115 protein-coding genes, 2 tRNA genes and 1 pseudogene (2 of these 118 running past the window's edge) are annotated in these 110,622 nt (G+C 70.4%); 62 read left to right on the top strand and 56 right to left on the bottom strand.

Annotated elements, in window-relative coordinates; all coding sequences use genetic code 11:
• Window positions 1-384, top strand: the 3' end of a protein-coding gene (serA, locus tag Hbl1158_RS01635) for a phosphoglycerate dehydrogenase (RefSeq protein ID WP_234298344.1). It extends 1,215 nt beyond the left edge of the window; the window shows 384 of its 1,599 coding nt (coding positions 1,216-1,599); its start codon lies off the left edge, out of view; its stop codon occupies window positions 382-384.
• A 97-nt stretch (window positions 385-481) separates the two neighbouring features.
• Window positions 482-799, top strand: a complete 318-nt coding sequence (locus Hbl1158_RS01640; RefSeq protein ID WP_234298345.1) for a DNA-directed RNA polymerase subunit M — start codon at window positions 482-484, stop codon at window positions 797-799.
• A gap of 209 nt (window positions 800-1,008) precedes the next feature.
• Here Hbl1158_RS01640 and thrC read toward each other — a convergent pair whose 3' ends face one another.
• The 3 genes from thrC to Hbl1158_RS01655 all read right to left on the bottom strand — a co-directional run bounded on the left by thrC (window position 1,009) and on the right by Hbl1158_RS01655 (window position 3,104).
• The gene (gene thrC, locus Hbl1158_RS01645; protein ID WP_234298346.1) at window positions 1,009-2,271 is read right to left on the bottom strand and encodes a threonine synthase; all 1,263 of its coding nucleotides are present in this window, start codon (window positions 2,269-2,271) and stop codon (window positions 1,009-1,011) included.
• A 96-nt stretch (window positions 2,272-2,367) separates the two neighbouring features.
• Complete coding sequence (locus tag Hbl1158_RS01650; RefSeq protein ID WP_234298347.1) at window positions 2,368-2,739, bottom strand: helix-turn-helix domain-containing protein; 372 nt, start codon at window positions 2,737-2,739, stop codon at window positions 2,368-2,370.
• Between the two features lie 89 nt (window positions 2,740-2,828).
• Window positions 2,829-3,104 carry a hypothetical protein gene (locus Hbl1158_RS01655; RefSeq protein ID WP_234298348.1) on the bottom strand — a complete coding sequence of 92 codons (276 nt, stop codon included), beginning with the start codon at window positions 3,102-3,104 and terminating at the stop codon, window positions 2,829-2,831.
• 58 nt (window positions 3,105-3,162) lie between these two features.
• Here Hbl1158_RS01655 and Hbl1158_RS01660 point away from each other — a divergent pair, with 58 nt between their 5' ends.
• Window positions 3,163-3,567, top strand: a complete 405-nt coding sequence (locus Hbl1158_RS01660) for a VOC family protein (protein WP_234298349.1) — start codon at window positions 3,163-3,165, stop codon at window positions 3,565-3,567.
• Between the two features lie 161 nt (window positions 3,568-3,728).
• Here Hbl1158_RS01660 and Hbl1158_RS01665 read toward each other — a convergent pair whose 3' ends face one another.
• Together Hbl1158_RS01665 and Hbl1158_RS01670 are read right to left on the bottom strand one after the other, a co-directional pair.
• On the bottom strand, window positions 3,729-4,442 hold the full coding sequence (locus tag Hbl1158_RS01665) for a DUF5828 family protein (protein ID WP_234298350.1): 714 nt from the start codon (window positions 4,440-4,442) through the stop codon (window positions 3,729-3,731).
• A 166-nt stretch (window positions 4,443-4,608) separates the two neighbouring features.
• A complete protein-coding gene (locus tag Hbl1158_RS01670) occupies window positions 4,609-4,824 on the bottom strand; it encodes a hypothetical protein (RefSeq protein WP_234298351.1) in 216 nt (71 codons plus the stop codon).
• Window positions 4,825-4,945: 121 nt separating this feature from the next.
• On the opposite strand from Hbl1158_RS01670, the gene Hbl1158_RS01675 reads away from it, so the two are divergent.
• Entirely contained in the window at window positions 4,946-5,320 is a 375-nt protein-coding gene (locus tag Hbl1158_RS01675) for a cupin domain-containing protein (protein ID WP_234298352.1), read from the top strand.
• Between the two features lies 1 nt (window position 5,321).
• Window positions 5,322-6,041, top strand: coding sequence for a hypothetical protein (locus Hbl1158_RS01680; RefSeq protein ID WP_234298353.1), 720 nt, complete (start codon window positions 5,322-5,324; stop codon window positions 6,039-6,041).
• Between the two features lie 52 nt (window positions 6,042-6,093).
• Here the strand turns inward: Hbl1158_RS01680 and Hbl1158_RS01685 are convergent, their stop codons facing one another.
• The 5 genes from Hbl1158_RS01685 to hemC all read right to left on the bottom strand — a co-directional run bounded on the left by Hbl1158_RS01685 (window position 6,094) and on the right by hemC (window position 12,855).
• Window positions 6,094-7,437 carry a glutamate-1-semialdehyde 2,1-aminomutase gene (locus tag Hbl1158_RS01685; RefSeq protein ID WP_234298354.1) on the bottom strand — a complete coding sequence of 448 codons (1,344 nt, stop codon included), beginning with the start codon at window positions 7,435-7,437 and terminating at the stop codon, window positions 6,094-6,096.
• 457 nt (window positions 7,438-7,894) lie between these two features.
• A complete protein-coding gene (locus Hbl1158_RS01690; protein ID WP_234298355.1) occupies window positions 7,895-9,622 on the bottom strand; it encodes an ammonium transporter in 1,728 nt (575 codons plus the stop codon).
• A 411-nt stretch (window positions 9,623-10,033) separates the two neighbouring features.
• Complete coding sequence (locus Hbl1158_RS01695; RefSeq protein ID WP_303647430.1) at window positions 10,034-10,870, bottom strand: uroporphyrinogen-III synthase; 837 nt, start codon at window positions 10,868-10,870, stop codon at window positions 10,034-10,036.
• On the bottom strand, window positions 10,867-11,718 hold the full coding sequence (gene cobA / locus Hbl1158_RS01700; protein ID WP_234298356.1) for a uroporphyrinogen-III C-methyltransferase: 852 nt from the start codon (window positions 11,716-11,718) through the stop codon (window positions 10,867-10,869). The genes Hbl1158_RS01695 and cobA overlap by 4 nt, the downstream gene beginning before the upstream one ends.
• On the bottom strand, window positions 11,719-12,855 hold the full coding sequence (gene hemC, locus Hbl1158_RS01705) for a hydroxymethylbilane synthase (protein ID WP_234298357.1): 1,137 nt from the start codon (window positions 12,853-12,855) through the stop codon (window positions 11,719-11,721).
• A gap of 379 nt (window positions 12,856-13,234) precedes the next feature.
• Between hemC and Hbl1158_RS01710 the strand changes: the two genes are divergently transcribed.
• From Hbl1158_RS01710 to argF, 9 genes are all read left to right on the top strand, one after another.
• Window positions 13,235-14,497, top strand: a complete 1,263-nt coding sequence (locus tag Hbl1158_RS01710) for an argininosuccinate synthase (protein ID WP_234298358.1) — start codon at window positions 13,235-13,237, stop codon at window positions 14,495-14,497.
• Window positions 14,498-16,006, top strand: a complete 1,509-nt coding sequence (gene argH / locus Hbl1158_RS01715) for an argininosuccinate lyase (protein WP_234298359.1) — start codon at window positions 14,498-14,500, stop codon at window positions 16,004-16,006.
• A gap of 377 nt (window positions 16,007-16,383) precedes the next feature.
• Window positions 16,384-16,554 carry a lysine biosynthesis protein LysW gene (gene lysW / locus Hbl1158_RS01720; protein WP_159669827.1) on the top strand — a complete coding sequence of 57 codons (171 nt, stop codon included), beginning with the start codon at window positions 16,384-16,386 and terminating at the stop codon, window positions 16,552-16,554.
• Between the two features lies 1 nt (window position 16,555).
• Complete coding sequence (lysX, locus tag Hbl1158_RS01725; protein ID WP_234298360.1) at window positions 16,556-17,431, top strand: lysine biosynthesis protein LysX; 876 nt, start codon at window positions 16,556-16,558, stop codon at window positions 17,429-17,431.
• Entirely contained in the window at window positions 17,428-18,612 is a 1,185-nt protein-coding gene (argC, locus tag Hbl1158_RS01730) for an N-acetyl-gamma-glutamyl-phosphate reductase (RefSeq protein ID WP_234298361.1), read from the top strand. Before lysX ends, argC begins: the two co-directional genes overlap by 4 nt.
• A gap of 38 nt (window positions 18,613-18,650) precedes the next feature.
• The gene (locus tag Hbl1158_RS01735; protein WP_234299446.1) at window positions 18,651-19,559 is read left to right on the top strand and encodes an acetylglutamate/acetylaminoadipate kinase; all 909 of its coding nucleotides are present in this window, start codon (window positions 18,651-18,653) and stop codon (window positions 19,557-19,559) included.
• Window positions 19,556-20,719 (top strand): aspartate aminotransferase family protein, encoded by a 1,164-nt coding sequence (locus Hbl1158_RS01740; RefSeq protein WP_234298362.1) that lies wholly within the window; start codon window positions 19,556-19,558, stop codon window positions 20,717-20,719. The genes Hbl1158_RS01735 and Hbl1158_RS01740 overlap by 4 nt, the downstream gene beginning before the upstream one ends.
• 19 nt (window positions 20,720-20,738) lie before the next feature.
• The gene (locus Hbl1158_RS01745; RefSeq protein ID WP_234298363.1) at window positions 20,739-21,824 is read left to right on the top strand and encodes a [LysW]-lysine hydrolase; all 1,086 of its coding nucleotides are present in this window, start codon (window positions 20,739-20,741) and stop codon (window positions 21,822-21,824) included.
• A 114-nt stretch (window positions 21,825-21,938) separates the two neighbouring features.
• On the top strand, window positions 21,939-22,877 hold the full coding sequence (gene argF / locus Hbl1158_RS01750) for an ornithine carbamoyltransferase (RefSeq protein ID WP_234298364.1): 939 nt from the start codon (window positions 21,939-21,941) through the stop codon (window positions 22,875-22,877).
• 22 nt (window positions 22,878-22,899) lie between these two features.
• On the opposite strand, the gene Hbl1158_RS01755 is transcribed toward argF, so the two are convergent.
• Window positions 22,900-25,110, bottom strand: coding sequence for an ATP-dependent DNA helicase (locus Hbl1158_RS01755; protein WP_234298365.1), 2,211 nt, complete (start codon window positions 25,108-25,110; stop codon window positions 22,900-22,902).
• A gap of 173 nt (window positions 25,111-25,283) precedes the next feature.
• Between Hbl1158_RS01755 and Hbl1158_RS01760 the strand changes: the two genes are divergently transcribed.
• Together Hbl1158_RS01760 and Hbl1158_RS01765 are read left to right on the top strand one after the other, a co-directional pair.
• Window positions 25,284-25,757, top strand: coding sequence for a histidine kinase (locus Hbl1158_RS01760; protein ID WP_234298366.1), 474 nt, complete (start codon window positions 25,284-25,286; stop codon window positions 25,755-25,757).
• Window positions 25,758-25,811: 54 nt separating this feature from the next.
• Window positions 25,812-26,567, top strand: a complete 756-nt coding sequence (locus tag Hbl1158_RS01765; protein WP_234298367.1) for an Sjogren's syndrome/scleroderma autoantigen 1 family protein — start codon at window positions 25,812-25,814, stop codon at window positions 26,565-26,567.
• 150 nt (window positions 26,568-26,717) lie between these two features.
• Here Hbl1158_RS01765 and Hbl1158_RS01770 read toward each other — a convergent pair whose 3' ends face one another.
• From Hbl1158_RS01770 to Hbl1158_RS01785, 4 genes are all read right to left on the bottom strand, one after another.
• Window positions 26,718-29,234 carry a DEAD/DEAH box helicase gene (locus tag Hbl1158_RS01770; RefSeq protein ID WP_234298368.1) on the bottom strand — a complete coding sequence of 839 codons (2,517 nt, stop codon included), beginning with the start codon at window positions 29,232-29,234 and terminating at the stop codon, window positions 26,718-26,720.
• A gap of 330 nt (window positions 29,235-29,564) precedes the next feature.
• Window positions 29,565-30,383 (bottom strand): lycopene cyclase domain-containing protein, encoded by an 819-nt coding sequence (locus tag Hbl1158_RS01775; protein WP_234298369.1) that lies wholly within the window; start codon window positions 30,381-30,383, stop codon window positions 29,565-29,567.
• A 149-nt stretch (window positions 30,384-30,532) separates the two neighbouring features.
• Window positions 30,533-30,775 (bottom strand): ferredoxin, encoded by a 243-nt coding sequence (locus Hbl1158_RS01780; RefSeq protein WP_234298370.1) that lies wholly within the window; start codon window positions 30,773-30,775, stop codon window positions 30,533-30,535.
• Between the two features lie 115 nt (window positions 30,776-30,890).
• Entirely contained in the window at window positions 30,891-31,595 is a 705-nt protein-coding gene (locus Hbl1158_RS01785; protein ID WP_234298371.1) for a hypothetical protein, read from the bottom strand.
• Window positions 31,596-31,680: 85 nt separating this feature from the next.
• Between Hbl1158_RS01785 and rpiA the strand changes: the two genes are divergently transcribed.
• Window positions 31,681-32,379: a ribose-5-phosphate isomerase RpiA gene (rpiA, locus tag Hbl1158_RS01790; protein WP_234298372.1), complete on the top strand. Its 699-nt coding sequence runs from the start codon at window positions 31,681-31,683 to the stop codon at window positions 32,377-32,379.
• Between the two features lie 19 nt (window positions 32,380-32,398).
• On the opposite strand, the gene Hbl1158_RS01795 is transcribed toward rpiA, so the two are convergent.
• A complete protein-coding gene (locus Hbl1158_RS01795; RefSeq protein ID WP_073308856.1) occupies window positions 32,399-32,566 on the bottom strand; it encodes a DUF1931 domain-containing protein in 168 nt (55 codons plus the stop codon).
• 152 nt (window positions 32,567-32,718) lie between these two features.
• On the opposite strand from Hbl1158_RS01795, the gene larB reads away from it, so the two are divergent.
• A complete protein-coding gene (gene larB, locus Hbl1158_RS01800; protein ID WP_234298373.1) occupies window positions 32,719-33,516 on the top strand; it encodes a nickel pincer cofactor biosynthesis protein LarB in 798 nt (265 codons plus the stop codon).
• 507 nt (window positions 33,517-34,023) lie between these two features.
• A complete protein-coding gene (locus Hbl1158_RS01805; protein WP_234299447.1) occupies window positions 34,024-34,251 on the top strand; it encodes a GIY-YIG nuclease family protein in 228 nt (75 codons plus the stop codon).
• 29 nt (window positions 34,252-34,280) lie between these two features.
• Here Hbl1158_RS01805 and Hbl1158_RS01810 read toward each other — a convergent pair whose 3' ends face one another.
• Both Hbl1158_RS01810 and Hbl1158_RS01815 read right to left on the bottom strand, forming a co-directional pair.
• Complete coding sequence (locus Hbl1158_RS01810) at window positions 34,281-34,655, bottom strand: hypothetical protein (RefSeq protein WP_234298374.1); 375 nt, start codon at window positions 34,653-34,655, stop codon at window positions 34,281-34,283.
• 41 nt (window positions 34,656-34,696) lie between these two features.
• The gene (locus tag Hbl1158_RS01815; protein WP_234298375.1) at window positions 34,697-35,317 is read right to left on the bottom strand and encodes an NAD(P)H-dependent oxidoreductase; all 621 of its coding nucleotides are present in this window, start codon (window positions 35,315-35,317) and stop codon (window positions 34,697-34,699) included.
• 186 nt (window positions 35,318-35,503) lie between these two features.
• Here Hbl1158_RS01815 and Hbl1158_RS01820 point away from each other — a divergent pair, with 186 nt between their 5' ends.
• Complete coding sequence (locus Hbl1158_RS01820) at window positions 35,504-36,907, top strand: phosphoglucomutase/phosphomannomutase family protein (RefSeq protein ID WP_234298376.1); 1,404 nt, start codon at window positions 35,504-35,506, stop codon at window positions 36,905-36,907.
• Between the two features lie 126 nt (window positions 36,908-37,033).
• Window positions 37,034-38,455, top strand: a complete 1,422-nt coding sequence (locus tag Hbl1158_RS01825; RefSeq protein ID WP_234298377.1) for an alkaline phosphatase family protein — start codon at window positions 37,034-37,036, stop codon at window positions 38,453-38,455.
• A 10-nt stretch (window positions 38,456-38,465) separates the two neighbouring features.
• On the opposite strand, the gene Hbl1158_RS01830 is transcribed toward Hbl1158_RS01825, so the two are convergent.
• A complete protein-coding gene (locus Hbl1158_RS01830; protein WP_234298378.1) occupies window positions 38,466-38,924 on the bottom strand; it encodes a GNAT family N-acetyltransferase in 459 nt (152 codons plus the stop codon).
• Entirely contained in the window at window positions 38,921-39,121 is a 201-nt protein-coding gene (locus tag Hbl1158_RS01835; RefSeq protein ID WP_234298379.1) for a ubiquitin-like small modifier protein 2, read from the bottom strand. Before Hbl1158_RS01835 ends, Hbl1158_RS01830 begins: the two co-directional genes overlap by 4 nt.
• Window positions 39,122-39,213: 92 nt before the next feature.
• Here Hbl1158_RS01835 and rfc point away from each other — a divergent pair.
• Window positions 39,214-39,351, top strand: a pseudogene (gene rfc, locus Hbl1158_RS17125) (replication factor C small subunit); the annotation flags it as partial.
• Window positions 39,352-39,372: 21 nt separating this feature from the next.
• Complete coding sequence (locus Hbl1158_RS01840; RefSeq protein WP_255764204.1) at window positions 39,373-42,147, top strand: replication factor C small subunit; 2,775 nt, start codon at window positions 39,373-39,375, stop codon at window positions 42,145-42,147.
• A gap of 25 nt (window positions 42,148-42,172) precedes the next feature.
• Here Hbl1158_RS01840 and Hbl1158_RS01850 read toward each other — a convergent pair whose 3' ends face one another.
• The gene (locus tag Hbl1158_RS01850) at window positions 42,173-43,138 is read right to left on the bottom strand and encodes a cation diffusion facilitator family transporter (protein WP_234298380.1); all 966 of its coding nucleotides are present in this window, start codon (window positions 43,136-43,138) and stop codon (window positions 42,173-42,175) included.
• A 145-nt stretch (window positions 43,139-43,283) separates the two neighbouring features.
• On the opposite strand from Hbl1158_RS01850, the gene Hbl1158_RS01855 reads away from it, so the two are divergent.
• Window positions 43,284-43,802, top strand: coding sequence for a metallophosphoesterase (locus tag Hbl1158_RS01855; protein ID WP_234298381.1), 519 nt, complete (start codon window positions 43,284-43,286; stop codon window positions 43,800-43,802).
• A gap of 269 nt (window positions 43,803-44,071) precedes the next feature.
• Here the strand turns inward: Hbl1158_RS01855 and Hbl1158_RS01860 are convergent, their stop codons facing one another.
• A complete protein-coding gene (locus Hbl1158_RS01860) occupies window positions 44,072-44,935 on the bottom strand; it encodes a winged helix-turn-helix domain-containing protein (RefSeq protein ID WP_234298382.1) in 864 nt (287 codons plus the stop codon).
• Between the two features lie 269 nt (window positions 44,936-45,204).
• Between Hbl1158_RS01860 and Hbl1158_RS01865 the strand changes: the two genes are divergently transcribed.
• Window positions 45,205-46,419 carry an acyl-CoA dehydrogenase family protein gene (locus tag Hbl1158_RS01865; protein ID WP_234298383.1) on the top strand — a complete coding sequence of 405 codons (1,215 nt, stop codon included), beginning with the start codon at window positions 45,205-45,207 and terminating at the stop codon, window positions 46,417-46,419.
• A gap of 77 nt (window positions 46,420-46,496) precedes the next feature.
• The gene (locus Hbl1158_RS01870; protein WP_234298384.1) at window positions 46,497-46,799 is read left to right on the top strand and encodes a hypothetical protein; all 303 of its coding nucleotides are present in this window, start codon (window positions 46,497-46,499) and stop codon (window positions 46,797-46,799) included.
• 54 nt (window positions 46,800-46,853) lie between these two features.
• On the opposite strand, the gene Hbl1158_RS01875 is transcribed toward Hbl1158_RS01870, so the two are convergent.
• Both Hbl1158_RS01875 and Hbl1158_RS01880 read right to left on the bottom strand, forming a co-directional pair.
• Window positions 46,854-47,225, bottom strand: a complete 372-nt coding sequence (locus Hbl1158_RS01875) for a DCC1-like thiol-disulfide oxidoreductase family protein (protein WP_234298385.1) — start codon at window positions 47,223-47,225, stop codon at window positions 46,854-46,856.
• A gap of 79 nt (window positions 47,226-47,304) precedes the next feature.
• Window positions 47,305-47,793, bottom strand: coding sequence for a cupin domain-containing protein (locus tag Hbl1158_RS01880; RefSeq protein ID WP_234298386.1), 489 nt, complete (start codon window positions 47,791-47,793; stop codon window positions 47,305-47,307).
• A gap of 114 nt (window positions 47,794-47,907) precedes the next feature.
• Between Hbl1158_RS01880 and Hbl1158_RS01885 the strand changes: the two genes are divergently transcribed.
• On the top strand, window positions 47,908-48,228 hold the full coding sequence (locus tag Hbl1158_RS01885; RefSeq protein ID WP_234298387.1) for a ferredoxin family protein: 321 nt from the start codon (window positions 47,908-47,910) through the stop codon (window positions 48,226-48,228).
• 51 nt (window positions 48,229-48,279) lie between these two features.
• Here the strand turns inward: Hbl1158_RS01885 and Hbl1158_RS01890 are convergent, their stop codons facing one another.
• Complete coding sequence (locus Hbl1158_RS01890) at window positions 48,280-50,409, bottom strand: heterodisulfide reductase-related iron-sulfur binding cluster (RefSeq protein ID WP_234298388.1); 2,130 nt, start codon at window positions 50,407-50,409, stop codon at window positions 48,280-48,282.
• A 199-nt stretch (window positions 50,410-50,608) separates the two neighbouring features.
• Between Hbl1158_RS01890 and Hbl1158_RS01895 the strand changes: the two genes are divergently transcribed.
• Together Hbl1158_RS01895 and Hbl1158_RS01900 are read left to right on the top strand one after the other, a co-directional pair.
• Window positions 50,609-51,205: a conditioned medium-induced protein 4 gene (locus Hbl1158_RS01895; RefSeq protein ID WP_234298389.1), complete on the top strand. Its 597-nt coding sequence runs from the start codon at window positions 50,609-50,611 to the stop codon at window positions 51,203-51,205.
• A gap of 264 nt (window positions 51,206-51,469) precedes the next feature.
• The gene (locus Hbl1158_RS01900; protein ID WP_234298390.1) at window positions 51,470-52,159 is read left to right on the top strand and encodes a hypothetical protein; all 690 of its coding nucleotides are present in this window, start codon (window positions 51,470-51,472) and stop codon (window positions 52,157-52,159) included.
• An 18-nt stretch (window positions 52,160-52,177) separates the two neighbouring features.
• On the opposite strand, the gene Hbl1158_RS01905 is transcribed toward Hbl1158_RS01900, so the two are convergent.
• The 3 genes from Hbl1158_RS01905 to Hbl1158_RS01915 are packed head-to-tail and all read right to left on the bottom strand — an operon-like array spanning window position 52,178 to window position 53,605.
• Window positions 52,178-52,819 (bottom strand): L-threonylcarbamoyladenylate synthase, encoded by a 642-nt coding sequence (locus Hbl1158_RS01905; protein ID WP_234298391.1) that lies wholly within the window; start codon window positions 52,817-52,819, stop codon window positions 52,178-52,180.
• 3 nt (window positions 52,820-52,822) lie between these two features.
• Window positions 52,823-53,335 carry a redoxin domain-containing protein gene (locus Hbl1158_RS01910; RefSeq protein ID WP_234298392.1) on the bottom strand — a complete coding sequence of 171 codons (513 nt, stop codon included), beginning with the start codon at window positions 53,333-53,335 and terminating at the stop codon, window positions 52,823-52,825.
• The gene (locus Hbl1158_RS01915; RefSeq protein WP_234298393.1) at window positions 53,336-53,605 is read right to left on the bottom strand and encodes a glutathione S-transferase N-terminal domain-containing protein; all 270 of its coding nucleotides are present in this window, start codon (window positions 53,603-53,605) and stop codon (window positions 53,336-53,338) included.
• A 130-nt stretch (window positions 53,606-53,735) separates the two neighbouring features.
• Here Hbl1158_RS01915 and Hbl1158_RS01920 point away from each other — a divergent pair, with 130 nt between their 5' ends.
• Window positions 53,736-55,124 (top strand): hemolysin family protein, encoded by a 1,389-nt coding sequence (locus Hbl1158_RS01920; RefSeq protein WP_234298394.1) that lies wholly within the window; start codon window positions 53,736-53,738, stop codon window positions 55,122-55,124.
• A gap of 51 nt (window positions 55,125-55,175) precedes the next feature.
• On the opposite strand, the gene Hbl1158_RS01925 is transcribed toward Hbl1158_RS01920, so the two are convergent.
• The 4 genes from Hbl1158_RS01925 to Hbl1158_RS01940 form a co-directional block, all read right to left on the bottom strand.
• The gene (locus tag Hbl1158_RS01925; RefSeq protein WP_234298395.1) at window positions 55,176-55,805 is read right to left on the bottom strand and encodes a GNAT family protein; all 630 of its coding nucleotides are present in this window, start codon (window positions 55,803-55,805) and stop codon (window positions 55,176-55,178) included.
• Window positions 55,806-55,912: 107 nt separating this feature from the next.
• Entirely contained in the window at window positions 55,913-57,118 is a 1,206-nt protein-coding gene (locus tag Hbl1158_RS01930; protein WP_234298396.1) for an inorganic phosphate transporter, read from the bottom strand.
• 122 nt (window positions 57,119-57,240) lie between these two features.
• Window positions 57,241-57,396: a hypothetical protein gene (locus tag Hbl1158_RS01935; RefSeq protein WP_234298397.1), complete on the bottom strand. Its 156-nt coding sequence runs from the start codon at window positions 57,394-57,396 to the stop codon at window positions 57,241-57,243.
• A 141-nt stretch (window positions 57,397-57,537) separates the two neighbouring features.
• A complete protein-coding gene (locus Hbl1158_RS01940) occupies window positions 57,538-58,260 on the bottom strand; it encodes a type 1 glutamine amidotransferase (RefSeq protein ID WP_234298398.1) in 723 nt (240 codons plus the stop codon).
• Here Hbl1158_RS01940 and Hbl1158_RS17130 point away from each other — a divergent pair.
• Window positions 58,254-58,388 (top strand): hypothetical protein, encoded by a 135-nt coding sequence (locus Hbl1158_RS17130; RefSeq protein WP_255764123.1) that lies wholly within the window; start codon window positions 58,254-58,256, stop codon window positions 58,386-58,388. The two genes, Hbl1158_RS01940 and Hbl1158_RS17130, sit on opposite strands and share 7 nt — an antisense overlap.
• On the opposite strand, the gene Hbl1158_RS01945 is transcribed toward Hbl1158_RS17130, so the two are convergent.
• Complete coding sequence (locus Hbl1158_RS01945) at window positions 58,385-59,224, bottom strand: alpha/beta fold hydrolase (protein ID WP_234298399.1); 840 nt, start codon at window positions 59,222-59,224, stop codon at window positions 58,385-58,387. The genes Hbl1158_RS17130 and Hbl1158_RS01945 overlap by 4 nt on opposite strands.
• 107 nt (window positions 59,225-59,331) lie before the next feature.
• On the opposite strand from Hbl1158_RS01945, the gene Hbl1158_RS01950 reads away from it, so the two are divergent.
• Complete coding sequence (locus tag Hbl1158_RS01950) at window positions 59,332-60,357, top strand: low specificity L-threonine aldolase (RefSeq protein ID WP_234298400.1); 1,026 nt, start codon at window positions 59,332-59,334, stop codon at window positions 60,355-60,357.
• A 91-nt stretch (window positions 60,358-60,448) separates the two neighbouring features.
• A complete protein-coding gene (locus tag Hbl1158_RS01955) occupies window positions 60,449-61,015 on the top strand; it encodes a TspO/MBR family protein (protein WP_234298401.1) in 567 nt (188 codons plus the stop codon).
• 12 nt (window positions 61,016-61,027) lie between these two features.
• Here Hbl1158_RS01955 and Hbl1158_RS01960 read toward each other — a convergent pair whose 3' ends face one another.
• Entirely contained in the window at window positions 61,028-63,814 is a 2,787-nt protein-coding gene (locus tag Hbl1158_RS01960) for a GAF domain-containing protein (RefSeq protein ID WP_234298402.1), read from the bottom strand.
• Between the two features lie 106 nt (window positions 63,815-63,920).
• Between Hbl1158_RS01960 and alaS the strand changes: the two genes are divergently transcribed.
• Complete coding sequence (gene alaS / locus Hbl1158_RS01965) at window positions 63,921-66,689, top strand: alanine--tRNA ligase (protein WP_234298403.1); 2,769 nt, start codon at window positions 63,921-63,923, stop codon at window positions 66,687-66,689.
• A gap of 12 nt (window positions 66,690-66,701) precedes the next feature.
• Window positions 66,702-66,992 (top strand): hypothetical protein, encoded by a 291-nt coding sequence (locus Hbl1158_RS01970; RefSeq protein ID WP_234298404.1) that lies wholly within the window; start codon window positions 66,702-66,704, stop codon window positions 66,990-66,992.
• A gap of 131 nt (window positions 66,993-67,123) precedes the next feature.
• Here Hbl1158_RS01970 and Hbl1158_RS01975 read toward each other — a convergent pair whose 3' ends face one another.
• Complete coding sequence (locus tag Hbl1158_RS01975) at window positions 67,124-67,333, bottom strand: hypothetical protein (RefSeq protein ID WP_234298405.1); 210 nt, start codon at window positions 67,331-67,333, stop codon at window positions 67,124-67,126.
• Between the two features lie 120 nt (window positions 67,334-67,453).
• Here Hbl1158_RS01975 and Hbl1158_RS01980 point away from each other — a divergent pair, with 120 nt between their 5' ends.
• Together Hbl1158_RS01980 and Hbl1158_RS01985 are read left to right on the top strand one after the other, a co-directional pair.
• On the top strand, window positions 67,454-68,539 hold the full coding sequence (locus Hbl1158_RS01980) for an aminopeptidase (protein ID WP_234298406.1): 1,086 nt from the start codon (window positions 67,454-67,456) through the stop codon (window positions 68,537-68,539).
• A 518-nt stretch (window positions 68,540-69,057) separates the two neighbouring features.
• Window positions 69,058-69,210 carry a hypothetical protein gene (locus Hbl1158_RS01985; RefSeq protein ID WP_234298407.1) on the top strand — a complete coding sequence of 51 codons (153 nt, stop codon included), beginning with the start codon at window positions 69,058-69,060 and terminating at the stop codon, window positions 69,208-69,210.
• A 56-nt stretch (window positions 69,211-69,266) separates the two neighbouring features.
• Here Hbl1158_RS01985 and lrp read toward each other — a convergent pair whose 3' ends face one another.
• The gene (gene lrp, locus Hbl1158_RS01990) at window positions 69,267-69,725 is read right to left on the bottom strand and encodes an HTH-type transcriptional regulator Lrp (protein ID WP_234298408.1); all 459 of its coding nucleotides are present in this window, start codon (window positions 69,723-69,725) and stop codon (window positions 69,267-69,269) included.
• Window positions 69,726-69,851: 126 nt separating this feature from the next.
• Here lrp and glnA point away from each other — a divergent pair, with 126 nt between their 5' ends.
• Window positions 69,852-71,231 carry a type I glutamate--ammonia ligase gene (gene glnA / locus Hbl1158_RS01995; RefSeq protein WP_234298409.1) on the top strand — a complete coding sequence of 460 codons (1,380 nt, stop codon included), beginning with the start codon at window positions 69,852-69,854 and terminating at the stop codon, window positions 71,229-71,231.
• 119 nt (window positions 71,232-71,350) lie between these two features.
• Here the strand turns inward: glnA and Hbl1158_RS02000 are convergent, their stop codons facing one another.
• From Hbl1158_RS02000 to Hbl1158_RS02015, 5 genes are all read right to left on the bottom strand, one after another.
• Window positions 71,351-72,508 carry a phosphatase PAP2 family protein gene (locus Hbl1158_RS02000; protein ID WP_234298410.1) on the bottom strand — a complete coding sequence of 386 codons (1,158 nt, stop codon included), beginning with the start codon at window positions 72,506-72,508 and terminating at the stop codon, window positions 71,351-71,353.
• A 12-nt stretch (window positions 72,509-72,520) separates the two neighbouring features.
• Complete coding sequence (locus Hbl1158_RS17265) at window positions 72,521-72,949, bottom strand: hypothetical protein (RefSeq protein WP_321169943.1); 429 nt, start codon at window positions 72,947-72,949, stop codon at window positions 72,521-72,523.
• Window positions 72,946-73,932, bottom strand: a complete 987-nt coding sequence (locus Hbl1158_RS17270; protein WP_321169944.1) for a YihY/virulence factor BrkB family protein — start codon at window positions 73,930-73,932, stop codon at window positions 72,946-72,948. The genes Hbl1158_RS17265 and Hbl1158_RS17270 overlap by 4 nt, the downstream gene beginning before the upstream one ends.
• Window positions 73,933-74,045: 113 nt before the next feature.
• A complete protein-coding gene (locus tag Hbl1158_RS02010; protein ID WP_234298411.1) occupies window positions 74,046-74,861 on the bottom strand; it encodes a YihY/virulence factor BrkB family protein in 816 nt (271 codons plus the stop codon).
• A 111-nt stretch (window positions 74,862-74,972) separates the two neighbouring features.
• The gene (locus tag Hbl1158_RS02015) at window positions 74,973-76,088 is read right to left on the bottom strand and encodes a tRNA (guanine(26)-N(2))-dimethyltransferase (protein WP_234298412.1); all 1,116 of its coding nucleotides are present in this window, start codon (window positions 76,086-76,088) and stop codon (window positions 74,973-74,975) included.
• Between the two features lie 232 nt (window positions 76,089-76,320).
• On the opposite strand from Hbl1158_RS02015, the gene Hbl1158_RS02020 reads away from it, so the two are divergent.
• Window positions 76,321-76,674 carry a hypothetical protein gene (locus Hbl1158_RS02020; protein WP_234299448.1) on the top strand — a complete coding sequence of 118 codons (354 nt, stop codon included), beginning with the start codon at window positions 76,321-76,323 and terminating at the stop codon, window positions 76,672-76,674.
• A gap of 236 nt (window positions 76,675-76,910) precedes the next feature.
• Here the strand turns inward: Hbl1158_RS02020 and Hbl1158_RS02025 are convergent, their stop codons facing one another.
• The gene (locus tag Hbl1158_RS02025; RefSeq protein WP_234298413.1) at window positions 76,911-77,597 is read right to left on the bottom strand and encodes a hypothetical protein; all 687 of its coding nucleotides are present in this window, start codon (window positions 77,595-77,597) and stop codon (window positions 76,911-76,913) included.
• A 194-nt stretch (window positions 77,598-77,791) separates the two neighbouring features.
• Between Hbl1158_RS02025 and Hbl1158_RS02030 the strand changes: the two genes are divergently transcribed.
• The 3 genes from Hbl1158_RS02030 to Hbl1158_RS02040 all read left to right on the top strand — a co-directional run bounded on the left by Hbl1158_RS02030 (window position 77,792) and on the right by Hbl1158_RS02040 (window position 79,654).
• The gene (locus tag Hbl1158_RS02030; RefSeq protein ID WP_234298414.1) at window positions 77,792-78,253 is read left to right on the top strand and encodes a TRAM domain-containing protein; all 462 of its coding nucleotides are present in this window, start codon (window positions 77,792-77,794) and stop codon (window positions 78,251-78,253) included.
• Window positions 78,254-78,328: 75 nt separating this feature from the next.
• The gene (locus tag Hbl1158_RS02035) at window positions 78,329-78,805 is read left to right on the top strand and encodes a Tfx family DNA-binding protein (RefSeq protein ID WP_234298415.1); all 477 of its coding nucleotides are present in this window, start codon (window positions 78,329-78,331) and stop codon (window positions 78,803-78,805) included.
• Window positions 78,806-78,871: 66 nt separating this feature from the next.
• Window positions 78,872-79,654, top strand: a complete 783-nt coding sequence (locus tag Hbl1158_RS02040; RefSeq protein WP_234298416.1) for an SDR family oxidoreductase — start codon at window positions 78,872-78,874, stop codon at window positions 79,652-79,654.
• A 58-nt stretch (window positions 79,655-79,712) separates the two neighbouring features.
• Here the strand turns inward: Hbl1158_RS02040 and Hbl1158_RS02045 are convergent, their stop codons facing one another.
• Window positions 79,713-80,774 carry a sugar phosphate nucleotidyltransferase gene (locus Hbl1158_RS02045; RefSeq protein ID WP_234298417.1) on the bottom strand — a complete coding sequence of 354 codons (1,062 nt, stop codon included), beginning with the start codon at window positions 80,772-80,774 and terminating at the stop codon, window positions 79,713-79,715.
• A 31-nt stretch (window positions 80,775-80,805) separates the two neighbouring features.
• The gene (locus Hbl1158_RS02050) at window positions 80,806-81,099 is read right to left on the bottom strand and encodes a hypothetical protein (protein WP_234299449.1); all 294 of its coding nucleotides are present in this window, start codon (window positions 81,097-81,099) and stop codon (window positions 80,806-80,808) included.
• Window positions 81,100-81,331: 232 nt separating this feature from the next.
• On the opposite strand from Hbl1158_RS02050, the gene Hbl1158_RS02055 reads away from it, so the two are divergent.
• The 3 genes from Hbl1158_RS02055 (at window position 81,332) to Hbl1158_RS02065 (ending at window position 83,381) form a co-directional block, all read left to right on the top strand.
• Window positions 81,332-82,270 carry a replication factor A gene (locus Hbl1158_RS02055; protein WP_234298418.1) on the top strand — a complete coding sequence of 313 codons (939 nt, stop codon included), beginning with the start codon at window positions 81,332-81,334 and terminating at the stop codon, window positions 82,268-82,270.
• Window positions 82,270-82,869: an RPA family protein gene (locus Hbl1158_RS02060; RefSeq protein WP_234298419.1), complete on the top strand. Its 600-nt coding sequence runs from the start codon at window positions 82,270-82,272 to the stop codon at window positions 82,867-82,869. Before Hbl1158_RS02055 ends, Hbl1158_RS02060 begins: the two co-directional genes overlap by 1 nt.
• Before the next feature lie 98 nt (window positions 82,870-82,967).
• Window positions 82,968-83,381: a ribbon-helix-helix protein, CopG family gene (locus Hbl1158_RS02065; protein ID WP_234298420.1), complete on the top strand. Its 414-nt coding sequence runs from the start codon at window positions 82,968-82,970 to the stop codon at window positions 83,379-83,381.
• 46 nt (window positions 83,382-83,427) lie between these two features.
• On the opposite strand, the gene Hbl1158_RS02070 is transcribed toward Hbl1158_RS02065, so the two are convergent.
• The 3 genes from Hbl1158_RS02070 to Hbl1158_RS02080 form a co-directional block, all read right to left on the bottom strand.
• The gene (locus tag Hbl1158_RS02070) at window positions 83,428-83,703 is read right to left on the bottom strand and encodes a HalOD1 output domain-containing protein (RefSeq protein WP_234298421.1); all 276 of its coding nucleotides are present in this window, start codon (window positions 83,701-83,703) and stop codon (window positions 83,428-83,430) included.
• A gap of 192 nt (window positions 83,704-83,895) precedes the next feature.
• Complete coding sequence (locus Hbl1158_RS02075) at window positions 83,896-84,351, bottom strand: DUF5814 domain-containing protein (protein WP_234298422.1); 456 nt, start codon at window positions 84,349-84,351, stop codon at window positions 83,896-83,898.
• Window positions 84,352-84,394: 43 nt separating this feature from the next.
• A complete protein-coding gene (locus tag Hbl1158_RS02080) occupies window positions 84,395-85,462 on the bottom strand; it encodes an ATP-binding protein (RefSeq protein ID WP_234298423.1) in 1,068 nt (355 codons plus the stop codon).
• A gap of 130 nt (window positions 85,463-85,592) precedes the next feature.
• On the opposite strand from Hbl1158_RS02080, the gene Hbl1158_RS02085 reads away from it, so the two are divergent.
• Window positions 85,593-85,665 (top strand) — tRNA-His (locus tag Hbl1158_RS02085).
• A gap of 274 nt (window positions 85,666-85,939) precedes the next feature.
• Here Hbl1158_RS02085 and Hbl1158_RS02090 read toward each other — a convergent pair.
• Window positions 85,940-87,127: a CBS domain-containing protein gene (locus Hbl1158_RS02090; RefSeq protein WP_234298424.1), complete on the bottom strand. Its 1,188-nt coding sequence runs from the start codon at window positions 87,125-87,127 to the stop codon at window positions 85,940-85,942.
• Window positions 87,128-87,201: 74 nt separating this feature from the next.
• Here Hbl1158_RS02090 and Hbl1158_RS02095 point away from each other — a divergent pair, with 74 nt between their 5' ends.
• The 3 genes from Hbl1158_RS02095 (at window position 87,202) to Hbl1158_RS02105 (ending at window position 90,522) form a co-directional block, all read left to right on the top strand.
• Window positions 87,202-87,603, top strand: a complete 402-nt coding sequence (locus Hbl1158_RS02095; protein ID WP_234298425.1) for a cupin domain-containing protein — start codon at window positions 87,202-87,204, stop codon at window positions 87,601-87,603.
• Between the two features lie 334 nt (window positions 87,604-87,937).
• Entirely contained in the window at window positions 87,938-89,980 is a 2,043-nt protein-coding gene (locus tag Hbl1158_RS02100) for a DEAD/DEAH box helicase (RefSeq protein WP_234298426.1), read from the top strand.
• Window positions 89,981-90,099: 119 nt separating this feature from the next.
• Window positions 90,100-90,522, top strand: coding sequence for a hypothetical protein (locus tag Hbl1158_RS02105; RefSeq protein WP_234298427.1), 423 nt, complete (start codon window positions 90,100-90,102; stop codon window positions 90,520-90,522).
• 54 nt (window positions 90,523-90,576) lie between these two features.
• On the opposite strand, the gene Hbl1158_RS02110 is transcribed toward Hbl1158_RS02105, so the two are convergent.
• Window positions 90,577-91,176, bottom strand: a complete 600-nt coding sequence (locus Hbl1158_RS02110) for a hypothetical protein (RefSeq protein ID WP_234298428.1) — start codon at window positions 91,174-91,176, stop codon at window positions 90,577-90,579.
• Between the two features lie 141 nt (window positions 91,177-91,317).
• Between Hbl1158_RS02110 and Hbl1158_RS02115 the strand changes: the two genes are divergently transcribed.
• From Hbl1158_RS02115 to Hbl1158_RS02155, 9 genes are all read left to right on the top strand, one after another.
• Window positions 91,318-93,174, top strand: coding sequence for an SLC13 family permease (locus Hbl1158_RS02115; protein WP_234298429.1), 1,857 nt, complete (start codon window positions 91,318-91,320; stop codon window positions 93,172-93,174).
• A 62-nt stretch (window positions 93,175-93,236) separates the two neighbouring features.
• A tRNA-Pro gene (locus Hbl1158_RS02120) sits at window positions 93,237-93,308 on the top strand.
• A 54-nt stretch (window positions 93,309-93,362) separates the two neighbouring features.
• Window positions 93,363-94,178 carry a group I intron-associated PD-(D/E)XK endonuclease gene (locus Hbl1158_RS02125; RefSeq protein ID WP_234298430.1) on the top strand — a complete coding sequence of 272 codons (816 nt, stop codon included), beginning with the start codon at window positions 93,363-93,365 and terminating at the stop codon, window positions 94,176-94,178.
• A 68-nt stretch (window positions 94,179-94,246) separates the two neighbouring features.
• Complete coding sequence (locus Hbl1158_RS02130; protein WP_234298431.1) at window positions 94,247-98,464, top strand: LAGLIDADG family homing endonuclease; 4,218 nt, start codon at window positions 94,247-94,249, stop codon at window positions 98,462-98,464.
• Window positions 98,465-98,470: 6 nt separating this feature from the next.
• Window positions 98,471-98,776, top strand: coding sequence for a hypothetical protein (locus Hbl1158_RS02135; RefSeq protein WP_234298432.1), 306 nt, complete (start codon window positions 98,471-98,473; stop codon window positions 98,774-98,776).
• 63 nt (window positions 98,777-98,839) lie between these two features.
• Window positions 98,840-99,178, top strand: coding sequence for a hypothetical protein (locus Hbl1158_RS02140; protein ID WP_234298433.1), 339 nt, complete (start codon window positions 98,840-98,842; stop codon window positions 99,176-99,178).
• On the top strand, window positions 99,175-100,059 hold the full coding sequence (locus tag Hbl1158_RS02145; RefSeq protein WP_234298434.1) for a hypothetical protein: 885 nt from the start codon (window positions 99,175-99,177) through the stop codon (window positions 100,057-100,059). The genes Hbl1158_RS02140 and Hbl1158_RS02145 overlap by 4 nt, the downstream gene beginning before the upstream one ends.
• An 87-nt stretch (window positions 100,060-100,146) precedes the next feature.
• Complete coding sequence (locus Hbl1158_RS02150) at window positions 100,147-100,923, top strand: hypothetical protein (RefSeq protein ID WP_234298435.1); 777 nt, start codon at window positions 100,147-100,149, stop codon at window positions 100,921-100,923.
• Complete coding sequence (locus Hbl1158_RS02155) at window positions 100,920-101,582, top strand: AAA family ATPase (RefSeq protein ID WP_234298436.1); 663 nt, start codon at window positions 100,920-100,922, stop codon at window positions 101,580-101,582. Before Hbl1158_RS02150 ends, Hbl1158_RS02155 begins: the two co-directional genes overlap by 4 nt.
• A gap of 47 nt (window positions 101,583-101,629) precedes the next feature.
• Here Hbl1158_RS02155 and Hbl1158_RS02160 read toward each other — a convergent pair whose 3' ends face one another.
• Complete coding sequence (locus Hbl1158_RS02160; protein WP_234298437.1) at window positions 101,630-102,499, bottom strand: transcription initiation factor IIB family protein; 870 nt, start codon at window positions 102,497-102,499, stop codon at window positions 101,630-101,632.
• A 167-nt stretch (window positions 102,500-102,666) separates the two neighbouring features.
• Between Hbl1158_RS02160 and Hbl1158_RS02165 the strand changes: the two genes are divergently transcribed.
• A complete protein-coding gene (locus tag Hbl1158_RS02165) occupies window positions 102,667-103,182 on the top strand; it encodes a hypothetical protein (RefSeq protein WP_234298438.1) in 516 nt (171 codons plus the stop codon).
• Between the two features lie 66 nt (window positions 103,183-103,248).
• On the opposite strand, the gene Hbl1158_RS02170 is transcribed toward Hbl1158_RS02165, so the two are convergent.
• The 5 genes from Hbl1158_RS02170 to Hbl1158_RS02190 are packed head-to-tail and all read right to left on the bottom strand — an operon-like array spanning window position 103,249 to window position 107,027.
• Entirely contained in the window at window positions 103,249-104,022 is a 774-nt protein-coding gene (locus Hbl1158_RS02170; protein WP_234298439.1) for a ParA family protein, read from the bottom strand.
• 39 nt (window positions 104,023-104,061) lie between these two features.
• Window positions 104,062-104,484, bottom strand: a complete 423-nt coding sequence (locus Hbl1158_RS02175; RefSeq protein WP_234298440.1) for an HIT family protein — start codon at window positions 104,482-104,484, stop codon at window positions 104,062-104,064.
• Between the two features lie 51 nt (window positions 104,485-104,535).
• The gene (locus tag Hbl1158_RS02180) at window positions 104,536-105,165 is read right to left on the bottom strand and encodes a uracil-DNA glycosylase (RefSeq protein WP_234298441.1); all 630 of its coding nucleotides are present in this window, start codon (window positions 105,163-105,165) and stop codon (window positions 104,536-104,538) included.
• 9 nt (window positions 105,166-105,174) lie between these two features.
• Complete coding sequence (prs, locus tag Hbl1158_RS02185) at window positions 105,175-106,026, bottom strand: ribose-phosphate diphosphokinase (RefSeq protein WP_234298442.1); 852 nt, start codon at window positions 106,024-106,026, stop codon at window positions 105,175-105,177.
• A 35-nt stretch (window positions 106,027-106,061) separates the two neighbouring features.
• Window positions 106,062-107,027 (bottom strand): hypothetical protein, encoded by a 966-nt coding sequence (locus Hbl1158_RS02190; RefSeq protein ID WP_234298443.1) that lies wholly within the window; start codon window positions 107,025-107,027, stop codon window positions 106,062-106,064.
• Window positions 107,028-107,161: 134 nt separating this feature from the next.
• Here Hbl1158_RS02190 and Hbl1158_RS02195 point away from each other — a divergent pair, with 134 nt between their 5' ends.
• The gene (locus tag Hbl1158_RS02195) at window positions 107,162-107,428 is read left to right on the top strand and encodes an HAH_0734 family protein (protein ID WP_234298444.1); all 267 of its coding nucleotides are present in this window, start codon (window positions 107,162-107,164) and stop codon (window positions 107,426-107,428) included.
• 112 nt (window positions 107,429-107,540) lie between these two features.
• Here Hbl1158_RS02195 and Hbl1158_RS02200 read toward each other — a convergent pair whose 3' ends face one another.
• Window positions 107,541-109,919, bottom strand: a complete 2,379-nt coding sequence (locus Hbl1158_RS02200; protein ID WP_234298445.1) for a DUF2298 domain-containing protein — start codon at window positions 109,917-109,919, stop codon at window positions 107,541-107,543.
• A gap of 120 nt (window positions 109,920-110,039) precedes the next feature.
• On the opposite strand from Hbl1158_RS02200, the gene Hbl1158_RS02205 reads away from it, so the two are divergent.
• The gene (locus Hbl1158_RS02205) at window positions 110,040-110,261 is read left to right on the top strand and encodes a hypothetical protein (RefSeq protein ID WP_234298446.1); all 222 of its coding nucleotides are present in this window, start codon (window positions 110,040-110,042) and stop codon (window positions 110,259-110,261) included.
• A gap of 181 nt (window positions 110,262-110,442) precedes the next feature.
• Window positions 110,443-110,622 carry the 5' end (the start) of a glycosyltransferase gene (locus tag Hbl1158_RS02210; RefSeq protein ID WP_234298447.1) on the top strand. It continues 687 nt past the right edge of the window, so 180 of the gene's 867 nt are visible here — the first part of the coding sequence; the start codon lies at window positions 110,443-110,445; its stop codon lies off the right edge, out of view.

A 110,622-nucleotide genomic window follows, 5' to 3' on the forward strand; every position in this document is an offset into this window, starting at 1 on the left:
GAGGACTTCCAGAGCCTCGTGACGGTGACCGTGAAGGACGGCGACGCGGAGATGTCCGTCTGCGGGACGCTCTTCGCGGGCGAGGACCCCCGGATCGTCCGCATCGACGGCTACCGCGTCGACGCCCGTCCCTACGGTCACATGCTCGTCGCGCGCAACCGCGACGAACCGGGCGTCATCGGGCTCATCGGCACCGTCCTCGGCGACGCCGGGGTCAACATCGCCGGGATGTTCAACGCCCGCGAGACCATCGGCGGCGAGGCGCTCACCGTGTACAACCTCGACGACCGACTCCCAGACGACGCCGTCGGCCGACTCCTTGAGGACGACCGGATCATCTCGGTCGACCGGATCGTCCTCGACGACGGCGAGACCGAGCGCTGACTCGCGCGCGGAGTGGTTGTTGAGGCGGCGGCGACGCGTCGATGCGCACGGATCGGAAGTTAACAGATATATTCGCAGTCGCGTATTCCCACTCAACATGCAGTTCTGCGACGAGTGCGGTTCGATGATGCACACGGAGGGCAATACGTGGGTGTGTCGCTCCTGTGGGAACGAGGAGCGACGGGACTCGCAAGCCGAAGCGGCGATGGCACTCCAGGACGGGCAGCAGGACGACGGGGCACCCGCCGTGGCCGACGCGACTCGGGACTCCACCGAGACGATGCGGGAGCCCTGTCCGGCGGACGACTGCGACAGCGACCGGGCCGACTACGAGATGATACCGAAGCCGGGCGGCTCCTACGAGGTCCGGCTGTTCACCTGCGTCGAGTGCGGCCACAAGTGGCGCGAGTCCTGACACCTCCGTAACCCAGATCGCTCGATCCGCGGGGTCACCGAGCGGGTGGTCCACCGGATACGCGTGAACCGACGGGGTCGTCGTGTCGAACCGATCCTCCCTGGCACGCGCCCGGAGCCGTTCGAACGAGTCGACGAGGATGAGCGTTCGACGACGGTCGAGGACCTCGACGGAATCGAGAAAACGATCCACCGTCGGGTGCTGGCCGCTTACTCCGCGCCGATGTGTTTCAGCACCGCCTCGGTCGAGTTCGCCACCGGCTCAGGGTCGCCACCGGCCTCGTAGGCGGCGTCGGGGTCCTTCAGCAGGTGGCCGGTCGTGAGACAGACCACGTCCTCGTCGGCGTCGACGCGGCCCTCCTCGCGAAGCTTTCGCAGGCCGGCGACCGAGGCGGCGGAGGCGGGCTCGACGCCGACGCCCTCGCGAGCCAGGTCGCGCTGGGCCTCGGTGATCGCCTCGTCGTCGACGGCGACGGCGGTGCCGCCCGTCCCGCGGATGCCGGGCAGCGCCTTCGGCGCGTTCACCGGGTTCCCGATACGGATGGCGGTCGCGCGCGTCTCGACGGATTCCCACCGACGGATCTCGTCGTTCCCCTCCTCGACGGCCTCCACCATCGGGGCGGCACCGGCGGCCTGGACGCCGGTCAGTCTCGGCACCTCGTCGGCGTCCATCGCGCCGGCGGCGACGAGTTCGCGGAACGCCTTGAACAGCGCCGCGGTGTTGCCCGCGTTGCCGACGGGGAGGACGATCCGGTCGGGGAACGTGCCGTAGTCGTCGCGGAACTCCTCGAGGATCTCGAAGCCGATCGTCTTCTGCCCCTCGAGGCGGAAGGGGTTCAGGGAGTTGAGGAGGTACACCTCGCCGCGGCTCGCGAGGTCCTGCACGATGTCGAGGCAGGCGTCGAAGTTGCCGTCGACCTCCAAGATTCGGGCGTCGTGGAGGCTCGCCTGCGCGACCTTGCCGGCGGCGACCTTGCCGGCCGGGAGCAGCACGAGCGTCTCCATGCCCGCGCGGGCACCGTAGGCCGCGAGAGCGGCGGAGGTGTTGCCGGTGGAGGCGCACGCGAGGCGGTCGACGCCCAGCTCCTCGGCGACGCGGACGCCCACGGTCATCCCGCGGTCCTTGAACGAGCCCGTCGGGTTCATCCCCTCGTGTTTCACCCGCAGGCGGTTCACGCCGACGTCCTCGCGCAGACGGGGGACCTCGTGGAGGGGGGTGTGGCCCTCGGGCAGGGAGACTCCCTCCTCGAAGGGGAGCCCGGCCGAATACCGCCAGACGCCCTCGCCCTCGAAGTCGTCCCACGTCGGCGGGTCGGCGTAGCGCACCTCCAGCAGGCCGTCGCAGTCGTCGCAGGTGAAGCGGACGGCCTCGAAGGGGGCGAACTGGTCGCCGCAGGCGATACACTCCAGCCAGACGCCGTCGTCGGCGACCGACGGGGCAGTCTGCGCCGGCGCGTCGAGAGAGAGGCTCATGGGGGACGGTCGACCTCGCGGGCTAAAAGTCGGCCGTTCGGGGCGGGTAGTGCCGCGCCGCCGGCGGGACGGACGAGCGTTCTCGTCCGCGCGGCGTTACTGTCCGCCGAACTCGTCGATCACGTCGTGGACGTGCTCGGCCCACTCGTCGAGCGCGCCGTGGAGCAACTCCTTCGCCTCCGGCAGCGGCGTCGCGGTGTACTGGTACACGTAGCCGCCGGGGTCGAGCAGCCGCCGCTCGCGCTCGGCGAGCCCCTTCTCGAGCAGGGTGGTCAGCGACCGGTTCACGTTCGACCGGTCGCGGTCGAGTTCCCCCGCCAACTCCTCGACCGTGCTTCCGGGGTTGTCGAGCAGGTGGAGGTACGTCCGGCTCTCGTGTTCCTGAATGCCGAACACGCACGCCATCACGTGCCCGAATCCGGGGTCGTCCGTGCCGATGAGATCCTCCATGTCCGGCGCGTCGCTCATAGGTCGTGGCTCGGCCGCTCCGTGAATAAAGCCCGCGTTCTGGCGACCCTCGCCCGACCGGCGGGGACGGATCGCCCGCTCGGACGGAGTCAGGTCTCGCCGTCGGTGTCGGCGACGGCTCCGCCGTCCCCGTCGTCGCGGGCGTACCCCATCTTCTCGATGCACGCGATCATGCCCTCGGTGTCGGCGTGCTTGTGCAGTCGCGTCGGCGTGTCGCAGTAGTACGTCTCCCCGTCGTGGCGGAGGGTGAGGGTCCGCTCGCTCCCGAACAGGTCGGCGGTGACGACGACCCGGCGTCCCTCGCCGAGGGCGTCCATGATCTCCTCGGCGGTGAGTTCGCCGGCGTCGACCTCCAGCGGTGACATGGCAACGGCTTCGACGGCCGCCGGTATCTTTCTTGCCTCCGAGCCCCGATCGGCGACCGTGCAGGTCCGAGCCATCGACCACGTGAACCTCCGGATCCCCGCCGACGGCCTCGACGACGCCCGCGCGTTCTACGCCGACGGTCTCGGCCTCGAACTCGAGGGCGTCGAGCGGTTCGAGTCGGGCGACAAGCCGTTCTTCGACGTGCGACTCTCCCCCGCGCACGTGATCCACCTGTGGCCCACGGAGTCGTTCGAACCGCCGACGGCGACGAACTACGACCACGTCGCGCTCGTGGTCGACGAGTCCGTGGAGACGGTGATCGACCGACTGGACGACGCCGGTATCGGCGTGGAGAAGCGTCTCGACGCCCCGCTGGGGGCGACCGGCGAGGCGGCCGCGGTGTACGTCCGCGATCCGTTCGGCTATCGCGTCGAGTTGAAAGAGCCCGTCGAGCCGGCCTGAGCCCCGCCCGGGACGACCGACGGAGTCGGCGGACGGAGCCGCCTCAGTTCGTCGTCGACCTTCTCCAGCCCGAAGACAAACGACTCGGCGGACGGAGCCGCCTCAGTTCGTCGTCGGCCTTCTCCAGCCCGAAGACAAACGACTCGGCGGACGGAGCCGCCTCAGTTCGTCGTCGGGCTGGACTCCCCTTCGGTCCCCTCTTCGACCGTCTCCGCGGGCGGCTCCGCGCCCTCGGCCGCCTCGGCCGCCTCGACCTCCTTGGGCGTGTCGACGTGCCATCGGTCCACGTCGTCCTCGTACTCGGCCAGTCGCCCGGACACCTCCTCTTTCAGGTCGTCGTCGTTGACGTTCACCTCGAAGACGAACTCCGGACCCCCCTCGCCGCGCGTGGACTTCTGGATGTTCGCGGAGACGAGCTCGTTGTCGAAGTAGTACGGCGCGATCTGGGTCATCACGTTCCGATAGACCGTGTTCTCGAACTTTCGAAACGCCTTCCGCCCGGCGGAGTCGGCCGCGCGAGCGACGTGGTCGATGGAGTCCCTCCAGGAGTCGAGCGCGCCGTCGTTGTCGCCGTTCTCGACGCGCTCGTACGACTCGCTCAGCTTCTCGCCCGCCGTCTGGAGGTCGTCCTCGGGAGTCTTGCCCTCCCGTTCTCCCTCGCCCTCGGCGACGCTGGCCTGGTCGGCCGTCTTCTCGTTGACGTCGTCGCCGAGGCGCTCGTGGGCCTTCGGCCGCCACTCGTCCCACGCCTCGAAGGCGTCGCGGTCGACGTCCGGTGCCCCGGCCTCGTGGAGCGCGCGAGTGATGCGCTCGCCGTGTTCGACGATGTCGCCCCACTCGCCCCGGAGTTTGAAGCCGGAGATGCTCTCTTCCATGCGGTTGGCGACCGCCTACGCCCCGGAGCGGTATAAACAGTTCTCCACCGTCACACGACCGTCCGACGCCGCCGGTTCGATCGTTCTCTCACCGCCGACCGCGGTCGCGAGGCGGTCGCTGACCGTCGATCAGGGACCACGAGCGTCCCGACCGACGCGCGACCGATCAGCGCCTGCCGTAGGTGAGTCGATCCGCGACCCCGTCGAGCCTGTCGACGACCCCGCCGAGCCACGCGCCCGGCGAGGCCCGCTTGAGTTGATCGTCGTCGACCTCGATCCGGTCGTCGCCGAAGCGGTCGCGGTCCGCCTCGCCGTCCTCGGTCGCGTCGACCACCGTCGTCATCGAGCACCGGCCGCACGTTTCACGATCGCCGAATCCCATGACACCGAACGACACGGACGGAGAGCGAATAAATCCACGGCTCGTCGGACGGGCGCGATCGCGTTCCCGACGACGCGTCCGCGGACGACGGGCTTTTCACGGCCGTGGGCAACCCCGGGGTATGGGATACCACGTCGTGGACCCCGAGGAACTGGAGACGGTCCCCGATCGGCCCTGCGAACTCCGTCGGGTGAGCGAGGTCGCGGGGTTCGAGGAGATGGCGGCCAATTGGTTCCGGGCGGAGCCGGGCGAGGAACTCCCGCTCGCGTACCACTACCACGACGACCAGGAGGAACTGTTCTACGTCGTCGCGGGGACGCTTCACGTGGAGACGCCCGAGGAGACGTTCGAGGTGCCCGAGGGGTCGCTGTTCGCCGTCGAGCCCGAGAGTCCACAGCTGGCGTACAACCCCGAGGACGCAGACGAGCCGGTCGTCGCGCTCGCGATCGGCGCGCCCGCCGTCGACGACGTTCACGCGTACGACCCGGAGGAATGAGATGCACGGACGCGAGCGCGGCGACCGATTACTGACCGACGGCGGCGGCGTGGACCCCGACTCGGCCGCGGCCGTCGACGCCGACGGGACGCCCTACCGGACGGACGAGCACGGTCGGATCCTCGACGGCGACGCCTACGAGGACGTGCCGACGTGGGACGACGAGTACCTCGACCGCGTGAGCGACCGGCTCATGTTCAACTACGACCTCGGGCGCGACGAGCGCGTCCGCGGCGAGCGCTTCGACCTCTCCGGGCTTATGCGGATCGAGTCACAGAAGCAGTTCTTTCACCCGACGCTGGGGTACGCGGACCACCACAGCGACGAGTACCTGTTCGCCCGCCGGCAGTCGTCGGTGACCGTCGAGGAGCTACGGCGACTGGTCGAGTTGGGTCACGCGCTGGCAGACGAGCGCGTCGACGCCCACGAGGAGCACTACGGCACCGACTTCTCGTTCGTTCTCGTCGCCCCGGAGATCCCCGAGGCCGTGCGCGAGTTCGTCGTCGACTTCCGCGAGCGACAGCTGCTGAAGTACGGCTACTACGGCCACTACGAGGTCAACCTCGGCGTCGTCGCCCCCGACCGCGAGGAGGCCGTCGCCAGCCGCGAGGCCGACGTGGTGTCGGCGTTCGCGCTGTGGGACGACGTGCCCGAGCGCCGGTCTCAGCGCGGCTACCTCACGCGGCTCTACCGAGCCGCCCGCGAGCGACTCGTCGGGTGAGGTCGCCGCCCGAGACGGTATCGTTGTCCGCCTCCGGCGACTTTTCGTCCGCCTACAGCGCCTCCTTGTACGCCTCCAGGGTCTCGTCGACGTCGGCGTCGGTGTGGGCGTAGGAGACGAACTGCGACTCGAACTGGTTGGCCGTGAGCCAGATCCCCCGTTCTTTCATCTCCTGCCAGAACACGCGCTCCCAGCGCTCGGTCGCCGCCCGCGCCGTGTCCGCGCCGGTCTTCGGACACGTGTCGAACCGCGAGCACGACTCGCGCTGACGACAGCCGCCGCCGCAGTGGTTCTCGAAGCCGTCGGGTATCTCGCGGGTGAACACCGTCTTGAACATCGAATCGGTGCCGACGACGGTGTACTCGGGTGCCTGGTCCTCACAGATGTCTTGGATCCCCGACCGCAGCCGATCGCCCAGGCGGTTCACGTGGTCGTACACGTCGTGCTCGGCGGCGTACTTCAGGTACTCGTGGCCCGCCGCCATCGTCACCGGGTGCCCCGAGAAGGTGCCCGACTGGAACACGTCGCCGCCGGGCGTGAACTGCTCGATTATCTCGGCGCGCCCGCCGATCGCGCCCACGGGGAAGCCGCCGCCGATGATCTTTCCGAAGGTGGTGATATCGGGCGTGACGCCGAACTTCCCTTGGGCACACTGGAGGCCGCCGACGCGGAAGCCGGTGATCACCTCGTCGAAGACCAGCAGCGACCCGTGATCGTCACACAGCTCCCGAAGGGTCTCGTGGTAGCCGTCGACGGGCATGACGATGCCCATGTTCGCCAGGATCGGCTCGGTCAGCACCGCCGCGATGTCGTCGCCGTGCTCCTCGAACACCTCGTGGATCGCCGCCTCGTCGTTGAACGGGACCGCGACCGTGTGCTCGGCGAACTCCTCGGGGATGCCCGGAGAGGAGGGCTGGGTGTGTGAGGGGTCGTCGCCGGCCTCGACGAGCGTCGACTCCTGTGCGCCGTGGTAGCCGCCCTGCATGACCACGATCGTATCGCGCCCGGTGTACGCCCGCGCCAGCCGGACCGCGGAGACGGTCGCCTCCGTCCCGGAGTTGACGAACCGCAGCATCTCGACGCTGGGGACGTGGCGGGCGACGAACTCGGCGTGTTCGACTTCGATCTCGGTGGGGCCGCCGTACATCGGTCCCTGGCTGGTGTGGCGCTGGACGGCGGACTGGACCGGCTCCGGGGCGTCGTGGCCGTACAGCAGCGGACCGTAGCCCATCACGTAGTCGAGGTAGCGGTTGCCGTCGGCGTCGATCACGTGTGCGCCGTCGCCCCGCTCGACGACGAACGGGTACGGTCGGGTCGCGCGAACCGAGGAGTTCACCCCGCCCGCCAACACCGAGAGGGCGCGGTCGTACAGCTCCCGCGAACGGTCGTGGTTCATGTCGTTCCCTTCGGCCGTGACGCCGAAAGTAGTTACTGGGTCACGGCGGGCGGCGGCGGGGCGGCGTCGCCGTCGGCGGTGAGTCGTCGATGTCGCTGTCGGCGGTGGGTCATCGATGTCGCCGTCGGCGGTGTGTCGCTGAGAAGCCGGCGGCAAGTGACGCACCACGACGGCCTGGCGGAGCCGTCGCGGGGTAGCCGGACGCGTCACTCGGCAGGCGGCTACGGCGGCCGCGGGGGCGGTGACACGGAACGTGACACGGTGGCTGTCTCGCGCGGAGAGCGTTCTCGCACCAGTACCAGTGGTTCTCTCCGTCGCGGGGCCCCCGACGGCCGCGTCCGCGCCGCGTGCGGAGCGGGCCGGTCGGTTCGACCGACCGTCGGGCGGTCGGTGGACGATGCGTCGTGGTTCGCTCGTGAGTCGATCCGTCGCGATTCGATCAGCGGAGGGGACGCGCTCAGACCGCGCTCGGTCCCTCCTCGCCGGTACGGATCTGGTAGGCGTTCTCGACGGGGAGGACGAACACCTTCCCGTCGCCCTTCTCGCCGGTCTGTGCGGCCTCGCTGATCGCCTCGGCCACGTCGCCGGCGGGGATGTCCGCGACGACGCACTCGATCTTCACCTTCTGGTGGAGGTCGACCGTGTACTCCTCGCCGCGCCATTGACCCTTCTTGGCGGGCTGGCTGCCGCGACCGGAGACGTTCGTCACCGTCAGCGACGGCGCGCCGATCTCCGCGAGGCCGGTCTTGACGTCCGAGAGCTTGTCCGGACGGATGAAGGCGGTCACCATCTTGATGCCGCCGTCGTTCGGTTCGCCGCCGTCGGCGCGGACGATGCCGTTCTCGTCCTCGACGAGGCCGCCGTCGGTGACGGTGTCGGGCTTGCCGAACTCGGGGTAGGTGTCGACGCCGTGCTCGGAGACGTCGAGGCCGTCACGCTCGTGTTCGGGCGAGACGCGGGCCTGATCCATGGACTTGAACAGGCTGAACACCGCGCCGGTCGCCAGGATGGTCCACGCCGCGATGACGACGATCCCAACCACCTGCGCGGCCAGTAGGCTCGCGCTGAACCCGTCGACGTGGAAGAACGGGAGCAGGAGCGCGCCGACGACGCCGGCCGAGCCGTGGACGGGGAAGACGGCACACACGTCGTCGATCTTCAGGCGCTTCTCGACGAACTCGAAGACGAAGGGAAGCTGCGCCCCGGCGACGAGGCCGGAGATGATGCCGCCGTACCAGACGACGACGTTCGCGGAGGCGGTCACGCCGACCAGGCCCGCGAGCAGCCCGTTCGCGACGTACAGCGTGTCGACCTTGCCGGATTTGTACATCGCTGCCAGCCCGGCACCGACGGCCCCCGCGGCCATACCAAGCGTGGTGTTCAGCGCGACGCGGCCGACGTAGTCGAACGCACCGAGTACGAGCGAGCCGTCCTGAACCGCGAACACCGTCGCGGCCGTACCGACGTTGAAGCCGTACCAGCCGAACGCGAGGATCAGCGTCCCCAGCGCCGCGAACGTCATCGAGTGGCCGGGGATGACGTTGGTCGAGCCGTCGGAGTTGTAGCGGTCCATCCGCGGGCCGATGACGTACGCCGCGGTGAGGCCGGCGATACCGCCCATCCCGTGGACGATCATGCCGCCCGCGAAGTCCGCGAAGGCGACCCCGCCGAGCGCGTCGGCGATGAACCCGTTCGGCGCGCCGTCGTTGACCGCTAACAGCCCACCGCCCCAGGTGAAGCCGGTGACCACGGGGTAGATAACCGCGGCCAGCAGGATCGTGTAGCCGACGTACGCGCGGAGCTTCGCACGCCCGGCCACCGCACCGGAGACGATCGTCGCGGCGGTCATGGCGAACACCGCGCCGAACAGCCAGCCGACCCAGTCGTTGACCGCGTTGGTCGTCATCGTGGCGTAGAGGTCGGCGACCGTGATACTCCCGCTGCTCGTCAGCGTGCCGACGACCGTCGAGAAGCCCGCACCGACGATGAAGAAGGCGAGGACCCCGACGCTCCACGTCAGGAGGTTCTTCGTCAGCTGGTTGGCGACGTTCTTCGAGCGCACCTGCCCGGCCTCCAGCATCGCGAAGCCGGCGTGCATGAAGAAGATGAGGAAGGTGACCACCAGCACCCACATCAGGTTGATCCCCTCCGCTAGGACCGCGGGGTCGACCTGGAGGAGACTCATTCGTCCACCTCAGTCGAGTCGCGTTTGTTCACCGATTTCGCGTATTCCGTGTCGTTCTGGTACATATCTACGAGAGAGGACCTGATTTGGAAGCACATAAACCCTTGAGTTGACAATAGTGAATTATGAAGGGTATATTCCGATGCTCGTCCGATATAACGGTGCATATAGGCTATATAAGGTTGTAATGCGGTCGCATGCTCGGCAAGTGTTGCGTTCGGTGTTGACGGCCATAGTGTAAAAAAATTGACATGCAAACACGAGATCGGCTCGAAACCGGGCGTACGGCTCGCGCGCGCCGGGGTGGTCGCTCTGCGACACGGGCGACGAGAGAGGCGTCGACGACCGAGAGCCGCCAGAAGCCGAAACGGACGAGCGATCCGAAACGAACGGGTGGTCCGTCCTCGGCGATCAGGCGTCCAACTCGGCGACGACGGCCTCGGCCAGGGCGACGAACGTCGCCTCCGCGGGAACCACGTCGACCGCGAGCCCGTGGGACCCGGCGGTCTCGCGAGTCGGATGGCCGATGCACCCGACGACGGCGTCGTCCAGCCCCGCCAGCGCCGCCTCGCGGACGCCGCGCTCCTCGGCGGCCTCCAGGAAGTGTTCGACCGTGAGCGAGGAGGTGAAACACGCCCCGTCGAGGTCGCCGGCGGCGGCCGCCTCGGCGGAGTTCCCGCTCCCCTCGGGGCGGATCAACTCGTACAGCACAGTCTCGTGGACGGTCGCGCCGGCCTCGCGCAGCCCCTCTAGCAGGACGGGGCTGCCGTGATCCGAGCGGGCGACCTCCACCCGTCGGCCGTCGACGCCGGCGTCCGCGAGCGCCGTGACCAGCCCGGTCGAGGAGAACTCCTCCGGGACGAGGTCGACGCGCCACCCCGCGCTTTCGGCGGCCTCGGCGGTCGAGGAACCGATACAGGCGATCGACGGTCGATCATCGTCGCGCCGCTCGTCCTCGCCGCCGTCGCCCGCGGTGTCGTCCGGGGCCCAGCCGGCGTCGTCGACGAGTTCGACGCCGGTCTTCGAGGTGAACACGACCCAGTCGGCCCCCTCGGGCGTCGCGCCCGTCGGGCGGATCGCGAGCATCGGGTCCGGCACGGCTTCGACGCCGAGGTCGGCGAGCGTTTCCACCGCCCCGGTCAGTCGCTCGTCGTCCGGGCGGAACACCGCGACGCGGGGGCGGCCGTCGGCGTCGCCCGCGGCGTCACTCTCGTCGTCGCGACCGCCGTCGTCCTCTCGGTCGCTCACTCGCGGTCACCTCCCTCGTCGACCCGGTCGGCGTCGCCCGCGGTCGCGCCGGCGTCGCCGCGCCCCCGGAGAAACTCGACCACCCGGTCGCGCGCGCCGGCGACCTCGCCGATCACCGTGATGGCGGGCGGTTCGATCCCCGCCCCGTCGCGCACGTCGACGGCGTCCGCGAGCGTCCCGGTCGCGACGCGCATGTCCGGCCACGTGCCGCGCTCGACGAGCGCGACGGGCGTCGCGGGGTCCATCCCGGCGTCGAGCAGTTCCCCGGTGTACAGCGGCAGCTTTCCGACGCCCATCAGCACGACGATGGTGCCGCCGGTGGCCGCCAGCGCGTCCCAGTCCACGGCGGACTCCGCTTTCGTCGGGTCCTCGTGGCCCGTGACGAACGAGACCGAGGAGGCGTGGTCGCGGTGGGTCACCGGGATGCCCGCGACGCCCGGGGCGGCGATGGGCGAGGTGACGCCCGGCACGACCTCGAACGGGACGCCCCGGGCGGCGAGGTGCTCGGCCTCCTCGCCGCCGCGACCGAAGACGAACGGGTCGCCTCCCTTGAGACGGACGACGTGTTCGCCCGCCTCCGCCAGTTCGACAAGCCGGTCGTTGGTGTACTCCTGGCTGGTGCGGTCGCCGCCGGCGCGCTTGCCAACGTCCTCGCGCTTCTCAGCCGGGATCGAGTCGAGGATCTCCGGACCCGGGAGCTTGTCGTGGAGGACCACGTCCGCCTCCTCGAGCAGTCGTCGGGCCTTCACGGTGAGCAGCTCCGGGTCGCCGGGACCGGAGCCGACCAGCGAGACGAAGCCGCCCGCGCGGTCGATCTCGTCGCCGGCGGCGTCGCCGTCGTGCGTCATCTACTCGTCGCCCTCCTCGACGCGCTTGGCGGTCTCGGTCTCGGCGGACCGCTTCGCGGCCGCGATGAGGTCGGCCGCGCCCTGCTCGCGGAGCGCGTCGGCGAACTCGGCGGCGGCCTCGCGGTAGGTGCGAAGCGGGAGGTCGCGGATCGCCGCGACCTGGGTGTCGCCGTCGGCCGACAGCACTCGAACGCGCGTGCTGACGTGCTCGCCTTGGACGAGCGCGTTGACGCCGATCGGCGCGATGCAGCCGCCGCCCAGCTCGGCGAGGACGGTGCGCTCGACGCTGGTGGCGACGCGGGTCGGCTCGTGGTCCATCGCCGACCGGATCGTCTCGATCACGTCGGGGTCGTTCGCGGTGACCGCGACCGCGCCCTGGCCGGGCGCTGGGACGTGGTCCGCGCGGTCGAGCCGTTCGACCGCGTACTCGTCGCGGTAGAACAGGTCCGACCGACGTAGGCCGGCCTCCGCCAGCACGATCGCGTCGTACTCGTGCTCGAGGTCGTGCTCGAGCGCGCGGCGCTGGAAGTCGGTGAGGTCGTCGAACCACTCCTCGACGGTTCGCTCGTACTCGTCGTCGGTCTCGCGGAACTCCGCCGCCTCCGCCGCGCTGTCGGCCTCGGCCTCGATGCGACGCTCGTGTTCGGCCTGCAACTCGGGCGCGATGAGCTTCTGGATCCGCGTGTCGACGTTGCCGCGGAGCGGACGGACCTCCAGGTCCGGACGCTCGGCGAGCACCTGCGCCTTCCGGCGCAGCGAGGAGGTGCCGACGACCGAGCCGCGCGGGAGGTCCGCGAGGTCCCCGCCGTCGCGGGTGACGAGCGCGTCGCCGGCGGGCGCGCGCTCGCCGACGGCGGCGACGACGAGCCCCTCGGGCATCTCGGTGGGCATGTCCTTCAGCGAGTGGACCGCGGCGTCGACCCCGCCCGACAGCACCTCCTCGTCGAGCGCGCGCACGAACGCCCCCGTGCGCCCCAGTTCGGTAATGAGCGCTTCGTCGAGCTCGTCGCCGCGCGTCTCGACCTCGACCAGCTCCACGTCGCGGCGGCGCGTCGAGAGCTCGTCTCGGACGCCAGCCGCCTGTCGGAGCGCGAGGTCGGAGCCGCGGGTGGCGAGCCGCAGCGTCCCGGATGTCATACCCGAAACTCCGGTGCCACCGGGGAAAACGGGTTCGCTTCCGCAACGCGACGGCGTGTGACGCCGCGTCAGGGGGGTCGGTTTCTCAGCGGCGAGCAAGCTTCGCCGAACCGGCACCGTTTATCAGGGAGGGGAGTGTATCGCGATCCATGCAGACGGACGCCGTCGCTCACGTCCGCGCCTCCTTCGAGCGACGCCTCCGAGGACCCGCGGCACGGAGACGAGTCTCCGCGCCGCGACGACCGGGCCGCTAGGCCCCACCTCACTCCCTTCCCTCGTCTCGATCCGCTCGCCTTCCTCCGGGTAGCGTGCAGTCCGCGATTAATTTTCGAAGTTTACAAACGTCGAATTTATGGGCGTCGACGTGCGAGCGTGAGGTATGACGAAACGCGTTGCGCTCGCATTCAGCGGTGGACTCGACACGACCGTCTGCGTCCCGCTCCTCGAGGAGGAGTACGGCTACGACGAGGTCGTCGGCGTCACCGTCGACGTGGGCCAGCCGGCGGAGGAGTTCGACGAGGCCGAGGAGACCGCCGAGGCGCTCGACCTGGAGCACTACGTCGTCGACGCGAAAGCCGAGTTCGCGGAGCTGTGTTTCGACTCCGTGCGCGCGAACGCGACGTATCAGGGCTACCCGCTCGGAACCGCCCTCGCGCGTCCGGTGATCGCCGAGGCGATCCTGAAGGTCGCCGAGGAGCAGGACTGCGACGCCCTCGCGCACGGCTGTACCGGGAAGGGGAACGACCAACTGCGCTTCGAGACCGTCTGGCGCGCCTCCGACAAGGAGGTCATCGCGCCGGTGCGCGAGCTCGGCCTCACGCGCGAGTGGGAGATCGAGTACGCCGACGAGAAAGACCTGCCCGTCGAGGGCGGCAACGAGGGCGCGTGGTCGATCGACACGAACCTCTGGTCGCGCTCGGTCGAGGGCGACGACCTGGAGGACCCCACCTACGTCCCGCCGGAGGACATCTACGACTGGACGGCGACGCCCGGAGAAGTCGACGGCGAGGAGCTGGTGGAGATCGGCTTCGAGATGGGCTACCCCGTGATGCTGAACGGCGAGACGATCGATTCGGTCTCGCTCATCGAGGAACTCAACGAGATCGCCGGCGCGTACGGCGTCGGCCGTACTGACATGATGGAAGACCGGATGCTCGGGCTGAAGGTGCGCGAGAACTACGAGCACCCCGCCGCGACCGTCCTGTTGACGGCGCACGAGGCGCTCGAACAGCTCGTGTTCACCAAGTCCGAGCGCGACTTCAAGCAACAGATCGACGAGCAGTGGGCCCAGCAGGGGTACAAGGGCCTCGTGGACTCGCCGCTCGTGAACTCCCTCGAGGGCTACCTCGACGCCGGCCAGGAGAAGGTCACCGGCACGGTGACGGTGAAGCTTCAGGGCGGGCAGTGCCGCCCGGTCGCGCGCGACTCCGAGTACGGCGTCTACTCCGAGTCGGCCGCCTCGTTCAACACGGAGACGGTCGACGGCATCGAGCAGGCCGACGCGACGGGCGTCGCGAAGTACCACGGCTTCCAGGAGCGCCTCGCCAACCGCGTGCTGGAGAACGTGAAGGCCGGCGAGGGCGACGAGACTCTCGCGGCCGACGGCGGCAGCAAGGACGAGCACGGCGAGGACGACGAGTAGATGACCGGCGACGAGGGAACCGCCGGCAGCGACGCGGACGACGCCGAGTCCGCCGAGACGGTCGTCCGCCGCGACCGCTTCGCTGGCGGCCCGGCCCGCGGGTTCATGTCGAGCCTCGCGGCCGACGAGCGCATCTTCGCGGCCGACCTCGCGGTCGACCGCGCACACACGGTGATGCTCGCGGAGCAGGGCGTCGTCGGCGACGACGAGGCCGGCGAGATCCTCTCGGGGCTCGCCGCCGTCGAGGACGCCGGCCACGCCGCGCTCCCGGACGGCGAGGACGTCCACGAGGCCATCGAGTCGGCGGTCGTCGACCGCGTCGGCGACGTGGGCGGGAAGATGCACACCGCGCGCTCGCGCAACGACGAGGTCGCGGCCTGCATCCGCTACCGCTACCGCACGGACCTGCTCGACACCGCCGAGGCGACGCTGGCGCTGCGCGAGGCGCTGCTGGATACCGCGGCCGCCCACGCCGACACGGTCATGCCGGGGTTCACCCACCGACAGTACGCCCAGCCGACGACCGTCGGGCACTTCCTGTCGTCGTACGCGGGCGCGGTCGAGCGCGACACGGCTCGGCTGCTCGCGGCGTTCGACCGGACGAACGAGTCGCCGCTTGGCGGGGCCGCCTTCGCGGGCACCACCTTCGACATCGACCGCGAGCGCACGGCCGAACTGCTCGGGTTCGACGGCGTCGTCGAGAACTCGACGGACGCCGTCTCCGCGCGCGACTTCCTCCTCGAGGGGACCGCCGCGCTCGCGAACCTGACGGCGACGCTGTCGGGCCTCGCCACGGACCTGATCGAGCACGCGAAGGACGGCTACTTCGACCCCTCGGACGACTACGCGTCCACGTCGTCGATCATGCCCCAGAAGGTGAACCCGGACACGCTGGAACTGGCGCGCGCGGTCGCGGGCGACGCCGCCGGCGACCTCACCGGCCTGCTCACGACGCTGAAGGGGCTGCCGCGGGCGTACAACCGGGACCTCCAGCGCGCGACGCCCCACGCCTGGGACGCCGTCGACGACGCGACGGAGGCGACCGAGGTCGTCGCCGGCGCGGTCGCGACCGGCGAGTGGAACGTCGAGGCGTGCGCGGCCGACGCGGGCGCGGGCTTCTCGACGGCCACGGGGGTCGCCGACGCGCTCGCGGCCGCCGGGATCCCGTTCCGCACGGCCCACGAGGTGGTCGCGGAGGCGGCCGCGGCGTCGCCGTCGGACGCCGACGCGGAGACGCTCGCTGCAAATCTTGACGCGGCCGCTGCGGAGGTACTTGGGGAGTCCCTGTACGAACACGTGAGCCGCGAGGACCTCGACGCCGCGCTCGACCCCGCCGGGAGCGTCGCCTCCCGCGCGTCGCGCGGCGGCCCGGCACCCGACGCCGTGGCCGACTCCCTCGCGCGCATGACCGAGACGTACGACGGTCACGAGAACGGACTCGCCACGCGCCGCGGCGCGCTCGCGGCCGCCGAAACGAACTTGACGGATGCGGTCGAACCGTACATCTGATCGCCGAGAGCCCACGAACCCACCAATGACCGGACGCCCGACGACCCGACGGGTGCGAGGCGCTTCGCGCCTCCGCCGACCGCTCGCCCGACCGCGAGCGGCGCGACCGTCGCTCGGGCGACTCCCACGACGACCGGGGGACGGTCGCCCGCGACCGGGGGTCCGACCCCGACCGGTCTCGGCCGCCGCCCCGCGACCGCCGGCGGCGGTGGCCCCGCCGGCCCCCCTCGGGGCCAACACCACTCAGATTTCGAACATCGGATTCGAGATCCGCGCCGACCCGCCCGCTCACGCCGCGTAGCCGCGCCCTCGTCATTTTATTCAGCTGACAGAATCGACGGATTAAAGATGTCTTCCCCGATAGAGAGGAGTACACCATGACCGAGTCCGAATGCGTCGAGTGCGGGGGAACCGTGGCCCTGCACGACGACCTGGAGATCGGAGAGATCGTCGACTGTGAAACGTGCGGAGCCGAGCTGGAGGTCGTCGACGTCTCCCCGCCGGTCCTCGATCGAGCCCCGGAGCTCGAAGAGGACTGGGGGGAGTAAGATGAAGCTCGGCCTGCTCTACTCCCGGATACGGAAAGACGAGAAGCTCCTCCTCTCGGAGCTTCGCGAGCGCGGCCACGAGATCGTCAAGATCGACGTGCGCAAACAGCGGTTCGGCCTCGACGCGACGACCGCCGAGGTCGCCGACTGCGACCTGGTGATCGACCGCTGTCTCGCCACCTCGCGGTCGCTGTACGCCACGCGGTTCCTCGCGGCGTACGGGGTGCCCGTGATCAACAGTCCCGAGACGGCCGCCGTCTGCGCGGACAAGGTGAAAAACAGCCTCGCGCTGGAGGCGGCCGGGGTGCCGACGCCGGCGACCGAGGTGGCGTTCACCAAGGAGGCCGCGATGGAGGCCATCGAGGGGTTCGGCTACCCCTGCGTGATCAAGCCGGTCGTCGGCTCGTGGGGCAGGCTGATGGCGAAGATCGACACCGAGAACGCCGCCGAGGCGATCCTGGAGCACAAGGCCACCCTCGGGCACTACGAGCACAAGGTGTTCTACGTGCAGGAGTACGTCGACAAGCCCGGCCGCGACATCCGCGTGCTGGCGTGTGACGGCGAGCCCGTCGCCGCCATGACGCGCTCCTCGGATCACTGGCTCACCAACGCCGCGAAGGGCGGCGAGACGGCCACCTTCGACCTCGACGACGAGGCGAAGGAACTCGTGGCGACCGCCAGCGACGCGGTCGGCGGCGGCCTGCTCGGCGTCGACCTGATGGAGACGAAGGACGGCGAGTACACGGTTCACGAGGTGAACCACACCGTCGAGTTCAAGGCGCTGAACGAGGCGAGCGAGGTCGACGTGCCCGCGGCGGTCGTCGACTGGCTCGAACTGAAGGCCGATGTAGCCGACGAGGCGGTGGCGACGGCATGACGAGCGAGGTCGAGCGGAGCGAGACCTGGGAAACGAGCGGGGAGCGAGCGCGGTCGAGCACAGCGAGACCGCGACGGCGAACGGGGAGCGGAGCGACCCGTGAGCGCAGCGACCCGCGAGTCGCCGTCGCCGACGGCGGTACCGAACAACTGACCGCCTCCGTCGTCGGCGCGTCCGGCTTCGCGGGCGGCGAACTGTGTCGCCTGCTGACCGGACACCCGAACGTCGAACTCGTGCAGGCGACCAGCCGCGAGTACGAGAACAAGACGCTCGGCTACGTCCACCCGAACCTCCGGGGCGTCGACGTGCGCTTCTCGTCGCCGGAGGACCTCGACTCGGTGGACGTGCTGTTCGCGTCGACGCCCCACGGCGTCTCGATGGAGCACATCGACGCCTTCCGCGACGCCGCGGGCACCGTGGTCGACCTCTCGGCGGACTTCCGCCTGAACGAGGCGGCGGACTACGACGAGTGGTACGACGGCCACGTCGCCCCCGAGCACCTCGCGGACGCGGCGTACGCGCTCCCCGAACTCGGACGCGAGAAACTGAAGGGTGCGGACCTCATCGCCTCCGGCGGCTGCAACGCCACGGCGACGATGCTGGCGCTGAAGCCGTTGGTCGATTCGGGCGTCATCACGCCCGACGACCAGGTGGTCGCGGACCTGAAGGTCGGCTCATCGGAGGGGGGAGCCGGCGGCGGTGCCGCCTCCAGCCACCCGGAGCGCTCGGGCGTCGTGCGCCCGTACGCGCCGACGGGGCACCGCCACGAGGCGGAGATCCAGCAGGAACTGGGCCTCTCGCTCTCGTTCACCGTCCACGCGGTCGACATGACCCGCGGGGCCGCGGCGACGTGTCACGCCTTCCCGAGCGAGCGCGTCACTACGGGCGACCTGTGGGGCGCGTACCGCGAGGCGTACGACGACGAGCCGTTCGTCCGCCTCGTCGCGGGCGGCGGTGGCGTGTACCGCTACCCCGAGCCGAAGGCCGTGGCCGGGACGAACCACGCCGAGGTCGGCTTCGAGCTTGACCCCGAGAACGGCCGCGTGGTCGCGTTCTCGGCCATCGACAACGTGATGAAGGGCGCGGCGGGGCAGGCGGTCCACGCCGCCAACGTCGCGCTCGGGCTGGAGGAGACGGCCGGTCTGGAGTTCCAGGGGCTCCACCCCGTGGGAGCGCCGTGAGCTGGCTCGGTGCGGCCGCCGTCGCGGACGGCGAGGTCCTGCCCGACGGCGGCGACGGCCCGCCCGTGGTCGTGAAGCTCGGCGGCGCGCGCGCGGTCGACCCCGCTGGGGCGGTCGGCGACGTGGCCCACCTCGTCGCCAACGGCCGCAGTGTGGTCGTCGTCCACGGCGGCTCGACCGCCGTCGACGACCTGCTGGAGCGCCTCGGCATCGAGTCGGAGTACGTTGAGACGCCCTCGGGCGTCACCGGCCGTTTCACCGACGCAGAGACGATGGAGGCGTTCACGATGGCGATGGCGGGCCAGGTGAACACCGACCTCGTCACCGCGATGAAGAACGCCGGCGTCGACGCCGTCGGCCTCTCGGGCGTCGACGGCGGCATCCTGACAGGCCCCCGGAAATCGGCCGTCCGCGTCGTCGAGGACGGAACGAAGAAGATCAAACGCGGCGACCACTCGGGCACGCCGAAGGAGGTGAACGACGGCCTCCTCTCTACCCTGCTCGCTGACGGGTACACGCCGGTCGTCTCCCCGCCGATGTTCGGTATGGAAAGCGAGAGCGAGGGGACCCCCGTCAACACCGACGCCGACCGCGCGGCCGCGGCCGTCGCGGGCGCGCTCGGCGCGGAACTGGTCGTCCTCACGGACGTGTCGGGCGTGTACGCCGATCCGGACGACCCCGACACGCTCATCGAGTCCGTCACCACGGACGCCGAGTACGACGCGCTCACCGACGCCGCCGAGGGGTTCATGACCCGGAAGGTGATGGCCGCGACCGAGGCGCTCGAGTCCGGTGCCAGCGCGGTGACCGTCGCCGACGCGAACGTCCGCGACCCGATCGTCGCCGCGCTCGACGGCGCGGGGACGCGTATCGAGCGGTCCGCGGTCGTTGCCGGCGCGGACGGCGCGACCGACGAGGTCTCCGCCGACGCGGAGGTGGACGGATGAGCGCCTTCGAGGACCTGAGCGACGCCGGCGAGGGGTTCGTCTTCTCGGAGAAGCCGATCCCCATCGAGTCGGGCGAGGGCGTCCACCTCACCGCCGAGGACGGAACCGAGTACCTCGATTTCGGCGCGAGCTACGCGTGCGCCCCCCTCGGCCACTGCCCGCCCGCGGTGGTCGACGCGGTGCAGGAGCAGGCTGCCGAGCTGCTGTACGTGCAGGCGTCGTACCCCAACAGCGCTCGCACGGAGCTGTACGAACGCCTCGGCGCGGTCGCCCCCGGCGACATCTCGAAGGTGTGGCTCTGTAACTCCGGCACGGAGGCGAACGAGGCGGCGATGAAGTTCGCGCGCTCGGCGACCGGGCGCGAGAAGATCGTCGCCACGAAACGCGGCTTCCACGGCCGGACGCTGGGCGCGCTGGCGATGACGTGGAAGAAGAAGTACCGCGCCCCCTTCGAGCCCGTCGCCGGCGGCGTCGAGTTCGTCGACTACGGCGACGCGGAGGCGCTGGCGGAGGCCGTCGACGACGAAACCGCAGCCGTGTTCCTCGAACCCGTTCAGGGCGAGGGCGGGATCAACCCCGCGGGTACCGAGTATCTGCAGTCGGCTCGCGACCTGACCGAGGACGCCGGCGCGGCGCTGGTGTTCGACGAGATCCAGACGGGTATGGGCCGCACCGGCGACCTGTGGGCCTGCGAGGGCGCGGGCGTCGTACCCGACGTCCTCACGACGGCGAAGGGCGTCGCCTCCGGCCTCCCGCTGGGCGCGACGCTGTGTGCCGACTGGATCGCCGACGGCGCGGCCAGCCACGGCTCGACGTTCTCGGGCAACCCGGTCGTCGCCGCCGCGGCCAACGCGACCCTTGAGGAACTGGTCGCCGAGGACGTGCCCGGCCACGCGGCGACGGTCGGCGACTACCTCACGACCCAGTTGACCCAGGCCGTCGAGGAGCACGACCTGCCCGTGCGCGAGGTGCGCGGCGAGGGGCTGATGATCGGCATCGAGGTGAAGCGCGGGGCGAACCGGTACCTCCGCGATCTGGCGATGGAGCATCAGATCCTCGCGCTGCCGGCGGGCCGCTCCGTGGTCCGTCTGCTCCCGCCGCTGGTGATCAACGAGGGCCACGCCCGCGAGGTCGTGGACGCCCTGACCGAGGTGCTGTGAACATGGAGGGGATCGAGTGATGGCCGTGCAGAACCCGGTCGACCCGACGGAGGCGCTCGACACCGACGGTCGCAGACTGCTGTACGATCTCGTGTCGACGCCGTCGGTCTCGGGCGACGAGGCCGAGGCGGCTACCGTCCTCGTGGAGTTCCTCGAGGACCACGGCCGCGAGGCGTACACCGACGAGGTGGGGAACGTCCGCGCCCCCGGCGACGACTCGCTGCTGCTCACCTCCCACGTCGACACGGTCCCGGGCGACATCCCGGTCGAGATCGCCGACGGCGACGAGGAACTGGACGCCGACGGTCCCGTGCTGTGGGGTCGCGGCAGCGTCGACGCCACGGGATCGCTGGCGGCGATGGCCGTCGCGGCCGTCGAGACTGGCGTCTCGTTCGTCGGCGTCACGGGCGAGGAGACCGACTCCCGCGGCGCGCGCCACCTCGTCGAGACGCGCGACGCGCCCGAGGCCGTCATCAACGGCGAGCCGTCCGGCTGGGACGCCGTGACGCTCGGATACCGCGGGCTCATCTCCGGGACGTACGTCGCGACCAGCGAGTCGGGGCACACCTCCCGGCCGGACGCCAACGCCGTCCAGCACGCGATGCACTGGTGGCAACGCGTCGAGGACGCGTTCGACTACTACGACTACGGTGCCGTCTTCGAGCAGGTGACGACGAAGCCGGTCGCCGTCGAGGGCGGTCTCTCCGAGGACGGCCTCTCGATGGAGGCGACGATGGACGTGCAGTTCCGGGTGCCGCCGTCGCTTTCCCCCGAGGACGTTCGCGAGCGCGCCGACGCCGAACTCGACGTGGGGACGGTCCATTGGAACGACCCGATCCCGCCCGTGATGGGGAGCCCCAGGGACGCCGTCGCAACCGCGCTCCGGGGCGGTATCCGCCGCGCGGGCGGCGACCCCCGGCTGCTCCGCAAGACCGGCACCGCGGACGTGAACATCTTCGCCGGCGCGTGGGACGTGCCGATGGCGACGTACGGCCCCGGCGACTCCGACCTGGATCACGCGCCCGACGAGCGACTCCCCGTACGGGAGTTCGACCGCGCCGTCGAGGTGCTCACCGACGCCTCGCGACGACTGACCGACGACTGATTCACGGCGGACCCGGCGCGCCCACGTCGCCCGCCCCGTTCTGACGCACGTCACCTCACCACCGACTCACCGCACGACACCGACACGACCCGATATCCACGACCCCCGATCACGATGAGCACGAACACGACACCGACGACGACCGACGACGAGGCCGACGCGTTCCCGAGCGACTTCCTCGACATCGACGACCTGACCGCCGAGCAGTTGGCGACGGTGCTGGCGCGGGCCTCCGACCTGAAGGCGGGCAAGGACCTCACGCAGTTGCCCCGGACGACCCTGGCGATGCTGTTCGAGAAGCCCTCGACCAGGACCCGCGCGAGCTTCGAGACGGGGATGACCCAACTCGGGGGCCACGCGATGTTTCTCGGGCCCGACGCGATCCAGTTGGGTCACGGCGAACCGCTGAAAGACACCGCCCGCGCGCTCGGCGGCTACGCCGACGCCCTCATGGTTCGGACGTTCGCCCACGAGAACGCGGAGATCCTCGCTGAGTACGCCGACGTGCCCGTGATCAACGGCCTCACCGACGACGCCCACCCCTGTCAGACGCTGGCGGACCTGCTCACGATCCACGAGGAGGTGGGCGACCTCTCGGAGGTGCAGGCGGCGTGGGTCGGCGACGGCAACAACGTCGGTCGCTCGTTCGCCGTCGGGGCCGCCCTCGCGGGCCTCGACCTCACGGTCGCCACGCCCGACGGCTACGGCCTCGGCGACGACGTGTACGACCGCTGTGCGGAACTCGGCACCGAACCGACGGCCGTCGACACCCCCGAGGAGGCCGTCGCCGACGCGGATGTGGTGTACACCGACGTGTGGGTGAGCATGGGCGAGGAGGAGGAGCGCGCGGAGAAGCTCCCGGCGTTCGAGGGGTATCAGGTGAACGAGGAACTCCTCGACGCCACCGACGCCGCGTTCATGCACTGCCTCCCCGCCCACCGCGGCGAGGAAGTGACCGACGCCGTGCTGGAGTCGGAGCGCTCGATCGTGTGGGAGCAGGCGGAAAATCGGATGCACGCGCAGAAGGGGCTGCTGGTGGAGCTGCTGGAGTAACGGACGCGAGCGGTCGGAGCAGTCACGGCTCCGGCGGCTCCCCGTCGTAGGCCGCGTGGTCGCTGAAGAAGTTCAGCATCGCGAACTTCAGCTTCTCCGGGCCGATGTCGATCAGCTCCTCGCGCTCCTCGGGCGGGAACGCGTCGCGCACGGAGTACTTCCCCATGTCGGCGGTGGTGTACCGCTTGTCCAGCAGCGCGCGCACGCCGAAGTCGGTCGGCGAGCGTATCACCCGGCCGAGCGCCTGCCGGGTCTTTCGGACCGTCGGGATCTCGACGGCGTACTCCCAGCCGGCGTCTCGGGATCGCTCGGCGAACGCGCGGTCGTAGGCGTCCTGCACCGCCTCCATGCGCTCGGAGAGGTGGGGGTACGGCACGCCGACGACCGCCACGGTCCGGGCGGCGTCGCCGTCGAAGCTCACCCCCTCAGCGAGCGTTCCCCACAGGGAGGTGAACAGTGCGGCGTCATCGTTCTCCACGAGTCGCCGGCGCAACTGCTCGGTGTCGGGGTCGGAGCCGTCGAGCAGCAACTCTCCGAGGGTCGGATCGCCCGAGAGGAGTTCGTGGTAGCGCTCGGCCTCGGCGTACGACGGGAAAAAGAGGAGGCTGTTGCCGGGCGTGAACCGGACCACGTCCGAGAGGGTCGCGGCGATCGTCTCCTGCGTGCCGGGGTCGTCGCGCTCGGAGGCAAACAGCGCGGGGGTCGCCACCGAGAACGTCCGGCGGTTCTCCTCGGGGTACGCCAGCCCGAACGCGAGCGTCACCGGGTCGTCCAGGCCGAGCACGTCCGCGGTCACGTCGAACGGCCGGAGCGTCGCGGACATGAGCACGCTCGCGTACACCTCCTCGAACAGGTCCTCGGTGACCTCGCGCGGGATGCAGGTGTACAGCTCCGCGCGGCCGTACACCTCGCCGGTGCCGGCGTCGCGGCGGACCGAGACCACGGGGTGTTGCCCGAGCTCGCCGCCGCCGTCCATCCACGCCGAGACGAACGCCGCCGCCTGGAGGGTCTGACACTCCCTGCGGCTCGTCGTCTCGCCGTCGCGGTACGCCTCCTCGTACTCCTCGTCGAGGCGCGTGCCCAGTTGGAGCGCGAGGTCGCACTCCGCGCGGATCCCGCCGCCCTCGTAGCGCTCGAGGAACGCGAGCGTGAGGTCGTCGCGGCGGTCCTCGTTCGCGATCGACAGGTCCCCCCAGCTCTCGTCCACCCGCTCGCGCGCGCCGAACTCCAGCTTCTCCTCGCAGGTCGCCCGCAGCGCCTCGGTGAACGCCCGGAGGACGTTCTCCGCGGGCTCGGCGCGGGAGTCGTCCGTTTCCTCCAGTTCGTCGAGGGCGGCGTCGAGGGTGTTCTCCGTGAGCGTCTTCGAGGCGTGGTCGCGGGCGGCGTCCTCGACGTTGTGCGCCTCGTCGAACACCGTGATCACGTCCTCCGGGTCGCGGTCGAGCCATCGGAAGAACTGCTCTCTGATCTGTGGGTCGAGCAGGTGGTGGTAGTTGCACACCACCAGTTCCACGTCCTCCATTCCCTCCTTCAGCAGCTCGTAGCCGCAGAAGCCGCGTTGCCCGGCGTACTCGTACACCTCCTCGGGAGTGCGAACGTCGGCGAACAGCCACGAGAAGAACTCGCCGGTGTCGGCGGTGAGGTTGCTGTAGTAGTAGTCGCAGGTGTTGCTCGCCTCCTCGTCGATCTCCTCGTCGAGGCGCTCCAACTCCTCCTGGACGGCCTGCCGAGCCTCGGCGGCGCGTTCGGCGTCGCCTCCGCCGGAGGCGGACCCGGAGCCCTCCCCGGTCCCCTCCTCGCGCATCTCGTCGGTGAGGTCGTCGAGCCGCCGCTCCAACTGTTGTCTGTCCTCCTCGTCCTCGACGACCGATCGGGTGGTGTCCCGGAGCGTCTGGCACTCCTGGTAGTCGACGTCGATGTGGCACATCGACGCCTTCCCCTTGAACACGGTCGCACGGATGGGCTCGGTCTCGTTGATCGCGCGGGCGTCCTCGACGAACTGCCGCATCTGCTGGTGGACGTTCGTCGTGATGACGACGGTGCGGTCGTGCTCGCGGGCGTGCTGGAGCGCCGGCACGAGCGCCGAGAGCGTCTTGCCCGTACCGGGCGCGCCCTCGAACAGCACGTCCTGCCCGCGCTCGAGCGAGTTAGACACCCGGTCCATCGCCTCCTCCTGGTTCGGATACGGCTCGTCGTACGGGAAGAAGCGCAGGTGGCCGTCCGTCGTCGACACACCCCGTCTTTCGCCTCATCGGCTTTGAACCTACGGGTGACGCGGCACGTGGGCGCACGGCGATCGAACTTCGAGTCCCCGACACCGCCCACCGAACGTCGGCGGTCGGGTGCACGCCACGGATGTACCGTGCACGTACGACTATCTCTCGAGCGCGTGAACGTCCTCTCGGTATGGCGACACAAGCACCCACGGCTACGACGGCGACTGACGAGACCGACCCGGTGAACGGCGGATGGCGCGGCGGCGTCGCGGCGGGCGCGCTCGCTGGCATCGCGATGGGCGCGGTGTTCTCGCTGTTCGCGCCCGCGGCGCTCGAGGTCGCGATCCCCTCGCTGTACGGTCTCTCGGGGGGAATCGCCGGCTGGATCGTCCACGTGAGCCACGCCGCGGTCCTCGGCGTGGCGTTCGTCGCGATCGCGAACGCGCTCGAGATAACCGATCCGAACCGGTCGACGCTGCTCGGCGTCGGATACGGCATCGCGCTCTGGGTGGTCCTCGCGGCGGTGGTGATGCCGGCGTGGCTCGCGGCGGTCGGGTCGCCCGCGACCCCGCCGCTCCCGAACGTCGACACGCTCAGCCTCGCGGCCCACGTCCTGTACGGGGCGGTGCTCGGCGCGGCACTCCCGTCGTTGCGCGCGCTGTGACCCCGACGCGACGACGCCGCTGACTTTTTCGCCGTTCGTATCCACCCGTCGGACATGAGCGAACGCGCGTCCGACGACACCGACGACGACTCGGGCTTCGACAAGGAGGCCGAGCGCGAGAAGCTTCGCGAGAAGTTCGCCCGCGACGAACGGAAACGCGAGTCCACCCGGCGGATGAGTGAACTCCTCCTCAAGGGGGCGACGATGACGAACGACCACTGCGACGCCTGCGGGTCGCCAATCTTCCGGCAGAACGGCCAGGAGTTCTGCCCCGAGTGCGACATGGGCGACGGCTCCGCGGACGCGACGACGACCGACGCCGGAGCCGAGCGGGCGAAGGGAGCCGAACGGCCTGCGGACGCCGCCGAACGGCCTGCGGACGCCGCCAGCGACGTGCAGTCGCCCGGCACCGCCGGATCGGGACCGGACGGGGCGACGAGCGCGAGGCAGGACACCGCCGCGGAGCCGGACACCGCCTCGGAACCGGACGCCGGACGCCCGAACGCGACGCCCGACTCCGACGGGCTCGGCGACGACACCCCGACCCGCCGCGCGGGTCGGAGCGACGCCGGAGCGACGCCGGAGCGACGCGACGGCTCGTCACCGACGCGGTCCGGCCGCTCCGCTACTCCCTCCGCCACGTCCTCCGGGGACGCCGCCGGCGACCTCGCGGCCGGTCGGGACGCGCTCGCGACGGCGCTGCGCCGGCACGCCGAGGCGGCGGCCGACGAGACGGACCCGCGGACCGCCGCCGACCACCTGGCGGCCGCCCGCGAGGCGGCCGAGGCGCTGGCGGCGCTGCGTCGCTGACGGTGCCGGGCCGCTGACGGTGCTGCGTCGCTGACGGTGCCGGGCCGCTGACGGTGCTGCGTCGCTGACGGTGCCGGGCCGCTGACGGTGCTGCGTCGCTGACGCGGTACGCCTCCGGAAGCCGGTCCGTCGCCGACCTCGATGGGTCAACTACTCCGGGTAGTCGCTCCCGACGACCTCGCGGATCCGGTCGGCGGTCACCTGTCCGACGCCGGACACCTCCAGCAGGTCCTCCTCGCGGGCGGTCATCACGGCTTCGACGGTGCCGAAGTGCTCCAGCAGCGCCCGCGAGGTCACGGGGCCGATGTCGGCGATCGACGAGACGACGTACTCCTGCTGCTCCGCCAGCGTCTTCGCCCCCTTCTCGCCGTGGGCCGACACCTCGCGGTCGTTCGTCTCCTGCTCGCGCCGGGCGATCACCTCCAGCAGATCGGCGGTGTCGGCCTCGTCCTCGGTTCGGAGGACGCTCGCGTCGAAGTCGATCGCCAGCGACGACAGCGCGCCCCGAACCGCGTTCGGGTGAACGTTGCGCTCGCCGTAGAGGTCCTCGCCCTCGATGATCACGACGGGGCGGGCGTACGCTCGGGCCGTGTCGCGTATCTGCTCGAACATCGACCGGTCGCCGCCGACGAGCGTGTCGAGGAAGTCCGCGACCGACTTGCGCTCGACGGCGACGCGGTCCGAGAGCACGTAGTCGCCCACCTCCAGCGTCTCCAGTCGGGTCGTGATCCCCTCCCGGGTGGAGAGGTCGCGCGCGATGGTCGACTCCAACTCGCGCTGGTCGATGACGACCTCCGTGCCCTCGGCGTCGGTGCCGGCGGTCGCGACGACGCCATCGTCGGTCGACTCCCCGTCACTAGCTGCGTCGCCGTCGGTCGAATCGCCGCCGTCGCCGGGGGCGTCGCCGTCGCGGTCGCCGTCGCCGTCGTCGTCCGGGTCGCCGCGGGGGTCGAAGTCGGTCAGTCCCGGTTGCGACTCCGTCGACCCGGTCGCGGTCGTCGATCCGCCGTCGTCGTCGCCCCCGCTGTCGGGGGCAGCGTCGCCGCCGGTCTCGGTTCCGTCGCCGTCGCCCTCGAACGCCTCCAGTCCGGCCTGCCCGCCGTCGTCGAGTTCGTCGCCGATCTCGTCGGCGACGCCCTTCAGCGTCCGAAGCTCCTCTTCCATCTCCTTCTCGCGCCGGCGCGAGATCCAGAAGAACGCCTCGTCGCGCGTGTCGTTGGCGAGCAGGACGACCACTTCTCCCTCGGCCTGGCGACCGGTTCGGCCCTTCCGCTGGATCGAGCGGATCGCCGTGGGAACCGGCTCGAAGAAGAGCACGAGGTCGACCTCCGGCACGTCCAGCCCCTCCTCGGCGACGCTGGTGGAGACGAGCACCTCGAACTCGCCGGCCCGGAAGGCGTCGAGCGTCTCCTGCTGTTGTTTCTGGGTCATGCCGTCGGAGCCCTCCTTGTCGCCTTGCCCGACGAACCGTCGGGTGTCGAACGACGCCGAGAGGAACTCCGTGAGCGCCTCCGCGGTGTCGCGCGACTCGGTGAACACGATGACGCGCTCGCCGCCGCCGATGCCGAGCGTCTGCGCGAGCAGCACTCTGGTCCGGCGGAACTTCGGGTGGAGGTCGTCGAAGTTCTCGGCCTTGTGCATCGCCTCTCTCACCTTCGGCTCGGCGACCATCCGCTGGCTCGCCTTCGACGCGCCCGACGACCGCGCGGCGTTGCGCTGGCGCTCGAAGTACCGCCGCAGCGCCTCGACGCTCTGGGTCTCGACGAGTTCGACCGCGCGCCGGAGCTTCATCACCTCCGCGTGGACGGACATCCCTGTGTACGCGTCGGAGTCGCCGCCGTCCATCATGCGCTGGAGTTCCCCGCGCATCCTGTTGAGGTCCTTCTGGGAGACGTCCGGCTGAGTCGTGTTCGTGACGCCCAACTCCTTCAGGCTCTCCAGCCTGTCCGTGATCACCTCGTTGAGCGCGTCGCGGATCTCGATGATCGGCTCGGGGAGGTCGATCCGCTCCCACTGTACGTCGGTGTCGTGAGTGTACTCGCCCACGTCGGCGTCGTCCTCGGTCATCACCTCCACCCGGTCGATGCCGAGGTTCTCACAGACGGTCGTGATCTCCTCGCGGTCGCCGCCGGGGGAGGCGGACATCCCCGTCACGAGGGGATCGGCGGCGTCGGCGTGGTAGCGCTCGGCGATGTACACGTACGCGTAGTCGCCGGTCGCCCGGTGGCACTCGTCGAACGTCAGGTGCGTCACCTCGGCCAGCGAGATGCGATTGCCGACGAGGTCGTTCTCGACGACCTGCGGCGTCGCGATGACGATGCTGGCGCTGTCCCACAGCTCCGCGCGGTCGTCGGGTCGCACCTCGCCGGTGAACACGACGATCTCCTCGTCGGCGACGTCCAGCGCCTCGCGGTAGAAGTCGGCGTGCTGCTGCACCAGCGGCTTCGTCGGCGCGAGAAACAGCGCCGTCCCGCCGGTCTCGTACAGCCGGTGGGCCGTCACCAACAGCGAGACGGTCGTCTTCCCGAGGCCGGTCGGCAGACACACGAGCGTGTGGCCCCCGCGGGCGGTCGCCGCCAGATCGGTCTGGTAGCGACGGTCTTCGATGAACCCCTCGACGAGCAGGGGATGGTCGACGTACTCGGTCTCTGCGGCGGCCTCGGCCATCGCTCACACTTGCGCGTCCCGATGGGTAAACCTTCGCGAACCACGGCGGAAGTGAAGCCGCGGCGCGCGCCCTCGCGGCGGCCGGTCAGATCTCCTCGCGCGGGCGGAACTCGAACTGGCGCGTCTCGCAGGCCGCCTCCGGCACCGACTCCCCGAGGAGCGCGGCCCACTCCGGGATGTGACAGTCGGCGTCAGTCGTCATCGGCTGAGACCACACGACCGCCTGTGATAACCGTTACCCGCGTTCCCGCCGACTCGGCTCCGGGGGATCGATTCTTGTCGGTGCGGTTCGGACGTGTCGGAATCCGTGGTCGGTCGACCTCCCGTCGGTCAGTCGCCGAGAGTGAACCCTTCGTCGGCGTCGCCGGGACGTCTGCTCGCGCCGGCGTCCGCGTCCGCGTCGACGGTGACGACCCACCGCCGGGCCGCCCACTCGAAGAGGACGAGCCCCTGAACGACGAGCAGGCTGGCCGAGGCGAAAAAGAGCGCCTCCTCGACGGGGAGCCCCGCGACGGCGACGCCGGTGGCGGTCTCGGGCGCGATGGTCCAGACGCCGTCGCCGATGGCGACCCGGTCGACGGCCGCGAGATACAGCGACGGGACGGCGACCGCGAGGAGCCATCGGGGTGTCGCCCGGGGTCGCGCGAGCACGGCCCCGCCGACGCCCCACTGGAGGGCCGCGACGGGGGCGACCCACGCCAGTAGCGCGCCGAGGTAGGTGTAGCGCTCCGGGGCCGCAAGCAGGAGCCAGCCGCCGGCGGCCGCGACCGCCAGCCACGCGACCGTGCCGGCGACGCGCGGGCGACGCGCGAGGTCGCCCTCGAACGGCGCGGCGTCGACGCCGACCCGGTCGAGCCACAGCCCCACGAGCAGCGTCTGGAGGACGAAGAAGAGGTACTCGCCCACGGGGGCGGCCCACACCCGCGCGAGCACGCGCCCCTCCCCGTAGAACCACACGCCGCGCTCGATGAGGAGGTTGTCCCACGGCGTCGTGTACGCGACCGCGACGGCGCACATGAGCGCGAGTCCCGCCCGCGCACGTCGCCGACGCGAGGACCCGAACGGCGGCCGCAGGCGAGCCAGCGCCCACAGCGCCGCGATCGGCGGCACGACGAACAGCAGGTGGACGGCGAGGTAGCTGAGCGTCACAGCCGACTCACCCGATCGGTCGACTCGCGGGGTCGCGCCCGCGCTCGCCCGGCGTTCGCTCCGCGACCGTGCGTCACGACCGACGGGGCGGACCACGGCGGGATAAGCCCGCCCCCGCGCGAATCACTCCTGAGACTTCGACCGGCGGCTCAGATCAGCTGCTCGCCGTCGTCGTCGTACAGCCGGATGGCGTCCACCGGGCAGGTCCGGGCGGCGAACTTCGCGTCCAGTTCGTCGCCCTCGGGCACCTCCAGGGCGAACACGTCCTCGTCGGTCTCCTCGCCGCCGACGAGGGTCGCCTTGCCGGCGTCCCTGTCCTTCTCGAAGGCGTCCCACTCGGCGACGCACTGGTACATTCCCACGCAGGTGTCGCGGTCGAACTCGACGTGCATACCGTCCCCTCGGTCGGGCGAGTAATACCGTCTTCGTCCCGGCCGCCGGCGCTGCCGGTTCGGGGCCGTCGGTTCGGTTCCGAAGACCTCTCGAGGGCACCGCGGTGGGACGGCCTCAGTACCCCGCGAGCAGCCTGGCGAGGACGCCGCGGACGCCCGGTGCCGCCGCGTCCTCGGGGACGAACGTCGGCACCGCGTCGCGGTCGATCCCGTCGTCCCCGCCCTCCGCGCCGCGCCAGACGACGGTCCGTCCCTCGACCGTCCCGTCGCCGACCCCGCCGGCGACGACGTGGCCCTCCGGCGCGTGGACGACGAGCGCGTCCGCGCCGGGATAGACGGTCCCCTCGCCGCCCATGACGAACGGCAGCACGGGGTCGCGGGCGTCGAAGGCGGTGAACAGGACCGCGCCGGCCTCGCGCTCGGCGGCGTCGCCGCGGCTGTGCTCGACGACCAGCGTGTCGCCGTCCATCCGGCTCGTCCGGTCGTCGCCGTCCGAGGCCGCCGCGGCGTCGACGATCGCGGCCCGCAGCGAGTCGTTCCGGAGCGCCTCGACCCCGTCGGACAGGGCGAGGCGGGCGGTCCAGCGGGTCGACCCGTCGTCGGACACGTGCACGTCGAGGGTGGCGCGTTCGATCGCGACGGCGACGCCGTGGCGGTCGGCGGCGTCGGCGAGCGCGCCGTCGACGCAGACGCCGCAGGCGGGCTCCGGCGGCGCACGAGCGGTGCCGTCTGCCGGGACGGCCGCGACGACGAGCGCCGACGCCACGAGGGCGACGCCGACGAGACGGAGGACACGGGGAGGGAGGGTTGCGAGGGACACGGCGAGGTCTGCGTCGCTCTGGCGTAAGTACCTTCGGCCGCCTCGACGGGCAAGCGTTTTGCGCCCGCCGACGGAGCCACCGCACATGAAGAACACCGAGGGGACGGAGGCGGCGAAGCGGGCGGCGGGCGAGGCGGCCGCCGCGGAGGTGGCCGACGGCGACCGCGTGGGGCTCGGCACCGGCTCGACGGCGGCGCACGCGATCCGCGACCTCGGCGAGCGCGTCGCCGAGGGGCTCGACATCGAGGGCGTCGCCACCTCCTACCAGTCGCGGGCGCTGGCGCGGGAGGCGGGGATCCCCCTCGCGTCGCTGTCGGACGTGGCTCGCGTCGACGTCGCCATCGACGGGGCCGATCAGGCGGCCCCGGAGTCGAACGCGCTAGTGAAAGGCGGCGGGGCGGCCCACGCCCGTGAGAAGGTCGTCGCCTCGGCGGCCGACGAGTTCCTCGTGGTCGCCGACGACTCGAAGCTCGCCGACCCCCTGGATCACCCCGTGCCGGTTGAGGTGCTCTCCGACGCCGTCGCGCGCGTCGAGCGGGCGCTCCGCGACGCCGGCGGCGACCCGACGCTGCGGGAGGCCGAGCGCAAGGACGGTCCCGTGATCACCGACAACGGGAACCTCGTGCTCGACTGCGAGTTCGGGGCGATCGACGCGCCGGCGTCGCTGGCGCGGACGCTGTCGGGGACCCCCGGCGTCGTCGAGCACGGGCTGTTCGTCGGACTGGCCGACGAACTGTACGTGGGCGAGGCTGACGGAGCAGTCGCTGTCCGGTCGCTGAAATAGTGGAGGAAGGGGGACCTGCTTACAGGTCGCGCGGCTGGACCGTCTTCCGGTCGTTCTCCTCGGCGCGGCGCGCTGCGTCCTCGAGCAGCTCCTCGACTTCCCCGTCGAGCGCGTCGTAGAAGTCGGACGCGACGTTCTTCTCCTCGAGGTACTCCTTGACGGCTGCCTTGACGATGAGGTCTGCCATGCAACCCGACGTTCCCGACGGCCCCTTATAAGATTTCCCAAGTCCTTCCGTCGACAGGGCCCCTCGCGGCCGTTCGCGGCCGTCTGCAGAAATTCACTTATATAGCGGTGTCGGTCGGAGGCTTCGAGTCGTCGCCCCCCGTCGGGTCGCTTATGCGAGAGACACTCGACGCCCTCGCCGCGGGCGAACTCACTCCGGCGGAGGCGGAGGCGACGCTTCGGGGTTACGCCACAACGGAGGCCGGGCGGTTCGACGCCGCCCGCGAGCGACGACGCGGCATTCCCGAGGGGATCCTGTCGGAGGGGAAGACGCCGGCGGAGGTCGCGGCGATGGTCGACGCCGCCCTCGACACGACCGGTCGGGCGCTCGTGACCCGAGCGGACGACGACGCGGTCGCGGGGATCCGGACGGTGGTCGAGGAGGAGTACCCGGCGGCGACGATCGACCGCGACGAGCGCGCCCGGACCGTCGTCGTCCGCGCTCAGGGGTACGAGCCGCCGTCGGTGGACGCCGACGTCGTCGTCGTCTCCGGCGGCACGGCCGACGCCCACGCCGCCCGGGAGGCGGCCGTCGTCGCCGGCGCGGCCGGCCCCAGGGTCGAGACGGTCGAGGACGTGGGCGTCGCCAACGTCTCGCGCGTGCTCGACCGGGCGGACACGCTCCGGGCGGCGGACGTGGTCGTCGCCGTCGCCGGCCGGGAGGCGGCCCTGCCGACGGTCGTCGCGGGCCTCGTCGACGCCCCGGTGATCGGCGTCCCGACCGCGACGGGGTACGGGATGGGCGGCGACGGCGAGGCGGCGCTGCTGGGGCTGCTCCAGTCGTGTACCGTGCTGTCGGTGGTGAACGTCGACGCCGGCTTCGTCGCCGGCGCGCAGGCGGCGCTGATCGCCCGAGGGATCGGGGACACCGCGGACGCGACGGAACCGGACGATCGTGATTCCGGGCGCTGACGGCCCAGCGCAACCGTGGAAGGGTATATGTGTTCGCATCCCGTATCACGGGTACCGGCAGCGGTGGACGCCGGTCGACCATGCCACGCTGCGACCACTGCGGGTCGCACGTATCCGACCGCTTCGCCCGCGTCTTCAGCGACGAATACGGAACGCTGAACGCGTGCCCGTCGTGCTCTGCGAACGCGGGCATCGCCGAAGCGGCACGAGAGCGGACCCGCGCCGACGACTGAACCGCTCTGCGACCACCTCACCGCGCCGCGCAGGCCACCACCCCACCCGTGCCCGCCATCCGGGGCCGGGCACGTGCGGCACAGCGCCGCACCGCCGTAGTTTATCCCCCCGCCCGCGTCACACAGCCCGATGAGCGACCGCACGAGCGACTGTGACCGCCCCAGCGATGCCGTCGACCGCGACCGCACCGGCGACGCCGCCTCCGACCCGACCGCGGAGGCCGAGCGCGTCGATACCGTCGACGGCGTCGCCGTCCCCGCGGGCGACCACTTCGTGTACGTGCTCGAGTGCGCAGACGGCTCGCTGTACACGGGCTACACGACCGACGTGGCCCGCCGCGTCGCCGAACACGACGCCGGCGACGGGGCGAAGTACACCCGCGGGCGAACGCCCGTCGAGCTGGTCCACGTCGAGGCGTTCGACTCGAAATCGGGGGCGATGTCCCGGGAGTACGCGATCAAAGAGCGATCGCGACGGGAGAAGGAGGCCCTGATCGACTGAGTGCCGTTCGCCCGCCGATCACGGGCGGCTCACGTCTTGCTCGTCGCGATCGTCACCGTCGCCGCCTCGATCCCGACGGTGACGCTCCGAAGCCCGCTCCCGTCGATCTCCTCGGACCACTCTTCGCCCGCCATCGCGACACGGACGGCGTACGTCGCGTTCGGGTCCGCGACCTCGAACTCTCCGGTGCTTCGAGCGCCCGGTGACAGCGACCCGCCCATCGACAGCAGGTCGTCATCGACGCCGGCCGCCGTGATCGTCAGGTCGTACTCGCGGGACGCGTCGCTCTCGTTCGTGACCTCGACGGGGACCGAGTCGGGCTGCCCCCCGATACCGCGGCTACAGCCCGCGAGGAACGGGATCGCGGCCACGATCGCCTTCGAGACGGCCCTCCGACGCCACATGGCTCGGATTCCTCACCCCGGTGGAAAAAGCGGTTCGTTCGTCACTCCGGTACGTTCAGGAACTCGTCCTTGTGGCCGGCGTAGTGGGCGATCCGGCGACCGAGTTTCTCGGTGCGTCGACGGAGGTTGTCGTCGACGAACTCGTAGCGTGCACTCGATCCGATCGCGCCGGCGGGCGGACGGTCGCCGTCGTCCCACTCCTCGAAGCGGTCGCGGGCGTTGCGGATCCCGACCTGGAGCGGGGCGACCCAGCCGTGGACGCCGCGGATCGTCGCGCGCATGTGCTCGAGCGTGCCGCCGTAGGAGCCGCCGCCGGCGACGGCGAACAGCCCGACGACGGTGTCCTCGTACTCGTCGAAGCTACACCAGTCGTGGAAGCTCCGGAACGCCGAGGAGTAGGAGTCGTGATACACGGGGGAACACAAAAGCACCCCGTCGGCGCGGCGCATCCGCGCGAGGAGGTCGGGCACGTCGCCGGCGTCGGCGGCGTCCACGTCGGGGTGATACAGCGGGATATCGAGTCCGGGGTCGCCGAGGTCGATGGACTCCGGGTCGGCTCCGTACTCGGCTGCCGCGTCGAGGGCGTACTGCAGCGTCGCGCGACCGTAGCTCCCGTCGCGTCGAGAGCCGTTCACGGCGACGACGGTGGGCGTCTCCGACATACCGAACGGTTCCCGGGAGCGCGCAAAAGCCCGTCGGGTTACTCGATCGCTCGCCCGACGGATCCGTCCGCCGCTCGCCCGTCGGATCTGCCCGCTGCCCGCCCGCCGGCCGCCGCCGTCGTCCCCGAGCCCGCGGGGCGACACCGGACACCCGGGTTTTTCTCACCCGCCGCCGACGGCTCCCGCATGAACGAGATCTCCTTCGGCACCGACGGGTGGCGCGCCACCCTCGACACGTTCACCGACCGACGCGTCCGGATCGTCGGGCAGGCCGTCGCCGACACGCTCGCCGAGTCCGAGCCCGACGGCACCGATCGCCCCGTGATCGTCGGCTACGACGCCCGGCCGACCTCCGAGGGGTTCGCCGAGTCGCTCGCCGAGGTGCTCGCGGGCAACGGCTTCGACGTGCTGCTCCCCGAGCGCGACTGCCCGACGCCGCTGGTGGCACACGCCATCGTCGAGCGCGACGCGGCGGGCGCGCTGATGGTCACGGCCTCCCACAACCCGCCCGAGTACAACGGCGTGAAGTTCATCCCCGACGACGGCGCGCCCGCCCTGCCGGACGTGACGACACGGATCACCGACCGCCTCCGTGAACCCGACCTCGTGGCCGCCGGCACCGACGACGAGGGCGAGATCCGTCGCGTCGACCTCGTGACGCCCCACGCCGAGCACGCCCGCGACCTCGTCGCCGGCGCGGACGGGACGCTCGATCTCTCGGGACTGACGGTCGCCTACGACGCCATGCACGGCAGCGGCCGGGGCGTCACCGACGCCCTCCTCGAGTCGGCGGGCGCGGAGGTGGACCGTCTGCGGTGCGAGCGCGACCCCGAATTCGGCGGCGGCTCCCCCGAGCCGTCGGCGGAGAACCTCGAGGAGCTAGCCGAGCGCGTCGTCGACGGGGACGCGGACGTCGGGGTGGCCAACGACGGCGACGCCGACCGGCTGGCGATCGTGACGCCCGAGCGGGGCCACCTCGACGAGAACCTCTTCTTCGCGGCCACCTACGACCGCCTCCTCGAGGACCGGTCGGGGCCGGCGGTCCGCACGGTCTCGACGACGTTCCTGATCGACCGGGTCGCCGAGGCGCACGGCGAGGACGTGTACGAGACGGCGGTCGGATTCAAGTGGGTCGCCGAGGCGATGGGCGAGCACGACGCGCTGATCGGCGGGGAGGAGTCCGGCGGCTTCTCCGTCCGGGGCCACGTCCGCGAGAAGGACGGCGTCCTGCTGGCGCTGCTCGCGGCCGCCGCCGAGAGCGAGGAGTCGTACGACGACCGCGTCGACCGCCTGGAGGCCGAGCACGGTCGGATCGTCGCCGACAAGGTCAGCGTCGACTGCCCCGACGACCGGAAGGAGCGCGTGCTCGCCGACCTCGCCGAGCACATCCCCGACGAGGTCGCCGGCGAGGCGGTCGCCGACGTGGTGACCGTCGACGGCTTCAAGCTCCTGCTCGCGGACGGCTCGTGGCTGCTCGTTCGCCCCTCCGGCACGGAGCCGAAGATGCGCGTGTACGCCGAGTCCGGATCCGAGGCGGACACCGCCGCCGTCCTCGCCGAGGGGCGCGAACTGGTCGAGCCGCTCGTTTGAGGCGGCGGACCGGTCGACGGGCGGGGAGAACCGGAGCGAGCGTCGATCTCCGGCCGATCGCCGGCCCCCGACCCTCCGGATCTCCGGATCCCCGGGTTTGAGGGCGAGGTCGTCGCTACGATCGGTATGTTCGACGACGAGGTCGCCGCCCGCATCCGCGACGACCGCGAGCGCGACGGCTTCCTGTTCCCCCACTACGGCCGGTACTGCTTCGCCGGCGTCCCCGCGACCCTCGGCGGGGTGCTCGGCGTCGACCTCCCCGGCGACCCGCTCCCGGACGGTGCTGTCGCCGACGTGCCCGGGCTCGCCGGCACCGCCCCCGGTGACGACGCCGGCTACGACCGCGTCTGTCACGTGCTCGTCGACGGCTTCGGCTACGAGCAATGGCGTCGCGAGGTCGCCGCCGACCGCGCGCCGGAGTGGCTCGCCGACCTCGCGGAGACCGCCCGGGTGACGCCGCTCACGTCCGTCTACCCCTCGGAGACGGCGGCGGCGATCACGACCGTCCACACCGGCCGCACGCCCGCCGAGCACGGCGTGATCGGCTGGGACGTGTACCACCCCGACGCCGACCGCGTCGTCCAGACGCTCCCGTTCACGGCGAAGTCCGGCGACCCGGCCGACGAGGCGTACGGCGTCGACGCCGGCGACCTCTTCGCGGGCGGATCGATATACGACACCCTGGCGGACGCCGGCGTCGACTCGGTGACGGTGCAGCCCACGAAGGCGGCGACCGGAGCCTACTCCGCGCACGCGCTCGCCGGCGCTGACTCCCGCGGCTACGAGGACCTCGACGGCTTCCGGTCGCTGTTGACCGAGGCGATGGCGGAGTCGGCTCCGGGCACCTACTGCTACGCGTACCTCTCGGACGTGGACGGCGCGGCCCACGCGGCCGGCACCGACTCCGACCGCTACCGCGAGACGCTCGCGGCCGTCTCCGAGGCCGTCGCGACGGCGCTGTCGGGCGTCCCCGACGAGGTCGCCGAGTCGACGCTGCTCGTGGTCACCGCCGACCACGGCCACGTCGACACCGACCCCGAGACCAACGTCGACCTCTGGGAGCACGACTTCCTCACCGAGCGCATGCGCCGCTACGAGACCGGCGCTCCGGCCGGGTACCCGCTGGCGGGAGGTGACGGCGGAGACGGCGGCGACGCCGGCGACGACGGGCACGGCGGCGACGCCGGCAACGGCGAGCACGGCGGCGACGCCGCCGGCGATCCCCTCCCGCCGGTCGGCGGCGCGCGCAACGTCCACCTCCACCTCCGACCGGGAATGACCGAGGAGGTGGTCGACTACCTCGATCGGACCTTCGACGGACGGGCGTTCACCCGGGAGGAAGCCTTCGACCGCGGGCTGTTCGGCAACCGTGCTGTCTCTGACCGCCTCCGTCGCCGCTGCGGCGACGTGGTGTTCGTCCACCGACAAAGGGCGGTCTGGCGGGGCGACGAGCCGGGGAAGCTCGGGTACGTCGGCTGGCACGGCGGGCTGACGTCGGCGGAGATGTTGACGCCCTTCGCGGCCGCGCCGCTGTCGGACGTGGTCTGACTGCGGGTAGTCACCGCCTCACGTCCCTGTCGGCCGGAAGCGTCCCGAGCAGCCGCCCGTCGCGCTCGCCGCACGTCTCGATCTCGAACCTCAGCGACTCGTAGAACGGCCGTACCCCTGGCCTGAACGTCGCCGTCAACGACCCGTCGGTTCGCTCGGCGGCCGCCGCCACGATGGCGGTGCCGACGCCGTCGGCCCGCCGACGCTTGCGGACCGCGACCGCGTCGATGTGACCATCGTCGAGCACGATCGCGCCGATCACGGCAGGGCCTTCGGCCTCGCCCGTGGTGTCGTCGTCGACGGCGACCAGCGCGTCGCCGCCGGCGACGCGCTCGGCGAGATCGTCGGGGACCGAGAGCATCGCGGCGTCGAGGAGTCGCCTGACCGCGTCGTCGTCGTCGTCGCGGGCGGGTCGGATCGAGGCGGCGGTGTCGTCGCCGTCGCGGTCGCCGCCGCCCTCGCCGGTCATCCGCCCGTGATGAGCCGGAGCAGCTTCAGTTCGCTCGCCTCGACCGAGGCGTCCTCCGGGACCGGGCTTCCGTCCACGAGCACAGTCACCTCGTGGGGCGAGTAGCCGGTCGCCCGACACACGTCGGCGTAGGTCGCGTCGTCGTCGAGCGAGAGCGTCTCGGTCCCCTCACCGACGACCTCGCAGGTCACGTCCATACCCGTCGGTGGGGCCCGCGTGGACTTCGCCGTTTGGACTCGGGGCTCGGTATCTCGGGGCGTTTATCCCCCCGGCCCGCCGACCACCGGTCATGAGCGAGGCCGACGACGCCGAGGCCGCCGAGTCACCGCCCGGGCGGGAGGTCTGGATCGAGAAGTACCGCCCGCAGACGCTGGAGGACGTGTACGGGCACGAGCAGATCGTCTCGCGGCTCCGGAGCTACATCGAGCAGGACGACCTGCCGCACCTGCTGTTTTCGGGGCCGGCAGGTGTCGGGAAGTGTACGACGGGGGAAACACCGATACTCACGAACAGAGGAGTCGAACGCATCGACCGTGTCGTCGGCGACATCGAGGGGTTCGGGACTCCCGAGGAAGGAACGGAGGTCGTGACGTTCGACGACGACGGCGAGTTCGAGCACGTCGAGCCATCACAGGTCTTCGGGAAGGAGGCCGACGAACTCGTCTCGGTGACGACGCGCGACGGCGGCGAGTTCACCGTCACGCCGGAGCACAAACTCCTCGTCATCGACGCCGACGGACTCTCGTGGACCCCTGCCGGGGAGATCGATGTCGGTCAGCGGGTCGTCCGTCCGCTCGAAATCCCGACGCCGACGGATCCGAAGCTGGAGTGGATCGACGCTGTCGACGACGACCGGATCGAGATCGAACTGACTGGCCGCGCGATCGAGGAGTTCGATCGGCCCGTCGTTTCGCCGTCGGACCTCCGAACGGACGATACCTCTCGAGAACAACTTCGCGAGGATGTCGAACGGATAACGTACGTGAGTGCGTCCGGGAACCGGTCTCGTCCGATCACGCCCCCTTGGGAAGTGACGCCGGAACTCGCTCGGTTCGTCGGGCTCGCTGTCGCGGAGGCACGTATTGAACGCGGTCGGGTGAAATTTTATAACACGGATGCAGACCTCCTCGACGCGTTCGACGCGGCGATCGAGTCCTGTTTCGGACTGTCTGGGACGCGGGGCGAACAGAAGGGAGTTCCGTACGTCGAGGTGATCTCTCGGACGCTCACCCACTACTTGGAGGAGATGTTCGACGTGTTCGCGAGTGCCGGAGGAGCGGACCCGAACGCCGTTGGGTCGGCACTCGTCGCCGCGGACGATACCGCCCGAGCGGCGTTCCTCCGTGCGATGTTCGACGCCGAGGCACACGTCGCGGACAACGGCGTCGTCGAACTGACTCAACGGAACGAGCGTCACATCACCCTCCTCTCGTATCTCCTTTCGTCGTTCGGGGTTCCGTCCCGCCGCAAACGTGTTCGAAAGTCGGCAACGAACGGGAGCGGGACGGAGCGAGAGTACCACCAGCTGTCGATCTCCGGTGCTTCCGCGCTATCGCGGTTCGAGGAGCGGATCGGGTTCGACATCGAGGAGAAGGCAGCCGCGCTCGCGCGGGCCACCGACCGGCGCTCCAACCCGAACCACGACACGATGCCGGCCCAATCCACCGTCCACGACCTTACTGAGAGTCTTTGTCTTCCTATCGGCGAACTCACATCGGACTCGCTCCACCCTGAAAACCCCGGTAGAGAGCGGTACCTCGACGATGTCGAGGCGGTGCTCGATGCTGCTGTCGAACGTGTCGAAACCGCCCAGACCGTGCTTGCTCGGCTCGATACGCTTTCGCCAGCATTGAACGACGCGTCGGCGGTCCCCGCAGCGTGGGTCGACGCCCGCCTGGATCTCGAACCGCTGAGTAAGCGGAAGCGGGTCTCCGAGGAGATAGGAGTTCGGACGGATAGACTTCTCGAATACGCGGACGGTCGACGGACGCCGAACGCAAGGCGAACGATGGGCATCCTCTCGCAACTCGAGGGGACCCGACGGTCCGTCGATATCGGAGCTATCCAGCGGGTGTTGTGTGACTGTATCGATTCGTTGGGAATTTCGTACAACGAAGTCGCGGAGGGCACCACGCTCCGTGGAACCGAAACCATCGCGCTCCTCTCGAACGACGACCACGCGCCGTCGTCGTTGCCACGGTTTGAGACGGTCGCGGATCGGGTCCGGACGCTCGCGTCCCGGATGTGTTCCCTGGAGGTGATCGAGGATATCGCCTCGTTAGACCGACTCGCGTCCGCCGACCTCTACTTCGATGAGGTCGAGTCGGTCGAACGGGCGGACGGTCCCGAGCGCGTGTACGACCTCACCGTTTCGGAGACGCGGAATTATCTGGCCGGGAACGTCCCGACCGTGATGCATAACACGACCTCGGCCGTCGCGATCGCCAGGACCATTTACGGCGACGACTGGCGGACGAACTTCCTCGAACTCAACGCCTCCGACCAGCGCGGCATCGACGTGGTCAGAGACCGGATCAAGAACTTCGCGCGCTCCTCCTTCGGCGGCCACGACTACCGGATTATCTTCCTCGACGAGGCCGACTCGCTCACCGACGACGCCCAGTCAGCGCTCCGGCGGACGATGGAGCAGTTCTCCGACAACACGCGCTTCATCCTCTCGTGCAACTACTCCTCGAAGATCATCGACCCGATCCAGTCGCGGTGTGCCGTCTTCCGCTTCTCGCCGCTGTCGGACGAGGCCGTCGAGGCGCAGGTGCGCGACATCGCCGCCGATCAGGACATCGAGATCACCGACGAGGGCCTCGACGCGCTGGTGTACGCCGCCGACGGCGACATGCGTCGCGCGATCAACTCCCTGCAGGCGGCCGCGACGACCGGCGACGTGGTCGACGAGGAGACCGTCTACGAGATCACCGCGACCGCCCGGCCCGAGGAGATCGAGGCCATGGTCGAGGACGCGCTCGCGGGCGACTTCTCGAAGTCGCGGGCGACGCTCGACACCCTCCTCACGGAGACGGGAATGGCCGGCGGCGACGTGATCGACCAGCTCCACCGCTCGGTGTGGGAGTTCGATCTGTCCGACAGGGAGGCGGTGCGGCTGATGGAGCGCATCGGCGAGACCGACTACCGGATCTCCGAGGGCGCGAACGAGCAGGTGCAGTTGGAGGCGCTGCTGGCGTCGCTGGCGCTGGCCGACGAGTAGCGCGGAGAAGCGCGACGGCGTCGGCCTATCGCTCGGGCTCGATGTAGACCGCTCGGACGCGGTCGTCGATGCCCCGCAGTTTCTCCTCGATCCTCGTGATGTCCTCGTCGAGGTCGGCCGTCACCGACTCGTCGTCGAAGCTCACGTCGGCGGTGACGAGCGCCTCGCCGGGGCCGACGAACACGGTCCGGAAGCCGTCGACGTGGACGACGCCCTCGTGGTCGGCGATCGCCGTCCGTAGCTCCGACTCAACGTCGGCGGCCAGCGACTCGCCGAGGATGAGGCGCTTGTTCTCCCACGCGAGCGCGACCGCGAAGCCCATCAACAGCGCGCCGATGGCGATCGAGGCGATCGCGTCGAAGATCGGCATCTCGAGATACCGCGCGAGGGTGATCCCGACGAGCGCGATGACGGCCCCGCCCAGCGCGACCGCGTCCTCGGTGAAGGCGGTGAGCGTCGTCACGTCGCTGGTCTTGGAGAACGCCTCGCGGACCCCCGACCAGCCGTACGAGTCGATCTGTCGCTGGAGCTCCGCGTTCGCCTTCGCGAGTGCCCAGACCTCGAAGACGATCGCGCCGAGGAGGACGACGACGTTTATCCAGAACGGGTCGACCGGGACGAGTTCGGTGAAGTTGATCCCCGCGAGGATCACGTCGGCGCGCTCGCCGCCGTGGCCGGGATTCATCAACGCACCGTAGCCGTGTTTCAGCGACTCCCAGCCGGCGATGCCGAACAGCAGCACCGAGACGAGAAACGCGTAGAAGAACTGGGCCTTCCCGTAGCCGAACGGGTGTGCCCGGCTCGCCTCCTGTTTCGAATAGCGGATCCCGATGAGGAGGAACACCTGGTTCCCGGTGTCGGAGATCGAGTGGTACGTCTCCGAGAGCATCGACGGCGACCCGGTGAGCAGGAACCCGAAGAACTTCATCACCGCGATGGACCCGTTGGCGATCAGCGCGGCGATCACCACGGATCTGCTTCCTCCAGCCATTGTCGCGACGACTCTCCGGACGGGTATCAAACCCGTGGACACGCGCGCCCGCCCGCGGTCGGTCATCCGGCGCGGTTCCGGCGGGACGTGTCGGCACCTCGACGGTCCCGAACCGTTAGGGCGCCGGGCGTCCACCGTTCCGACGATGCTCGCCGTCATCTCGGACACGCACGCAACCGACGACCACCGCCTGCGCGGTCGAACGCTCGATGCGGTCCGGTCGGCCGACGCCGTGATCCACGCGGGCGACTTCTACCGCGAGCCCGTGCTCGAGGCGCTCCTCGACGTGAACGACTCGCTGTACGGCGTCACCGGCAACAACGACGACGCGGCGCTGCGCGATCGGCTCCCCGGCGAACGGGTCGTCGCCCACGAGGGCGCGACGATCGCGGTGCGCCACCGGAGCCGAAGCGGCGCGACGGGGCTGGCGCTGTTCGGTCGCGAACGCGACGCGGACCTCGTCGTCTTCGGCCACAGCCACCGTCCGGAGTTCGACGACTCCGGCCCGGTGCCGCTGCTCAACCCCGGAAGCTACGCACAGCCCCGCGGCAACCGCGCGGCCCACGCCGAACTCGCCCGGACGGCCGACGGGCTCTCGGGGCGACTCGTCACGCCGGAGGGCGAACCCATCGAGGAGTTCGCGGTACCGGTCCGGGACGCGTGAGCAGAGGGGTGGGGACGGCGACCGACCGGAAGGAGGGGGAGGGGTGTGGCCCTCGGTGCCGTCCCGTTCGGGGGTGAGTGCCGTCCCGTTCCTCGGGGGAGGGTGCGTGTGGGGACCGCGTGTGGAGGGCCGACGCGTCACCGGGGACCGGTACCAGTCGCTTGTGGCGCTCGCGTCAAGTACCTTCTCTATGGTCAAATCCCGCTTTTAGTTACCGACGAAGGGTGTACGCCGGCGTTTTCGGCGGCCGCGTTCCGCCGCGTCGGCGGTCACGCGCCGCCGCGACGGTGGACGTACAGCGCCGCCAGCGCCAGCGCGAGCAGTCCCCCGCACAGGAAGAGGAACCCCGGCGAGGCGGCCAGTTGCTCCGCGAGCGTCGGGGCGGTGTCGGCGGCGACGGTGTACGTCGTCTCGGCGGCCGCCTCCGTGGCGGCGGGCTCCGCGGTCGTCTCGGGTGCCGCCGTCTCCGGGGGCGGCGTTTCGGTCGCCTCGGCGATCCCGATCCCGCCGTCGTCGGCCGCGGTCTCGGTCGCCGCCTCCGTCGCCGTCTCGGCGTCCGCCGGCGCTTCGGTCGCGGCCGCGTCCGTCGAATCGGCGCTCACGTTCGTCCCGCCGGAGTCGCCGCCGCCGTCGGCGGATCCGGCGGATCCGAAGCCGAGAGTCGGGGCGAACGGTCCTCCGAGGACGGTCTCGACGACGGCCGCGCCCAGACCGATCGCGCCGACGCCGCCGAGCACGCGGCTGAGCGTCGCGCGGATGCCGGACGCCTCCGACTCGCTTCCGGCCACGAGCACGAGCGGGCCGTCGGCGGGGGCGTACACGTCCATCTCGCGGCCCTTCCGCGAGTAGGCCGTGCCGGTGACCTCGACGACGCCCGCCTCGCGAAGCCGCTTGAGGTGGTACTGGGCGTTCTGGAGGGAGGTGTCGACGCGGTCGGCCACGTCGCTTGCGGGTCCCGGGCTGTCGTGGAGGGCGGCGAGGATCGCGCGGGCGGTGTCCGAGGAGAGCGACGACAGCACGGCGTCCGCGTCGTCGCCGTCGACGCCGATGACGCGCGGTTCGGCCTCGCCGTCGTCGTCCCCGTCGGACGCCGGCCCGCCGATCCCCGGGATGGAGGACGGGAACTCGGCCATCGTCGGCCTATTTCACGCTGGAGGGTGTAAGCCTTCCGTGCGATCGGCACCGTCTCTCACCGCGGGGTCGCTGTCGGGGTGTCACCACCGCGTCGCCGTCGCCGTACCGTCGCCGCCGACACGCTCCACCCTGCGTCGGCGACGACACGGCCCACCTCGTCTCGGCGACGACGCGGTCCACCCCGCGTCGGCGACGACTCGCCGACTCCCTCACGAACGATCCGGGGAATCCCGACAGTCATTTGACGGTGTGTCGCCGACTCGAAGACATGCTCGATTACGTCGGTCTGGAGGCGGATCTCTCGGCGGAGGAGACGCTGATCCGGGACACCGCCCGGGAGTTCGTCGCCGAGGAGGTCGCCCCCGACATCGCCGACCACTACGAGGCGGGTACCTTCCCGACGGAGCTCATCCCCGAGATGGGCGAGCTCGGATTCTACGCGCCGAACCTGGAGGGGTACGGCTCCCCGAACGTCTCCGAGCGGGCGTACGGCCTGCTCATGCAGGAGTTGGAGGCGTGCGACTCGGGCCTGCGTTCGATGGCCAGCGTGCAGGGCGCGCTCGTGATGTACCCGATCCACGCGTTCGGCAGCGAGGCCCAGAAGGAACGCTGGCTCCCCGACCTCGGTCAGGGGGAGGCGGTCGGCTGCTTCGGCCTGACGGAGCCGGACCACGGCTCGAATCCGGCGGGGATGGAGACGGCGGCCGAGCGCGACTCCGCGGAGGAGACCTCCGCTGACCCCTCGGAAGTCGTCGCTTCCGAGGACGCCGACGGCTTCGTCCTCAACGGCGAGAAGACGTGGATCACCAACGCCCCCATCGCCGACGTGGCGGTCGTGTGGGCGAAGCTGACGAGCGAGGAGGAGTCGCCGGTGCGGGGCTTCCTCGTCGAGACCGACCGCGACGGCGTCGAGACCCCGAAGATCGACGACAAGCTCTCGATGCGCGCGTCCGTCACCGGCGGGATCGTCCTCGACGACGTTCGCGTGCCAGAGGAGAACGTCCTCCCCGAGGTGGAGGGGATGAAGGGGCCGCTGTCGTGTCTCACACAGGCCCGGTACGGCATCGCGTGGGGCGCGGTCGGCGCGGCCCGCGACTGCTTCGAGACGGCCCGCGAGTACCAGACCGACCGCGAGCAGTTCGGCGGTCCGATCGCGCGCTTCCAGATCCAACAGGAGAAGCTGGCGGAGATGGCGACCCAGATCACCCTCGCGCAACTGCTCGCGTACCGCCTCGCCGACCTGAAGGAGCGCGGCGATCTGCGCCCCCAGCAGGTGTCGATGGCCAAGCGAAACAACGTCCGGATGGCGCGCGACCAGGCCCGGATCGCCCGGGAGATGCTCGGCGGCAACGGGATCACGACGGATTACTCGCCGATGCGCCACATGAGCAACCTGGAGACGGTGTACACCTACGAGGGCACCCACGACATCCACTCGCTGATCCTCGGTGCCGACCTCACCGGGATCCAGGCGTTCGAGTAGGCGGCTCCCGGCGTTCAGACGGCACCGTGGGAATCGTGATCACACCTAAGTGGATACGGTCTGAGTCGCCAACCGAGATGGCCGGACCGGTCGAACGGCGGCGTCGGACGCTCGCGTTCTCCCGCGAGGAGGCGTGGGTGGTCCACGTCGCGCTCCTCGACCGGATCCGTTCGGCCGTCGAAGACGACGGGGGCGGACGCTCGGTCGAGAGGTACGCCGAACTCGACGCTCTGTCGACGCTGGAGGGCGAGAACGAGCGGTTCTCGACCAGCGAGGTCGCCGCCATCCGCGCCGCGTTGCGGTCGTACCTCCCGAGCGCGCCGCCTCGAGACCTCCTTCCGGGGCGGGAGGCGCTCCGGCGGGTCGACGGCGACGCGTGATCGCGGCTCCGAGGGTCGGGACCGCGACGTGACGCGGGCGACCGGACCGGACCGTCACCGCTTCGACAGCGACTCGCTCCGCGCGAGCTTCCCCCACAGCGCCCGGCGGTCGGCCGCCCAGCGGTAGAGCGTCTCGCGGGCCTCGGGGTACCTCGGCAGGCCCCGCGCGGCGGCGGTGAGCCACCATCCCGCCGCGCCGGTGCGCTTGGCGACCTGTTCGAGCGCCTCGCCGCAGGAGTACACCGCGCGGTCGGTGACGAGGTGCATACACTCCTCGTAATCGTCGGGGAGTCGCGCGCGAAGGTCGTCGTTCTCGTCCAACTCGGAGAAGCCGACCGGCTCGAACTCGCCCAACTCCAGCGCGTGCGAGACGCAGAACGTACAGAAGCCGCAGTCGTCGTCGTACACGAGACGCGGAACCGACATACCAGACGTAGGTGCTCGCCGGATATGTGCCTTCGGACGCCGCCCCCGACCGCACCGGCCGCACCGACGGGCCGAGCGGTTACCCCTCCTCGCCGTCCCAGTAGTCGACGGCGTCGTCGCGGCGGAAGTACGCGTCCACGTCGCGCTCGCCGGCTCCCCCCGGTGGGTCGCCGGCCATCGCGCCGACCGTGTCCGAGTCGGGATACACGAGCACCTCCGGATCGCGCATCGTCGACATCGCGAGGTAGCGAAGCGGTCCCTCGGAGTCGTTGATAACCCGGTGTGCGCCGTCCTCGCCCGCCGGCAGCGCGACGTAGTCGCCCGCGCGGAGGTCGGCCTCGCCGTCCGCGTGGCGCAGGGTGCCCTCGCCCGACAGGACGTAGAGCGCCTCCTCGTTGCCGGCGTGGTAGTGGTACGGCCAGGCCCGCTTTCCCGGCGGCAGTTCATAGAGGCTACACCCGAGGTCGTCGCCGTCGGCCGCCGCGGCCAGTCGCTTGCGCCGCCAGCCGACTCGATCGCCGCGGTCGGTCTCGTCCCAGTCGAGGTCGTCGGCGTTGACGCGGTCCATGACGACCGGGTCGCCGGCGCGGGGCGTAACCGTGTCGGCGGCGGGAGCTGGCGCGTCGCCCGCGCGGTCCCTGGATGCCGGCGCTTTTGTACGTGAGCGGACAATCCCCCGGCAATGGGAATCGATCCGAACTTCGACGAGAACCGCGAGCACGCCGGCGAGGAGAACGGCCTCGACGTATGGGGGCCGGTCGACCCGCCCGAGAAGCTGGGGATCCACGGCGCTCACGTCGCCGTCGACTACGACATCTGCATCGCCGACGGCGCGTGCCTGGAGAACTGCCCGGTCGACGTGTTCGACTGGGTCGACACGCCCGACCACCCCGAAAGCGAGAAAAAGGTCGAGCCGACCCGCGAGGACCAGTGCATCGACTGCATGCTCTGTGTGGACATCTGCCCGGTCGACGCGATCGACGTGGACGCCTCGCGGTCGTAAGCGCGGCCGAGTTTCTGACTCCACGAGTTCGGAAGCCGCCGATTCGACCGCTCAGTCGGCCGCCGTCGGCGACGTGTCGCCGTCGGCGTCAGCGTCGCCGGGAGCCTCGACGGCCACACCCTCCTTCGCCGCCAGCGCCTCACACAGCAGCTCCGCGATGTCGACGATCTCGATGTCGTCCTCGAAGTTCCCGGTCTTGCGGCCGTCCTCGTACATCGTCCCGCACATCGGGCAGGCGACGACGAACTTCTCGACGGCGTCGCCGGCAGCGGTGTCCTCCAGCGCCTCGCGAAGCCGTTCCTCGCTGGGTTTCGTCTCCTCGTCGTGGTCCATCCAGAGGCCGCCGCCGCCGCCCCCGCAGCAGAAGGAGTCCGAGCGGTTGCGCGGCATCTCGTGGAGGTCGACCCCCGTCGCGCGGATCAGGTCGCGGGGGGCCTCGTACACGTCGTTCATCCGGCCGAGGTGACACGGGTCGTGGTACGTCGCGGTGTAGTCCAGTTCCGTGCCGTCCAGCCCGAGGCGACCCTGATTCACGAGGCGCTCGACGATCTCCGTGTAGTGGAAGACGGGGTCGTCGAACTCGCTCACCTCGGGGTACTCGTTGCGGAAGGTGTTCATCGAGTGCGGGTCGGTCGTGACCACCTTCTCGAAGGTCGCGGAGCCGAACGCCTCGACGTTGTCCTCGACGAGCATCTCGAACAGCCCCTCCTCGCCGACGCGGCGCACGTCGTTGCCGTCGTGCTGTTCGTCCTCGTAGAGGATGCCGTAGGAGACGTCCGCGCGCTCGAACAGCGTCGCCAGCGACCGAGCGACGCGCCGGTTGCGCTCGTCGTAGCTGGGGTACTCGCCGACGTACCAGAGGAACTCCACGTCTTCCTCGCGGGCGTCGGGCACCTCGAAGTCCAGGTCGTCCGTCCAGTCGGGTCGCTTGCGGGCGGGGTCGCCGAACGTGTTGCCGTTCTGGAACACGTTCATCATCGCGTCCTGCACCATCTCGTCCATCTGGCCCGTCTCGGTCAGCCGGCGGTTCATCTGGGTGAACTCCGGCACGTGTTCGATGTCGACGGGACAGGCGTCCATGCAGGCCATACAGGACATGCACGACTCCATCGACTCGGCGGCGATGACCGACTCGCCGCCGTCCGCGACGATCTCGACCGCCTCGGTCTCGCCGGCGTCCAGCGACTCGCGGTAGCTCTTGAGGTCGAGGATCACGTCGCGCGGGTCCAGGTTCCGGCCGGAGGCCTTCGCCGGGCAGACGGAGGAACAGCGGCCGCACTTCGTGCAGGCGTCTTGGTCGAGGATGTGCCGCCACGAGAAGTCCTCGATGGAGCCGTAGCCGATCTCGTCGGGGTCGGCGTCCTCCGGAACCCCGGGCAGCCGGACGCCCGCCTTCTCGTCGCGGGTGACGACGTTCGCGAACGAGGAGATCATGTGGAACGGCTTCGCGTACGGAATCAGCGCGATGAACGCGAACGCCAGCAGGGCGTGACTCCACCACGTCCAGTAGTACAGCGTCTCGGCCATCCCGACGGTGACGCCCGCCTCCGCGAACACGCCGGCGAGGAAGAAGCCGACGAACGACACCTGCTCGTATGCGGCGAACTCGGCGGAGCCGATGATGCGGAACGCCTCCAGCACGTAGCCGCCGACGCCCAGCGCCAGCAGCGTCCAGACGAACGCGTCGTCCTCAAGCGAGGTGTGCTTGCCCCACAGGCGACCCTCGCGCTCGGTGTAACGCCGGTAGATTGCCATGCCGACGCCGACGACGAACAACAGCCCCATCGCGTCCATGACGAACGAGTACGAGAGGTAGAAGTCGCCGATGAAGAACGACTCGCCCGTCACGGGTCGCCAGAAGTCGAGGTCGATCCCGAGGATCGTCGTTCCGATCAGGAGGGTGAGAAAGCCCCAGAGGATGAACGCGTGCATCACGCCCGCGTACAGGTCGCGGTCGAACTGGTTGCGGTTCGACGCCACGATCCGGGCCGCCCGCAGCACTCGCCCCGGCAGGTCGTCGAGGCGGTCGAACCAGTCGTCCTCGCCGGCGGCGTAGCGCGCGAACCGCGCGTACGTCCCGTAGAGGAACACCGCGATCGCGACCGCCGCGAGGTAGTAGAACGCGGCCTTCCCGACGGGGCCGATCGTCCAGAAGGTCTCGCGCGTCACGTCGGCTTGCATGTCGCTATCGCGTTCGCGTCCGTGGTTAAATCTTCTCACAGTCGCGCTGCGTCGCCGTGATCGGGCCCTCATGAACGTCGCGAACGGGAGCGGTCCACCGGGTCGATACCGCATTCGGCCGAACGGCCGCCACGGCCGGTACCGCCCGCGACGACGCCGTCAACAGCCTTTTCACCGGCCGCGGCGTTCACACCGATCAATGGACGAAAAGACGGAGGAACTCCGCGACATCTTTCTCGACGCGACGGGCGACGACACCGTCACCGAGCGCCAGCAGGAGGGGCACGGCTCGCTGGTGACCGACGCCGGCGACGGGGACCGGGTCGCCGAACTCGTCGCCCGGATGCGCGAGCGCTACGCGTTCGAGACGGGGCTCTCCGACGACGACCTCGAACGCGTCGTTCGCCTGTTCTTCGAGGACGCCGACGACGCCGCCATCGCCGACGACCTGGGCGTCGACGAGGCGACCGTCTTCGACGCTCGGATGGACCTCCACCTCGTCCGCGACCGCGACCGCGACGCGCCGTTCGCCCTCTCGGCGCTCCGCTCGCTGCACGTCGACGGGGTTCCGATCCCCGAGCGCGCGGCCGAACTCGACGCCGACGAGGCGACCGTCGACCACTACTCGCGGGTCGTCGCCGCCGACCTGGAGTCGACTCGCGCGAACGACCGCTTCCGCGACGAGTTCGCGGACCTGCTGGCCGAGCAGGACCTCAAGAGCGGCCACACCGACGAGGCCCACGAGGACGGGCTTCGCGAGGCCGCCGAGGACATCGAGACGAACGTTTCCTTCTGACGAACCGCTTTTCGGACAGGGGTTTCCTCGGTCGCTCGCTACGCTCGCTCCCTGCGGGAACCCCCGTTGAAAACCCGTTCATGACAAAACTACCGCTCGCTCGCCGGCCGGAGGCCGGCTCGCTCGCGGTACTGACGCTGGTGACTCCGCACCGCGGCCGCGACACCCTCGCCCCGCCCCGCGCCGCGACTGCACCGCCACCGCAACCGCGACTCCCACCGCCCGCCGCGAACGTTCAAATACGAAGCCGGAACCACCGACGGTGTGCCCCCGGAGAAGGCGACGTTCTCGGACCTCGCGACGGCGACGTACTGCCCCCGACAACTGTACTACGACCGACGCGAAGACGACCGAGAACCCCCGCCCGAGGCGACCGCCCGGATCGACCTCGCCTTCCGCTACCCCGAACTGCGGGACATGGACGACGCCGAACTCGCTGCCGAGCCGATCGATCCCCCGCCGGCGGCGTACCGGGCCGCCCTCGAACGGCTGGCCGACCGTCCCGACTGGAACGCGCTGGTCGATCCCGCCCGAACCCGGGTCCTCCTCGAGGGGAAAGACGCCCGCGGCGTCGCGCACAAGGTGCTCGGGTCGACGGCCGAGGACGCCGTCGGCGACCCGCCGACGCCGGTGATCGTCTCCCCCGGCGACCCTCCTGAACGCGGCGTCTGGGAGCCGCAGTCGGTTCGGGCCGTCGCCGCGATGCACGCGCTCTCGTGGGAGGAGGAGCGACGGATCCGGCGGGCGCTCGTCGAGTACCCGGCCCACGGCGTCGTCCGGGAGGTCCGGCTGTCGGTCCGCCGCTCGGGAGCGTACCGACGGGTCCTGCGCTCGATCCGCGACATGGCGGGACCGCCCTCGCGGCTCTCCGGAAGCCCGAAGTGCGACTCGTGTCGCCACCGAACGAACTGCGGGGTGAACACGCGAAGCCTCCGGAGCCTGATCGGACTGTAGGTCCGATACCCCGACCGATCAGGGCTCGCCGGCCAGCCACTCGCGGATCTCGTCGGCCAGCGGTCCCGACCGGTGGATCACGCCGCGTGCGGGGTCGACGACCGTGCTCTCGCCGCCGGGCGTCTCCCCGCCGTCGAGCACGACTGCACAGGCCTCCCGGACCCGGGAGTCGAGATCGGCGACCCGCCGGACGCTGCCCGCGCCCGAGCGGTTCGCGCTCGTCGCCGTGATCGGCCCGGCGGCGTCGGCCAGCGCCCGCGCCGTCTCGTGATCCGGAACCCGGATACCGACCCGCGGCTCGCCGTCGGTGAGTTCCGGCGGGAGTGCGTCGTCGCGGTCGACGACGACCGTGACGGGCCCGGGGAGGAACTCGCGGGCGAAGCGGGCCGCGCGGTCGCTCGCGGGCACGAGCGACAGCGCCGCCTCGACGCTCCCGAACGCGACCGAGAGCGGCTTGTCGCGCGGGCGGTCCTTCGCCTCGAAGACGCGCTCGACCGCCGCGGGGTCGGTCGCGTCCGCGCCGAGCCCGTACACCGTCTCGGTGGGGTAGACGACCGTCTCGCCCGCCCGGACCGCCTCGGCAGCACGGTCGATGTCGGCGGTAGTGATCCCGCCGTCACCGACCCCGTCGCCGTCCGTCCCGTTACCGGTCGCGTCCATCGCTCACAGGCGCTCGATGTGCGATTCGACCTCGTCGTAGTCCGGGAACTCCGGCCACTCGGAGGCGACCCACGCGTACTCGACGGCGTGGTCGTCGTCCAGCAGGAAGACGGCGGGGCGGTGCTCGCGGACTCCCGCCATCCCGTCGAGATCGTGCGCGACGCCGTACAGGTCGCCGACGCCGACTCCGGGATCCGAGAACAGCTCGTAGTCCATCCCGCGCTCCGCGAGGAACGACGTGTGCTCGTACGGCGTCGAGGCGGAGACGCCGACGACTGTGACGTGGTCGCTCGGGCCGCGCCCCCACTCGCGGTCGCGGATCTCGTTCCAGATGTACGTCGCCGGGAACGCCCCGTCCATCGGGAAGAACACGAGCGCGACGGGACCGTCGAGCTCCGACAGCGCGGTGTCGCTCCAGTACTCGTCGCCGACGAGCGGACGGGTGAACTCCGGGGCGGTCTCGCCCTCGGCGACGTGATCCGCCTCCGGAAGCTCGACGACCTCGAAGTCGACCATTCAGGCACCTCCCGCCGCGGCGTCGCCGTAGGTGTTGTCGAGGTACTCGACGATGTTGCCCGACTCGGACATCGTGACGCCGGTGGCCTCGTCGCGGATGGCCGGGACCGAGCGCTTGCCCGTGAGCCGAGCGACCGCGTTCCGGTCGGAGTGCATCGGCTCGACGAACCGCGACTCGTAGTCGAGGTCGTACTGTTTGAGCTTCCGGACGACCCGCTCGCAGTAGGGACACGCCTGGAGCCGATACAGCGTGATTTGGGGATCTGACATACCCACCAGTACGACTGCCTCCGGCGTAATCCCTTCGCCCGCGGAATCGACGACGGTGCCCTCGTGTTCCGTCGACCACCGGAGTCGAGGACAACGCTTAATCCGGGGGCCGAGCAAATCCCCGTATCACATGGGTTTGTCGACGGTACACGCTCCACTAGTCTCGCCCGCGCAACTCGGCGGGCTCGCGAACGCCGTGCCGATCAACGACACCACGATCACCGTCGGCGGGGCCGTCGCGATCGTCGTGCTCATCGGGCTCTCCGCGTTCTTCTCCTCCTCGGAGATCGCGATGTTCTCGCTGGCCAGCCACCGGGTCGAGCAGCTCGTCGAGGACGGCCGCCTCGGTGCCGGGACGGTCAAGGAGCTGAAGAACGACCCCCACCGGCTGCTGGTGACGATCCTCGTCGGCAACAACATCGTCAACATCGCGATGTCCTCGATCGCGACCGGCCTGTTCGCCATCTACATGAGCCAGGGACAGGCGGTCGTCGCCGCGACGTTCGGGATCACCGCGCTCGTCCTCCTGTTCGGCGAGTCCGCTCCCAAGAGCTACGCCGTCGAGAACACCGAGTCGTGGGCGCTGCGGGTCGCCCGTCCGCTGAAGATCTCCGAGTACGTCCTGTTCCCCCTCATCGTCGTCTTCGACTACCTCACCCGCGTCATCAACAAGGTCACAGGCGGCCGGTCGGCCATCGAGACGTCCTACGTCACCCGCGACGAGATCCAGAACATGATCCAGACCGGGGAGCGCGAGGGCGTCATCGAGGAGGAGGAGCGGGAGATGCTCGACCGGATCTTCCGATTCAACCAGACCATCGCCAAGGAGGTGATGACCCCCCGTCTCGACGTGAACGCGGTGCCGAAGGACGCCTCCATCGACGAGGCGATCGAGACGTGCGTCCAGGCGGACCACGAGCGCGTCCCGGTGTACGAGGGGAACCTCGACAACATCGTCGGCGTCGTGAACATCCGCGATCTGGTCCGCGCGCGCTACTACGGCGAGGGCGACAGCGACCTCGCGAGCGTCGTCCAGCCCACGCTGCACGTCCCCGAATCGAAGAACGCCGACGAGCTGCTCGAGGAGATGCAGGACTCGCGGATGCAGATGGTGGTCGTCATCGACGAGTTCGGCACCACCGAGGGGATCCTCACCCTGGAGGACATGGTCGAGGAGATCGTCGGCGAGATCCTCGAGGGCGACGAGGAGGAGCCGTTCGAGTTCGTCGACGACGCGACCGTCCTCGTGCGCGGGGAGGTCAACATCGACGAGGTGAACGAGGTGCTCGACATCGAACTCCCCGAGGGCCAGGAGTTCGAGACGCTCGCCGGCTTCGTGTTCAATCGCGCGGGCCGACTCGTCGAAGAGGGCGAGGAGATCGACTACGACGGGATCCAGATCCGGATCGAGGAGGTCGACAACACCCGAATCATGCGCGCTCGCGTCACCGTCACCGAGGCGTACTACCGCGACGACGACGAGCAGGAGTCCGAGGCGAGCGCGGAAGTCGAGGGCTGAGGCGGGCCGACGGGTTCGCCGCCACGCTCCCGGGCGTCGTCCGCTCCCCGGTTACCAGTAGAGATCGAACTGCAGCGTGGACCGGTCTTCCGTCGCCCGTTCGTACTCCTCCCGGACGATGCTGAACCGGTGCTGGTCGGTGACCGTGCCGGAGGGGCGCGCGGAGTGGTGCCGGAGCACGCCCTCGTGCCGGCCGCCGTAGCGGTCGACGTACTTCTCGATCATCCGTCTCGACGGCTCGTTGTCCCGGGCGCACGTCGTGTAGAAGGCGTCCAGGTCGTATCGCTCGAACGTCAACTCGACGAACGCCGAGGCGCGCTCAAGTCCGTACTCGCGACCCCAGTACTCCTTCGCGAGCACGATCCCCGACCCCGCCCGCCGCTCGTCCCACTCCGGTCCGAACGCGGTGACGCCGACGGGATCCCCGTTCTCGTCCGCCGATCGGAGGAGGTACCGCGCGGTCTCCCGATCCTTCCACTGCTCCTCGGCGTGATCGACGAACCCGGAGACATCGTCGAGGGTGTCGAACCGGAACCACGGCATGTGCGTCGTCGCCTCACCCCGCCAGTCCTCACGTCGGACGAGGTCGTACAGTTCGAACACGTCGGTCGCCTCGTGACCGATCCGTTCGAACCGGAGTCGGTCGGTCTCGATCCGTTCGGGAAAGATACCCTGCGTCATTCGTGCGCTCGGATGTCCGAACGGCCACCGAAAACTGTTGGTGTCGTCGTCCCCGGCCGCACCGATCCGCCCCAGGCGCGACCGGACGTGACGGCCGAGGTTACGACCTACAGCACCGAATCGACGGCGATGAACGCCCCGTACCCGAGACCCAGCGCCAGCGCCAGCGACCCGATCCACGCGAGCACGGTGTAGCCCATCTTCCGGGTGCTCACGCCCGCACCCCCCGCGGCGTACCCCGAGCCGATGATCGCGCTCACGATGATCTCGTTGAACGAGACGGGGATGCCGAACGCGACGGCGGTCTGTGCGATGGCGAAACTGGGGATGAGCGCGGCGATGGAGCGCCGGGGTCCCAGCGAGGAGTAGTCCTGCGCGAGCGCCTTGATCATCCGCGGCGCGCCGGTCCACGACCCCGCCAACAGGCCGAGGCCGCCGCCGACGAGCACGGCGATCAGCGGGATCTGCACGTCGGCACCCTCGCCGCCGATCAGCGGGACGAGCGGGCCGATCGCGAGGCCGACCTGCGAGCCGCCCGCCGAGAACGCCACGAGCCCGCCCAACACGAGCAGGAAGCGCCGCTGTCCCCGGGCCTGGTCGGCCCGCATGTCGCGGTGCAGCGCCAGCGCGACCACCACCGCGAACGCGACGGTCACGAGCAGGCGGCCGACGGGGAGCCCGGCGGCGTCGGCGACGGGGACGACGTCGGACGCGACGCCCGCGAGCGAGCGCTGGACGCCCGGCGGGCCGAGGACGGTGAAGCCGACGTTGGCGACGAGCGCGGCGACCAGGCCCGCGAGCGTCGGGACGGCGACCGTCTCGGCGACGCGCTCGGCGCGCAGGAGCCGCGCGGTCGCGTACGCGATGAACCCCCCGACGAACGGCGTTGCGACCCACAGCGCGACGATCTCGCGGTACTTCCCCCACGCCGGGTCGCCCCCGAGCGCGAGGCCGACGCCGACGACCGCGCCGGTGACGGTGAAGGCGGTGGCGATCGGGTAGCCCGCGAACACGCCGATCGCGACGAGCACCGCGGCGGTGATCAGCCCGACGATGGCGGCGGTGGCGGTGATGGGGGCCCCGATGATGAGGTCGTTGCCGACGGCCTCGGTGACGTTCGCGCCCTGCAACACCGCTCCGAGGAAGCCGAGCACCCCGACGATCAGGCCGGCGCGCATCACCGAGATGGCGTTCGCGCCGACGGCGGGGGCGAACGGCGTCGACCCCGAGGAGCCGGCACCGATCGCCCACGCCATGAACAGCGACGCGAGTCCGGCGACGAGAAGGGTGACGAGGGTGCCGGTCGCGACCATGTCACTTCCTCACCCGCCGCGAATAAGTCCTTGTTGGGTTCCGGGCGACGTGTCGCGGTCGCCGCCGAGATCGGCGGTCGTCTCCGGCGGGCGTGGAACCGCGGACGCCGCTCGCCCGTCGGTTACCGTTTGCCCTGGTCGTACCCCTCGGCGGCGCTCACGAGGATCCGGCGGACGAAGAGGTAGCCGCCGAACACCAGCGCCAGGAGGACGACGAGGATGACCGTCAGCGCCGGGTTCGCCGCGACGGCGTCGACGAGCGTGTCCACGATCTGCATGCTCGCGGATGCGGCGCTCCGGGTGATAGGGGTTTCGACGAGCGGAGACGCGACAGCCGTGCTGGTCGGCGGCCGGGCGGTCAACGGTCGGGCCCCGCCGGTTGAGCGACCTAGCGATCGGGCGGTCGGGCAGCCCGGCGATCACGCCTCCGCGTTCGCGTCGCCGGCGGCGGCGTCCTCCTCCCGGATTCGCCGGCAGTAGGCCGTGAAGTTGTCGAACAGCGTCTTCGCCTCGCAGGCGGCGTCGTACCGCTCGGGGGTGATGTCCGCGAGCACGCGGTCGACGGCCTCGTCGCCGATCCGGTCGCGCTTGCCCTCGGTCACGCGCTCGGCGGTCTCGACGTCGTACTCGGGGTGGAACTGAACGCCCCAGCAGCGACCCTTCCGGAAGGCGTGGACGCCGAACTCGTTCTCGGCGAGCAGCTCAGCCCCCGGCGGCAGCTCTGCCACCTCGTCGCCGTGGGTGGTGAAGACCGTGAACTCCTCGTCGATGCCGTCGAACAGTTCGTCGTCGCCGCGGTGGGTGACCTCGTTGTAGCCGATCTCGAAGTCGTCCATGCCGCCGACGCGACCCCCTAACGCCTCCGCGAGCACCTGGTGGCCGTAGCAGACGCCGAGGATCGGGAGGCCGCGCTCGGCGGCCTCTGCGGTCCACTCGACCAGCGGCGGGATCCACTCCTCGTCCCAGTAGACGGAAGAGCGCGATCCGGTGATCACCACCCCGTCGAACTCAAAGTGGTCCGGTATCTGTCGCGCGTTCGCGTCGAACTCCACGAGGTCGGCGTCGAGTTCCCGCCGGAAGTTTCGCGCCGTGTTCGCGCTCTCGTGAGCCGCGTTGAGCAACGCGAGTCGAAGTCGTGTCATTACCCCGTGGTGGGTCGCTCGCGGGCAAAGGGCTTGCGTCGCTCGCAGGCGTCGCCGTCGTCGCCGTCGTCGCCGTCGTCGCGGGCACCGTCGCCGCCGGCGTCCGCGACGCCGGCAGTTCGGTCTAGCCGCCGTCGAAAAACGCCAGAATCCGGTCGTTCACCTCGCGGCTCGCCTCCACGTTCGCGAGGTGGCCGGCCCCGTCGACGCCGACGAACTCCCCCCGCGGCAGCCCCTCGGCGAGTTCCCGCCCCTTCGCCGGCGGACACACCCGGTCCTCGGTCCCGTGGATCACCAGCGCCTCGTCGGTCACCTCGTACAGCCTGTCGGTGAGGTCGAAGTCACGGACGGCCTCGCGCGCGGCCTCCCACGCGTCGCGGTCGGCGTCCTCGAGGGCTCGCCACTCGACGATCCGCGAGACGACGTCGGGCTGATACGACATGAAGTCGTCGGTCACGGCCGCCCGGAGCGACGACTCCAGCGCCTCGGGGTCGTCGGGATCGGCCCACAGCGGGTCGGGATCCAGTCCCCCGCCGTAGGCCGCGGTCCCGACGAGCGCGAGCCTGCGAACCCGCCCCGACCGCGCGGCGGCGCGGAGCGCGACCATCCCGCCGAGGCCGACGCCGACGAGGTCGACCGACCGGACGCTCGCGTCGGCGAGGACGGCCTCGAGGTCCGCCGCGAGGTCGCCGACGGCGTACGGCCCCGGCGGCGCGTCGGAGTCGGCCGTCCCGCGGGTCGCGGGCACGATCAGCCGGCGCGGGCCGGCCAGGGCGGCGTGTTGCCATCCCCACTGCCACGGCCCGTACCCGATCTCCCCGCAGACGGCGACGGGGATCGGGTCGCCGTCGCGGTCGCCCCCGCTGCCCCCGCCGCGACCGCCGCCCGCGTCGCCGTCTCCCCCGCTCTCGTCGCCGGCGACCTCGTAGTACAGGTCCACGTCTCCGTTCGTCGCGTGCGGCACAGGCGGGCGTTCGCCCCGCCGCGGGGTCAAACCATCGGGTCGTCGCAGCCCCCGTCTCGGGCTCGCCGATCGCGCGATATTTCCGCGGCGACGCCGACGCTCACGACATGATCGACTTCCGTTCGGACACGGTGACCCGCCCGAGCGACGAGATGCGCGAGGCCGCCCGCGACGCCCCCGTCGGCGACGACGTGTACCGCGACGATCCGACGGTCAACGAACTGGAGGCGCGCGCGGCCGACCTCGCCGGCTTCGAGGACGCGCTGTACGTCCCCTCGGGGACGATGGGCAACCAGATCGCGATCCGCACGCACACCGACCGCGGGCAGGAACTGCTGTGCGACGAGCAGGCCCACGTCTACAAGTGGGAACTGGGCGGTATCCCGCAGCTCTCGGGGGTCCAGCCGCGGATCCTCGACTGCGGCGACCGCTGCGTCCCGACGCCCGAGCAGGTGCGCGAGGGGTTCGTCGCCGAGGACCTCCACCGCCCCGGCACGGGGCTGCTGTGTCTGGAGAACACGCACAACTCCCGCGGCGGCGTCGCGGTCCCGAAGGCCGACATCGACGCCGCGGCCGACGCCGCCCGCGACCTGGACGTCCCGGTCCACCTCGACGGCGCGCGCTTCCTCAACGCCTGTGTCGCTCTCGACACCGATCCCGCGGCGATGACCGAGTCGGTCGACTCGGTGATGTTCTGTCTCTCGAAGGGGCTCGGCGCGCCGGTCGGCTCCGTGCTCGCCGGCGACGAGGAGTTCGTCGACCGCGCACGCCGGATCCGGAAGCTGTTCGGCGGCGCGATGCGCCAGGCGGGAGTGATCGCCGCGCCCGGCCTGCGAGCGCTGGAGAACGTCGACCGCCTCGCGGAGGACCACGCCAACGCCGCCCGCCTCGCCGAGGGACTGAACGACATCTCGGGGCTGTCCGCGCCCGCGCCCGACACCAACATCGTGATGGTGGACAGCGAGGACGCCGGCCTGACGGGCGAGGAGCTGTCGGCCGCCTGCAAGGACGAGGGCGTCTCCTTCAGCGCCTTCGACGACTACACCTGCCGGCTGTGCACGCACCTCGACGTGAGCGAGGCGGACGTGGACGAGGCGCTCGACCGGATCGAGTCGGTCGTCGCCGCGGCCTGACTCGCCCGGATGGCGGATCGGTCGGCCGGTCGACCGCTCGGCCGGTCGGCCGCTCGACCGGTTTATGACGTCGGCCGACGTACGTGGATCGATGACCGACAGTTCGCCGGCCGTCGCTCGGACGGACTCGAGGCCCGACCCGGATCACGATCCCGACCGGAGTTCGGGACCGCGCTCGGGACTCGGTGACCGCCTCGACGGGCTCGGCGGTCTCCTCGCACTCGTGGTCGCCGTCAACGTCGCGGGCGCTGTGCCGGCGCTGCTCGGCGGCCCCGACACCGCGTGGTTCGCGTCGCTGACGAAGCCGGCGATATACCCGCCCGGGTGGCTGTTCGGCGTCGTCTGGACGGCGCTGTTCACGCTTTCCGGGGCGGCCCTGTGGCTCGTCATCCGCGCCGAGGCCACGGCCGCCCGCCGCCTCGCGCTGTGGGCGTTTCTCCTCCAGTTCGCGTTCAACGTCGCGTGGACGCCGACGTTCTTCGCGCTGCGGGAGATCGCCGCGGCGCTGGCGGTGATCCTCGCGCTCGCCGTGGTGCTGACAGGGACGATCGCCGCGTTCGCCCGCGTCGACCGACGGGCGGCGGCGCTGCTGGTGCCGTATCTCGCCTGGGCGTGTTTCGCGGCGGTGCTGAACTACCGATTCCTCGTGTTGAACTGACGCCGGCGACCGTCACCGGCCACCGGTGCCCGGTTCTCCCTCGCCGGTGTCGAACTCGAAGCGCGCGCCGCCGGTGTCGTCCTCGGTCAACTCCACGTCCCAGCCGTGCGCCTCGGCGATGCGCCGGACGATCGCCAGCCCGAAGCCGGTGCCGTCGTCGGCCGTGGTGTACCCGATCTCGAACGCCGACTCCCGGTTCTCGGGCGAGACTCCGGGGCCGTCGTCGGCGACCGCGAAGCCGTCGTCGGTCGCCTCCACGCGCACAGTCGGGGCGTCGCCGCCGTGCTCGACGGCGTTGCGAAAGAGGTTGCCGAACAGGTCGCCCAGTCGGTCCGGGTCGGCGTCGACGACGACGCCCGATTCGGCCTCGAACGTCGCGTCGCCGGTGTCGACGGTCGCCCACGCGCGCTCGGCCGCCTCGTCGATGTCGGTCCGGTCGGTGTCGCCGACGACCCGGCCGTCACGCGCGAGCGTGAGCAGGTCGTCGATCAGGTCGCGCATCCGGCCGACCGCGTCCGCGACGGTCTCGAGGTGTTCGTCGTCGCCGGTCTCCCTCGCGAGGTCGAGGTAGCCCTCGGCGACCGACAGGGGGTTGCGCAGGTCGTGGCTCACGACGCTCGCGAACTCGTCGAGGCGCTCGTTCTGCCTGCGCAGCGCCCGTTCGCGCTCGCGGCGCTCGGTGATGTCCGAGTAGATGGCGTAGCCGCCGACGTTCTCGCTGCCCAACTCCAACGGGACGACGTACATGAGGAAGTCGCGGACGCCGTCTGCCGTGCCGCGACGCACCTCCTTGCGGAGGCTCTCTCCGTTGTGGAGCCGCTCGTTGAACTCCTCGGCCTCCGCCTCCGCCTGGGCGTCGTCGGGGACGATGTAGTCGTCGACGTACTCGCCGACCACCTCGTCGCCGTAGCCGAAGGCGTCCTCGAAGGCGGAGTTGACCGCTCGAAAGACGGGGTCGCCGTCGACGAGTTCGAAGGAGATGGCGGCGTCGGGGACGTTCTCGAACAGCGCCGAGAGCCGGTCGCGCTCGGCGCGCAGGTCCGCCTGCGTTCGGACCCGTTCGAGCGAGACGGCGACGTGCGCCATCAGCAGCTCCGCGTTGTTGAGGTCGTCGTCGTCGAAGGCGTTCGCCTCGGTGGCGACCGCCTGGAACACGCCGAGGTCGCCGAGGGGGATCGAGACGGCCGAGCGGTACTCCGACCTGACCGGCGCGGCGTCGTCGTCGTCGGTGAGGTCGCCGATGACGACCGACTCGCCCGTCTGATACGTCTTGCCGGCGACCCCCTCATCGAGGCCCATCGGACGCGCCCCCTCGGGCCTGTTCCCGTCGGCGTCGACCGGCACGAGCTTGTCCCCGCGCCGCAGCGACAGCGTCGACTTGTCGAACGAGAGCACGTCCCGTGCCGCTCGGATGGCCCGTTCGACCAGCGCGTCCTCGGACTCGGCCCCGGCCAGTTCGGCCGTGGCGACGTGGAGCCGCTCGATCGTCTCTCTGGCGTCCCGCAGCGCCGCCTCCGAGCGGATCCGCTCCCGGGTCGCCGTCGCGTACGAGACGAGCAGCTCAGCGAACTCGAGGTCGCTGTCGTCGAACGCGCCGGTCTCGTCGGTGACCGCCTGGAAGACGGCGTCGCCGGCGAACGGGACCGAGACGAGCGATCGGGACTCGCCGTCGTGGGAACTCGCGATCTCGTGTGCGACGATGTCGTCGACGACGAGGGACTCGCCCTCGGAGTGGCTGTGTTCGAATGCGCCGAACCCCCGCTCGAACTCCGTCGGGAGCCTCGGGTCGCTCGTCGCGCGGCGGCGAAAGCGGTCCTCCTCGGCGGTGTACACGCACGAGCGGTCGAACGACAGCACGCGCTGGGCGATCTCGACGGTGAGCTCGAACAGCTCGTCCTCGCTGCCGGCGTCGACGAGTCGCGGGGCGGCCTCGTGTAGCTCGGCCATCACGCGCTCCCTGCGGGTCAGATCGGTCTGCGCGCGGAGGCGCTCGTACGCCTGCCCCACGTGCATCGCCAGCAGCTCCGCCAGCTCGCGGTCGGTCTCGTCGAAGGCGTGCGTGCGCCGCGAGATCGCCTGAAACACCGCGTCGCCCCCGAACGGAACCGTGATGCTCGATCCGGTCGCCCGCGAGTTCTCGAGGCGTTCGGACGCGACCTCGGCGACGTACACCGTCTCGCCGCGGCGGTAGGCCTGCCCCGCGAGCGTCCCCTCGATCGGAACCCGGCGCGGGAGCCAGTCGGTCGACCGCTCACGCGCGACGAGTTCCGTCCCGTCCACGTCGACGCCGACCGCGCAGTGGTCGAACGAGAGCACGCGACCGGCGACCTCGACCGCCAACTCGAACAGCTCGTCGACGCTGTCGATCGCGGCGATCTCGGCGGCCGCCTCGTGGAGCCGCGTCACGCGGCGGCGAGCCGCGCGAAGCTGTCGTCTGGTCTCGCCCTCGCGGGCGCGCTCGACCTCGGCGAGGAGTCGCTCGCCGCTGGACCCCCGTTCGACGTATCCGTCGACGTACGCCGCAGTCGGCTCGTGATCGCTGTACGCGACGACCGGGGTGTCCGTCTCCGTCAGCGCCTCCTGGGCCGACGCGGACAGCGTCGGCTCGCCGACGAGCACGACGACGTACTGCCGGTCGTTGCCCTCGAGATATCGATCGAGATCCCCGACGGCGACCGTCTCCGCCGCGTCCCCGTCCGCGGCGTTCGCGAGCGCTCCGGCGACCTCCTCCGGCACCGACGCCCCGTCCTCGGTGACGACGAGGACGGAATATGTAGGTTCAGTGACGGGGCCGGCCATCAGTTACGACATGTTGTCGCTTCCCGGTTTAACAGTAACGGGTACCCGAGATCGCATCGGACGCGGCCCGGAACCCTTTTGCGCGGCGACTGGGCACAACGTGGTAATGAGCGACCTTACTGCGGAGTACCGCCTCGAGTACTTCGAGGAGGAGGGGTTCTCCCGGAAGGAGTGCTCCTCGTGCGGGGACCACTTCTGGACCCGCGACGACGAGCGAGAGCTGTGCGGGGAGCCGCCCTGCGAGGACTACTCGTTCATCGGCGACCCCGGATTCGACGAGCCGTACACGCTCTCGGAGATGCGCGAGGCGTTCCTCTCGTACTTCGAGGAACACGACCACGAACGCATCGAGCCGTACCCGGTCGCCGCGAACCGCTGGCGCGACGACGTGCTGCTCACGCAGGCGTCGATCTACGACTTCCAGCCGCTGGTCACCTCCGGACAGACCCCGCCGCCGGCGAACCCGCTGACCGTGAGCCAGCCGTGCATCCGGATGCAGGACATCGACAACGTGGGCAAGACGGGCCGTCACACGATGGCCTTCGAGATGATGGCCCACCACGCGTTCAACGCCCGCGAGGAGGTCGGCGACGAGTACGCATACTCCGGGGAGGTGTACTGGAAAGACGAGACCGTCCGCCTCTGTGACGGCCTGTTCGAGGAGATGGGCGCGAACCTGGATGAGATCACCTACATCGAGGACCCGTGGGTCGGCGGCGGCAACGCCGGCCCCGCCATCGAGGTCATCTACAAGGGTGCCGAGCTGGCGACGCTCGTGTTCATGTCGATGGAACAGGACCCCGACGGCGAGTACGAACTGAAGGACGGCAACACGTACTCGAAGATGGACACGTACATCGTCGACACCGGCTACGGGCTGGAGCGGTGGACCTGGATGAGCCAGGGCACCCCGACGGTGTACGAGGCGGTGTACCCCGAGACGATCGAGTTCCTGAAGGACAACGCCGGGATCGACCTCTCCGAGGAGGAGGCGGAGTTGGTCCGGCGGGCCTCCACGCTGGCGGGCCATCTCGACATCGACGAGGCCGAGGACGTCGAGGCCGCCCGCGACAACATCGCCGACAAGCTCGGGGTCGACACGGAGGAGCTGACCGACCTGCTCGAACCGCTCGAGGACATCTACGCCATCGCCGACCACTGCCGGACGCTCGCGTACATGTTCGGCGACGAGATCGTCCCCTCGAACGTCGGGACGGGCTACCTCGCGCGCATGGTCCTCCGGCGGACGAAGCGGCTCGTCGACGAGGTCGGCGTCGACGCCCCGCTCGACGAACTCGTCGACATGCAGGCCGAACGCCTCGGCTACGAGAACCGCGACACGATCCGCGACATCGTGCGCACGGAGGTCGAGAAGTACCGCGAGACGCTCGAGCGCGGCGGCCGCAAGGTCGAGGCGCTGGCCGACGAGTACGCCGGCACCGGCGAGGCGATCCCGGTGGACGAGCTGATCGAGCTGTACGACTCCCACGGCATCCAGCCGGACATGGTCGAGGAGATCGCCGAGGAGCGCGGCGCGACCGTCGAGGTGCCCGACGACTTCTACGGGCTGGTCGCCTCCCGCCACGACTCCGCGGGGGCGTTCGATCACGAGGAGTCCGCCGACGAGCGGCTCGCCGACCTGCCGGCGACCGACCGGCTCTACTACGACGACCAGGAGCGCACGGAGTTCGAGGCGGTCGTCCTCGACGTGCTCGAGCGCGAGGGCGGCTACGACGTGGTGCTCGACCAGACGATGTTCTACCCCGAAGGCGGCGGCCAGCCCGCCGACCGCGGCACGCTCTCGACCGACGACGCCACCGTCGAGGTCGAGGACGTGCAGATCCGCGACGACGTGGTGCTTCACCGGACCGACGCCGACCCCGGGAAAGGCGAGTTCGTCACCGGCCAGGTCGACGGCGAACGTCGCCGGCGGCTGATGCGCCACCACACCGCGACCCACATCGTCGGCTACGCCGCCCGGCAGGTGCTCGGTGAGCACGTCCGGCAGGCGGGCGCACAGAAGGGGATCACCTCCTCGCGCCTCGACGTGACCCACTACGAGCGCGTGACGCGCGAGGACGTGAAGTCGATCGAGCGGGTCGCGAACGACCTCGTGCGCCGGAACCTCTCGGTGACCCAAGAGTGGCCCGACCGCCACGAGGCCGAGTCCGAGCACGGCTTCGACCTCTATCAGGGCGGCATCCCGCCGGGCGAGCAGATCCGCCTCGTCAGCGTCGGCGACGACGTGCAGGCGTGCGGCGGCACCCACGTCTCCCGCACCGGCGACATCGGCGCGATCAAGCTCCTGAAGGCCGAGCCGGTACAGGACGGCGTCGAGCGGCTCGTGTTCGCCGCCGGCGAGGCCGCCCTCGACGCCACCCACCGCACGGAGGACGCGCTGTACGACGCCGCCGACGTGCTGTCGGTCGACCCGCAGGAGGTGCCCGAGACGGCCGAGCGCTTCTTCACCGAGTGGAAGGAGCGCGGCAAGACGATCGACCGGCTGAAAGAGGAGCTAGCGGAGCTTCGCGCCGACGCCGGCGGCGAGGAGGTCGCGGTCGGCGACGCCGTCGCGGTCGTCCAGCGGACGGACGCCGACAGCGACGAACTCCGGGCGACGGCCAACGCCCACGTCGAGGACGGCCGAATCGCCGTGCTCGGGTCGGGCGCGGGCGGCGCGGCCACCTTCGTCGTCGGCGTCCCCGACGGCGTCGGCGTCAACGCCGGCGAGGTCGTCGGCGAACTCGCGGGCCGCGTCGGCGGCGGCGGCGGCGGCCCGCCGGACTTCGCGCAGGGCGGCGGTCCCGACGTGGACGCGCTCGACGACGCGCTCGACTCGGCCGCGGAGATCCTCCGTCGGAAGCTGGAGGCCTGACCCGCCGACCCGATGTCCCTCATCGACTCGCTCCCGTACCCCATGTCGGCGGCCGAGGTCCGCGGGCTGACGGACGCCGACGCGATAGCGGAGGCGCACCACGAGGTGATCGCCCAGCGCTCGGGAACCGAGGTCGTCCCCGCGATGCTGATCACGACCGAGCGGAACTCCTACGCCGTCGTCGAGGACCGCGACGCCGACCGCTACCGTGTGCTCGACTCGGGCGACCGCGACGACCGGGACGACGTGTACGCGACGCTGCGCGAGTGGGCCGACGAGCACGGCTACGGCGGGCCGACGTAGCCGGCGACGGCGACGACGCCGGTGAGGATTCACTCGACAGCGCCGGCGACGGTACCCGCGATGGCGACGGCGACAGCGTCGTGACCGAGCGCGTCGAGAAGCGGCCCTGCGAGCGGAGCGGCCCGTTCGACCTACCGCGAGAGGAGGAGGCCGTCGCAGGTCGGACACCGGTCGTGGGAGCCCCCGGCGAGTTCGATGGTTCGCTTTCGGTAACACCCCCCACACAGGAGGGTGCCGCAGTCGCGACACTCGTACCCCTCATAGGAGGTGAGCCCGAGGCGGTCGGCGATCCCCGACGACCTCGCCTCCAGCGCCGTTCCGCAGCGCACACACTCGGGCACGTGATCGGCCTCGCGGGCGATCGCCAAGAATCTCCGTCTTAGGGAACTGAAACGATGCGGGCGTCGCGATCGGACCCGGGACCGAAACCACTACCACGACACGCCGGCGACTCGCGGCACATGGACCCGCGAATCCGCGAGCACGCCGAGACCATCGTCGAGCACTCCATCGAGTTGGAGGCGGGCGACGACCTCGTCATCCAACTCCCCGGCGAGGCCGAGGACCTGGCGGTGGCCCTCCACGAGTACGCCGGCGACATCGGCGCGAATCCGGTACTGCTGAACAACTCCCAGCGCGCCGAGCGCGCGTACCTGCGCGCCCGCGAGGAGGACTTCGAACTCCCCGATCACGAACTCGCCCTCTACGAGGAAGCGGACGCGTTCGTTATCGCCCGAAGCGGCGGCAACGTCTCCGAGAAGGCGGACGTGGACCCGGAGACGACCGCCGACTACACGCGCGCTCGGCGACCCGTCCAGAAGGTGCGCCTCTCGAAGACGTGGTGTCTCACGCAGTTCCCGACGCAGGCGCACGCCCAACTCGCCGGCATGAGCACCGAGGAGTACGAGAACTTCGTGTACGACGCCGTCAGCCTCGACTGGGAAGAACAGGCGGAGTTCCAACGGCAGATGGTCGAGTTGATCGACGACGCCGAGGAGGTCCGGATCCGGTCGGGCGAGGAGACCGACATCACGATGTCGGTCGCGGGCAACACCGCACTCAACGACGACGGGAAAGCGAACCTCCCCGGCGGCGAGGTGTTCACCGCGCCCGTCAAGGACAGCGTGAACGGCGAGGTGTACTTCGATTTGCCGCTGTACCGCCAGGGCCGCGAGATCGAGGGCGTCCGACTCACCTTCGAGGACGGTCGAGTCGAGGCGTTCTCCGCCGAGCGCAACGAGGACGTGCTGGAGGGCGTGTTCAACACCGACGAGAACGCCCGCTACCTCGGCGAACTCGGGATCGGGATGAACCGCGCGATCGACCGGTTCACGTACAACATGCTGTTCGACGAGAAGATGGGCGACACCGTCCACATGGCCGTCGGATCGGCGTACCCCGAGACGGTCGGCGAGGGCAACGAGGTGAACGAGTCCGCCGAGCACGTCGACATGATCGTCGACATGAGCGAGGACTCCGTGATCGAACTGGACGGCGAGGTCGTCCAGCGGGACGGGACGTTCACGTTTGAGGAGCGCGAGGTCTGAACGAGCGGTAGCGAGTGAAGACCTCGGAGAGCGAACGGCGACCAGCGGGAGCCGTGAGCAGCGAGGCGTGAGGGAGCGAGCGTAGCGAGCGACCGAACGCCTCGGTAGAACGGCGGCGCGGTCCTCATCCCGCGCCGCCCACGAAAACCGCGAGGACGAGTGAGCGCGTAGCGCGAACGAGTCCTCGAACCGAGCGGGGAGCGTGCGCGGTCGAACGGTGCGGGGCCGACCGGAGGGAGGCCCCGGGCGAACGGGGAGCGATGTGACCCGTGAGCGAGTGAGACCGCGATGGCGAACGGCGAATGAAGCGAGCCCGGATCGCCCGGGCGCTCCACGGAGATCGCGAGACGTGAGCCGAACGCCTCGCGAGGCCGCTCCGCCCACAGAGACAGCCACGCCGAGTTGTCGCCGGACCTCCGGACGGTCACCGGAGTCCTTCACGAACGTGCGTGTACTAATTTGTTTCTCTCCGAGTCGTGGTCCGGGGATTTATGCCGGTGTGGTCGCCGTTCACACACGTGCCCAAGGTGAACTGTCCCGACTGCGGTCGTCAGATCGGAATGCACGAACTCGAGGCGAAGACGACGGCCCAGTCCGGCGGCTTCTCGACCCGGTACCGCTGTCCGTTCTGTCGGACGGACATGGAAGACGTGACCGAGTTCATGGTCTGACTCCGCGGTTCCACGACCGTTCCCATCGGGTTCTCCGGACCGTCGCGGGCGGAGGGCTACTCCTCGACGTCGAGGTCGAACTGGGCGTTCTCGACGACGGAGTTGAGCACGACCGAGGTGTTCGTCTCGCGGATGTCCTGGTCGGCCAGCAGTCCCTTGATCCCCTCGTTCATCTCGTCGGTGTCGCGGAACTTCCCGATCGCGATGACGTCGTAGTCGCCGGTTACCTCGTACACGGAGGTCATCTGTTTCTGCTCGCGGAGCCGGTCGACGATCTCGGGGAGCGCGCTCCCCTCGACTTTGAGCTGGACGATCGCCGTCACGTCGTAGCCGAGGCGGCCGTAGTTCACGCGGGGCGTGTACCCCTCGATGACGCCCTCGTCTTCCAGGTCGCGCAGGTGGTTCGAGACGGTCGTCACCGACACGTCCAGGTCCTCGCCCAGCGAGCGGAGGCTGGCGCGACCGCTTCCGAGTAACGCGTTGACGAGCTTGGCGTCGAGATTTTCGTACGTCATTACATTCGGCCACGGTCGCCTCCCTTTAGAATTTGACGATTGTCCAGTAGCAAGTCGTCGAAGGGGAAATTGCGCCGACCGTCAACTCCTATATACCGGGAGTGTATGTGGACAAACGCCTACAACATGACGGACGCAAATACCAAACCGGACGGCGGTCTCACCGCCGTCGAGCAGGACGTCATCGACGAGATCGACGAGAAGGGGATCGACTTCCTCCGCCTCCAGTTCACCGACATTATCGGGACCGTAAAGAACGTCTCCGTACCCGCGAGCCAGGCCGAGAAGGCGTTCACCGAGGGGATCTACTTCGACGGCTCCTCGATCAACGGCTTCGTCCGGATCCAGGAGTCGGACATGCGCCTCAAGCCCGACCCCGAGACGTTCTCGGTGCTCCCGTGGCGGACTCGTCCGGGCGAGGAGGGCGGCGCGGCACGCCTCATCTGTGACGTGATCGACACGTCGACGGGCGAGCCGTTCGAGGGCGACCCCCGCCGCGTGCTGAAGAACGCGCTCGATCGCGCCGAGGAGATGGGATACGAGGTCAACGCCGCGCCCGAACCGGAGTTCTTCCTGTTCGAGGAGGACGAGGACGGCCGCGCGACGACCGACACCGGCGACCACGGCGGCTACTTCGACCTCGCGCCGAAGGACCTCGCGAGCGACGTGCGCCGCGACATCATCTACGGCCTGGAAGACATGGGCTTCGAGATCGAGGCCTCCCACCACGAGGTCGCCCGGGGCCAACACGAGATCAACTTCGAGTACGACGACGCGCTCTCGACGGCCGACAACGTCGCGACGTTCCGCACCGTTGTCCGGGCGATCGCCGCCCAGCACGATCTCCACGCGACGTTCATGCCCAAGCCGATCCCGAAGATCAACGGCTCGGGGATGCACACCCACATCTCGCTGTTCACCGAGGACGGCGAGAACGCCTTCCACGACGAGGACGACGAGTTCGACCTCTCGGAGACGGCCAAGCAGTTCACCGCGGGCATTCTCGACCACGCCGAGGCGCTCGCGGCCGTGACGAACCCGACGGTGAACTCCTACAAGCGGCTCGTCCCCGGCTACGAGGCACCCGTCTACGTCGCCTGGTCCGACCGCAACCGCTCGGCGCTCATCCGCAAGCCGGCCGCGCGCGTGCCGGCCGCCTCCCGCATCGAGGCGCGCTTCCCCGACCCGTCGTGTAACCCGTATCTCGCGTTCGCGGCGCTCATCCACGCCGGCCTCGACGGCATCGAACGCGGCCTCGACTGCGACGACCCCGTCCGCGAGAACATCTACGAGTTCGACGAGGCCAAGCGCGAGGAGTACGGCATCACCACGCTGCCGTCGAACCTCGGCGAGGCGCTCGACGCGCTGGAGGAGGACGAGGTCGTGCTCGACGCGCTGGGCGGACACGTCTCCGAGAAGTTCGTCGAGGCGAAGTCGGCCGAGTACGACGACTACCGCGTCGACGTCTCCGACTGGGAGCTGGACCGCTACCTCGAGACGTTCTGATCGGCCGGCGAGCACCGCTTCGAGGTATTTTCTTTTTCGCCGTCGCGACGCTCCGTCTGCGAGACGGTGAGCCGTCGCCGCGTGGTCCTCGGGTTCGGGACCGGTACCGAGTCGGCCGGCTACTCGACGCGCCCGGTCGCGTCCGCGTCGCGCTCGGAGCCCTCCCCGGAGGAGGCCTCCGTCTCGGCTCCCGCGTCCGCCTCAGCTCCTGCATCCGTCTCAGCTCCTGCATCCGTCTCAGCTCCTGCATCCGTCTCAGTCTCCGCTTCCGCGATCAGTTCGGACACGTCGTCCCCGTCGTTCGCCTCGCCGTCCGGCGTCTCGCCTGCTCCCCGGCGAACTCGGTCGACGACCGTCGGCCACGCGACGATGAGCGCGACGGCGGCGAACGACAGCGGCGCGACCGCGAGCAGTCGGTACGGCGTCGTGTCGGGCACGACGCCGAAGACGTACGGGAGCCCCGCCGTGGTGACGCCGTACGCGCCGCCGAACAGCGCGAGGATGCCGACGAGCCCGGCGGCGACGCCGACGCCGCCGACGGGCGCTGACTCCGTGCCGCGGAGCCGCCAGACGGCGTAGCCGCCGAACCCGCCGCCGGCGGCGATCCCGGCTTCCAGCACCTCGCCGCCGTGGCCGCCGGCGGCCGCGACCGCGCACGCGACGACGCCGAGCACGCCGGCGAGGAAGAACGCCCGGTCCGGGTGGGGGCGAAAGCCCGAGCGTGCGACCCGCTGGAACGCGACCAGGCCGACGACGCCGACGGCGACGCCGACGGCGACGTCGGCGAGGTAGTGGACGCCGAGCACGACCCGGGTGGTCGCGACGACTCCCACGAACGCGGCCGCGGCGCGGAGGCGGTCGCGTCGCCGTCCCACGTCGAGGAACGTCGCGAGCCCGCCGTACACCATCGTCGAGGCGACCGCGTGGCCCGAGGGGAACCCGAAGCCGTCGCCGGTGGCGGCGTCGACGAACGCGAGTTCGAGCAGGCCCGGGAGCCACGCCGGCGCGGTCGCCTCGGCGGCACCCGGGGGTCGCGGGAGCGCGAACAGGCTCTTGAGGCCGACCACGATCGCGAGCGCGCCCAGCGCGACGGCGATGAGGGTCGCCCCCACTCTGCGGGGATTGGCCGCCAGCCGGCGGTCGCCGAGCCAGTAGAGCAGCGCCAGGCCGAGGTAGACGAACCAGGCGTCGCCGAGTTGCGTGAGGACGGCGGCGGCGGCGACCAGCCAGTCGGGGACCGCCGCCGTCGACCCGGCGAGGAATCCGCGTGCGAGCATGGACGGATCACCTCACCGCCGGTCCCGGACGGCGTCGATCGCCTTGCCGGGTACCTCGACGACGTTCAGTCCGACGCCCACGAGCACGAACAGCGTGTACAGCCCGAGCGTCGAGAGAAACGACACGACCATCGCGCCGATCGCGAACCACCCGTCGAGCCAGCGGAACGCCCCGAGCACCATCACCGTGCCGTACAGGAGCACGAGGTACGGCCCCCAGCCGCGAGCGTGACCGCGGCGCATCCGCGAGCGGACGTAGCGTTTCAGCTCCGCCTCCAGAGTCGGCTTCTTCACCGTCCGGTCGTCGATGGCGTCGAGGTCGGCGCGCAACTCGGCGACGCGCTCGTCCAGGTCCTCGATGTCGGGCGCGGGACGGCCGTCGTCCTCGGCGTCCGCGTCGGTCCCGTCGGGACCGTCCGGGCCGGTGGGATCGCCGCTCATTCGTCCCTTCGCACGCGTGTCCGTCCCTTTATCCTGCCGGTCTCCTCCGTCGATCTCCCGTCGGCTTCCCGGTCGGTGTCGTCGCCCGCGCCGGCGACGGTTCCGGGTCCGGTTGCGTCGCCGCCGTCCGGATCGTCGCTGCCCGCACCACCGTCCGCGTCGCCGACGCGCCCCTCCGCGGCGACGGCGTTGACGACGGCCCCGACGAGCACGAGCGTCGCCCCGAAGTAGAGGAACGTCACCAACAGCAGCACCGCCCCGACCGCGCCGTAGAGCGCGGTGCCGCCGTCGCCGCCGCTCTGGAGGCCGACGTACGCCTGGAACGCGGCCTGAAGCACCGTCCAGCCGACGCCGGCGAAGACGGCTCCGGGGAGTATCTCGGGGACTGAGACGGGCACGTCGGGGAACACGTAGTACATCGGGAGGAACGCGACCGTGAGCACGAGCGGGAGCGCGAGGACGCCGGCGACGGCGGCGACGCCGCCCACGTCGAGGGCGGCGACGGCCGCCCCCAGCCCCACCATCGCGAGGAGGCTCGCGCCGATACTGGCGGTGACGACGACGGAGTCGACCAGTTGATCGACGATGTCGGCGGTGTCGTCGATGCCGTACACCTTCGAGAAGGCGATGTCGAGCCCTCGGAACACTTTGAGCGCCCCCCACAGCGTCAACGGGAGGCTGACGAGCGTCGCCGACCCGCGCCCGCCGCCGTCGACGAGCGCGTCGACGAGCACGGCCTGCCCAGTCTCGGTGAGCACGCCGGCGCTGGCGGCGATCAGGGCGTCCGCGAGCTGTTGGCCGCCGACGGTGACGGCGACGACCAGCGCCAGCACGGCCGCCGGCAGCAACGAGACGAACCCGTAGTAGGCGACGCCGGCGGCGAGGAACGTCACGTCCTGGTCGCTCGTCCGGGCGGCGACCCGCCGGCCGAACGCGACCGCTGCGCGCGCGCGGCCCCCCTCGCCGGTCGATTCGGTGTGCACGCGGTGTTGTACTCGCGTCGGCGAGAAAAGCCCACGGGGGCGTTCCCGTCGGCGGCGAGCCGTCCGCGGGAACGCCGCCGCCGCCGGGACCCGAGGCTCCCGGGATCCGAGGCTCAGGCCCGCCCGGCGAGCACGGCGTTGGCGGCCGCGCCTACGAGCACGAGCACGTTCGCGGCGTAGAACCAGGTGACGAGCACGAGCAGTCCGCCGAGCGCGCCGTAGATCCCCAGAGCGGCCGGGTCGGCGGCGTACACGCCGAATCCCGCGCCGGCGACGGTCCACCCGCAGGCGGCGATCAGCGTCCCGGGGAGCACCTCCCTCCGGCCCACCTCGGCGGTCGGAAGCGCGTAGAACAGCGGGAACAGCGCGACCGCCGAGAGGAGGAAGACGACCGCGGGCACGGCGACGCGCGCGATCGATTCGTTGGCGTACAGCGACAGCGCGCCCGCAGCCAGCAGCATCGCGAGGGTCGCGAGCGCCCCGACGCCGAACGCGAAGACGGCGTCGCCCGTCCGTCCGAGGACCCGACGCTCGTCGCCGCCGTACACCGCCGCGAACGCCCGGTCGTAGCCGCGGAACAGCTGGACGACCGAGAAACACACCAGCCCGGCGGCGACGGCGATGATCCCCCGCCGACGGGCCACGTCGCTCATCGCCCCACGGAGGAACTCTCGTCCCCGCGGCGTGAGCAGGTCGCCGCCGGCGGTGACGGCCCCGCGAGCCAGCCCGCCGCCGCCGGCCTCGTACAGCACCGCGAACGCGAGGACGACCACCGGGAGCGTCGCGACGATGCTGTAGTACGCGAGGCTCCCCGCGACGAACGTCGCGTCGGCCCGACGGGCGGTCCGGGCGACCGCGACCGCGCCGGCGACGACGCCGCGGGTGGGCGTCTCGCCCGACGGGTCACGGGTGTCGCGGTCGCGGCTCACTCCTCCCGGTTCGCCCTCGCCCGCTAAGAACTCGGCGGTCGATCCGGGGCCGTCGCGGTCGCTGTCGCGGTGGCGGTGACGGGCGTCGTCGCCGAGCCGGCCGACGGCCCCTCAGGCGAGATCGGCCGTCGCCTCTCGCATCTCGGCGACGGAGGCGTCGCTCTTGAACGCGGTCCCGGAGTAGTGGGCCCGCGAGGCCGCGAACCCGGCCTCTCGGAGCGTCGCGACGAACTCCTCCATCCCGACGGCCGGGCGGCCCCACAGCTTGCACAGCCGGTGTTGGTCGTAGTGAGTCGGGGTGTCGAGCTCCCGGGCGACCGTCGCGAGCAGGTCGCGGGCGCGATCGGCCTCGCCCATGTCGTCGGTCACCTCGCGTTCGACGCGCTCGGCGAAGGCGGCGTCGGCGACCGGACCGAGCCAGATCGGCCCCGCGGTGACGACCCGGCTCGACCCGCAGTACTGGCAGGCGTCGGGCGCGTCCGGGATCCGGCCGGACTCGTGGTCGCGCTCGAGGCAGTCCTGACAGTGGTGGACGAACCCAAGCGACTCCAGGGTCGCGTTCGCCTCGGTCGCGTTCGCGTCGAGTTCGAGGTACGTCCGCGCGTAGTGGCGCGAGACGTGCGAGCAGACGGGGACGGCGGCCTTGTCGCGGGCGGCGGCGCGGCGGACGAGCGCGCCGATCAGCACCCGAAGCCCCATCTCGGGGTGGTATTCGGTGTTTCGCGGCACCGTGTCGTACCGGCGGACGCCCGACTCGAAGTGCGCGCCACACAGGGGAGCGGTGTCGGTCGCGGTGACGCACAGGAGGTTCCGGGTGCCGGCGACGGCGGCGTCGGCGAACGGCATCGGCGATCCGTACGGGTCGACGTCGACCACGTCGAAGTACCCCTCGTGGAGCAGGGCGTTCGCGTCGCGCTGGAGTGCCGTCCCGCCGTACGGATCGAGGTTCCGCGCCGCGAGCGCGACGGCGTCGTCGTCCACGTCCGCGCAGGTCACGTCGTACCCCTCGGCGGCCGCGCGGGTGCCGCGGACGCCCGAGGCGGCCATGGCGTCGAGGTACGTCTCCACGCGCGGCTCGCGCTCGGCGTACGCGCGCAGCGCCGCGACCGTGATGTCGCGGTTCAGCTCCATCTCGGGGTTGTAGAACACGGCGTCCGCACGCCCCTCGCTCGCGCCGTCGCGGGCGTCCTCGACCTCGACGCGGACGCCGCCTTCTGTGACCTCCATCCTTGGTCGACGTGGACGCCCCGGCGGATTAAACGGCGCGGGATCCGCGTCGCGGTCCCGCGCTCGATCCGTCGCTTCCGAAGGGTTTTGCCCCGCCCCCGACAACGGGAGCGACGTGACACCCGGCGATGGCGGTCCGGACCCCGCCGACACGGACGCGGACGGGACGCCCGAGGTCGAAGCGGACGCAGACGGCACACCCGAGACCGAAACGGACGCGGTCGCCGCCGATATCGCCGACAGCCCCGCGGACGACTGGCGCGCCGCCCTCGCCGCGGCCGGGGAGCTCCGCCCGCCGGTCGTCGCCGCGATCATCGAGCGCCACGGCGACCGCGGCCGCCGCGCGATCGAGGCGGTCGCGGAGGGTCGCGTGAAGCGCTACCGCGATTTCACAGTCGTCGTCGGCCACCGGAGCGAACACGTCGTCGAGGACGAGGGCTGCGACTGTCGGGACGCCACGTACAACCTCGACACGTCCGATCCCGACGAGCGCTGCTGGCACGCGCTCGCCGTCGACATCGCCGAGCGCGTGGGTCGAGTCGACGAACACGACATGTGGTACTCGGACGTGGCCGAGTTTCTGTGATCGACTCCGGCGCGGTATCGGAACGTCGACTCGACGGAACACCCGACAGTCGCTCGACGGCCGTCGGTCCGAGGGTTCATATGCGATTCCGGGACCAGCCCCGTCGATGCGACGCTGACGACCGCCGCCGGGGGCACGGCGGGTGCGCGGTCCACCCCTCGGCGCGATCGCGGGACGGTCCAACCGCTCTCGCAGCCGGATCGCCTGTCAGCCACACCGGATAGCGTCGACGCCGCTCACTCGAACGACGCCGTCTCGACGGTGAGCCCGTAGTAGACGGCGGGTGCGAGCGCCACCGCGACCGCCGAGAGCACGACCGCCGTCGACATCGAATCCGCCAGCAGCGCCGCGAACAGGACGACGACGCCGAGAACGACGCCGCCGGCGACCGCGCCGAGTCGCGCGTCGACGGTCGCGCGAAATCCGGCGACTCGCGCGGTCAGCGCCCCGGCGAGCCACACCAACAGCGCCGCGGCCGCGCCGAACGGCGTCCCGGCGAGCAGACCCGCGAGCAACAGCGCCGCCCCGACGACGCCGGCGACGAGGAGCACCGGCCGCACGTCGGGAAGCGAGTCGCGGGGCGCGTACACCACGGCGTAGGACCACGCCGGCACAGCGGCGGCGACGCAGAGGAACGCCCCGCGCAGCGACGCGACCGCGAGGTCGAGGTCGGCGGTCGCCACGGCGTCCGCAAGGAGCACGAGGCCGACGAGCGTGCCGGCGACGCCGACCGCTCGCGGCGGGAGTACGGTCGTCGGGTCCTCGTCGTGGTACGTCGCGTACGCCGCGAACGGATACAGCAGGCCGACGCCCGTGAGCAGCGACCGCGTCACGTCGCCAGTCGCCCACAGCGCGAACGCGCCGATCGGGACCGACAACAGCAGACCGGTGACGAGCGCGAGCTCCGGGGCGCGGCGGTTCACGAGTGGGGTACGGGCGGACACCGCAAAAGCCCCTCGGGGGCGGCAGTCCGCCGCGGACTGTCGGACCGACGGACCCTCTCGACGACGGTTCCGAGGACCGTCGAAGACGGGGCGGCACGGTACCGCTGGCGGCCGTCGTCGCCCGCGGGGGCATAGACGGAAGCGTTTAGACGGTGCCGGAGGAATCTCTCCGCATGGCGGACTGTCCACTCGCCGACGATTGTCCCCGGTTCTCCGAGCGGATCCAGGGAATGGGGTGTCAACACTACGGCGACCGCGGCGGCGCGGAGTGGTGCAACGACTACGACATGCCGATCTCGGACCTGAAACAGCAGCCGGTGAAGCCGGGCGAGGAGGTCGTCGTCGAGGTCGACGACATCCACGAGAGCGGTGCCGGGGTCGGCCGCACCGACGACGGCTTCATCGTGATGGTCGACGGTCTGCTCCCGCCGGCCCGAGCCGTCGTCCGGATCGACCGCGTGAAACAGAGCCACGCGAAGGCGAAACGCGTCGTCGAGCGACTCCCCGACGATCCGGACGGGGAAGACGGAGAGAACGGGGAGGACGCCGACGGCGAGGGACACGAGCGAGACGACGAGACGGAAGCGAAGCGGGGCGAACGGCTCGGCTCCCGCGACAACTTCTGGGGCGCGTAACGCCGACCCCTGCCCGGGGTCGCGGATGGACAGTCCGTACTATGCTTTTTGTGTTCCCGGAGCGCACTAGCCACCATGGCCAACGAAGGGGTCGACGCGGTCGACATCGACGACCTGCTCGACCGTGCCGGTTTCGACGCCGACCGCAGCGTCCTCACCAGACGACAGGCCGAGGTGCTCGCCCTCCGCGAGCGCGGGGTCCGACAGGCCGACATCGCGGATCTGCTCGGCACCTCCCGCGCGAACGTCTCCAGCGTCGAGTCGTCCGCCCGCGACAACATCGAGAAGGCCCGCGAGACGGTCGCGTTCGCGGAGGCGCTTTCGGCACCCGTGCGCATCGAGATCGCCGCTGGGACGGACCTCTACGACGTTCCCGACCGGGTGTACGACGCCTGCGACGACGCCGAGGTGAAGGTGAACCACACCGCCCCGGACCTGATGAAGCTCGTGAGCGACGAGGCCGGCGACGCCGTACAGGGCAGAGAGGTCGTCGCTGCCATCCTCGTCGGAATCACGAGCACCGGGGCCGTCCGCGTCAGGCGCTCCGAGTAGTCTCGCGGTCCCCGCAGTCGTCTCCGACGGCGCGGGTTTTTGTACGGCTCGCACGGATCCGCCGGTATGGACCTGCGACTCGATGGCGACACGGCGCTGGTGACGGCAAGTTCGAGCGGGCTCGGCCTCGCCTCGGCGGCGTCGCTGGCGGCCGAGGGCGCGAACGTGGTGATCTGCGGCCGGACTCCGGAGCGCCTGGAGGAGGCCGAGGCGGTGCTGTCGGACGAACCGGGCGAGGCGCTCGCGGTCGAGGCCGACATCACCGACCGCGCGGAGGTGACGGCGCTCGTGGAGGCGACCGTCGAGGAGTTCGGTGGTCTCGACCACGTCGTCACGAGCGCCGGGGGCGTCCCGCCGGGCACCTTCGACGAGACGACCGACGACCAGTGGTACGGCGCGTTCGACACCCTCGTCATGAGCGCCGTCTGGACGCTCCGGGAGGCGCGCCCCCACCTCGCCGACAGCGACGCCGGGACTGTGACGTGTATCACCTCCACCTCGGTCCGGGAGGCCATCGACGGGCTGGTGCTGTCGAACGCCGTCCGTCGGACTGTGATCGGCCTCGTGAAGACCGTCTCCCGGGAGTGGGCCCCCGACGTGCGCGCGAACGCCGTGCTCCCGGGCGCACACGAGACCGCCCGCATCGAGGAGCTCGTCGAGGACGCGCTCGAGCGCGGCGAGTACGACAGCTACGAGGAGGGCGTCGCCGACTGGGCCAGCGACATCCCGCTTGACCGAATCGGCGACCCCCGGGAACTGGGCGACGCGGTCGCGTTCCTCGCCTCCGAGCGCGCGTCGTTCGTCAACGGCGCGGCCCTGCCTGTCGACGGCGGACGGCTGCGGTCGTAGTCGCGGTCGCCGTCGCTGTCTCGGTCACGGTCGTCGGGGCACGCGCCGTCTGCTCCGTTCAGAAGCGTCCGGTCGCCTTCAGCCGGTCGACCGCGTCGCGGACGCGCTGTGCCTCCCCGGTCGGCACGACCAGGACCCGGTCGTCGTAGGCGACGACGCACAGTCCCTCCACGCCCACGAGCGAGACGTGCTTCTCGTCGCCGGCGACGACGTTGTCCGCGGCGTCGACGGCCAGCGCCTCCGCGTCGCCGGCGACGACGTTGCCGTCGGCGTCCGCCCGGTCGTCGGCGTCGAGCACGCGCTCCAACGCGTCCCACGCCCCGAGGTCGTCCCACGCGAAGTCGGCCGGGACGACCGCCGCGCGGTCGGCGCGCTCCATCACCGCGTAGTCGATGCTGACCGGGTCGACGGCGTCGAAGCCCGCCACCGGGTTCGGATCCGGGGAGTCGAGTTCCCCGACGAGCGGTCCCAGCGGGGTGTCCCGCGCCTGGTCGAACAGCGCGGCGGGGGTCCACGCGAAGATCCCCGCGTTCCAGTAGTAGCCGGCGTCGACGTACTCGGCGGCCGTCTCCCCGTCGGGCTTCTCGTGGAAGGCGGCGAGGTCGCGGTAGTCGACCGCGGAGCCGTCGCTGCTGTGCTCCTCGCCGGGTTCGACGTAGCCGTAGCCCGTCGCCGGTCGCGTCGGCTCGACGCCGAAGGCGACGAGGCGGTCGGTTTCGGCGGCGACGCGCGCGCCGCGTTCCATCGTCGCCTCGAAGGCGTCGCCGTCGGGGACGTGGTGGTCCGCGGGGAGGACGACGACCACGGGGTCGCCGTCGACGGCGTCGCGAGCGCGGTGAGTCGCGTACACGATCGCCGGGCCGGTGTCCTTGCCGGCCGGCTCGACGACGACCTCGGCGTCGGGGGCGTGGTCGGGGACCTCGTCGGCGAACTCCGGCCGGGTGGCGACGAGCGTCGCGTCCGCGAAGCCCGTCCGGGCGGCCGTGCGGGCGAGGAGGCTCCGGTCGTCGTCGGAGTCGCCCAGCGCGAGGAACTGCTTCGGGCGGTCGCTGCGGGAGGCGGGGTACAGCCGCGAGCCGGTGCCGCCGGCGAGGATCACGGCGACGACGGGTCGGTCCATGTCGGCCTCCTCGCGCGCGGCAGGCAAAACGTTACCAGGTCTGGATACGCCCCTCCCGCACGTCCTCTGCACACCCCTCACAGTCCGGGTGTTCCTCCTCGAAACAGGCGGGCTCGCCGTCGGCGTTCACGGCGACGCGGCGCTTCTCAGCGTGGCGGCGACAGACGATCCGGGCGCGGTCCTCGGCGTCCGTGGGGAGGTCGAAGTCGTCGGCGTGGTTCTCCCCCCACTCGCGCCCCTCGCGGTAGGCGCGCCTGCTGCGCGCGTACTCGCGACCGGCCTTGCGCGCCTGCTGGTGGAGCACCCGGCGGAGCCTGTCGCCCAGTCCCATACCGACCACTCCGTGCGCGCCGACTATCAGTCCGTTGCCGTCGACGCCGGCCAGTCCGTTGCGGCTGACGCCGGCCCAACCGATGGACGACCGCGTCGGCTCCGTCGGCGACGATCCGTCGCCGTCTCGCGGCTTCACTTCCACCGCGGTCACGGAATACTAAATAGGATCGCGAACCAACCGTCGTACGCCTCCCACCGAACACATACCCGGAGGCGAGAGAACCATGGCAGACCTGCAAACCCACGCGGAAGAGATACACGAGCAGTTTTCAGACCATCTGGACCTCACAGTCGAGGAGATCGAGGAGCGCCTCGCCTCGCTGGTGAACGAGTACAGCGTCCCGGTCGACGAGGCGCGCCGCAGCGTCGTGAACTCCTACCTCGACGAGGCGGGGATCGAGCGCGACGAGATCGGCTCCGGCGGGGCCGAGCAGGCGCTCGTCGGCGACATCGACGAGGACGAACAGTGGGTCGACCTTCGCGTGACGGTGGCCGACCTGTGGGACCCCAACCACGATTCCATCGCACAGGTGGGTCTCCTCGGCGACGAGTCGGGCACGATCAAGTTCGTCTCCTTCTCCACGAGCGAGCTGGAGGAGTTAGAGGAGGGCGCGAGCTACGCCCTCTCGAACGTCGTCACCGACGAGTACCAGGGCAACTACTCGGTGAAGCTGAACCGAACGACCACGATCACCGAACTGGACGAGGAGATCGAGGTCGGCGACGACAGCGACGAGGTCGAGGGCGCGCTGGTGGACATCCAGTCGGGCTCGGGCCTCATCAAGCGCTGTCCCGAGGACGACTGCACGCGCGTGCTACAGAACGGTCGCTGCAGCGAGCACGGCCAGGTCGACGGCGAGTTCGACCTCCGCATCAAGGCGGTGCTCGACGACGGCGACGCCGTCCAGGAGGTCATCTTCAACGAGGAGGCCACCGCGGAACTCACCGGTATCGGTCTGGCGGAGGCCAAGGAGATGGCCCAGGACGCCCTCGACACGACCGTCGTGGGCGAGGAGATGGCCGACATGATCGTCGGTCGCTACTACCGCGTCCGCGGCCCGACGCTGGGGCGGTACGTCCTCGCCGACGAGTTCGAGGAACTGTCCGGAGTCGACGACGCCGTCGACGCCGAATCGCTGCTGATCCGCGCGAGGTCCCTGTAATGAGCCAGTCAGTCCCCACCCGAGAGGTCGCACGCCGCGTGTTCGCGAGCGAGTACAACGACGCCAGCTACACGTTCAAGGAGTCCGACGACGAGCGGGCCCCCCTGTACCTGCTCCTTCCGACGGGCGAGCGCGCCAACCGCGTGTTCATCGTCGGTACCCTCACCGAGAAGGAGGACGTCGGCGAGGACAGCGAGTACTGGCGCGGGCGCATCGTCGACCCGACGGGGACGTTCTTCACGTACGCCGGGCAGTACCAGCCGGAGGCCGCAAGCGCCTTGCGGGAGTTGGAGCCGCCCGCCTACGTCGCCGTCGTCGGCAAGCCCCGCACCTACGAGACGGACGACGGCAGCGTGAACGTCTCCGTCCGACCGGAGTCGATCACGACCGTCGACGCCGCCACGCGCGACCGCTGGGTCGGCGAGACGGCCGCGCGCACCCTCGACCGGATCGAGGCGTTCGACGACGAGGGCAACGAGTACGCGCGGATGGCCCGCGAGCAGTACGACCTGCCCGTCGAGGAGTACCGCGACGCCGCGGTCGCCGCCCTGCAGTCGCTCGACGACGCCGACGAACTCGAAGGCGAAGCGCCCGCGTAACCGGACGCCCTCCCGCTCCGATTTTCCCGCGACCACCGATCGCGCCGTGCGAACGTCTGACGAACGGTTAAGTGACAGCGCGAGCGAGTAGGCGGCAAATGGGCAGTAAGAACAAGACGGTCTCCTTTCGCGTCAACGAGGACGCCTTCGAGGCGCTGCGCGAGATCGCCGACGAGCGAGACCTGTCGCTGTCGGCGGTGTTTCGCGACTACGTGGACACCCTCGTCGCCCACGACGGACAGGTCGAGGTCGTTCCCGAACACCGCGTCGAGGAGACCGACGCCGACGGCGAGTCGTTCCCGCCGACCGTCGAGGTACCCAAGAGCTTCGTCCGCGAGCACGAGCGCCTGGAGTTGGAGGCGGAACACCTCCGCGAGCAGTTGGACGAGTACAAGGCGTTCGTCACCTACCTGCAGGACAAACTCGAGGCGGCTGACGACGGCGAAGACGTGGTGTTTCTGGAGGAGTTAGACGGCGACCGCGACGACGACGAGCCGTACCAGCTCGGCTAGCTTCCGGCTTCCGGCCGCCGGACGGTTGCCCGCCCGCGCCCCTCTGTTACTCGGCCGCGTCGACTCCCGTTACCGCGCCGTCACCGCGGACGGTCACGCGGTACCCGTGGAACTCGAACCGTACGACCGACTCCGGCGAACCGCTCTCGACGACCCGGTCGAGCGCCTCTGGGTCGACGGCGTCGTAGAGCCGGGAGTCGAGCGCCGCGGGCTCGACCCCCTCCGCGGCGGCGACGCCGTCGACGACTCGTTCGCTCGCGGGACGACCGGCGGCCGGTCGGTCGTCGCCGCCTCGCCGTCCCATCGTGTCGCTGTTCGACATGACTCCGGATACGGGGAGAGATACGGTAAAAGCCGAGCCTTACAAATCAGGATTAAGCGGGGGTAAGCCGTCGGAGCCGGTGGATCTCGTCGGTAGCCGGTCGCTACCACGTCGATCCCGAGCCGTACGGCGACGGTGATCTCGGCGTCGGACGGCCGCTCGCGACTCGGCGTCGCCGGCGCGATCGACCGACTACCGGGCCAGCGCGTCGCGTGCCTCGCGGACGCGCTCTCTGGTCTCTTCGTCTCCTTCGACTGCCGCCAGCGACTCCGTCGCCTCAAGCGTGCGCACCGCCGAGTCGAGGAACGAGAGCACGTCGCCGGGGTAGGCGTACAGCATGTAGTCGTCGCCCATCACGTCGACGATGGCGTCGGGACCGAGCCCCTGTGCCCGGAGTTCGAGGAGGTAGCGGATGAACTTCCGCTCGGGGTGTCCGCAGTAGGGGGCGTCCTCGCAGCCGCAGTCGAGGAAGTCCTCGGCGAACTCCAGCAGGCGATCGCGAGTCGCCTCGTCGAGGTCGGCGAGGCCGTCGCCCGAGAAGACGAGGTCCAGCGTCGCCCCCTTGAACGCGCCCTTCGGGATGTTCGTGTCGAGCTGGGAGGCGATCTGCCGGTGGTTCTTCAGGTAGATCTTGTCCGTAATGGCCACGGCTTGAGACACGGTGGGGCCGCGGGCGAGAAAAGCGCGACGGTCACGCCGCGTCTCCCCCGTTCGACCCCGCGTCACCCGCGGGTAACGTCACGACCACGGCGGTTCCTCGCGGCTCTCGCTCGCGGACCCGAACGTCGCCGCCGAGACCGTCGACGACGGTAGCGACGACGTTCAGCCCCTTCGCGTCGCTGACCTCGTGATCGAACAGCGAATCGCGCTCGTCGGCCGCGATCCCCGGACCGTCGTCGACCACCCGCACTCGAACGCGGTCGCCGTCGCGTTCGGCGTCGACGCGGACGGAGGGGTCGCCGTCGTTGTGTTCGATCGCGTTCTCGATCAGGTTGTCCAGGACGGGCTCGAACGCCTCGTTCGCGCGCACCGTGATCCCCTCCGGCACGTCGTCAGACACGGTCGCCGACGGGTACGTGGTCGTCGCGGACTCGACCGACCGCTCGACGAGCGGGGCCAGCGGCAGCGGGTCCGGGTCGACCTCGCCGACGATCGTCCTCGCGACCGTCTGCGTGTGTTCGGTCCGCTCGACCACCCGGTTCGCACGCTCGTGGACGATCCTCGCCTCCTCGTCGTCGATCCGTTCGGCGTAGCCGGCGATGACGGTGGCGTCGTTTCGGATGTCGTGTCTGAGCAGGCCGTTGACGAACGCCAGCGCGTCGCGTCCGCGCGACGCCGACCGCGCGTGTTCCTGGCTCCGTGCCCGGTACGTTCCCGCTGCGGCACCGATCAGGAAGCCCGACCCGACAGACGTGAACAGCACGAACTCGGGCTCGGCGATCGCTCGTCCCTCGGCGATCCGGATCGCCATCGTGACCCCGATTACGAGCGTGAACGCCGCGCCCGTCGCAACCCCGAAGGCGGCGATCGTTCGGCGGCTCTTCGGGTCGAACTCCGACCGTGCGAGCATCCCGCCGGCGACGGCTACTCCCGCTGCGAGCGAGCCGTCGAGCACGAACGCCAGCGCGGGGATCAAGACCCCGTCGACGACGATCGGCTCGCGAACGAGGTGGTGGTGTCCGGTCGCGAGAACCAGCCCCGCGCCGAACAGCGTCGTCCCCGCCGAGGCGGCGTCCCAGTCGAAGCGGCCGCCGATCATACTCCTCCGATTACCGCCATGGGTAATAAAACGCGAACGTGTCGCTGGGCGGCTCGTGCGTCCACCGTCGGAGCCCTTCCCCGCGATTCGTAACGTATTTCAGTCGCTCCGAGCTACTGACGGATGCGTGTCCGGGTTGGGGTAGTGGACTATCCTTCAGCCTTGTGGAGGCTGAGACGCGGGTTCGATTCTCGCACCTGGACTGTTTCAAATTTCTCACACTTCTTGAAGCGAGTTCACTTCCGCTCCGTGGGGGATACATAAACAGTCACTACCAGACCTGTTCGCATGCAGGTCGTCTGTCCGGCGTGCGACTCCGAATTCGGAACCAACCGCGGGATGCGTGTTCACCACAGTAGAAGCCACGGAGCGATCCGAGTGACTCTCAGGTGCCCACGGTCGAGGGCTCACACTCCCTTGTGAACCAGGCGAGGCGGCAGCGGGGATGGGTGATTATCTGGCGAGCGACCGGACCGCTCACACGCTTCGACCGCCGAGACCCGGAAGAACACCCGCGTCGGAGCTCATGCCCAGCGACTCCCGGCCGCCGGTTTGGATGATGTTGAACGCGGTCATCAGGTCGGTCCGCGAGATGAGCCCGACGAGCTCGCCGTCGGCGTCGAGGACGGGAAGCCTGCCGACGCCGCTCTGCTGCATGGTCTCAAGCGCGGTCACGGCGTCGGCATCGGGCGTGACGCTGGCGATCTCCGTCTCCATCACGTCCTCGACGGTGTAGGCGTCGCGCTCCACCTCGCGGACGCCCTGCGCGTCCTGCAGCGTGACCATTCCGACGAGCCGTCCGTTCTGCATGACGGGGTAGCCGGTGTGGCGTTCCCGGAACATCCGCTCCATCAACTGGGCGACGCTCGTGCGCGGCTCGACCGTCTTCAGGTCCTCGCGCGGCGTCATGATGTCGTCGACCGAGACGCCCTCGAAGGCCGCGCGCATCGTCGTCTGCTGCGCCTCGCTGGAGGCGGCGATGTAGACGAAGAAGGCCAGGCCGACGAGCAGCCAGTTGCCGCCGAACAGCCCGAACAGTCCCAGCAGGAACGCGAACACCTTCCCGACCTCGGCGGCGATCTGGGTGGCCCGCGCGTGGGGGCGATTGCGCGCGAGCAGGGCCCGGAGGACGCGACCGCCGTCCATGGGGAAGCCGGGGAGCATGTTGAACGCCGCGAGCACGAGGTTCATCAGGGCGAGATAGCCCACGACGAACGCGACCGCGGGCGGGAGGCCGACGCCGATCAGGACGGCCGCGGAGACGAGGCCGATGGCGACCGACACCACCGGACCCATGATCGCGACGGTGAACTCCTGTTTCCAGTCCTCGGGCATCTCCTCGAAGGAGGCGACGCCGCCGAACAGCCACAGCGTGATCGACTCGATGCGGTATCCGTAGCGCATCGCGGTCAGCGAGTGACCGAACTCGTGCAACAGCACGGAGACGAACAGCCCGACAGCCGAGACCGTTCCGAGCACCCACGGGACGCTTCCGGCGGTAATCGCCTCGGCGGCGATCGGTACCCCGAACGTGTCCGCGACGATACCGGAGAACTCTCCGACCTGACTCCCGATGAGATACGCGAACAGCGGGAGGATCAGGAGGAACGTCCAGTTCAGTTGGATCGGGATGCCGGCGACCCGCCCGACACGGATTCCTCGCATACCTCGGGGTAGTTCCCCACGGCGTATAAACCCGGTCGCCGGGAGTTATGTCGGAGCACGCGAAACGGGCGGCCATGAGCGAGACCGATCCGACGACTGCGACCGGTCCGGAGCCGACCGTGAAGCGCGGAAACGACCTCGTGACGGCCGAAGTCGACGCGGGCGACGGCATGTCGAAGGGCGTGCTCATAGACGAGTCGGACGGCGCGCCCCACTTCGCGATGCGCCGGTTCGAACTCGCGCCCGGCGCGCGCGTCCCGAACCACACGAACGAGGTCGAACACGAGCAGTACGTGCTCGCGGGCGAGTACACGGTTGGGCTTGACGGGGAGGAGTACACCGTGGCAGAGGGCGACGCGCTGCTCATCCCCTCGGGCGTCCCACATTGGTACCGGAACGACGGCGACGAAGCGGCCGCGTTCATCTGTGTGGTCCCTCACGGCGACGACACGATCCGGGTGCTGGACGACGACTAGCCGGATTCCGCGGTAGTTGCGTCGGTCGCGGTGGTTGCGGTGGCCGTGGTAGTTGCGGCGGTTGCGGTGGCGCGTGCCGGCACGGCTCCGTCCGTGCCGGACGCGCGCGAGGGGCGAGCGACCGAGCGGTAGCGAGGGAGTGAGTCGGCTGGGGAGGACGTGGCTGGGGGCGGTCACGGCGGACGGGGTCGAACGGTTGGGACCTCCGCAGTCGTGCGATCACCTGCAGCGACGGCCATCCCGGCGACGCCGTTAGTGACTACGATACGCACTCGCACACGGAAGCCGAATCCCTGAAATACCGCATCCACGTACCAGGAGGCAACCGAAGACCGTGTCCGAGCAACTCCCGCAGGTCGAGACCCTGTTCCTCCACGAGCGCGACGCCGCCGACGAGTTCACGGTCGTCGTCGAGCGCGACGACAGCCGAGTCCTCCACGGCGTCCTCGAACTCAAGGAGGCTGACGCCGGCCCGCGCCCGCGACGCTTCCGCGTCAAGCAGAAGGGCGGCGAGGAGCCGCGCCAGCCCGACCAGTTCGTCGAACTGGCGCGCTCGGCCCGCCGCATCCGCATCTCCGAGCAGACCCGCGCGAGCGCTCGCGACCGCCTCCAGTCGATGCTCTCGGCGTACCAGCTCGACGCCAAACAGGTTCGCACGTGCCGCTACTGCGCCAACGACGGGCGCTACTCGCCGATCACGAGCGACACCGCCGTGAAGGCGGACCGCGACTGGATCTGTCCCGACTGCGCCGAGCGCGAACTGGAGCGGGAACTCTCCTACAAGGGGCAGTTCACCGGCAACGCCCGCGAGCGCCTGGAGGACCTGCTGTTCGAGGTGCAGGACCTCGAACGGATCACGAACCTCCTGCAGGGGAACCTCGACCCCGACCTCACGAAGTTCGACACCATCTCGGCGACGACCGACGAGATCGACCCGGTCCCCACCGACTCGCTGAACCTCCATCCCGCGCTGCAGGAGCGCGTCGAGGGACGGTTCGACGAACTGCTGCCGGTCCAGAGCCTCTCGGTCGAGAACGGGCTGTTCGACGGCGACGACCAACTGGTCGTGAGCGCGACGGCGACCGGGAAGACGCTCGTCGGCGAACTCGCGGGCGTCAACAACGCCCTCAACGGGAAGGGAAAGATGTTGTTTCTGGTCCCGCTGGTCGCGCTCGCCAACCAGAAACACGAGGACTTCGAGGACCGCTACGGCGACGTGCTCGACGTGACGATCCGCGTGGGTGCCTCTCGCATCAACGACGACGGCAACCGTTTCGACCCGAACGCCGACGTGATCGTCGGCACCTACGAGGGGATCGACCACGCGCTGCGCACGGGCAAGGACATGGGCGACATCGGCACGGTCGTCATCGACGAGGTTCACACGCTCAAGGAACCCGAGCGGGGCCACCGCCTCGACGGGATGATCTCCCGGCTGAAGCACTACTCCGAGAACCGGGGGGCGTCCGCCCAGTGGGTGTACCTCTCGGCGACCGTCGGCAACCCCGAGTTCCTCGCCGGGCGGCTGGGCGCGACGCTCATCGAGTTCGAGGAGCGCCCGGTCCCCATCGAGCGCCACGTCACCTTCGCCGACCAGCGCGAGAAGCTCGACATCGAAAAGAAGCTCGTCAAACGCGAGTTCGACGCGAAGTCATCGAAGGGGTACCGCGGGCAGACGATCATCTTCACCAACTCCCGGCGTCGGTGCCACGAGATCTCACGGAAACTGGAGTACGACTCCGCGCCGTACCACGCCGGCCTCGACTACAAGCGACGCAAGACCGTCGAGCGCAAGTTCGGAAACCAGGACCTGGCGGCCGTCGTCACCACCGCCGCCCTCGCCGCAGGCGTCGACTTCCCCGCCTCGCAGGTGATCTTCGACACGCTCGCGATGGGGATCGAGTGGCTCTCCGTCCAGGAGTTCGAGCAGATGCTCGGCCGGGCGGGCCGCCCGGACTACCACGACGAGGGGAAAGTGTACGTTCTCGTCGAGCCCGACGCGAGCTATCACTCCTCGATGGAGGGGACCGAGGACGAGACGGCGTTCAAGCTGCTGAAAGGGGAGATGGAAGACGTGAAGACGGTGTACGACACCTCCTCCGCCGCCGAGGAGACGCTCGCGAACGTCGTCGTCGCGGGCAAGCGCGCCAAGCGACTCAACGACCGGATGATCGGCGAGGTTCCCACCACCCACGCGGTCGGGAAGCTGCTGGAGTGGGAGTTCATCGACGGCCTCTCGCCGACGCCGCTGGGCCGCGCCGTCGCCGAGCACTTCCTCGCGCCCGACGACGCCTTCCGCATCCTCGACGGGATCCGAAAGGGGAGCGACGCCTACGGGATCGTCGCGGACATGGAACTGGCCGACGAGGAGCTGTAACCGACCGGGGGCTATCGACGGTCGGCCGTCCGACCGCCGGTGGGAACCGACCGCAGTCGCGTTCCGGACGTGTCGGAGACCGTACCAAGGTTGATTGCCGTCGCCGCCGTCATCCGAACATGGCCGACGCATCCGCCAGCCGACAGCTCGTTCGCGAGGTTCGATCACAGCTCGACGGGTGGACGGACCGCGCCCGCGTCGAGGCGTACGACGAGCTGTTTGAGGGCGACGACCCGATCCTCTCGGAGGAGGAGCTCCGACTGCTCGATGCGGTCGACTCGCGCCTGGAACGACACGGCGGCGACGGCGTCTGGGGAACCGACCGGTACGGCATCCAGGCGGCCGACGGCGGGCGATCGACCGACGCGCTCGGCGTCGTCTGCGTGTATCACCCGCAGGTGACGAGCGACTCGGTGCTGCGCGGCATGGACGACCTCGACGACGAGACCGAAGAGCGGATCAACGCGGCGCTGTGGACGTACGCCGAGCGCGTCACGGAACTCGTCGAGGACGCGCTCGACGAGTACCTCGACCGGGACTGATCCCCGATCGCGAAGGCGGACCGTTGCGTGACCCCGCCGGGTCAGGCGTTCCCGTCAGACGCCGAGCCACTCGTCGTTCCGGACCTCGTAGCCGTTCGCCCGGCAGTACTCGGCCGCCCGTCGCCGGACTGACCGGGATCCGGGAAGCTCGCGATCCTCGCGGATCCGCTCGACGATCCAGTCGGCGACGACCGGGATCCCCTCGTTCTCGTCGATCGGATCGATGGCCACGAGCTCCCTGAACGTTCGCTCGTAGCCGTCCCGTTGGGAGCCGGCGAGTTCCAGCTCCCGGATCGACCCGACGGTCTCGGCGATCCGCTTCATCGCCGCGGCGACTGTCGGCCGCTGTATCCGGACTCGGACGGCCGCGGCGGAGGCGAACGTCTCCTCGTCGGTGTCGGGAAGGAGCGCCTCGACGGCGTACGTCCCGTCGTCGGTCGGGATCTCGCGCTCGCCGATCGCATCGACGACCTCGGATCCGGGCGCGGGGAACTCCACCGACTCGAGATCCCGTTCGATATCGGAGAGGACGTCCTCGTCGACCGGCGGCTCCGCCTCGTCGTATCGATCCATCTCGGTGGCGAGGGCCCGCTCCTGTCGGCGCTTCTCGGCGTCGTGCGCCTGCTTGTCGCGGCCGCGTTTGTCGTCTGCCATTCCCCCGGAGTTGGCTCCCGACCCGGATAACCCCGCGTCCGATTGTCGAACCGTGCGAACGCGGACCGCGGACGAGGCCGGGTGGCGGCCGTGCCGGTCCGGTCCCGTACCCTTTTGCCCGCAGCCGGTGTCGGACTCGGCGTGCTCGCGCCCGAGATCCTGTTCGTCTTCGCGGTGATCCTCGCGGCGCTCGTGCTGTTCGTCACCGAGCCGGTCCCGGTCGACATCACCGCGATCGGCGTCCTCGTCGCGCTGCTGTTGGCGGGGCCGATCTCGACCGCGCTCGCGGGGCTCGGGCTGCTCGCCGCGCCGTTCGAACTCGTCACGGTCGAGGAGGGGCTGTCCGGGTTCGCCAACCCCGCGACGCTGACGGTGCTTGCGATGTTCGTTCTCTCTGAGGGGGTGCGGATGACCGGCATCATCCAGCGGTTGGGCGCGTTCATCTCCCGGATCACCAAGGGAGACGAGACCAAACAGCTCGGGGCGACGATCGGCGTCGTGGGACCGATATCCGGGCTGATCAACAACACCGCGGCCGTCGCGATCCTCCTCCCGATGGTGATCGACCTCGCCGAGCGCGGTCGCACGTCGCCGTCGAAGCTCCTCCTCCCGCTGAGCTACGCGTCGATGTTCGGTGGGACGCTCACGCTCATCGGCACGTCGACGAACATCCTCGCCTCGGACCTGTACGCGACGCTCGCGCCGGCGGGCGTCGCCCGCCAGTTCCGGATGTTCGAGTTCCTCCCGCTCGGGGCGGTGCTGCTGGTCGTCGGTTCGATCTACCTGCTCACCGTCGGCCGGTGGCTCACTCCGGCCCGAATCAAGCCGCGATCCGACCTCACAGAGGAGTTCCAGATGGCGGACTACCTGACCGAGGTCGTCGTCCGCGAGGACTCCCCGCTGGTGGGCCAGCGCGTCGAGACGGCGCTGTCGGAGACGGAGTTCGACGTCGACCTCGTCCAACTCGTCCGCGGCAACCGGACGTTCCTCGAACCGTTCGGACAAAAGGAGATCCGCGCGGGCGACGTGTTCGCCGTGCGAACCGACCGGGCGACGCTGGTCGACCTGCTCGACGTCGAGGGGCTCGACCTCGTGCCCGAGACGGTCGACGAAGCCGAGTTGGAGACGGCCGAAGCGACGACGAACCTCGTCGAGGTCGTCGTCGCGCCCGGGTCGTCGCTGGTCGGCGAGTCGCTCGCCTCGGCCAGTTTCCGTCAGCGCTACGACGCGACCGTGCTCGCGTTCCGCCGCGGCGGCGAGCTGGTCCGCCAGCGCATGGACCACATTCCGCTTCGGGTCGGCGACACCCTGCTCGTGCAGGCGAGCGACCACTCGATCGAACGGCTCGACGCCAACCGCGACGTCATCCTCGCCCGCGAGATCGAAACGCACGACTGGCGGCGCAACCGGACGCCGATCGCCGTCGGTATCGTCGCGCTCGTCGTCGGTCTCGCCGCCGTGAACGTGCTGCCGATCGTCGTCTCGGCGCTCGCGGGCGCGCTCGCGATGGTCGTCACGGGCTGTCTCAAGCCCGGCGAGGTGTACGATGCCGTCGAGTGGGACGTGATCTTCCTGCTGGCGGGCGTCATTCCGCTCGGCATCGCGATGCAGACGTCCGGAACCGCCGGGCTGATCGCCGACGCGGTCGTCGCCGGGGCCGACGTGCTCTCGCCGCTGGCGCTGTTGGGCTCGTTCTACGTGGTGACGGCGCTGCTCACGAACGTCATCTCGAACAACGCCAGCGTCGTGCTCATGATCCCCGTCGCGCTGCAGGTCGCGGCGACCCTCGGGGCGAACCCGCTCGCGTTCGCCATGGCGGTGACGTTCGCCGCGTCGACGGCGTTCATGACGCCCGTCGGCTATCAGACGAACCTCTTCGTCTACGGTCCGGGCGGCTACCGCTTCAGCGACTACGTCCGCGTCGGCGCGCCGTTACAGGCGATCTTCGCGGTCGTGACGACGCTCGGGATCCCCGTCGTGTTCGGACTGGGGATGTGAGCCGTCCCGTGTCCGGGGCGAACGGAACGGTTTAGTTCGTCGGGGGAGCGATATGGAGGTACGGGACCGTGGGGTAGTGGCTATCCTCTGGCGTTTGGGACGCTTGGACCCGAGTTCGACTCTCGGCGGTCCCACTTCACTTCCGCTCCGTGCCGACCGCTTAGTTCCTCTCGCCTCCCTTGGAACGTATGCAACCGCTCCACGAGATGCCGAGCCATCGGAAGGGCGACTACACCGAGGCGATCGTCGTCGCGGAACTGAAACGACGCGGGGTCCGCGTCGCGAGACCCGTCGGTGACAACGAGCGGTACGACCTCGTCGTCGCCGCGGAGTCCGGGTTCTACTCGGTACAGGTGAAGACGGGTCTCCTGATGGACGGGTGCGTCTACGTCCGCGGGAAGTCACAGCACACGAACGCCACCGGAAACACGTACCGGGACTACGACGGGGATGTCGACCTCTTTCTCGTCTACTGTCACGACCTCGAGACGATGTATCTCGTTCGCGAGGACGCGTTCGGCACCGGAATGTACCTCCGCGTCGACGAACCGGAACAGCGCGACCGGACTATCAACTGGGCGGCGGAGTACGAATTCGACCGGAACTGGCCGCCGTCTTCGGCGACCCGCCCGTGTGACGACGGACTTCGCGTTACCCGGAAACTCGAAGAGCGGGACGTCCTCGTCCATCGGTCGACGACCGACCGCTCGTACGATCTCCTCCTCGAGACCCCAGACGGGGCGTATCACCGGACGACCGTCACGCCCGGATATCTGAACGACGGCCGCGTCCGGTTCGACGGGAAGGGAGCGATACTCCCCGACGACACCGATCTCGTGCTCGTCGACTGCGACGATCTCGACACGCTGTATCTCGTCCGCCGTGACGAGTACGATGCCGCGATCTCGCTCCGCGTCGACCCACCGGCGAAGCCGAACAGCCGGATCAACTGGGCCGAGGACTACGAGTTCGACGCACGCTGGCCCGACGACATCACCGAGTAGCCGCCGCCGCGATCCACTTCCACTCGGAGGCGACAGTTCTTACCTGATGAGGCGACAACCCACACGCAATGAGTCAGGCCGCCGAGGGGCAGGACGTCGACGCCTTCCTCAGTTTCTACCGGACCTACTACAGCGACGAGATCGCGCGTCTCGCCCAGAACTACCCGAAGGAACAGCGCTCCCTCTACGTCGAGTACGACGACCTCTACACGTTCGACCCCGACCTCGCCGACCGGTACCTCAACCGCCCGGGCGAGATGCAGGAGGTCGCCGAGGAGGCGCTGCGCACGTACGACCTCCCGGTCGACATCTCGCTGGGCCAGGCCCACGTCCGACTCCGCGGGCTCCCGCGCGAGAGCACCCTCGACATCCGGGGGATCCGCGTCAGCGACGACCACATCGGGTCGATGGTCGCGGTGATGGGCATCGTTCGCAAGGCGACGGACGTGCGCCCGAAGATCGTCGAGGCGGCCTTCGAGTGCCAGCGCTGCGGGACGATGACGTACATCCCGCAGAACGACTCCGGCTTCCAGGAGCCCCACGAGTGTCAGGGGTGTGAGCGACAGGGCCCCTTCCGCGTCAACAACAACGAGTCGAAGTTCATCGACTCCCAGCAGCTCCGGGTGCAGGAGTCGCCCGAGGGACTGCGCGGTGGGGAGACGCCCCAGAGCATCGACGTGAACCTCGAGGACGACGTGTGCGGGGAGGTGACCCCCGGCGACCACGTCACCGTCGTCGGCCGCCTGGAGATGGAGCAGGTGACGAGCGGCCAGGAGAAGACGACGGTGTTCGACCCGTACATGGAGGGCGTCTCCGTCGTCATCGAGGACGAGGAGTTCGAGGACATGGACATCACCGACGAGGACAAACAGGAGATCCTCGAACTCTCGACCCACGACGACATCTACGACGAGATGGTCGCCTCCGTCGCGCCCTCCATCTACGGGTACGAGCAGGAGAAGCTCTCGATGATCCTCCAACTGTTTTCGGGGGTCACGAAGCACCTCCCGGACGGGTCGCGGATCCGTGGCGACCTGCATATGCTTCTGATAGGAGACCCGGGTACCGGCAAGTGCGTTGACGGGGATACCCGAGTGACGCTCGCGGACGGTTGTGACGTTCCGATCCGGGAACTCGTCGAGTCGAATCTCGACGAGCCGAAGCCGGTGGACGACGGCGTGTGGGACGAGGCGGGATTCGAGGTCCCGTCGCTCGGGTCGAACGGCGATATCGAGTCGCGGCGGGCGACGAAAGTCTGGAAGCGGGAGGCACCCGATGAGATGCTCCGGATCCGGACGAACGGCGGACGGGAACTGGACGTGACGCCGTCGCACCCGTTGTTCGTTCGCGCGGGTGCGGGACACCACGCAGTTCGTGCGGAGGAACTCTCCGAGGGGGCGACGATCGCTGCCGTGTCGAAGCCGCTGACCGACGGTGGAGCGGCTGCTGTTCGTTCGTCGGTGCCGGCATCTCGACCCACGTCGCTCAGACGAACGTGGGAACGGATCGAGTCGATCGATCGCGTCGAACCGGCTGCTGAGTGGGTGTACGACCTCGAAGTCGACGGGACGCACAGCTACGTCTCGAACGGGATCGTCTCCCACAACTCCCAGATGCTGTCGTACATCCGGAACATCGCCCCCAGATCGGTGTACACGTCCGGTAAAGGTAGCTCAAGTGCTGGGTTGTGTGTCACCGGTGACACTCGGATCCATACCGAAGACGGATTCCACGAGATTCGTGACATAGCGACCGAATATCATCCGGACCCGGTTTCCGAGGAGACAGCGGCAACCGCGACACATGGCCTCTACACGTACGACCGCGATGAGGGCGAAATCGGTGCGGCGGAGAGTTCCCACGTTTGGCGAATGCCGGAGAAGCCGTGTAGGCGGATCGAAACGGCTCACGGAAAACGGTTAGAGGCCTCGGTTACCACTCCGGTTCTCGTATGCGGTGCGGACGGGATCGAGTGGCGGCCGATATCCGATATCTCTCCTGGCGATACTGTCGCCATTCCGAAGTATCGGAACATCGAACGGTCGTCCCCTTCGATCAGAGCGTTTCTCGAACTCACAGAGGAGAAGGTGAAGCCGAGCGAGCGATCCGTCGAGTTCCTTCGAACGCGGCTGTGTGAGGAGTACGGAACGCTACGCGATGCAGCTTCGGCACTCAACCTCCCTGAGGACTTCATCTATGACTCGCTGTCGAACAGGCACCTCCCGCTTGACAGACTCGATCGGATCCTCAATGCGATCGGTACCGATCGCGACGATATCGACATCGACCGAGTGATGCTCCGCCACGGAGAGGGTGTCGAGATCCCGGAGGAGTTCGGTGCGGATCTACTGTACTTGATCGGACTCGTGTTCGGGGATGGTGACGTGATGGTGTCTCGTCGGGGAGGCAACCGCGGCCACGTCCGGATATCGAACAGCGACGAAGGCCTCCTCCGACGTGCTGCGGACATCATCGAGGACCAATTCGGGAAGTCAGTAGACATCGAGTATCAGGAGGACCGAGTCCCGTGTATTCGTCTCCATAGTGCGACTGTCGCCCGGTTCTTCAGCAACCTCGGCGTAGAGTCGCCAAAGACCGATCTCGAACTCGATCCACGGCTAACGACGGCAGAACACGCCGACGAATTCCTCCGTGGGCTGTTCGACGCTGACGCGTCGGTCTGCTCTCGAACTGATGGCGGGTCGAGCATCCAATTTTCGACGGTCTGCTCGGACCTCGCAGAACAGGTCCAGTTGATGCTAGAGACGTACGGCGTCCGCGCGAGACTGCGCGAGCGTGACAGACGGGGCACCTACGAACGTGCGGACGGACACGAGATCGACTCCACATCGATCCAGACCCACCTCGCGATCTACGGACGGAACATCGACGCATTCGCCGAACAGATCGGGTTCCGGTCGAGTGCAAAGAGCGATTCGCTGGACTCGATCGTCGCCGATACGGCCCGACGCGGCGAGCGGCTCCCGATCGGCGACGCACTCGTCCAGACGGACGGTGCCGGCGGCCAATTTTACCAGAATATGAACCGCGGCGACAACCCGAGTCGAAGCCGGGCACGTGCTCTGTTAGCCGACCGCGACCTCGGTGACCGGGCCTCGATCGTTGAGGAGGCGGTCGGTGCAGACTTGCTCTGGGACGACGTCGTCGATGCGTCCGACACCGGCGAGAAGGAAGTGTTCGATCTGACGGTCCCGGAGACACACAACTTCGTCGGCAACGGCGTCGTAACCCACAATACTGCCGCCGCGGTTCGCGACGACTTTGGCGACGGCCAGCAGTGGACGCTGGAGGCGGGGGCACTCGTCCTCGCTGACAAGGGGATCGCCGCTGTCGACGAACTGGACAAAATGAGGTCGGAAGATCGATCAGCCATGCATGAGGCATTGGAACAACAACAAATTTCGGTATCTAAGGCCGGAATAAATGCAACTCTTAAATCTCGCTGTTCCCTCCTCGGCGCGGCGAACCCCAAGTACGGTCGCTTCGACCAGTACGAGCCGATCGGCGAGCAGATCGACCTCGAACCCGCTCTCATCTCGCGGTTCGACCTCATCTTCACCGTCACGGACAGCCCCGACCCGGAACACGACGCGAAGCTGGCCGATCACATCCTGACGACGAACTACGCGGGCGAGTTGAACACCCAGCGCACGGAGATGGCGACCTCGAACTTCACCCAGGAGGAGGTCGACGAGGTGACCGAGGAGGTCGCGCCGGTCATCGACGCCGAACTCCTGCGGAAGTACATCGCGTACGCCAAGCGGAACTGCTACCCGACGATGACCGACGAGGCGAAGGCGGCGATCCGGGAGTTCTACGTCGACCTGCGGGCGAAGGGGGCCGACGAAGACGCCCCCGTGCCCGTCACCGCCCGGAAGCTGGAGGCGCTCGTCCGCCTGTCGGAGGCCAGCGCGCGGGTCCGGCTGTCGGACACCGTCGAGGAGGAGGACGCGACCCGGGTGATCGAGATCGTCCGCTCGTGTCTCCAAGACATCGGCGTCGATCCCGAAACGGGCCAGTTCGATGCCGACGTGGTCGAAACCGGGACCAGCAAGAGCCAGCGCGACCGGATCAAGAACATCAAGGAGCTCATCGGTACGATCGCCGAGGAGTACGAGGACGAGCCCGGCGCGCCCGTCGACGCGATCCTGGAGCGCGCCGACGAGGTCGGCATGGACTCGGGCAAGGCCGAGAAGGAACTGGAGAAGCTCAGAACGAGAGGCGAGATCTACGAGCCGCAGTCCGGCTACGTCCGGACGACGTGACCGCCGATGGACCGAATCTCCGCGCTCCGAAACGTCGAGGACGCCATCCGCGCGTTCGAGGACGGCGAGATCGACCTCGCCGAGACCGAGCGCCGCGTCGGCACCGTCCTCCGGACGTACGCCACCGAGTTCGACGCCCCTGATCGCCGCGCGTTCCGGGTGACCGCCGGTCCCGGCGAGGGGCGCGTCGTCGTCGCCGGCGACGCGCCCGAGGCGCGCGAGCGGGCCGCCTTCCTCGCCGGAGACGCGGCGGAGGGCGGTCACGGCGACGCCGACCCGGTCCCCGACGACGTGACGGTCGAGCCGCTGTAGGCGACTCTCGGGATTCGATACGCGCTTCAGAACGTTTATATTTCACAGGAATGCGGTGAGTGTATGCTACTCGTCGTGACGTACTCGCGGGGAGCGCGAACGACGCTCCGGAACGTCTGTCGCAGCCACGACGACACCGTCGTCAGGCGGTTCGGTCGTGCGGCGCTGCTCGCGGAGACGGAGTTGGGGGCGTTTCTGGCGTGTCGACTCCGGGCGAAACACGCCGGCGACGTGCAGGTCGAGCGGACCGAACCGTTCAACGAGTTCGCGGCGGTGCGGCCGGCGGTTCGCGAGGCGGCCCTCGCCTACGAGGACCGCGAGACGCCGAGCACGCCGTACGCGAAGTTCGCCGTCGGCGCGGACCACCCCGACCCGGCGGCCATGCGCGACGCCGAGCTGTGAGGCTCCGTGTCGGAGGCCGGACGTACCGCGGTCGCTCGCTGGACCTCCGGTCTCGAGGGGTCACCGTCGCCGAGGCCGTGGCCGCACTCGGAGTCGATCCCGCCGATCCGCTCGCGACGGCAACGCCGGAGCCGCCGCCCCTGCGACGGTCGCTCGCTGCAGCGGCCCGAGAACGGGGACACGACCACCCGGCGGACGCGGCGATCCGACGGACACAGCGAGCGCTCGCGTCGGCGACCGACGAGGTCGAGCGACTGGGGGACGCGACGGCGGAACTGGCGGACGCGCGCGAGCGCGCCGCCGCGGCCGGCGCGGACGTCGAGCGCCTCCGCGAGCGCGCGGCCACGCTCCGAGGGAAACTGCAGGCGATGGACGAGACGGACATGACGATCGAGGTGAACGGGGAGAACGGAGCGAACACTGGCGTCGATCCGATCGAGGGCGACGCCAGGAGGGCGGATCTCGAGTCCGCGTTCGCGGACGCGACGCGGGCGTTGACGGTCGCCGAGACCGACCGGGTCGCGGCCGCGCAGGCGCTCGATCGAGCCGAGGAGCGCGCGCGGGCCGTCCGAGACGCGCGCGAGCGACGCCTCAGCCTGCGGGACGCGCTCGCGAACCGGCGACGCGAGGCGAGACGGGACCTCGCGGCCGCCCTCCAGCCGGCGTTTCCCGCGGCCCTCGACCGGATTCCCGGCGTCGACGCCGACGCGGCGGGGGAGGGACCCTCCGCGTTCGCCGGCGAGGCCGTCGCCGGCCACCTGGCGGCGATCCGACTCGCGGACCGGACCGCGCCGGTCGTCGTCGCGCTCGACCGGTTCGAGGGGGCCGCGAGCGCGGCGACGCGACTCCGCGCGCCGGTCGTGCTCGTCCGGCCGGCGTGACCGACGCGCGCGCCGCCGGGCCGCCGGGCCGCGGGGCCGTCGATCCCGCACGGGAGTTTATCCGCGATGACGGCACCACTCCGGGCCATGCCCGTCACGCTCGATGCGACCGCGACGACCGCCGAGGGCGTCGCGTTCGTCACCGTCCGGGTCAGCAACACCGAACCGGTCGCGCGCCGGGTTCGGCTCGCGAACCGACTCGACGGCGTCGTCCTCCCGCCGCGGCGACACGGCACTCCCGAACCCGGATGGTCCGACGACGGCTACGCCGGCGTCGTCGCCGGCGGCGACGACCTCGCCGTGGGATACGCCTGCGTCCCGAACAGAGACGGTCGGACGGCCGAGGCCACGGCGATCGACGCCGATCCGCCGGTCGAACTCGTCTCGGTCGGCGCGCCCGACGCGAGCGACGCGGACCACGTCGCCGACGCGGCGACGACGCTCGGTGCGGCTCGACCGCCCGCTGACGCGGTCGGCGGCGACGCCGACTTCGACGGGGACGGAGGCGGAGCACCACCGGACCCCTTCGGAACCGAGCCGGCTCCGGCGGCTCCTGCTCCGGCTCCGACTCCGACGGTTGCCGACGCGTCCGGGTCCCGGACGGATCCGGACGCGCCGCCGCCGGCAGTCGTCCGGTATCTGGACGCGGTCGAGACGCGTATCGAGCGCGCCGAGGCGCTCGAGGACGGAACCGTCGCCGAGGCGACCGCGTCGCTGTCGACCGGGATCGATCCCGGGGGGATCGAGGACCTCCTCGCGACCGATGCGGAGGCGCTGTCGGCGGTCGCCGGTCGCGCGAGCGCTCTCGCGGACCGCGCGCGCGGCGTCGAGGTGCCCGCGGAGGCGATGGAGCGACTGGCGTGATCCTCGCCGTCGCGGGCGGGAAGGGCGGCGTCGGGAAGTCGACGCTCGCGTACAACCTCGGGGCCGCGCTGGACGCGCTCGTCGTCGACGCCGACCTCGCGATGGCGAACCTCCCGGGCGGCCGCGAGCGCGGGCCGGACCTCCACGACGTGCTGGCCGGCCGCGCCGACCCGACGGAGGCGATCCGGCCCGGGCAGGTCGACCTGCTCCCGTGCGGTCGGTCGCTGTCCGGGGCGCGCCTCGCCGACGTGCGCCGTCTGCGCGAGGCGGTCGCGGTCCCCGGGTACGACCGCGTCGTGATCGACTCGCCGGCCGGGCTTCGGGCGGACGCCGGGGTGCCGCTGGCGATCTCGGAGGCGTGCGTGCTCGCGGCGTCGCCGGCGCGGTGGGCGCTCGCCGACGCGATGGCGGCGCGGGAGCTGGCGCGGGAACTGGACTGCGGGCTGGCTGCGGTGGCGCTCAACCGCGTCGTCGAGGAGCCCCCGACGCGCGCGGTCGGACGGGCGCTCGGCGCGCAGGCGACCGCGGTTCCGGCGGATCCGCGGCTCGCGCGGTCGATACCGAGGGAAGAGCCGGTCGTCGACGCCGCGCCGTCGTCGTCGGCCGCGCGGGCGGTCGGGGCGCTCGCGAGGGCCGTGCGACGCTGCGGACTCGAGTAGCTGGCGGACCGTTCGATCGACGCGGGCGCTACCGTCTTCGGCGTCGCTTACTCCGTCCGGTTCTCCCGGAGATCGACGACCGACGACCGGAGGGTGACGGGCGTCACGTCGGCCACGTCGGCGGCGGCCGCCTGCGTGCAGTCGGCGTCGGCGTCGCGGGCGGCGAGATACAGACACGCGCCGGCGACGCCGCCGGGGTTGCGGCCGTTCGTGAGCCCCAGATCCGCGGCGAGGTCGAGGTACTCGCGGGCGTCGCGCTCCACGTCGATCGCCAGATCCAGCTCCGTGGCGAACCGCGGGAGGTACTCGGCGGGATCGATCGGCCCGACCGGGAGTCCCAACTCGCGGTTCATCGCGTCGAAGGCGGCGCGCAGTTCGTCGGCGTCGGCCTTCGCGTCCGCGACGAGCTCTCCGCGGGTGCGCGAGACGCCGGTGACGCGGCAGGCGACGTACACGCAGGCGGCCGCGAACCCCTCCAGCGAGCGCCCGCGCAGGAGGTCGGCGTCCTGGGCCGACTCGAACAGCGTACACGCCTGATCCCTGAGCGACTCGGGCAGGCCCGCCGCCGAGACGAGCCGGCGGATCTCGGTGAAGCCGTACACGCGGTTGCGGTCGCGCTTGCTGGAGATCCGCGCCCGTGTGTGCTGGCGGCGCATGCGGGCCCACTGCCGGCGCTTGCGTCCCTTGACCCGGGTGCGCCCGATCTCCGTCGAGAGCCCGCGGTCGTGGCGCGAGCGGGTCAACGGTGCCCCCGTGCGTCGTGGGTCGCGGTCGTCGTCGGCGAAGCTCCGCCACTCTGGCCCGCGGTCGATCCGGTCCTCCGCGACGACGAGTCCGCAGTCTCGACACACGGTCTCGTCGCCGTCCGCGCGCACTCGTCCCTCGCACTCCGGACACGTCGCCGTGCTCGTTGCCATACTCGAACCTCGGTCCCGAAGCCATACTTAGGTGTGGGGGAATCGCCCCCCGGCGGACCGAGGGAGCGACGCTAAGCGTACCGATAACCGGTACGTTCCCCGAACAGAACGCATTAGCTCATCGGCGAATGGCGAGAATTTATATCGGGTGCCGGCGGAGTTCGCGCATGGGCCTCTCGGAGATCGCCGCGGGGATCGAAGTGACCGCGCGCCAGGAGGAGCGTGGCGTCGCCGCCGTCGACGACACCGGCGACGGTCTCGTCGAGCGGTTGGCTCCCCACGCGGCGGCGTTGCCCTGTACCGCGGCGGCCGCGGCGGTCGTGCTCGAAACGCACGCTCGCGGGGTCACCGTCGGCGACAGCGCCCGCGAAGCGGGGATCGCGCCGATGACCGCGGCGAAGGCGCTCCACCGGTGCGGCGTCTCGGGCGTGTCGCCGCTGGGACCGACCGGACGGCGGGTGGTTCGCGACTGGCTCGCCGGCGACCTCTCGCGTGCGGACGCGCTCGAACTCGCCGGCGGCGACGAGGCGGCGTTCGCGCTCGCGGGCTACGTCGAGGCGCACGAACCGATTCCGGAGCTGACCGACGCCGCCCGCGGCGGGGACGGGCGCGGCGGGAACGCGAGCGTCGAGAAGCGAGACGCGCTCGGGGAGACGATGAGTTCCGTCTCGGATCTGCGCTGACACGGGTACGCATCCGGTGATTCCGTCACCGTGGTCGGCGTAATCGGCGGGGTGCCCTCGCTCCCGTCAGTCTCGACCGCCGCGGACGCGCTCGACGCCCGCCCGCACCCGGTCGGCGACGCCATCCCGTTCCGGATCGAGCCCCAGATCCCTCCCGAACAGCGTCTCGGTCGCGGCGACGACGCCGGCGGCGGCGCGGTCCTCGCCCAGCGCGGCCGGTCGGATCGCGGGTCCGCCGTCGGCCTCCGGGATCGTCGCGTCGGCCTCGGCGTCGCCGGCGGTCGCACCGACGGCGACGTCCAGGGGTTCGCCGTCGGGCGCGTCCACGTCATCGAGGGCGTCGCGCTGTCTGTTCCGCCCGGCCGCGCCGTGGTCGGTCGCGGGCGCGACGAGTGCGACCCGGTCGACGGCGTGGACGGCCGCGACCGCCTGATTCGACGCGATCGGCGGGGCGTCGACGATCGCGTACTCGAACTCGTCGACCGCCTCGCGGACGCGCTCCTCGAAGGCCCGTGCGGCCGCGGGCGCTTTCGCACGGGCGACGCGCTCGAACGGGGCGCGCGCCGGCGCGAGCGCGATCCGCCCCTCGACGCCGGGGTCGTGCGCGAGGTCGTACAGTCCGGTCGCGAGGGGTCGGTCGGGGTCGAGGCACAGTTCGGTCACGTCGGGGTCGATCCGTCCGGCGACGAACTCGCTCAGCCCCTGGGTCGCGTAGGCGGCGTCGAGCACGGCGACGTCGCGGCCGGCCCGCGCGAGCGCGGCGGCGCACTCCACGGCGGTTCGCGTCGTTCCCGCGCCGCCGACGCTCCCGACGAGCGCGAGCGTTCGAATCTCGGTCATACCGCGGCTGCGTCGCGACCCGACAAATACTTTCGCGATCTATTCCCCGGAAATAGACGAGGCGATCGCGTCGAGTTCGTCGTCCGAGAGGTCGGGGCGGGAGCCGGCGGCGACGTGGATCGGCCCGCCGTCGTCGTCGGCGAAGCGCGGGATGACGTGGACGTGCGCGTGCGGCACCTCCTGGCCGGCGTCGGGGCCGTCGTTGACGCCGATGGTGTGGGCGTCGGCGTCGACGGCGGCGGCTATCTCGGGCGCGAGTTCGTGGACGAGATCGAAGACCGCCCGGGACTCCTCGACGCTCAGGTCGGCGACCCGGCTTCGGTGTGCCTTCGGGATGACGAGCGTGTGGCCGGGGCTCATCGGGTTCGCGTCGAGGAACGCGAGCGCCTCGTCGGTCTCGGCGACGGTGCGGGCGGGGATGTCGCCCGCGACGATCGAACAGAAGATACAGTCGTCGGTCATGTCCGGTCGATCGCCTCGTGAGGGCTTGAATGTGGGGGCGGGGTCGACCGCTCACGGCAGGTGCGCCGTGATCCGCTCGCGGTACCGCTCCTCGCTCAGGTCCAATCGCGAGAGCCACACCTCCTGATAGCTCGGATGCAGGATCGGCAGACACGTCACCCCGAGCGTCGGACAGTCGACCGGGTCGCAGACGCGGTCGAGGAAGCCGTCGAGTTCGATCCCCTCGAACGCCAGCAGCGTCGCCGTCGCGTGTTTACCGGTGGTGACGACGACAGCGGGGTCGACGGCTTCCAGTTCGGCCGCGAGGTGACCGCGACAGTTCGCGAGTTCGCCGTCCGTCGGGTCGCGGTCCCCCTCGGGATGGCACTTCACGGCGTTCGTGTAGAAGCAGTCGTCGCTGTAGCCAACCTCGGCCATGAGCCGGCGGATCCGCCGCCCGGAGTGGCGCGACGTGTACGCACAGCCGGTGTGATTGCCGCCCTGCCACGCCTCGGCGTCGGGGTCGCCCGCGCCGGGTGCCTCGCCCACGACCGCGACGCTCGCGTCTCGGGGACCGTTCCCCCACGAGATGCGAGTCCTGGAGTCGACGAGTTCGGGGCACCGCACGCACCCGGGGTCGAGCACGAGGCGGTCGTCGGGGTCGGGGTGGTCGATATCGGGTCCCTCGAACTCACGCGTCACGGGTGTCGATCACAGGACGTCGGCGACCGGCGGCGCGACCGACACCGCGCTCTCTGCGCGCTCTAAGGTGTCGGTCGCGACGACGCGCTCGACGCCCGCGGCGGCGAGCTTCGTCCGAGCGTTCCTCGCCAGCATCCCGTGGACGCAGGCGGCGTACACGTCGCCGGCGTCGCGCTCGCGAAGCGCCGCGACCGCCTCGCTCATCGTCGACCCGGTGGCGACGATGTCGTCGACGATGACCACGTCCCGGCCCGCGACGCTCGCGTCGCTTGGCGTGACGGTCACGTCGCCGGTGTCGTAGTCGCGCTCCTTCTCGAAGAAGTCCGTCTCGCCGTCGCCGTAGGCGTCGCGGACGGCACCCGCCAGCCCCTCCGCGGAGGCGTCGGGCCCGAGGAACAGCGGCTCGGTCAGGTCGGCGGGAAGCGGCTCCGCGAGCGCCGGCGCGGCCTCGACCACCTCGACGGGCGCGTCGAAGAACTCGGCCACGTCCGGCTCGTGGGGGGTCACGAGCACGACGCGGTCGGTGCCGGTCGAGACCGCGCGCGCGACCGCCCGGGCGGAGACGGGCTCCCCGGGCTCGAACGCGCGGTCCTGGCGGGCGTATCCCATGTACGGGAGGACGGTCGTGACCGCGCTCGCGCCGGCCTCGCGGACGGCGTCCTGCAGCTGGAGCAACTCCACGAGCGCGTCGTTGCCCTCGGTCGCGGCGACGACGACGGCCTCGCCGCCGTCGAAGCCGGGAACCGAGGCACACGTCTCGCCGTCGGGAAAGCGGTCGAATTCGGGTACTGCGAGCCGGTGCCCGGTCTCGTCGGCGAGCGCGGCCGAGAGCGCCTGTGAGGCGGACCCTGGAACGATCATACCGGTTCGTCTCCCCGCCGGATACAAACGCGTTCCTACTCGGGCGACGGGTCGGCGGTCCCCGTCACGGTACCGGCTCCGGGCACGGCGACCGCGGCCACGTCGGGCAGGCCGAGCGTCCGCCCGCGCCAGTCGCCGTCGGCGTACACCCGGGCCTCGCCGTCGCCGGTCACCGCGACGAGGTGGCGACCCGCGACCGCGGCGTCGACGACGCCCGACTCGGCGTGTGCGGTCCACTCGGTCGCCGTCGCGTCGGCGCGCTCGTACACCGCCGCGTCCGTGGCCGCGACCGCGCGTTCGCCCGCGGCGTCGGCGGTGACGCAGCGGAACTCGCCGTCGGCCCGGCCGTCACTCCCCGGGCCACCGCCGTCGTCCGTCATGCCACCGCCGTCTCTGCCGTCGCCGCCGGCGTCGAGGTCGCGCATCCAGCCGTTGCCGAGGGTGTACAGCGCCTCGTCGGTCACCGCCAGCGGGACGCCGCGGTCGCTCACGTCGCGAGCGTCGTCGAGGCCCGCGTACTCCAGGTCGCCGTCGGCGAGGCGGTGGATACCGTCGCCGGCGGCGACGAGTCGGCCGTCCATGCGATGCGGGTCCTCGACCGAGCCGACGGGCTCCCAGGCGTCGTCGGCGGGGACGGCGTCGCCCGCCAGTCGGGAGACTGTGCCGTCGGGGGCGGCGGCCAGCACGTCGCCGCCGATTTCACTCGCGGGGTCACCGCTCGCGTCCGCGGCGCTTCGCACCTCGCCGACGACGCTCACGGCGACGGCGGGACCGTGTCCCGTGGGGGCGAAATCGCCGACGAGCACGTCCTCGTCGGTGGCGACGGCCACCGCGTCGCCGCGGGCGGCCACGTCGCGGGCGGTACAGCGGTGCTCGATCCCGAACTCCCCGACGATGTCGCCGGAGACGGAGACGCTCGCGACGCCCAGCGAGGTGGCGACGAGCACCTGCACCACGTCGTCGGGGGTCGTGAACACGCGCTTCTCGGCGATGGTCGGCATGCCCGGGCGTCCGGCGGCGGGGCGAATAAGCCCCGCGGAGCGCCGCCGCGTGGGACCCGCGGGCCACGGAAACGAGCGGCAGGGAAACGCGAGGCATCGAAACGCTTAGTGTCGGAGTGCGCCAACGCCGGCGCATGCAGAAGCTCATCGTCCACGGCGACCCCGGCGTCCGCAAGGACGGCGTCATCGAGTACGACGGCGAGGAGATGCGCGTCTTCGCCGTCCAGCGCCAGGGCGACTTCCACGGCCCCGACGAGCCCCAGTTGTGGTGCACCATCGGTACCGACGACGAGCGCGAGGACTTCGAGCGACGGAACTACGTCCCCCACTGGCTCGAGGTCGACACCATCGAGGCGGAGGCGGTCGACGTCCTGGTCGCCGGCGGCGACCTCACGGTCTGATCGGCGTCCGGCGCTCGACTCCGCCTCCGTCTCACGACCCCCTCACCCGATCGCGACCGATACCCTCTCCTCTCGCGACACCGCGACACCCGCGATACGCTCGGATCGTCGCTCAGTTCTCCTCGTCGCGAAGCTCCGCGGCCGCCGGCAGCGACGAGTGGTCCACCTCGTACACGGTCACCGTCGCCGTCGAGGCGGCGTCGACTCGGTCGATCCCCTCGATGGATCCGAAGTCGATCATGCCGAACTCCCGGTAGCGATCGCGCTCGGCGGGGCCGACCCAGACGTAGCGCACGTCGTGCTCGCGCAGGACCTCGACGGCCCGCGCCCGCGAGGTGTACGCGTCGTCGGCCTGGCGAACCCGCGCGAAGTACGCCTCCGGCCCGCGGTAGCCGACCTCGTGGTGCCAGCCGGCGACCGTCGGGAGGCCGGTGAGGCTGGCGGCGGGGTTGGCCTCCCACTGGTACATCCCCGGCGAGTGCCCCCGGCGGGGATCCGCGCCGGGGTACACCCGCGTCGCGGGAGCCGAGAGGATAGCGGGCTGGTCGGGCCGGTCGTCGAGCCACTCGATGGCCGGCGCGTCGCTCGGATGGGACGCCCCGACGAAGTGGGTGCCGTCGAGCGTCGGGTCCTCGGGGTATCCCCCGCCGACGTGCGCCGGCAGCGCGAAGGCGGCGTACATCCCCGTCGTCGCGAGCAGGAGCGCGAGGAACACCGACCCGGCGACCTCGCGGGTGCCCGCACTCGGCCACAGCATCGACGCTTCGGGTCGAGGGGCGGCATCGAGCAGCCCCGCGAGCACGACGCCGGCGGCGGCGGCCCACAGCGGCCACACCTGCGCGTACGTCTTGAACACGGTGTTCATCCGCCCGGGCCCGGCCTGCTCGCGCAGGAACACCACCTCGACGATCAGCGCCAGCCCGGCCCCGCCGACGATCAGCACGGTCTCGAATCCCGCGCGGTCGGTCCGAAGCGCGACCCACCCCGCCGCGAGCAGGACGCCGAACGGCCCCAGCGCGGGGAGGCCGACGGCGAGGCCGGCGACCCACAGCGCGGCGACGCTCGCCAGCACCGTCAGGGGGCGCTCGCGCCCGACCGCGCCGAACAGGCCCACGAGGAACGTCGCGAGGAACGCGCCGTGGACGACGAGTAGCCCCCCCAGCGACGACCGCATCTCGACGGGCAACACGGCCAGCGCGCGCTCGCTCCCGCTGCCGCCGACCGCGCTCACGAGGAACGGCATCGCGACCAGCGCCGCCAGCGCGCCGGCGACGACGACGACCGGCCCGGCGACGAGGGGTCGCGCGAGCTCGTCGGCGAGTCGGTCGTCGCGGACGGCGTCGTCGACCCGGTCCGCGAGGGCCTCCGGCAGCAGCGTCCGGGGCGCGGCGGGGGCGGCCGCCAGCGCGAGGAACGCGAGGCCGAAGACGCTCGGGAAGCTCCAGGTGTCGAGTACCGCTTGGAAGCCGCCGAGGAGGGGGATCGCCCCGAACAGGAGGAGCCGTCGCCGGCGCGTCTCGACGGCGGGCGTCCGGTAGAGCGCGTACGCAAGCGCCGCCGCAAGCACGAGGAACGGCGTCATCGTCATGTGCGCGTGGAGGTCGCCGTTGAGCCACCCGAACAGCGGGAACTCGTTGATCGTCCCCGGGATGATCCGGCTGGCCGTCCAGTAGGAGAACTCCTCGGCGGCGACGCTTCCGGCGTCGATCCCGACGGCGTCGCCGACGCGTCCCCGGAGGTCCGCCGGGAGCGCCCGCAACAGCGCCCACCCGCCCGTGTGGAGGTTGCCGGCGACGCCGACGAGGAACGCCGCGAGCAGGCCGGCGGCGCGTCGCGAGCGCCCGCGCTCGGCGGCGACCGCGCCCGCGAGGTCGTAGACGGCGGCGACGAGCGCCCCGAAGAACCCCGCGAGCGCGAGGTTGTAGCCGAACCGCGCCGGCGTCGCCGTCAGCGTCGACCACAGGGCCGCGACCAGGTGGCCGCCGTAGTAGTAGCGGACGCCCTCGCCGGCGAACCACATGTCCTCGGGGGGGAGCGCGTCCGCGCGCAACAGCGACTTGAGGATGCCGTAATCGAGGAACTTCTCGCCGGCGATCGGGTCGACCGCCGGGTCGTACCCGCGGATCACGACGATCAGACAGACGGCGGCGACGAACACCACGGCGGTGTCGGCGACGACGTCCAACTCGGGAAGCCGTTCGCGGGCGTCTTCGTCGACGGCGACGTCGCCCGCGCGGAGGGCGTCGCGGTCGAGGAGCGCCAGCGCCGACGCCGCCAACAGGACGAGCAGTCCGGCCGCGAGCGCCACCGGACCGAACGCGACTCGGCCGACCCAGAAGGCGACGACGCCGACGACGAGCGTCGACACGGGGAGGGCGAACCCGACGCCGCGGGTGGCGAACCGGGGGAACAGGCGGGCGGCGAGGGGGATCCCGACGGCACCCAGCGCCAGCAGCGCGAGGAGCCACCGGAGGACGAGGGCGTACTCCATCTGGTGTTCAGGGGTCGCCGCCGGGGTAAGTTCCTTTCCCTCCGTCACGACGCACGTCCCCGGACCGTGACCGATCGCGTCGACACCAACCACTAAGCATCGACGGCCCCGATCGCCCGTGTGCCTCAGCAGGACGACTCGGAGGGGGAACCGTTCGGCGGAAGCAAACTGCTGATCGCCGGCGGACTCGTGCTGGTCGCCGCGATCGCGGGCAACCTCGTCGTCCAGGCGCTGGTCGCGGGCGGGACGCTCCCGGGGGGGACCGACGCGACGATGCTCCCCGTCTTCGGGGTGATCGCCCTGATCGGACTGCTCGTGTTGATCGGCTCGTTCCTCCGCTGATAGCCGGTTCCGGCGGATGGCCGCCGGCCGACGATGCGGACGCCGACCGCTGACTGCCGATTGCCGACTGCGGGCTGCCGATTGCCGACCGCTGACTGTCGACCGCGGACCGTCGACCGCCGACTACGAATCGCTGGACGCGTTCGCACCGTTTTTACCCGGGCACGCGGAAGCCGATGGTATGCAGCCGACCGTCGGGATCGTCGTCCCCGCGTATCGGCCGGATCCGGGTCGGCTCCGGACGTACCTCGCCGCGCTTCGGGAGACGATCGACCCCGACGAGCTCCGCGTCGAACTCGACGCTCCGGGGCGCGCGACCGGCTCGGCGACGGCCCCCGACTCGACGACCGTCCGCGAGTCA

It is taken from the genome of Halobaculum sp. CBA1158, assembly GCF_021431925.1.
Classification (GTDB): Archaea; Halobacteriota; Halobacteria; order Halobacteriales; family Haloferacaceae; genus Halobaculum.

Bases quoted from the DNA above. Each gene is read 5' to 3' on its own strand.
- alaS (WP_234298403.1), top strand. From the start codon at position 63,921: ATGAGCGACCTTACTGCGGAGTACCGCCTCGAGTACTTCGAGGAGGAG.
- Hbl1158_RS02160 (WP_234298437.1), bottom strand. From the start codon at position 102,499: ATGGCAACGAGCACGGCGACGTGTCCGGAGTGCGAGGGACGAGTGCGC.
- Hbl1158_RS01935 (WP_234298397.1), bottom strand. From the start codon at position 57,396: ATGCAGATCGTGGACACGCTCGTCGACGCCGTCGCGGCGAACCCGGCG.
- Hbl1158_RS01855 (WP_234298381.1), top strand. From the start codon at position 43,284: ATGCTCGCCGTCATCTCGGACACGCACGCAACCGACGACCACCGCCTG.
- lysW (WP_159669827.1), top strand. From the start codon at position 16,384: ATGACCGAGTCCGAATGCGTCGAGTGCGGGGGAACCGTGGCCCTGCAC.
- Hbl1158_RS01830 (WP_234298378.1), bottom strand. From the start codon at position 38,924: ATGACCGGCGAGGGCGGCGGCGACCGCGACGGCGACGACACCGCCGCC.
- Hbl1158_RS01870 (WP_234298384.1), top strand. From the start codon at position 46,497: ATGGCCGGACCGGTCGAACGGCGGCGTCGGACGCTCGCGTTCTCCCGC.
- Hbl1158_RS02030 (WP_234298414.1), top strand. From the start codon at position 77,792: ATGGCGGACTGTCCACTCGCCGACGATTGTCCCCGGTTCTCCGAGCGG.
- Hbl1158_RS01980 (WP_234298406.1), top strand. From the start codon at position 67,454: ATGGACCCGCGAATCCGCGAGCACGCCGAGACCATCGTCGAGCACTCC.
- Hbl1158_RS02065 (WP_234298420.1), top strand. From the start codon at position 82,968: ATGGGCAGTAAGAACAAGACGGTCTCCTTTCGCGTCAACGAGGACGCC.
- Hbl1158_RS02110 (WP_234298428.1), bottom strand. From the start codon at position 91,176: ATGGCAGACGACAAACGCGGCCGCGACAAGCAGGCGCACGACGCCGAG.
- Hbl1158_RS02140 (WP_234298433.1), top strand. From the start codon at position 98,840: ATGCTACTCGTCGTGACGTACTCGCGGGGAGCGCGAACGACGCTCCGG.
- Hbl1158_RS01685 (WP_234298354.1), bottom strand. From the start codon at position 7,437: ATGAACCACGACCGTTCGCGGGAGCTGTACGACCGCGCCCTCTCGGTG.
- Hbl1158_RS02000 (WP_234298410.1), bottom strand. From the start codon at position 72,508: ATGCTCGCACGCGGATTCCTCGCCGGGTCGACGGCGGCGGTCCCCGAC.
- Hbl1158_RS02080 (WP_234298423.1), bottom strand. From the start codon at position 85,462: ATGATCGGCGGCCGCTTCGACTGGGACGCCGCCTCGGCGGGGACGACG.
- Hbl1158_RS01970 (WP_234298404.1), top strand. From the start codon at position 66,702: ATGTCCCTCATCGACTCGCTCCCGTACCCCATGTCGGCGGCCGAGGTC.
- Hbl1158_RS02190 (WP_234298443.1), bottom strand. From the start codon at position 107,027: ATGCCGACCATCGCCGAGAAGCGCGTGTTCACGACCCCCGACGACGTG.
- Hbl1158_RS01815 (WP_234298375.1), bottom strand. From the start codon at position 35,317: ATGTCGGAGACGCCCACCGTCGTCGCCGTGAACGGCTCTCGACGCGAC.
- Hbl1158_RS01860 (WP_234298382.1), bottom strand. From the start codon at position 44,935: ATGGCCGAGTTCCCGTCCTCCATCCCGGGGATCGGCGGGCCGGCGTCC.
- Hbl1158_RS02135 (WP_234298432.1), top strand. From the start codon at position 98,471: ATGGACCGAATCTCCGCGCTCCGAAACGTCGAGGACGCCATCCGCGCG.
- Hbl1158_RS02040 (WP_234298416.1), top strand. From the start codon at position 78,872: ATGGACCTGCGACTCGATGGCGACACGGCGCTGGTGACGGCAAGTTCG.
- Hbl1158_RS01820 (WP_234298376.1), top strand. From the start codon at position 35,504: ATGAACGAGATCTCCTTCGGCACCGACGGGTGGCGCGCCACCCTCGAC.
- Hbl1158_RS02130 (WP_234298431.1), top strand. From the start codon at position 94,247: ATGAGTCAGGCCGCCGAGGGGCAGGACGTCGACGCCTTCCTCAGTTTC.
- Hbl1158_RS01810 (WP_234298374.1), bottom strand. From the start codon at position 34,655: ATGTGGCGTCGGAGGGCCGTCTCGAAGGCGATCGTGGCCGCGATCCCG.
- Hbl1158_RS02055 (WP_234298418.1), top strand. From the start codon at position 81,332: ATGGCAGACCTGCAAACCCACGCGGAAGAGATACACGAGCAGTTTTCA.
- Hbl1158_RS02200 (WP_234298445.1), bottom strand. From the start codon at position 109,919: ATGGAGTACGCCCTCGTCCTCCGGTGGCTCCTCGCGCTGCTGGCGCTG.
- Hbl1158_RS02070 (WP_234298421.1), bottom strand. From the start codon at position 83,703: ATGTCGAACAGCGACACGATGGGACGGCGAGGCGGCGACGACCGACCG.
- Hbl1158_RS02165 (WP_234298438.1), top strand. From the start codon at position 102,667: ATGGGCCTCTCGGAGATCGCCGCGGGGATCGAAGTGACCGCGCGCCAG.
- lrp (WP_234298408.1), bottom strand. From the start codon at position 69,725: ATGACGTACGAAAATCTCGACGCCAAGCTCGTCAACGCGTTACTCGGA.
- Hbl1158_RS01930 (WP_234298396.1), bottom strand. From the start codon at position 57,118: ATGGTCGCGACCGGCACCCTCGTCACCCTTCTCGTCGCCGGACTCGCG.
- Hbl1158_RS01745 (WP_234298363.1), top strand. From the start codon at position 20,739: ATGGCCGTGCAGAACCCGGTCGACCCGACGGAGGCGCTCGACACCGAC.
- Hbl1158_RS17265 (WP_321169943.1), bottom strand. From the start codon at position 72,949: ATGAGCGGCGATCCCACCGGCCCGGACGGTCCCGACGGGACCGACGCG.
- Hbl1158_RS02105 (WP_234298427.1), top strand. From the start codon at position 90,100: ATGGCCGACGCATCCGCCAGCCGACAGCTCGTTCGCGAGGTTCGATCA.
- rpiA (WP_234298372.1), top strand. From the start codon at position 31,681: ATGAAGAACACCGAGGGGACGGAGGCGGCGAAGCGGGCGGCGGGCGAG.
- Hbl1158_RS01760 (WP_234298366.1), top strand. From the start codon at position 25,284: ATGGCGACACAAGCACCCACGGCTACGACGGCGACTGACGAGACCGAC.
- Hbl1158_RS01895 (WP_234298389.1), top strand. From the start codon at position 50,609: ATGGACGAAAAGACGGAGGAACTCCGCGACATCTTTCTCGACGCGACG.
- Hbl1158_RS01850 (WP_234298380.1), bottom strand. From the start codon at position 43,138: ATGGCTGGAGGAAGCAGATCCGTGGTGATCGCCGCGCTGATCGCCAAC.
- lysX (WP_234298360.1), top strand. From the start codon at position 16,556: ATGAAGCTCGGCCTGCTCTACTCCCGGATACGGAAAGACGAGAAGCTC.
- Hbl1158_RS01640 (WP_234298345.1), top strand. From the start codon at position 482: ATGCAGTTCTGCGACGAGTGCGGTTCGATGATGCACACGGAGGGCAAT.
- argF (WP_234298364.1), top strand. From the start codon at position 21,939: ATGAGCACGAACACGACACCGACGACGACCGACGACGAGGCCGACGCG.
- Hbl1158_RS01885 (WP_234298387.1), top strand. From the start codon at position 47,908: ATGGGAATCGATCCGAACTTCGACGAGAACCGCGAGCACGCCGGCGAG.
- Hbl1158_RS01690 (WP_234298355.1), bottom strand. From the start codon at position 9,622: ATGAGTCTCCTCCAGGTCGACCCCGCGGTCCTAGCGGAGGGGATCAAC.
- Hbl1158_RS01940 (WP_234298398.1), bottom strand. From the start codon at position 58,260: ATGACACGACTTCGACTCGCGTTGCTCAACGCGGCTCACGAGAGCGCG.
- Hbl1158_RS01795 (WP_073308856.1), bottom strand. From the start codon at position 32,566: ATGGCAGACCTCATCGTCAAGGCAGCCGTCAAGGAGTACCTCGAGGAG.
- Hbl1158_RS01905 (WP_234298391.1), bottom strand. From the start codon at position 52,819: ATGGACGCGACCGGTAACGGGACGGACGGCGACGGGGTCGGTGACGGC.
- hemC (WP_234298357.1), bottom strand. From the start codon at position 12,855: ATGACATCCGGGACGCTGCGGCTCGCCACCCGCGGCTCCGACCTCGCG.
- Hbl1158_RS01910 (WP_234298392.1), bottom strand. From the start codon at position 53,335: ATGGTCGACTTCGAGGTCGTCGAGCTTCCGGAGGCGGATCACGTCGCC.
- cobA (WP_234298356.1), bottom strand. From the start codon at position 11,718: ATGACGCACGACGGCGACGCCGCCGGCGACGAGATCGACCGCGCGGGC.
- Hbl1158_RS02015 (WP_234298412.1), bottom strand. From the start codon at position 76,088: ATGGAGGTCACAGAAGGCGGCGTCCGCGTCGAGGTCGAGGACGCCCGC.
- Hbl1158_RS01650 (WP_234298347.1), bottom strand. From the start codon at position 2,739: ATGAGCGACGCGCCGGACATGGAGGATCTCATCGGCACGGACGACCCC.
- Hbl1158_RS01955 (WP_234298401.1), top strand. From the start codon at position 60,449: ATGACCGACAGTTCGCCGGCCGTCGCTCGGACGGACTCGAGGCCCGAC.
- Hbl1158_RS01655 (WP_234298348.1), bottom strand. From the start codon at position 3,104: ATGTCACCGCTGGAGGTCGACGCCGGCGAACTCACCGCCGAGGAGATC.
- Hbl1158_RS01675 (WP_234298352.1), top strand. From the start codon at position 4,946: ATGGGATACCACGTCGTGGACCCCGAGGAACTGGAGACGGTCCCCGAT.
- Hbl1158_RS02090 (WP_234298424.1), bottom strand. From the start codon at position 87,127: ATGCGAGGAATCCGTGTCGGGCGGGTCGCCGGCATCCCGATCCAACTG.
- Hbl1158_RS01950 (WP_234298400.1), top strand. From the start codon at position 59,332: ATGATCGACTTCCGTTCGGACACGGTGACCCGCCCGAGCGACGAGATG.
- Hbl1158_RS01880 (WP_234298386.1), bottom strand. From the start codon at position 47,793: ATGGACCGCGTCAACGCCGACGACCTCGACTGGGACGAGACCGACCGC.
- Hbl1158_RS01915 (WP_234298393.1), bottom strand. From the start codon at position 53,605: ATGTCAGATCCCCAAATCACGCTGTATCGGCTCCAGGCGTGTCCCTAC.
- glnA (WP_234298409.1), top strand. From the start codon at position 69,852: ATGACGGACGCAAATACCAAACCGGACGGCGGTCTCACCGCCGTCGAG.
- Hbl1158_RS01825 (WP_234298377.1), top strand. From the start codon at position 37,034: ATGTTCGACGACGAGGTCGCCGCCCGCATCCGCGACGACCGCGAGCGC.
- Hbl1158_RS02045 (WP_234298417.1), bottom strand. From the start codon at position 80,774: ATGGACCGACCCGTCGTCGCCGTGATCCTCGCCGGCGGCACCGGCTCG.
- Hbl1158_RS01920 (WP_234298394.1), top strand. From the start codon at position 53,736: ATGGGTTTGTCGACGGTACACGCTCCACTAGTCTCGCCCGCGCAACTC.
- Hbl1158_RS01925 (WP_234298395.1), bottom strand. From the start codon at position 55,805: ATGACGCAGGGTATCTTTCCCGAACGGATCGAGACCGACCGACTCCGG.
- Hbl1158_RS02195 (WP_234298444.1), top strand. From the start codon at position 107,162: ATGCAGAAGCTCATCGTCCACGGCGACCCCGGCGTCCGCAAGGACGGC.
- Hbl1158_RS01770 (WP_234298368.1), bottom strand. From the start codon at position 29,234: ATGGCCGAGGCCGCCGCAGAGACCGAGTACGTCGACCATCCCCTGCTC.
- Hbl1158_RS01680 (WP_234298353.1), top strand. From the start codon at position 5,322: ATGCACGGACGCGAGCGCGGCGACCGATTACTGACCGACGGCGGCGGC.
- Hbl1158_RS01740 (WP_234298362.1), top strand. From the start codon at position 19,556: ATGAGCGCCTTCGAGGACCTGAGCGACGCCGGCGAGGGGTTCGTCTTC.
- argC (WP_234298361.1), top strand. From the start codon at position 17,428: ATGACGAGCGAGGTCGAGCGGAGCGAGACCTGGGAAACGAGCGGGGAG.
- Hbl1158_RS02170 (WP_234298439.1), bottom strand. From the start codon at position 104,022: ATGACCGAGATTCGAACGCTCGCGCTCGTCGGGAGCGTCGGCGGCGCG.
- Hbl1158_RS01890 (WP_234298388.1), bottom strand. From the start codon at position 50,409: ATGCAAGCCGACGTGACGCGCGAGACCTTCTGGACGATCGGCCCCGTC.
- Hbl1158_RS02150 (WP_234298435.1), top strand. From the start codon at position 100,147: ATGCCCGTCACGCTCGATGCGACCGCGACGACCGCCGAGGGCGTCGCG.
- argH (WP_234298359.1), top strand. From the start codon at position 14,498: ATGACCGGCGACGAGGGAACCGCCGGCAGCGACGCGGACGACGCCGAG.
- Hbl1158_RS01710 (WP_234298358.1), top strand. From the start codon at position 13,235: ATGACGAAACGCGTTGCGCTCGCATTCAGCGGTGGACTCGACACGACC.
- prs (WP_234298442.1), bottom strand. From the start codon at position 106,026: ATGATCGTTCCAGGGTCCGCCTCACAGGCGCTCTCGGCCGCGCTCGCC.
- Hbl1158_RS01780 (WP_234298370.1), bottom strand. From the start codon at position 30,775: ATGCACGTCGAGTTCGACCGCGACACCTGCGTGGGAATGTACCAGTGC.
- larB (WP_234298373.1), top strand. From the start codon at position 32,719: ATGCGAGAGACACTCGACGCCCTCGCCGCGGGCGAACTCACTCCGGCG.
- thrC (WP_234298346.1), bottom strand. From the start codon at position 2,271: ATGAGCCTCTCTCTCGACGCGCCGGCGCAGACTGCCCCGTCGGTCGCC.
- Hbl1158_RS02060 (WP_234298419.1), top strand. From the start codon at position 82,270: ATGAGCCAGTCAGTCCCCACCCGAGAGGTCGCACGCCGCGTGTTCGCG.
- Hbl1158_RS01865 (WP_234298383.1), top strand. From the start codon at position 45,205: ATGCTCGATTACGTCGGTCTGGAGGCGGATCTCTCGGCGGAGGAGACG.
- Hbl1158_RS01765 (WP_234298367.1), top strand. From the start codon at position 25,812: ATGAGCGAACGCGCGTCCGACGACACCGACGACGACTCGGGCTTCGAC.
- Hbl1158_RS01875 (WP_234298385.1), bottom strand. From the start codon at position 47,225: ATGTCGGTTCCGCGTCTCGTGTACGACGACGACTGCGGCTTCTGTACG.
- Hbl1158_RS02175 (WP_234298440.1), bottom strand. From the start codon at position 104,484: ATGACCGACGACTGTATCTTCTGTTCGATCGTCGCGGGCGACATCCCC.
- Hbl1158_RS01835 (WP_234298379.1), bottom strand. From the start codon at position 39,121: ATGGACGTGACCTGCGAGGTCGTCGGTGAGGGGACCGAGACGCTCTCG.
- Hbl1158_RS02095 (WP_234298425.1), top strand. From the start codon at position 87,202: ATGAGCGAGACCGATCCGACGACTGCGACCGGTCCGGAGCCGACCGTG.
- Hbl1158_RS02035 (WP_234298415.1), top strand. From the start codon at position 78,329: ATGGCCAACGAAGGGGTCGACGCGGTCGACATCGACGACCTGCTCGAC.
- Hbl1158_RS01670 (WP_234298351.1), bottom strand. From the start codon at position 4,824: ATGGGATTCGGCGATCGTGAAACGTGCGGCCGGTGCTCGATGACGACG.
- Hbl1158_RS01960 (WP_234298402.1), bottom strand. From the start codon at position 63,814: ATGGCCGGCCCCGTCACTGAACCTACATATTCCGTCCTCGTCGTCACC.
- Hbl1158_RS02125 (WP_234298430.1), top strand. From the start codon at position 93,363: ATGCAACCGCTCCACGAGATGCCGAGCCATCGGAAGGGCGACTACACC.
- Hbl1158_RS01665 (WP_234298350.1), bottom strand. From the start codon at position 4,442: ATGGAAGAGAGCATCTCCGGCTTCAAACTCCGGGGCGAGTGGGGCGAC.